Below are 114,110 nucleotides of genomic sequence, written 5' to 3'. Positions count from 1 at the left end.
AAGAGCGCTTCAAGGTGCTCACTCCGCATCCCGCGACGCCCGACTCGGTGGCGGACGGCGTGAAAGAGGTCGTCGGTCACTTCGGCTGGACGGGCCCTGTCGGCATCACCTTCCCCGGTGTCGTCACCGGCGAGGCCACCATCCGTACGGCTGCCAATGTCGACAAGGACTGGATCGACAAGGACGCGCGCGCCCTGCTCAGCGGGCGGCTCGGCGGCCTTCCGGTGACGGTGCTGAACGACGCGGACGCGGCGGGCGTCGCCGAGATGCAGTTCGGCGCGGGCCGCGACCGCCAGGGCACGGTCATCCTCCTCACCTTCGGCACGGGCATCGGCAGCGCGCTCTTCATCGACGGCGTCCTCGTGCCGAACACGGAGCTGGGCCATCTGGAGCTGGGCGGCCACGACGCGGAGAAGCGCGCTTCCACCAAGGCCAAGGAAGACCACGAGCTCACCTGGGAGCACTGGGCGCGCCGGGTCACGAAGTACCTCGCCCACCTGGAGATGCTCTTCTCCCCCGAGCTCCTCATCATCGGCGGAGGCGTCAGCCGCAAGGCCGACAAGTTCCTGCCCCTGATCGAGGGCATCAGGGCCGAGATCGTCCCGGCGCAGCTGCAGAACAACGCGGGGATCGTGGGGGCGGCGATGAGGGCGGCGAAGGCGTCGTAAGCCCGCTGGGCGGGGCTTTTCAGAGCTGGACCTCGTAGCGGGGCGAGTCGGGTGGCTGGGGTGGGAAACCCGCCGCGAAGCGGCGAAACCCACAGCGGACCTCAGGTCGTACGCGCGGACCTCAGGTCGTCGTACGCGCGGACCTCAGGTCGTCCTACGCGCGGACCTCAGGTCGTCGTACGCGCGGACCTCAGGTCGGACGACGACGCACAGGGGTCTGCGCCCGGCGCTGAGCGGCGCGTCGGCTCATGAGCCGAACCTTCCGCACGGTCACGATGAGCCCCGCGACCAGCGTCCCCCCGTACAGCCACCCCGCCTCCACGGCGAGCGTGGTGACCAGCCCCATCAGCCGGCCCCCGACCCCGCCCCCGCTGTCGTCGGCGATCGGCAGCAGCCCGAAGGCGAAGGCGATCGGCACGACGACCGGCGCGCTGACGAGGTCACCCCGCCGCACCCACACCGCGGTCAGCGCGCAGACCGGCAGGAACAGCACCCCGTAGACCACCAGCGAGGCCCCGAACAGCAGCTGGTCGAGGCAGCCGAGCGCGAACATCAGCGCACCGCAGAACAGCCCGCTGCCCAGCCCGGTGAGCCGGGGATTCGGCATCCGCCGCACCGCCTGGACGACCGGCGGAACGGGCCGCCGGGAGACCCCCGCGCCCCGCCGGACAGCATCCGCCGCACCCCGCCCGGCCTGCGACGGGAAGGGCGTGCCGCGAGGTGGTCTCTGCTGCGGTCTGTACTGAGGGGGACGCGTCCTGTGTTGCTCCACTGGACCAACTTAGGTCGGTTTATGTGTGGAATAGGCCTTCAGACACGCCGTAGGGGAGACCTTGGCCAAGCGTTCGATACGTCGCCGGTGCGGGACCCCGCACGCCGTAGACTGGTGGATCGGCCCGCGCTCTCCGGGGGCCCTCGCCCATCCTCACGTACGGGAAGTCGCAACGTGTCGCTCACGATCGGAATCGTCGGTCTGCCCAATGTCGGCAAGTCGACCATGTTCAACGCCCTGACCAAGAACGACGTGCTCGCGGCCAACTACCCGTTCGCCACGATCGAGCCGAACGTCGGCGTGGTCGGCGTCCCCGACGCGCGCCTCGCGAAGCTGGCCGAGATCTTCGGCTCGCAGAAGATCCTCCCCGCCACCGTCGACTTCGTCGACATCGCGGGCATCGTGAAGGGTGCCTCCGAGGGAGAGGGCCTGGGCAACAAGTTCCTCGCGAACATCCGCGAGTCCGACGCGATCTGCCAGGTCATCCGCGCCTTCAAGGACGAGAACGTCGTACACGTCGACGGCAAGGTCTCGCCCAAGGACGACATCGAGACGATCAACACCGAGCTGATCCTCGCGGACCTCCAGACGATCGAGAAGGTCCTGCCGCGCCTCCAGCGGGAGTCGCGCATCAAGAAGGACATCGGCCCGAAGGTCGCGGCGGTCGAGGCGGCCCAGGCGATCCTGGAGAAGGGCGACACGCTCTTCTCGCAGGGCATCGTCCAGGGCTCGGGCAACGAGGAACTCCTCCACGACCTGCACCTCCTCACCACCAAGCCCTTCCTCTACGTCTTCAACGTCGACGAGGACGAGCTGGTCGACGAGGACTTCAAGACCGAGCAGCGCGCCCTGGTCGCCCCCGCCGAGGCGATCTTCCTCAACGCCAAGCTGGAGGCGGACCTCGCCGAGCTGGACGAGGAAGAAGCGATGGAGCTCCTGGAGTCGGTCGGCGTCGAGGAGCCCGGCATGGCGACCCTGGCCCGCGTCGGCTTCGACACCCTCGGCCTCCAGACCTACCTGACGGCAGGCCCGAAGGAATCCCGCGCCTGGACCATCAAGAAGGGCGCCACCGCCCCCGAAGCCGCCGGTGTCATCCACACCGACTTCCAGAAGGGCTTCATCAAGGCCGAGGTCATCTCCTTCGCCGACCTCGTCGAGACCGGCTCGGTCGCCGAGGCCCGAGCCAAGGGCAAGGCCCGCATGGAGGGCAAGGACTACGTCATGCAGGACGGCGACGTGGTGGAGTTCAGGTTCAACGTGTAGGCGCATTTCCAGCACGTCGTGTTTGCTGAAAGCGCAGGTCAGAGGGGGTCGGCTCGCCTGGGTCGGCCCCTGACACTTTCCCGTGCCGGGATAGTGCTGGGACATCTGACGAACCGCCATGTTTCGTCGCGCATTGCAAGCCCGCTCGATGCTAACGTTTGAGTTACTAACATTGACGTTAGTTTCATGCGTGGAGGTCGGCAGGCGTGGTGGACTTCGTAGGCCGTCGGCAGGAGCTGGCGACGCTGGAGCGCGAGCTTCAGAAGGTGGCGGTAGGTGTCGGGAGTGAGCGCCCGGGCCGTTGCGTGATGCTGCGCGGACGACGCCGAGTAGGAAAGTCGCGGCTCGTCGAGCGGTTTGCGGAGCAGTCCGGGGCGCCATTCTTGTTCTACGCCGCCATCGGTGCGTCCCCCCGAGACGAGCTGGCACGGCTGGCCCGGGATGCCCAGGCGTCGACGCTGCCCCTGGCGCAGCTGGTGGCTGCCGCGCGGCCGGAGAGCTGGGACGCTGCGTTCGATGTGCTGGCCGCGGCGCTGCCTGCCGACCGGGCGAGCGTGCTGGTCATCGACGAGGTTCCCTACCTGATGGATACCGACGGCGCCTTCGAGGGGATGCTGCAGCGTGCCTGGGATCGCGTCCTGGAGACCAAGCCGGTGCTGCTGGTCCTGATCGGCTCGGATCTGTCGATGATGGAGGCGCTGAACAGCTATGGGCGCCCCTTCCACCAGCGCGGCCGAGAGATGGTGCTCGGGCCGCTGAACCCTGCCGAAGTAGGGCGGATGCTGGGACTGGATCCGGCGGAAGCCTTCGACGCCGCGCTGGTTACCGGCGGGCTGCCGCTGATCTGTGCGGAGTGGCCGCACGGCGCAGGGCTGTGGGATTTCCTCGGCGAGGCACTGCACGATCCGGTCTCGGCACTGCTGGTTTCCGCTGAGCGCTCACTGGCTGCGGAATTCCCGCCGCAGGCCCAGGCGCGCTCGGTGCTGGCGGCCATCGGCAGCGGCGAGCGAACCTTCACCAACATCGCCCGCGCGGCCGGGATCGGGGCCACGCCTTTGCAACGGGCGCTGGAACTGCTCACGGAGAAGAGGATGGTGGCTGCGGAACTCCCCGTATCCCTGCGGCCCTCGAAGGATCGCCGCTATCGGGTGACGGATCCCTACCTGCGGTTTTGGCTGCACCTTCTCGGCCCCTCCATGGAGGAGATCGAGCGGGGACGAGGCGATCTGACCTTGGCGCGGATCCGGGAGAACTGGACCAGTTGGCGCGGTCGGGCCGTCGAGCCGCTCATCCGCGAGGCGCTCGCCCGGATACTGCCCGACGACCAGCTGCCTGCGGCCCCTGCGGTGGGCGGCTACTGGACCCGCACCAACGACGTCGAGATCGACATCGTTGGTGCGGACCGCGCGCCCATCGCCAAGGAGCTGCTGTTCGTCGGTTCCATCAAGTGGCTGGAGCAATCCCCCTTCGACCGGCATGACCTGGCAGTCCTCCACCGCCACCGGGCTGCGCTCACCCCCGATCCCGTCCTGGTTGCGGCGGTCTCGCGCAGCGGAATCGACTGTCCGGGACTCGACGCCTCCTATGGCCCTTGCGATCTGCTGACGGCATGGCCGCTGTGAGCGGCAAAATCCTTGAGAGCCAACGCGGTTGGCGTCGGGGCAGGTCGGCGACCTGGGTAGTCGTGTGAGGGCCTGTGCCAACGGTCGCGAATCGCCTGTTGGTCGCTGGAGTCGGCGTCCTGCTGACAGGCGATGCTGCGACCTTGGCAACTGAGAAGGCCTGGCAGCAGCGCGAGAAGCCCGCCTGCTGGCGGACGCGCCGGGCCGGCTAATGGTAGAGCCGGGTGGCAGGCCGTTGACGCGACCGCCCTCCAGAGGCCCTGCGGGAGTTGGAGGCGGGCACAGAAGGGGGAAGCCTGTTGCAGTCGGAGGGGCAAGGGCCACGCGCGACGGACACCGACCCGGGTGGTCAGCTCGGTCTCTGGGGCTGATGTCGGCGGATGTCTCCGCCTTGTCGGCCGGTGCCGTCGCATGTATACGGTTCGGCTTCGGAATTGCGATCGCGTGCGGTGGTTGGCGATGTCGTTCGCGAGTCCTCCACCGGCAGGGCGATGTCGCTGTGCGGAGCTACGGAGGACCAGAAGGGACCGGTGCCCCTCACGGATAGGAATTAATCCGATATGGAGAGGCAAACATTGTTCACGCGATTGGATGACTCCGTTTGGTAAGGGCCTTTGAATCTTCATGGACCGGCATACTTTGTCACGGGTGGCTGGTGAAGAATGGGGCTTGAGTCATGCCGGATGTTTTTGATCGCATCGAATGGAACGTTCGCCAGGGCTTCGGGGGAATGCCGGTTTGCGTGCATGTGGGAGATGTGAATGAGTGTGAGATTAAGCGTCATCCCATTTATCCGAAGTTCCGCTCCGAGGTGATCTCCGCAGGAGTCCGGTCAGCGGCCAGTTCTCGCCTGTGGGAGTCCCTGATTGCCATGGGAAGGCTATGTGATCTGGATGGCGACGACACGTGGCGACTAGTCATCCTCGACTGCATCGTTCCATGTTTCCGCTCACTGTCTTCGAGGATCTCCCGTGACTTCCGAGTTGAACTGGAGGAAATTCGGTCGGCCATGGTGGCAACCGCATTGGAGGTGTGGGTAGACACTGCCTCGGGCGTTCCGCCACGGCACGTCAGGGATCGAATGGCAAAGGCGGCCTTCGAGGTAGCTTTTCGGTATGGGAATTCCACCTCGTCGGAGTACTCGATGGATGACGTCGAAACATTCATCCAGCCGGAAATGTCTGCCCAGGGTTCCGTGCTTAGGGCGTCGTCGATCATCGATACTGGCAGTATCCGCGACCCGGATGTCGCAGAGCAGATCAGGGGTGAGCGACTCGGGGCGCTGCTTCAGAGGGTGGGTTACTCCGACGCCGTGCAGGGATTTCACGAAGATCTGCGCACTGGTCGTCGTTCAGGGTCGGTCAGTCAGGTGGTGAGGGCATCGAATCTGTCGCGATCCCGGATTTCCAGCCAGAATCTCTACTACTATGCCTCTGACCTCTACCCCTCGTTCGTTGGGCTCCAGGAAGCCGCAGACGTGATGGGAATCTCTATTTCTGGCGCACATCGCCTCATTCGGGCAGGCCAGTTTCCTTTCCCTGTGGCGAGGGCAGGGCGGAGCTACAAGGTTTCCGTCAAGGCCCTCATGCACTTCAAGGATATTCCGGATGTCATCGTCCATGTCGACGACATTGAGAATGGAGCTCTCCATGCGAGCGGCGGCTAAGGACACCCATGGAAGTGGTGCGGGGCTGGCAGCCTCCACGGTGACAATCCCGCACGGGGCATCCGGATATGCCAGAGGGATGCGCTGGCGGCGGACGAGGATGAGATCCCGACTCGGGCCGAGGTCGATCTGATTGCGGAGTACATCCCGCCGTGGCACCGGCTCACCGTCTAACTTCAGTCCGGCAGCGGCCAGCGTCCCAGTGAGTCCGTGACCTGCTTGGCACCGGCCCGGCGCTGGTGGTCAACCGTCAGAACAACCCCGAGATCGACCTCATCGGTGCGGACCGCGGAGCGGGTGGCCGGCCAGGTGCACTTCGTCGGGTCGGTCAAGTGGCTGGAGACCCAGCCCTTCAGCCGTCACGAGTACGACGCCTTGGTACGCGACATGCTCACCGTCCCCGGTACCGCTCCGGACACTTCACTGGTTGCGGTGTCCCGCTGGGGGGTGGTCGATGATCTGCCGCTGACCACGCGCTGGGGCCGGAAGACCTCGTACGGGCGTGGCAGCCCCGATACCCGCGGAGCCTGCGGAACCGGTCTGTGAACAGCGCGGATACGGTCTCGCAGAAGGTCACTTGGGGGGCTATCGGCCGACACCCGGGCCCGGCACAATCCCTCGCATGACGATCACCGCGGGCGCGCCGCCCACGCACAGCACTCCCGTCGCCCTCGTCCGGGGGTTTGTGACGGGTGGCGTGGTCGGGACGGCGCCGGCTGCTTTTGTCGTCGGCATCGTCATCGAGAACGTGGCGCTGATCGTCACGGGCCTGGCCCTCCCCGCGGTCTACGGGCTGCTCTACTTCCTGGCCGGCATACCTCGGCGTGCCCGGGAGGCGGCCGTCGTACCCCGCACGGCCCTTGCGATGATCGAGAGCCTGGAGGCCATCGGGAGCGAGTCGAGCGACGTACCGGTGCGGTTCGACCTCACCGTCGCACCGGACGACGTACCGGCGTACCGCGTCGAGATCTCGCAGAGCATCAACCTCGTTGAGCTGCCCGACTACCGGCCGCGCGGCATCGTGGTGGTCCAGTACCCGCCGGACCGGCCGTGGCGGGTGAGGATAGTGAAGCGGCCGACACCCGAGTGGGAGGGCCGGCTGGCCGGGGCACACCTCGACTCGGCGCCCGGGTCGGCCAGAGTGAGCGCGCCACCGGAGGGCTGTGCCGTCGGTTTCGTCGGGCTCCTGGGGCTACTCCTCGGCGCGGCCGCCGTGATCCTGCTCTTCCGCGCCGACCTGTTCGGTCAGGAGACCACCGCGCAACCGCCCTCCTCCACGCCGTCCGTGTCCTCCACCTCCTCGACCACCGTCGTGACGTCGGCGTCCGGCACCGTCACCCTCGGCCCGGGCCAGTCGTTCCTCGACAAGGGCGAACTGCGCCGCGCCATCGACTCGCTCACCCAGGGCAAGGACTCGCGCCAGGCGCTCACCGTCGTCGTGCAGGAACGCCTGCTGTCGGTCGTATTCGCTCCCACCGGCACGCAAGCCCCGCAGTTCGACCCCGATTCCCTGCCCTACGAACGCTTCCCCGCCCTGATCGAGGAAGCCAGAACCACCCTCAGCATCCACTCCCCGGAGACCTGGCAGCTCACCGCCGACCGCCTCACCGGCACCCTCACCATCAGGGTCGGCGTGACCGGCTCCGAGGGCACGGCCTCACTGGAGGCGGACGGACAGGGCGAAGTGGTGCGGCGCACCCCGGCACGCTGACCGTCGATCGGTGTGTTCGGCAGGCCGTTCCCGAAGTGGCAGGAGGAAGACGCATGGGCTGGCACGGATATCTGGCGTTGTGGTGCGGGGTGTTCGGCGCGGTGGCGCTGATCGGGTACGGGCGGTCGTCGGCCGGAGTGACCCGGACCCAGCGGATGGTCCGGGTCATGGGACGGATCGAGCAGGTGCGGGAGCCCAGACACGGCAGCTCCGGGAAGGACGGGATACCCGTGGTCGTCTCCTTCCAGGACCCGTCCACCGGGCAGGAGTTCACCGTGACGAACGACGGTGAGCACGGCGAGAGGATCACCACGGCCTGGACGGGCCGGGAGATCGGAATCCATTACCCGCGCGGGAGACCCCATGCCTTCCGGTTCACCGGCGACCTCTGGGGAGGGCGGTACGGACTCGGCATGCCGAACTTCGCGGTCTTCCTGATCTACGCCGGGCTCGTGGCCGTCGCCGCGATCGACTGGGGCTGGCCGTGGGCTCTGATCGGCTTCGGCGTGCCCTGGACCATCTCCGGCGTGTACCACGTGCCCGCGAACGCGCGTGAGATGAGCCGCCGTATCGACAGGCTGACCTCCGCGGCCCCCGTCCCGGGCCGAGTCGTCGCCGTACTCAAGGACGTCAGCGTCGACGCGGACGACGGCCACGTCCGCACCAGCCACACACCGGTCGTCACCTTCACCACCCACGAGGGCACGGCCGTCACCGCGTACTGGCCGACCGGGCTGACGGCCCCCGCCGGCCCGCACGGCCGGGACGTCACGATCCACTACACCCCCGACGACCCGGCCGTCTTCACCCCGGCCCTCGCAGACGAACACCACTCCCGGAAAGTGGACATCGTCTCCGGCGTCCTGTTCCTTCTCATCGGAGTTGCGGCGGTCGCCGTGGGAGCGATCATGCTGTGACCGACGGGGCGCGGGTGAGTGGTACCGCGGTACCACTCACCCACCGAAGATTCCCCCTGGGGCCCACGGTCCGGGACCGTCCCGCTCCTAGCGTCGAACACAGACACCGCGGCGTATCCGCGGCCGAGTTCGACGCGGGAGAGGCGCCCCCATGATCGAGGCACGTCAGCTGACGAAGCGGTACGGCGACAAGACGGTCGTCGACAATCTGAGCTTCACCGTCAAGCCCGGTGAGGTGACCGGCTTCCTCGGGCCCAACGGCGCGGGCAAGTCCACGACCATGCGCATGGTCGTCGGCCTGGACTCGCCCAACGCAGGCTCGGTCACCGTGAACGGCCGCCCCTACGCCCGGCACCCGGCGCCTCTGCACGAGATCGGCAGCCTGCTGGAGGCCAAGTCCGTCCATCCGGGGCGCACCGCGTTCAACCACCTGATGGCGCTCGCGTACACCCACGGCATCGCCCGCAGCCGGGTGGACGAGGTCATCGAACTGGCGGGGCTGACCAGCGTGGCCGGCAAGCGCGTGGGCGCCTTCTCCCTCGGCATGGGCCAGCGGCTCGGCATCGCCGCGGCCCTGCTCGGTGACCCGGCGATCGTCATGCTCGACGAACCGGTCAACGGCCTCGACCCCGAGGGCGTGCTGTGGGTGCGCAACCTCCTGCGTCGACTGGCCGACGAGGGCCGCGCCGTGATGCTCTCCTCGCACCTGATGAGCGAGACCGCGCAGATCGCCGACCATCTGGTGATCATCGGACGCGGTCGGCTGCTCGCCGACACCACCGTCGACGACTTCATCAGGGACGCAGGCAGCGGAGGGGTGAAGGTCGCCACCGCCGACACCGCCAGGCTGCGCTCACTGCTGGTCGGCCCCGGCGTCACGATCACCTCCACCTCCACCGACGAGCTCATGGTCCATGGACGCGAAGCCCGGGAGATCGGCGCCATCGCGGCCATGCACGGGGTGGCGCTCTACCAACTCACCCCGCAAGCCGTCTCCCTGGAAGAGGCGTTCATGGACCTCACCCGCGACTCCGTCGAGTACCAGAGCGCTCCGGCCGACACCGCACGAAAGGCGGCGTGATGACTGTCACCGACCTGTCCCCGGCCCCGCCCCGCACGATCGTGCGCAAGGTGACCGGACCTCGCGTGCTGCGTTCGGAGTGGGCCAAGTTCTGGACACTGCGCTCCAGTTGGATCACCCTGGGCGTCGCCGTGTTCCTGCTCATCCTCTTCGGGACCATCGCCGCCCACACCTACAGTCCCCAGGAAGCCGGGGACGGCGGCGGACCGCTCGGTCCCGACGCGGGCAGCACCGACGCCGTGAGCCTGGCCCTGACCGGCGTTACCTTCGGGTCGCTGGCCATCGGCGTGCTCGGTGTGCTGCTCTCCGCGGGCGAGTACAGCACCGGCATGATCCGCTCCACGCTCACCGCGGTCCCGCGCCGGCTGCCGGTCCTGTGGGCCAAGGCCGCCGTGATCGCGCCCGTCGTCCTGGTCCTCGCCACCCTGGGCGTCCTGGCCGCGTTCCTGCTCGGAGCACCGGGCCTGGACGGCGAGAGCATCTCCCTGTCCCTGGGCGACGACGGTGTGCTGCGCAGCCTGGCCGGCGCCGGCGTCTACCTCGCCCTGGTCGCCGTGTTCGGCGTGGCCCTGGGCATGCTGATCCGCTCCTCCGCCGGGGCCATCGCGACCCTGGTCGGCATCCTGCTGATCCTGCCCGGGCTGGCCTCCCTGCTGCCCGATTCGTTGTACGACACGCTCAGCCCGTACTTCCCCAGCACCGCGGGCCAGGCCGTCTACGCCCTGGAACAGTCCTCCGACGCCCTCTCACCGGGGGCGGGGCTCGCCGTCTTCGCCGGCTGGGTGGCCCTGGCCCTAGCCGGGGCGGCCTACCGGCTCGTCCGCACCGACGTCTGATCGGGTACGGGACAATGGTGGTCATGAGCCCGCACCACGCGGCAGCTGCCACGGACACCGGCCGGGGAGTGGCAGAGGCGTCGCTCTCCGGGTTCGACGCCGTGTGGGCGCGCCCGCTCCTGGACCGGCTGCTGGGCGACCGAAGCCGCCGGCCGGGTCTTGGCGGCCGGCACCCGTGGCTGCTCGACACCGCGTTGGTGCTGTTCATCGTGGCCATCTCCCTGCCCAACCTGATGCACAACAGCTCAACCCCGACGTCTCCCTTCGGCGACACCGAACCCGGTCCCCAGCTGTCGACCGGCATCCTGTGCCTGCTGGCCGCCGCGCAACTCGTTCCCCTGTGGTGGCGCCGCAAGGCCCCGACGACCACGTTCCTCGTGATCGCGTTCGTGTCCGTCGCGCAGTGGTCGCTGGGCGTGTGGCTCCCCACGGGGATCGCCGGGCTCGTCGCCCTGTACACCCTGGCCCGCTACGGTTCCGTGCGGGTACTGGGCTGGGCCGTCGCGCTGGCGGCCGTCGAACTGCTCCTTGCCGCCTTCGTGCTGGTCCCCGGCAGGGCCGATCACCCCATGGTCGGCGGCTTCTTCCTGCTGGCGACCGCGACGGCGGCCGTCGCGGTCGGCCTGGCGGTCCGGATCCTGCGGATGTACCTGGTGGCTCTGGAGGACCGTGCCAGACGTCTGGAGGTCGAGCAGGAGCAGCGTGTCCGGCTCACCGCCGCCGCCGAGCGCTCCCGGGTCGCCCGGGAGATGCACGACATCGTCGGCCACAACCTCTCGGTCATGGTCAGCGTCGCCGACGGCGCCGCGACCCTCGCCGCCAACCGGAGCGAGCGGTCCGCCGAGGCGCTGCGCGTCCTCGGCGACACCGGCCGTCAGGCCATGAGCGAACTGCGCCGGGTGCTGGGCGTGCTGCGCGAGGAGCAGGAGGGCGAACGCCTGCTCGGCCCGCAGCCCGGGATCCGTGAGCTGGACCCCCTCATCGCACGGGTGCGCACGGCCGGACTGTCCGTGACGTACCGGACGGTGGGTGATCTCGACGCCCTGGGCAGCGGCGTGCAGCTCACCGTGTACCGCGTCGTCCAGGAGTCTCTGACCAACACCCTCAAGCACGCGGGGACCGGTACGTCCGCCGAGGTGACCATCGCGGTAGAGGCGGAACAGGTGAGGATCAGGATCGCCGACACGGGCGTACCGCCGGGAGCACCTCCGCGCGCGAGGCCGGGAGGGCACCACGACAATCCCGGCCACGGCCTCGTCGGGATCCGCCAGCGGGCCGCCATGTACGGCGGGACCGTCGTCCTGGGGCCGGGTGACACCGGCCACGGCTGGACGGTGGATGTCGTGCTCGACGTACCGCCGGGAGAGCAACTGCCATGACCACCGTGCTCATCGCCGACGACCAGCCCCTGCAGCGCATGGGCGTCCGCATGCTCATCGAGGGGACCCCGGGCCTGGACGCGGTCGGCGAGTCCGAGCACGGCGCCGAGGCCGTCCGCATGGCCGCCGAACTCCGCCCCGACGTCGTCCTCATGGACATCCGCATGCCCGGCATGGACGGCCTCGAGGCCACCCGCCGCATCGTCGCCGCGGGCGGCCGCACCCGCATCCTCATCGTGACCACCTTCGACCTCGACGAGTACGCCTACGAGGGTCTGCGGGCCGGTGCCAGCGGCTTCCTGCTCAAGGACGCCCGCCCCGAGGAACTCGTCGCCGGCATCCGCGCGGTCGCCACCGGCGACGCCGTCGTGGCCCCCCGCCTGACCCGCCGTCTGCTGGACGCCTACGCCCACCAGGTCCTCGCACCGGCCGGCGAGCCCGCCCCGGACGATCCCCGGCTGCGGACCCTGAGCGACCGCGAACGAGAGGTCCTCGTCGCCATCGCCCAGGGCTGGACGAACACGGAGATCGCCGAGCACCTCGTCCTCACCGAGTCCACGGTCAAGAAGCACGTCGGCCGCGTCCTCGCCAAGATCGGCGCCCGCGACCGCATCCAGGCCGTGATCATGGCGTACGACGCCGGGCTGGTCAGGGCCAAGCCGTAGGGCCTAGCGCGGGGGGACCGGGCGGTCGTAGACGTTGTCCGGGGTCACGATCTCGGTGATCGCCCGGCCGAGGAGTGAGGACGGCTCGGCGCCCTCGTGGGTGATGTCGGTGTTGATGAGGATCACCAGGGTGGCCTTCTTGGAAGGCAGGTAGACGGTCACGCTCTCGTATCCGGGGATGGAGCCGTTGTGCCCGATCCAGCCGTCGGAATTGAGGATGCCGAGGCCGTAGCCCGTGCCGGGGTAGCCGGTCGGCAGCGTCTTGAGCCGCTCCTTCTGGGTCTCAGGGCTGAGCAGCGTCCCGGTGGCGACGATCCTGGCCCAGCGGCGCAGGTCGTGCAGGTCAGAGATCATCGCCCCGGCCGCCCAGCCCCAACTGGGGTTCCAGTCCGTGGAGTCCTCGACCTCGCCGCTCAGTGTCTGGTTGGTGTAGCCGCGCGGGTGCGGCTCGGGGAACTCGGCGCCCTCGGGGAACAGCGTGCGGCTCAGGTGGGCAGGGCGGAGCACCTCCCTGTCGAGGAAGTCGACGAAGCGGTGACCGCTGACCTTCTCGATCACCAGGCCGAGCAGGACGTAGTTGCTGTTGGAGTACTGGAACTGCGCACCCGGCTTGAAGGTGTTCTTGTGCTTGTAGCCGTACGCGAGCAGCTCCTGCGGGGTGAACGAACGGCTCGGGTCGCTCAACAGGTCCTGCACGAAGCCGGGGTCGGCGCTGTACGGGAACAGTCCGCTGCGCATCTCCGCCAGATGACGCAGCGTGATCCGGCGGCCGCCCGGCACGCCGTCGATGTACTTGGAGATCGGGTCGTCCAGCCGGATCCGATGGTCGTCGAGCAGCTTCAGCAGCGCGGTGACCGTGAAGGTCTTGGTCTCGCTGCCGATCCGGAAGAACGGACCGGTGGTCATCGGCTCGCCGGTGGCCTTGTCGGCGACCCCGGTCGCCCGGACGTAGTTTCCTTTGCCCGGCATCCACAGTCCGACGACGACGCCGGGGATGCCGGCCTCCTGGCGGACGTCCTCGATGGCCTTGTCCAGCCGGGCGGTCAGCTCGGGACCGAGACCGTCCTGCGGGCACTTGTGCTTGTCGCACCGGTCGACGCCCGCGGTGTCGACGGCCGTTGCGGGAATCGCTGTCATCGGGGCCAGCACCGACGCCACCAGCAGCGTTGCGGCGAACAGACGGCGGGAGGGGGTACGTCGCATGTCGGGGCACCTCTTCCAGGTCAAGGGTTCGGACGGCAACGTCACCATCCGGACCCCAGCCGGAGACCTCCGTCCGGTACGCCTTCCCGCGAGTCCACTCGTTCGGCGCCACCCGGGTTTCGGGGGCGGCCCCGGCCCGGCCCCCCGGCGGGCCAGCAGGACCACTGGCTGTCAGTGCTCCGTGGAAAGATGCGCGCATCGGGGCGGATGGCACAAGAGGGGCGCGGCATGGCGGGTGTCGAGGGGAGTGGAAGGCCGGGGAGCGGCGGCGAGGCCCCACCGGTCGGGCGGCGGGTCAGAGAGCTGGTCTCGGTGGGTGCGCGGTTGTACGAGGCCGCGCGGGCCGTGCTCGCCGATCATGCGCGGGCGCTTGACGCGGTTAGGGCGGCTCTGGCGCCGATACATGCCGAACTCGTCGGCGTGGAGCTGGAGTCCATCCCCGTCTCGCGGCTGAAGGACGTCACCGAGGGGCGGCTGCGGCTCAGCGCGCTCGAGGCGGCCGGGTTCGCGTCGGTGGGGGCGGTGTACGGGACGAGCCGGTACGGGCTGCGGCAGGTGCCGGGGGTGGGGGCGCAGACCGCCGACCGGGCGCTCGCCGCGGCGCGCCAGATCGCGCGGGCGGTGGAGGACACCGTTTCCGTGCGGATCGACGTCGATCACCCGGAGCCCCGGACGACCGCGCTGGTCATCGCGTTGCGCACACTCGTCGAGGCCGGTCCGGAACTGCGCCGGGCCGTGGACGCCGCCACCCGGCTCGACGAGCGGCTGGGTGCGCTGCTGCCGGTGGCCTGGCCTGCCAGAGGGCGGCTGCGGATGGCGCTCACCGGGAGGGAGCGGCGTGAGAGGGCGCTCGCGGCGGTCGCGGAACTCCGTGAGCTGACCGCCGACGCCGCCGCCAAGGACGTACGACTGCTGCTGGCCCAGGCGTCGGCGGACCTGCTGCGCGAACCCGCCTCCGACATCGAGGCGTGGGTCGACTTCGAGCTGCGTTCCGCGGAGTACTACAGCCAGCTCGCCGAGATCTCGCGGCAGCGTCCCGATGTCGAGGCCTCCGAGGGGTTCCTGCCGTCGGAGGTCGCCGAGCGGGTGCACGCCCAGGAGCTGGACGACACGCATCGGCGGGTCTCGTTGCGCGGCTATCAGGCCTTCGGCGCGCGTTTCGCGCTGGCCCAGCGGCGGGTCGTCCTCGGCGACGAGATGGGGCTCGGCAAGACCGTGCAGGCCATCGCGGCGCTCGCCCATCTCGCGGCGGACGGGCACAGCCACTTCCTGGTCGTCTGCCCGGCCAGCGTGCTGATCAACTGGACGCGGGAGATCGGCGCGCGCAGCACCCTGCGGGCCCTGCCGGTGCATGGCTCCGAACGGCTCGACGCGTACGAGGAGTGGCGTGAGCGCGGGGGCGTCGCGATCACCACGTACGACGTGCTGCACCGACTGCCCGGACCCGACGGCACCAAGGGTGGCAAGGGCACCAACGGCACGAAGCCGGGGATGCTCGTCGTCGACGAGGCGCACTACGTGAAGAACCCCGACACCCGTCGCTCCAAGGCGGTCGCGGCCTGGACCGGACACTGCGACCGTGTCCTCTTCCTCACCGGTACGCCCATGGAGAACCGCGTCGAGGAGTTCCGCACCCTCGTCCGCTACCTCCAGCCCGGCCTCCTCCCCAGCATCCACAACGGCACCGCGGCCGCGGGCCCGCACGCCTTCCGCAGGTCCGTGGCTCCCGCGTATCTGCGCCGCAACCAGCAGGACGTCCTCACCGAACTCCCCGCCCTCCTCCAGGTCGACGAGTGGGAGGAGTTCGGCGCGGCGGACCGGCAGGCGTACCGGAAGGCCGTCGAGGAGGGGAACTTCATGGCGATGCGCCGCGCCGGGTACGCCGGCGCGGAGAAGTCGGCGAAGCTGCAAAGGCTGCGGGAGCTGGTGGCCGAGGCGGCCGAGAACGGGCTGAAGGTCGTCGTGTTCTCCTACTTCAAGGATGTTCTGGCGACGGTTCAACAGGCCTTGGGGGAAGGGGCGTTCGGCCCGATCTCCGGTGCTGTTCCGGCCGCGCGCAGACAGCGCCTGGTGGACGACTTCACGGCCGCTCCCGGGCACGCGGTGCTGCTCTGCCAGATCGAGGCCGGCGGCGTCGGCCTCAACCTGCAGGCGGCGTCGGTGGTCATCCTCTGCGAGCCGCAGGTCAAGCCGACCATGGAGCACCAGGCCGTGGCCCGCGCCCACCGCATGGGGCAGGTCCGCCCCGTGCAGGTCCACCGCCTCCTCGCCACCGACAGTGTCGACCAGCGCCTTCTGCACATCCTCAAGAACAAGACCCGCCTCTTCGACGCCTACGCCCGCCGCAGCGACACCGCCGAACACACCCCGGACGCCGTCGACGTCTCGGACAGCGGCCTCGCCCGCCGGATCGTGGAGGAGGAACAGCAGCGCCTGGCCGGCGGGGTTTCCCGGGCGACCACCTAGTGGGCCAGCCCCGTCTTCACCCCCGCCCCGCACAACGGCACCACCGCCGACCGCTCCCCGAGCACTCCCTCGCGGACAGCCGCCCAGCACGCCACCCCCGTCGACTCCACATACAGTCCCCGCGACGCCAAGTCCGTCTGGGCGTGCCGGATCTGGTCCTCCGTCACCGTCAGGAACGTGCCGCCGGAGTCCCGTACGGCGCGCAGGATCTGGCGGGCCCGGGGCGGGCGCGGGATCGCGATGCCCTCGGCGAAGGTGGGGGCCGCGGGGGTCACCCCGACCAGGTCGTCGGCGCCCGCGCGCCATGCCTCGGCGAGCGGGGCGACCGCGGCGGCCTGGACGGCGTAGAGGGCCGGCCGCCGGTCGATGAGGCCGGCCGAGTGGAGCTCGGCGACGGCGAGGGCGGCGCCCAGGAGCAGGGTGCCGTTGCCGACGGGGACGACGATGACGTCGGGGAGGCGTCCGCCGAGGTCCTCCCAGAGTTCGTGGACGTAGGTCTTGGTCCCGGCCAGGAAGTAGGGGTTGTAGACGTGGGAGGCGTAGAACACGCCCTCCTCGTCCGCCGCCTCCCGCGCGGCCGCCGCCGTGGCCTCACGGTCGCCGTCGATCACCCGCACCCGCGCCCCGTGTGCCCCGATCTGCTCCAGCTTCTTCGGTGAGGTGCCCTCGGGGACGTATACGGTGCACGGCAGCGCGGCCCGTGCGCAGTACGCGGCGATCGCCGTCCCCGCGTTGCCGCTGCTGTCCGCGAGCACCTGCCGGGCCCGCAGTCGCAGGGCCAGCTCGGCCAGGAGTACGGCGCCGCGGTCCTTGAACGACAGCGTCGGCATCAGGAAGTCGAGCTTGGCGGAGATGCCGTCGCGGAGCGGGACCAGCGGTGTGCGGCCTTCACCCAGGCTGACCGTGGGGGCCGTCAGGGGCAGGCACTCCGTGTAGCGCCAGAGTGAATTGACCCGCCCCGCAAGGGACTTGAGGGACGCCGGGGTCGGGGCGAAGTCCAGGTCGAGCGGGCCGCGGCAGGCCGGGCAGCACCAGGCGAGCGAACCGGCGGGGACGCGTGTGCCGTCCACCGGGCAGAAACAGTCCGGCAAAGATGTCATGTGCGCAGGTTAGATGCGCCGTTTGGTGACGTTGTGTCATGGCTGGCATATGGCACCTGTGTTACGTCCCTGCAGGGCTCTTGTGCAATTCCTGTGGAAGCCGCAATCTTTCGGCTGACGCACAGGGAACGCACAGCGGGTTGACATGACCCTGCCTCTATCGCTGTCTCTTTCGCGTCTGTGCACCCCCCACCAGCGCACCACCGATTTCTGTACCACCCCCCACCAGCGCACCACCGATTGAGGAGGATCCCTCAGATGGCAGTGATGCGTCACACCCGCCGAAGACTGGCCGGCATAGCAAGCGCGGCCCTCGTCCTCGGAGTCGTCTCCGCTCTCCCCGCGAACGCGGCACCGGAGCGAGTAGGACAGATCCAGTACGCGGGCGCGGCCAACGCGGTCGCCGACAGCTACATCGTGACCCTCAAGGCGGACGCCGCGAAGGCCGGTTCCACCGAGGGCAAGGCCCTCGCCAAGGAGTACGGCGCCACGATCGAGCGTACGTACAAGAAGGCGCTCAACGGCTACGCGGTCGAGGCCACCGCGGCCGAGGCGAAGGCGTTCGCCGCCGACCCGGCCGTCGCCTCCGTGGTCCAGAACCGCACCTTCCACATCAATGCGACGCAGCCCAGCCCGCCCTCCTGGGGCCTGGACCGCATCGACCAGAAGACCCTCCCGCTCAACAGCAGCTACACCTACCCGGATTCGGCCGGGACCGGCGTGACCGCGTACATCATCGACACCGGCGTACGCATCACCCACAGCGACTTCGGCGGCCGTGCCTCCTACGGCTACGACGCGGTCGACAACGACAACACCGCGCAGGACGGCAACGGCCACGGCACGCACGTCGCGGGCACGGTCGCCGGAACCTCCTACGGTGTCGCGAAGAAGGCGAAGATCGTCGGCGTCCGCGTCCTCGACAACGCCGGCTCGGGGACGACCGCGGGTGTCGTCGCGGGCATCGACTGGGTCACCCAGAACGCGGTCAAGCCGGCCGTCGCCAACATGTCACTCGGCGGCGGCGCGGACAGCGCACTCGACACGGCCGTCCGCAACTCCATCGCCTCCGGCGTCACCTATGCCATCGCCGCGGGCAACAGCAACGCGAACGCATCGAGTTACTCGCCCGCGCGCGTCACCGAGGCCATCACGGTAGGCGCGACCACGTCGACCGACGCCCGCGCCAGCTACTCCAACTACGGCTCGGTCCTGGACATCTTCGCCCCGGGCTCCTCGATCACCTCGTCCTGGAACACCAGCGACACGGCCACGAACTCCATCTCCGGTACGTCGATGGCGACGCCGCACGTGGCGGGCGCGGCGGCGGTCTACCTGGGCGACAACCCGACGGCCACGCCCGCGCAGGTGGCGACGGGTCTGATCAACAACTCGTCGACCGGTGTGGTCACCAGCCCCGGCACCGGCTCGCCGAACCGGCTGCTCAACGTCGTCGGCGGTACGACGACTCCGCCGCCGACCGGGCCGCGCTTCGAGAACACCGCGGACTACGCGATCGCCGACAACACGACGGTCGAGTCGCCGATCACGGTGAGCGGCGTCACCGGCAACGCTCCTGCGGCGCTGAGTGTGCCTGTGAACATCGTTCACACGTACATCGGTGATCTGCAGGTGCAACTGATCGCGCCCGACGGTACGGCGTACACGCTGAAGGCGTACAGCACCGGCGGCAGCTCCGACAACATCAACACCACGTACTCCGTGAACGCCTCCTCCGAGGTCGCCAACGGCGTGTGGAAGCTGCGGGTCAGTGACAACGCGGCGCAGGACGTGGGGCGGATCGACTCCTGGGCCCTGCAGTTCTGATTCTTGAACCCTGATCAGCGGTAATCGATCACTCGTCCTCGCGGTACGGCTCCGGGTCCGTGACCCAGCCCGCCGCGAGGACGAGGCGTGAGGTGCGGTGCAGGGCGAGGAAGCCGAAGGGACGGTCGAAGACCGCGTCGATCTCCGTCGTCACATAGCGCGGTGCCGGGCGCTCGGAGGGCGCCGCGCCACCGACCGCGGAGATCGCTGTCACGGCGGCGGCGCGGAAGCCCTGGTCGGTGAAGGCGGTGGTGGCCGCCTGCCTCGCGGAGCCCACCGCCAGAGGCTCGGCGCTGACGCCGGGGAAGTGCCCTCGGGAGTCGTCCGTGGCCGTGCCGAGTCCGAACAGCCGGGGCTGCTCCAGCAGATCGTGCTTGGTGGAGAAGTCGAAGGCGACGGTCGCGACAGTCAAGCTGGGCGGTGTCGGGCGGTGGCGGCGCACCCGCCGGACGTCCAGCCCCGGACCCGCCTCTCCGTACGGCAGCCGGTCACCGGGTACGGCCCGATGGCGCCGCCCGAGGATGTCCACGCCTGCCGCGAGCACCTGGCCCGCGCTCATCCGTTCCTCGCCGAGGAGCAGGTGGATGTCGACGCCGGTGGTGCCGAGCACCTTGAGCTCGGTGACGGCTCCCTCGGGGGTGTCCGCCACACCGATCCGGTCCAGCAGGCTGGTCGTCCTCCAGAGCCCGGCCAGTCGCCGGTCCTTCCAGGGACCCGAAGCGGCCGACATGCATTCGGGCTCGAAGGGCCGCAGCCACTGCGTACGCAAGGCCAGCGCACTCGCGAGCACCAGCAGGGTTTCCTCGTGCAGCGGTACGGGCATCCGCTCGATCAGCCCGCCCGTCCGCTTGGCCGCCCACGCGTCGAGCGCCGCCTTGTCCGCCGCGACGTCCCCGCTGAGCACACCGAAGGTGTCCGCGGGCAGCCCCGCCGCCCACTCCTCCCGCAGCGGCAGCGTCCGCCGGGTCCACAGCCCCAGCGCCGCGTCCACGCCCCGTATGCCGCCCAGGGCGCCCAGCAACTCCCGTCCCGCACCGGCCGCTTCACCGGCCGGCAGACCCACCGCCTCCGCCAGCTCCGCCCGGGCCGCGCCGCCCGCTCCGTCCGCGAGGAAGGCGAGCAGCGGCCACACCCCGGCCGCCGAGAACACCGTGCCACCCGAAGTCTGCCCCGCCCATCGCGCGGTCAGCCCGTTGACCGCCCGAATCGTCGCGTTGGTGACCCGCATTCCGCCCCCGCCCGTGCCGCGCTTACGATGCGCCCAGCCGTACGACAGTTCGCACGGAAGTCCGTACGACAGCTCGTACGCAACTCCCGCACCCGCCTGGACTAGGAGCAAGGTACTCGTGGCCATACCCCCGCCGCCCGGCCCCCAGCAGCCTGAGGGCCAGTACCCGCCTCCGGGGATGCCTCAAGGAACGCCACAGGGGACCCCACCGGGCCCTTACCCGCCGCCGTACCCCCAGGGACCGTACGCCCAGGGCCAGTACCCGCAGGGCCCCTATCCCCAGGGCCCGTACCAGCAGCAGCCGTTCCAGCAGCCCTACCAGCCCTGGGGCTCCGGCTACTCGCCGTACAACCGCCCGGTCCCCGTCAACGGGCTCGCGATCTCGGCGCTCGTGCTCGGGGTCCTCTGCTTCCTGCCCGGCGTAGGGCTGCTTCTCGGGATCCTCGCGCTGGTGCAGATCAAGAAGCGGGGCGAGCGCGGCAAGGGGATGGCGATCGGGGGCATGGTGCTGTCCTCGCTCGGCATGGTGCTGGCGCTGCTCGTGGTCGCCACGGGCGGTGCGGGTGAGTTCTGGGACGACTTCAAGGACGCGGCACGCGACTCGGGCGGCAGCGCCTTCTCGCTCGTCAAGGGCGATTGCTTCGACGTGCCGGGCGGTTCGCTGGAGGGCATGACGTACGACGTCGACAAGGTGCCGTGCGCCGGGGAGCACCAGGGCGAGGTGTTCGCGAACTTCGAGATGAGTGAAGGGGACTACCCGGGCGACAGCACCGTCACGGACACGGCCGACGACAAGTGCTACACGCTCCAGGACGCGTACGCGATGGACACCTGGGCCGTCCCGGACGACGTCGACCTGTACTACTTCACGCCGACCCGGCAGAGCTGGCGCATGGGCGACCGGGAGATCACCTGCGTGTTCGGGAACGTCGACGCGGAGATGAGCCTGACCGGCTCGCTGCGCGAGGACGGCACGACGCTCGACCCGGACCAACTCGCCTATCTGGAGGCCGCGCACGTGCTCAACGCGGCGATGGACTCGGCGCCCGCGACGGAGTACGTCGAGGACGATCTGCCGGGTCACCAGAAGTGGGCGACCAGGGTGTCGGACGCGCTCACGGAGCAGGCGGGCATGCTCCGCGGCCACACGTTCGCCCCGGATGCCGCCGAGCCCGTCGCGACCCTCGTGAAGGACCTCGAGGCGGCGCAGAAGGAGTGGGCGAAGGCGGGGGAGTCGGAGGACGTGGACACCTTCTACGTGCACTACGAGAAGGGGTTGGACCTCACCGACCCCGAGAAGACGGTCACCACGCGCGAGGCTCTGGGCCTCGCCACCACCCCGCCGACGTACGGCACGGACGACGGCTCGGTGGACGACGGCGGAGATGGCACCGGCCAGGAGGTGTGACGGCCGCTATAACGGGGAGAAAGTGCCTGGGTAAAGCCCTTGGGGGGCGCAAGTCATCACATCGAGTGATTCTCTGGCCTTTGCTTGCATGGCACAACCCACGGTTGCCAGGCTGTTGCTGTCTGTACAACCTGATGGGAGCGGCCAGTGACTTTCGGTGAGCAGCCGGCGTACCTGCGTGTCGCGGGTGATCTCCGCAAGAAGATCGTCGACGGTTCGCTGCCACCGCACACCCGCCTCCCCTCGCAGGCCAGAATCCGAGAGGAGTACGGCGTCTCGGACACGGTCGCGCTGGAGGCGCGGAAGGTGCTGATGGCCGAGGGCCTGGTCGAGGGCCGTTCCGGGTCGGGCACGTACGTGCGGGAGCGTCCGGTGCCGCGCAGCGTCGCCCGCACGGGGTACCGCCCGGACAGCGGCGCGACCCCGTTCCGCCAGGAGCAGGCCGACGTCTCCGCCCGCGGCACCTGGGAGTCCCACAGCCGGCAGGTCGAGGCGAGCGTCGCGATCGCCGAGCGGCTCTCCCTCCGGCCCGGCGACCGCGTGATGTGCACGAACTACGTCTTCCGGGACGCGGGCGAGGCGATGATGCTCTCCACGTCCTGGGAGCCCCTCGCCGTCACGGGCCGTACGCCGGTGATGCTCCCCGAGGAGGGCCCGCTCGGCGGCATGGGCGTGGTCGAGCGCATGGCGGCCATCGACGTGATCGTGGACAACGTCACGGAGGAGGTGGGGGCGCGCCCAGGTCTCGCGGAGGAACTCCTCGCGCTGGGCGGTGTTCCCGGGCACGTGGTCGTCGTCATCCAGCGGACGTTCTTCGCGTCGGGGCGTCCGGTCGAGACGGCGGATGTCGTCGTGCCGGCGGACCGGTACCGGATCGCGTATCACCTGCCGGTGAAGTAGCCGCCTGTCGGTGAAGTGGCCGCCTTCGTGAAGTAGCCCTCCAGTAGGGCCCGGTCTTCGTGAAGTAGTCCTCAGTAGGGCCCGGTTGGAATCTGGCCTTTCTCAATGGCCTTGCCCCGCTTTGGCTTTGCCCTGCTGAGGGGCGCGTGGAGAGCGGTCGACGGCGCGTTCGACGGCGTGCCCCCCCGTGCTCAAGTCCACATCCTGGCTTGTTGCGTACCCCGTTGTGTACCTCTTTGTGAAAAGCCGTATTCGCTGCGTGAAGGTTAGGCGTAGGCTCGGGCATATGCGGATTGCGGTTTCGTTAGAGGGCGGGGCACGGCGGGGGCCCGGGGCGGGAAGTGGAGGGGTTTGATGAACGACGGCACGATCACTCTTCCCTGGCTCGTCATACGACAGGACGACAACGGCAATCGCTACCGCGTGGGCAGGTATGCGACCAGGGCCGAAGCCCAGAAGATCGCGGACAGCCTCGACGACCGCGGACACAAGCAGTTGTACTGGGTCGAGCGGATCGGGCAGAACGGAACCAGGTGATCCGGCAGGGGTGGGCGCCCGGGAGGCGGGGGCCGCTCCCGTAGGCTCCGGCGCATGACCGAACGGATCGTGGTGGTCGGAGCCGCTCTGCTGAACGGCGGTCGACTGCTGGCCGCCCGCCGCAGCGCGCCCCCGGAGCTGGCCGGACGCTGGGAGCTCCCCGGCGGCAAGGTCGAACCGGGCGAGACCCCCGAACAGGCTCTGGCACGCGAACTGCACGAGGAACTCGGCATCGCGGCGGCACCGGTCGGCCGCGTCCCGGGGGAGTGGCCCCTGAAGCTGCCGTACGTCCTCCAGGTGTGGACCGCGCGACTGCTCCCCGGCTCGGACGATCCGAAGCCGCTCCAGGACCACGACGAGCTCCGCTGGCTGACGCCGGACGAGATCTGGGACGTGGACTGGCTGGACCAGGACGTGCCCGCGGTGAAGGCGACGCTGCTCGGGTGGGGCAGCGGGGCCCAGGCGTAGTGACCCCCTCGCAGAGTCGGCCTCCGTGGCGGCGATCGGGAGGTGAGCGGGCGCGTTCGGCGGCCTTTGTTCGTCGGTTCGTACGCCGTTCGCGCCACAGTGCGCCATCGGTTGCGGTAGGGCGTCCTGCATATCGGGTATGTGCCCATTAACCCCACGAAACCGGACATGGGTGTATTCCTGGCCTGGGAAGTGATCGGCGTGATCGACACCGAAGGCGACTGCGCCGAGTGGAGCTTCCCCGCGGAGCCGGGTGCCGTCCGCACCGCTCGCGCCGTCGTCCGGGGCCAGCTGCGGGACTGGGAGTTGGAATCCCTCGCCGATATCACCGCGCTGCTGGTCAGCGAGCTGGTGACGAATTCCCTCCGGCACGCCACGGGCCCCATCGGCGTACGTCTTGTGCGGCCCGCCGGAATGCCGGACGCCCTGCTGGTGGAGGTCTCCGACCCGCTGCCGGACCCGCCCCGTGAACGGTCCGCCGACGCCGACGACGAAAGCGGCCGCGGACTCCAGCTCGTGGCCCGCTCCTCGCGGCGCTGGGGCACCCGTCCAGGGGACACCGGCAAGACCGTCTGGTTCGAGCTTGCGGTGCCCGGGTGATGGGGATCGATGTCTGGGTGAGTGTGATCGGTGCGGGGAGCCGGGTGACCGAATGGTTCAGGCCACTGGAACTGGCCGGACTCTTTGATTCGACGGGGTGCCACCTGGTTAGAAGACTGGGAGTATGTCGCGGCCGGTCCAAAAACCATCGGGACCGTGCTGTGATCGTGAACACCGTGTTGTGCGGCGCCGTAGTGCTGGATACTGCGGGCAGCCGCCCCCGGTGACCGGTGCCGGACGCGGTGAGCTGGAGGGGACGGTTCGCGTGAGCGAGATACCAGCGAAGGCCACGGAGTCCGAGGACCCGTCGGGCGGCGCGAGGGCTGACGCCGTGGGCGATTCCGCCGTGGGTGACTCCGTTGTGGGCCGATCCGCCTTGGACGAGGGGATGGGCGACGCCAGAGGCGACAGGGCGGGCGACGCGATGTGGCAGAGCAGTCCGCCCGGCTCGATCTACGACTACATCAAGGTCGCGTCGTTCTCCATAGGTGCCGACGGGCTGGTCGACCAGTGGAGTCTGCGTGCGGAGCAGCTCTTCGGGATATCCGCGGAGCGCGCCGTCGGCATGGACCCCATCGCCGCGTTCGTCGCACCCGACCGGCGTGACTTCGGGCACCGCAAGATGGCGGAGATCCTGGACGGCCGCGAGTGGACCGGCGTGGTTCCCTTCCGGATGCCCCCCACCGAGGGGGACCAGGAGGGCGCCGAAGGCCTCGCCGAGGTCTATGTGATGCCTACCACTACGGAGGACGGTGAGAGGGCCGCCGTATGCATCGTCGTCGACGTCCGCACCCTCCGCCGGATCGAGACCGACCTCGCCGCATCGCAGGCAATTTTCGGCCAATCTCCGTTCGGCTTCCTCCTGATCGACACGGACCTGCGGGTCCGCCGCGCCAACCAGCGGTTCGCCTCGACCTTCGGCGGCACTCCCGCCGACCACCGCGGGCGCGGCGTCCACGACTATCTGCCGCGCGCGGAGGCCGAGCGGGTCGCCGCCACGCTGCGCCGGGTCCTGGAGACCGGCGACTCCATCACGGACATGCACGTCACCGGCCATGTGCCCGGATCCGACGAACGCCGGCACTGGTCCATCAACCTCTACCGCGTGCACAGCGGCAGCGGCCGCCCCATCGGCATCGCCTGGCTCGGAACCGACATCACGGCCCGCCGTGCAGCAGCCCGTGAAGCGGCCTCCGCGCGGCGCAATCTCGCCCTTCTGAACGAGGCCGGCGCTCGCATAGGCAACTCCCTCGACCTGGAGACCACCGCCCGCGAACTCCTCGACGTCGTCGTCCCCGGCTTCTGCGACCTCGCCACCGTCGACCTCTACCAGGGACTCCTGGCCGGCGACGAAACCCCGCCCGGGCTCGCCGACGGCAGCGCCGAACTGCGCCGCGTCGCCTTCGCCAGCGCCGTCGGCGACCCCGTCGCCGACGGACCCGCGCCCGGCGCCGTCCATCACTTCCCGTTCAACTCGCCCTGCGCGGACGCCCTGCGCACCGCCCGGCCCCAGCACATCCCCGCCGAAGAGGGCGGCCTCATCCAGTCCACGCTCGCCGTGCCGATGGTCGCCCACGACACCGTGGTGGGCCTCGTGCAGTTCTCGCGTACGAAGGGCAGCGAGCCGTTCGGGGAACGGGACCGGTCGCTCGCGGTGGAACTCGCCGCGCGCGCCGCGGTCTGTATCGACAACGCGCGCCTGTACCGCCGTGAGCACGAGCGCGCGCTGATCCTGCAGCGGTCCCTGCTGCCCCCGGGCGACCCCGAGGCCTCCGGTCTGGACATCGCCTGCCGGTACCTGCCCGGCAACGCGGCCACCGAGGTCGGCGGCGACTGGTTCGACGTCATCGAACTCCCCGGCCACCGCACCGCGTTGGTCGTCGGCGATGTCATGGGGCGCGGTCTGCGTGCGGCCGTGGCGATGGGCGAACTGCGTACCGCCGTACGGACTTTGGCCCTTCTCGACCTCGAACCGGCCGAAGTCCTCTCGGCACTGGACGAGATCGCCCGCGGACTCGGTACGCCGGGCGGTGTCCAGCAGGCCACCCGTACGGCCCGCCAGTCCCGCGACGCCGACCTCTCCGAGGTCTACCTCGCCACCTGCGTGTACGCGGTCTACGACTCCGTCACCCGCCGGTGCACCTTCGCCAACGCGGGCCATCTGCCGCCGGTCCTCGTGGAGCCCGGTGAGGCCGCGCTGATGCTCGACGTGCCGCCCGGGATGCCGCTGGGCGTCGGCGGTGAGCCCTTCGAGGAGGTCGAGGTCGAACTTCCCGAGGGTGCTCTTTTGGCGCTCTACACGGATGGACTGGTCGAATCGCGCGACCATCCCCTCGACGAGGGCCTGCAAGCCTTCGTCGGCGCCCTGACCGACCCCTCCAGCCCCCTGGAGGACGTCTGCGACCATGTCCTCAACACCCTCGACACCCACCACGGCGAGGACGACATCGCCCTTCTCATGGCACGTGTCCAGGGGCTGCCCGCCGACTCCGTCGGCGACTGGACCCTGCCGCGTGAGCCGCGCAGCGTGGGGCGCGCCCGTGAGTACGCGCGCACGCAGCTGGTGGCCTGGGGCCTCGAGCCGCTCGTCGACACCGCCGAACTGCTCGTCAGCGAACTCGTCACCAACGCCCTCCGCTATGGCGAGGGTGAGATCAGACTCCGCCTGCTCCTCGACCGGACGCTGGTCTGCGAGGTCTGGGACGCCGGGCTCGTCCAGCCGCGGCGGCGCCGGGCGCGTGACACCGACGAGGGCGGGCGCGGGTTGCAGCTCGTCGGGCTCCTGTCCGCCGGGTGGGGCTCCCGGCGGACGCCGCGCGGCAAGACGGTGTGGTTCGAACTTCCGTTGCCTGATGGGGGAGCGGGGCTGGCGGATCCGGCGGAGGCGTTGCTGAGCCTGTTCTGACTCGGGGGTGTGTTTTTCGCCCCTTCCGCCCCTACTCACCCGTCGGGGCTGGGGTTTCAGCCCGTCCGGCGTTTGAGGACGAGGCCGTTCAGGCCGATAGCGGGGGTCTGGGGGCGGCAGCCCCCAGGTACGGGACGGGTAGGGGCGGAGGGGGCGAAAAACCCACCCCCAGCCCCGTCTACGGCGCCGCCCTCCGCCCCCGCGTCCGCCGTCCGCCGAAGCTCGCGGGCCCACCGCCCGGCAACAGGATCCCCCCGAGCACGGCCCCACCCACCCCCGCCCCCTCCAGCAACGGATGCCCGTACGCCCGTACATCCCGCTCGGCGAGCACCCGCGCCCGCAGGGCGAGAACATCGGCAGCCTGAGCCTCGGAGAGATCACGCCCGAGGCACCGCTCCGCCTCGGCCAACCGGACACGCGCCTCACAACCCACCGCCCCCCGATGCGTACTGACGAAGTCGGCCGCACCGGCAACCGCACTGCGCGCCGGAATGAGGGCACGCTCGACGATCCCGTCGGCGAAATCCGCACCGGCCCGCACCACCCGGCGCAACGCGTCGAGCGGATCGTACGGATCCCCGGCGGACAGCGAACGCCGCACGCCGACGACGACCGACTCGGCGTGCGCGACACGGCCGGGCAGCTCGGGCGAACCGACGGCGGCGCCCTCCAGATGGCCGCGCGCCTTCGCGAGCCCGGTCTCCACCGCGCCGATTGCGGCGGGCAACTGCTGTTCGGCCGCAGCCAGTTCGCCGGCGAGCCGGTCGATGCCGTCGACGAGGACCGCCGCCTGCTCGATGGCACCCTCCGCGGCACGCAGATATGCGGCGGCCCGATCCCCGTCGCCCCGGTCGAGCGACTGCCGCGCCTGGTTGAGGTGCGTCGTCGCGAACAGGAGCCGGTCCTTGGCCTGTTCGACGTGGCCCAGCACGGGGAGGGACGCGGAAGGGGCGTACCGATTGCGGAGCTCGCCGAGCGTCGCCTCGGCGGCCGGCGTGCGCGCGGCGAGCTCACGGAAGCGGGTCTCGGCGTACGCCAGCGCGGCCGGCGCGTTCCGCTCCAGGGCGCGGAGCTGGTCGAACCCGGCCGCCTCCGCGTCCAGCCGTCGCCCGGCCTCCGTGCAGCGCGCGACGACCTCCTCCAGCAGGCGCCGGGCCTCGTCGGGTTCCGGTGCCGCGTCGACCGTCCGCAGCCGCAGCCGGAAGGCCACCGCCAGCTCGGACTTCGCGAACGCCAGCGCCTCCGTGTACGGCTTCACCGCCTCGCTGTCGAACTGGGCCGTGACGTAACCGAGTTCCTCGGCGCTGGTGCGGACGCAGTCGTCGGTCTCCACCAGCAACTGCTGGGCCTGCCGGTCGAGTTCGGCAAGGGGTACGACCCGTGGAGTCACCCCGCCCGGTGTCGTACGGGTCCGCGCGCGCCGCCTGCGCCGCGTGTACGTGTACGCCGTCAGCACCCCCGCCGCACCCACCGCGACGACCGGCAGCACAAGATCCCCGGAGTTCGTCCCGCCGTCACCGGGGGCGGCCTCGTGCGTCGGCGCCCCCGCACTCCGTGCCGCGGTCACCCGATCGTGATCATCGGCATCCACTCGCGCAAGCGGCAGTACCAGCCACCCCACGGCCACCAGCCCGCCGACCACGCCATATACCCCTCGCGCGGCTATGTGCGACGCCGCTCGGCGCGACCGGTTCCGACTCTGGGACGACGTCACATTTGGGAGCGTATGACCGCCCGCCCGCCGCCGCGACCGGGGTGCGCCGAGGTGGGGATGCTTAGGGTACGGAGGATGCGGGGGCGTACAGGAGGGGGCGCGGGGATGGACACGGGGCGGGTGGAAACCGAGGCGGAGGACCGGGCGGGGAGGCCCGGGACGGCGGCGGAAACGGGGGCGGGGGTCGAGCCCGAGGGGCAGGCTCGGGAGAGCGGGGGTGGGCCGGACGCGCCGGGGCCAGCCGCACGGCCGGATGCTGCTGTCGAGGGGGAGCCTGATCCCGAGTCCGGTCCCGAGTCCGGTCCCGAGTCCGGTCCCGAGTCCGGTCCCGAGTCCGGTCCCGAGTCCGGTCCCGAGTCCGGTCCCGAGTCCGGTCCCGAGTCCGGTCCCGAGTCCGGTCCCGAGTCCGGTCCCGAGTCCGGTCCCGAGTCCGGTCCCGAGTCCGGTCCCGAGTCCGGTCCCGAGTCCGGTCCCGAGTCCGGTCCCGAGTCCGGTCCCGAGTCCGGTCCCGAGTCCGGGTCCGGGTTCGGTCGCGAGTCCGGGTCCGGGTTCGGTCCCGAGTCCGGGCCCGAGGCCCAATCCGAGCCTGCGCCTGTACCTACACCTGCGCCTGACTCCGAGTCCGTGCCTGACTCCGACTCGGAGTCCGCGTCTGCGTCTGCGTCTGCGCGCGAGATTGCGATCGGGCCTGCACCTGCGCCCGAACCTGAGGCCGGGCCTGCACCCGAGCCTGGGCCTGTGCCTGCGGCCGAGTCCGAGTCCGGGCCTGCGCCTGCGCCTGCGCCTGCGCCCGAGTTTGCGACCGGACCTGCGCCTGAGCCCGGACCTGAGGCCGGGTCCGAACCTGAGGTCGAGCCCGATCCTGAGGCCGGGCCCGAACCTGAGACCAGGCCTGCACCCGAGCCTGGGCCTGCGCTTGCGTCCGAGCCTGCGACCGAGCCCGAGCCCGAGCCCGAGCCCGAGCCCGAGCCCGAGCCCGGGCCTGTGCCCGAGCCCGAGCCCGGGCCTGTGCCCGAGCCCGAGCCCGGGCCTGTGCCCGAGCCCGGGCCTGTGCCCGAGCCCGGGCCTGTGCCCGAGCCCGGGCCTGTGCCCGAGCCTGCGGCCGGGCCTGAGCCCGAGCTTGCGACCGGGCCTGAGCCCGCGCCCGAGCCCGGACCTGCGCCTCCGCCCGGACCCGCACCCGACCCCAACCCCACCCCCCAAGCCGCCCACCCCACCCCCAACTCCGACCCCGACACCCCCAAAGCCCAAACCCCCCGCCCCCACCCCCACCCAGCCCTACGCGCCTGGCGCCACCCCCATCTCCGCTGGCCCAAGCGCATAGCCCTCGGGCTTGTCCTCCTGCTCCTCCTCCCCGCTCTCGGGGCCGGGATCGCGTTGCGGGTGAACTACGCCGGAGACCCGGGTCCCGGTACGCAGACCAGGAACCGTGACGCTCTCTGGCTGGGCCATGCCTGGATCGACGGGCGGAAGGTGGACGCGGATGTCGAGGCGCTCGCGGAGCGGTTGCGGGACAGTGGGATACGGGATCTGTATGTGCACGCGGGGCCGTTGGAGCATGACGGGACTTTGCCCGAGTCGGCGTACCCGCAGGCGGGTTGGCTGATCGAGGCCGTGCATCGTGAGTTGCCCGGCGTACGGGTGCAGGCCTGGCTGGGGGATGTGCTGGCCAGTGAGGGGCCGGACGGGCTGCGGCTGGAGCGGGAGGAGACGCGGGCCGCCGTGGTCGGGTCCACCGAGCAGATCCTCGAGGCCGGTTTCGACGGCGCCCACTTCGACCTGGAGCCGCTGCACTCGGACGACCAGGACTACCTCTCCCTCCTCGACGACCTGCACGCGGTCACCCAGGACCGCGGGGTCCCCCTCTCCGTCGCCGCCCACCAGATCGACCCGTTCCCGGCGGCCAACTCCATCAGGGGCACCCTCACGGGCCACCCCAAGTGGTGGTCCCAGGCCTACTTCGGCCAAGTCGCCCGCCGCGTCGACCAGATCGCCCTCATGTCGTACGACACGGCACTCCCGTTGGAGAGCCTGTACGGCGGTTACGTCGCCCAGCAGACCTCCCTCGCCCTCGAAGTGACCCCGGAATCCACGGACTTGCTGATGGGCCTGCCGTTCTTCCACGAGGACGACCTGAGCCACCACGAGAACGCAGAGACGGTGGAGGCGGCCGTACGCGGCACCCGTCTGGGCCTCTCCCGCACGGACCGCGACCGTGAGCGCTTCGGGGTCGCGCTGTACGTGGACTTCGCGGCGAAGGAGTCGGACTGGGCGGCGTACAGGGAGGGTTGGGTGTCATGATCGATGGTCGGGAGCGCGTGACGTACGCGCGTTCGGAGGGGCTTGGATGGACAGGTACTGGTACTGGGCCGCGGCTGCGGTCCTGCTCGCCTCGTTGAGTTCGGGCCTGTTCGGAGTGCTGGCGATCGCGACCGGTCGGATGCCGTCGTGGCTGCGGCGCCGTACGCCCCGCCGGCCGCGGCTGTGGGGCTACGGCACGGTCTGCTCCAGCGCGGGGCCGGTCCTGTGGTCCGTGTCGTTCATGGTGATCGACTCCGATATCGCCTTCAGTGTCGTCGCCCTTGTCGGATTGGTGCTCATGATCGGGGGCGGCCTGCTCCAGTTGTTCGCCGAGCGGCCCGACCCTGCCCAGCCATGACGGGCGAAGGCTCAGCAGACCCTCCCGCTCCTGGAGGCCCACCGCCCCGCGTGTCATCCTCGGGTTGAGAACGGGCGCACGAGAGGCGGGGCCATGGACTGGCGTTACATGTTGGGACTGGCCGAGGGAGTGGTCCTGGGTGTGTTGTTCTCCGCCGGGATCGCCGCCGTGCGTGGCGGCTGGGTGCCAAGGGCGACGCGGGGGCGTGTCATCCGGCGACGTCTGTGGGGCCAGGGGCTCCTGGTGCTCACCGCTTCCCTCGCGCTTCCGCTGATCGCCCTGGCCCTGCTCGGCGCCGGCGCTCTCTACTTCGCCGCCTCCCTCGCTGGCGGCACCGGAATGATCACCGGTGCCGTGCTGATGCACCGCGCGACCCGTGACCGCCGCCGTGGCCCGGCCACGGCTCGCGCTTCCTGACCTCCCGCCCCGGCTCCGCCACGACTCGCCCCACCCAACGCCCCCACCCCGACCGGGTAACCGCCTCGTCGCCCAGACGTCATGCGAGGTTTCCCTGATCAGTCGCTCGTGTTTGTTGTGACTCTGCTGTGGGCGCCCTACGTTCCTTCGAACACCGCGCCTCCACCGTGCCTGCACGTCGCACCACGGGCGTGCGCACTCCGCCCCCTCGCGCAGGCACCGCAGCACCTCTTCCTATTCCTGTGAGGATCACGGATTCATGCGAGCGTTACTGACCAGCAAGGCTGCCCGGCGCACTCTGCGCCCGATCCTCGAGCTCATCGACCAGCGCATCGAGCGCCAGGTCCGCCGGGCCGTCGCGGACCGCCCCACCGTCGCGCTGAAGAGCGAGAACGGCGCGCTGCAGCGGGAGTTGCAGACGCTGCGCAACCGCCAGCGCCCACTGGAGCTGTTCTTCGACGGGACCGGGCGCGGCGCGTCACGGCTGCCGTCGGCGCCCCATCTCAACCGCACGATCAAGGAACTGGCGGAGGTGGCCGGCGGGGACAAGGCCGACGCGGAGCGCAATGTCGCGCAGGCGTTCCGGCTGCTGATAGCCCTGGAGGCGCTCGGGGTCGGCAGGATCGCCGGCGGCACCATGAACATCGTCGGCAAGCTCGCCGCCGTACCCCTGCTCGACCCGCCGAACGACGAGATGCTGGAGATCGGCACCTTGTACGGAATGTTCGGCGCGGGCCTGATCCGGATGATGGAGCGCGCGGGCCGCGACCCGAGCCTCACGATCGTCGACCCGCTCGCGGGCCTTCAGTTGCAGCCCGGCACCACCATGGGAGGCGATGTGACGGGCACGCCGGTGCGCGAAGCAGCCGTGCGCACCAATCTGGCCATGGCGGGCGCGGCCGGCGCCGCGACCCGTATCCAGCAGGGCTTCTCCGAGGACCCCGAGGTGCGCGCCCTGGTCTCCGACCGCTCCTACGGAGTGATCATCGTCGACGGTGACCACTCCGCCGCCGGTGTCCTCGCGGACCTGGAGTGGGCCGAGCAGATCGTCGCCCCCGGCGGCATCGTCGTACTGGACGACTTCGGGCACCCCAAGTGGCCCGGAATCAAAGAGGCCTTCGAGAAGCACATGACCACCGACACCCGGCTGAAGTTCCTCGGCCAGGTGGCGCACTCGGGCTATCTGCGGGCGGCGGAGTGAGGGCGCGCACCTGAGAGGGGCGCGCGCCTCAGGGTGACTTGGGCCGTCGGGCGATCTTCGACCCCAGCCACACCAGCGGGTCGTACTTGCGGTCGATGGCCCGCTCCTTCAAGGGGATCAGCGCATTGTCCGTGATCTTGATGCCCTCGGGGCAGACCTCGGTGCAGCACTTGGTGATGTTGCAGTAGCCGAGGCCGTGTTCGTCCTGGGCGGTGCGTTTGCGGTCCAGGCCGGACTCGGCGGCGGCGTCCAGTGGATGCATGTCGAGTTCGGCCACGCGCATCAGGAAGCGCGGTCCCGCGAACGCCGTTTTGTTCTCCTCGTGGTCCCGGACGACATGGCAGGTGTCCTGGCACAGGAAGCACTCGATGCACTTGCGGAACTCCTGCGAACGGTCCACGTCCGCCTGCTGCATCCGGTACTCGCCCAGGCCCAGTCCGGCCGGCGGCACGAAGGCCGGGACCTCGCGCGCCTTCGCGTAGTTGAAGCCCACGTCCGTGACGAGATCCCGTATGACGGGGAAGGCGCGCAGGGGAGTGACGGTGATCGTCTCCTCCGGCGTGAACACCGACATCCGCGTCATGCACAGCAGTCGCGGGCGCCCGTTGACCTCGGCGGAACACGAACCGCACTTGCCCGCCTTGCAGTTCCAGCGCACGGCGAGGTCCGGGGCCTGGGTCGCCTGGAGGCGGTGGATGATGTCAAGGACCACCTCACCGTCGTTGACCTCGACCTCGAAGTCCTTCAGGCCGCCGCCCTTCACATCCCCGCGCCACACCTTGAAGCTGGCCTTATAGCTGCTCACTCGTAGAGCTCCTCTTCGGCGAGGTACTTGACCAGCTCCTCCTTCTCGAAGAGGGCCAGCAGGTCGGGGCGGATCGGTTCGGTGGTGTCGCGGGTCAGGTCGATCTGGCCGTGCACGGGGTCGGTCGCCGCCAACCCGCCTGTCGGGTCGGTCAGTTGGCACATGAGGTTGATGCGGCGCCAGGCCCGGTCCATCGCCGGGTGGTCCTCGCGGGTGTGGCCGCCACGGGACTCCGTGCGCTCCAGGGCGGCTCGTGCGACGCATTCGCTGACCAGCAGCATGTTGCGGAGGTCCAGGGCCAGGTGCCAGCCCGGGTTGAACTGGCGGTGCCCCTCCACTCCGGCCCGGCGTGCCCGTACCCGCAGATCCGCGAGCTTCTCCAGGGCCGACTCCATCTCCGCCTCCCGGCGGATGATGCCGACGAGGTCGTTCATCGTCTGCTGGAGCTCCTGGTGGAGGGTGTACGGGTTCTCCGGCGGGCGCCCGTTCTCCTGTCCCGGTTCCGGGCCCTCGGCCGAGAAGGGCCGCAGCGCCTCCGCCGCCGCCGTGTCGACCTGGATCTCGTCCACCGGGGGCCGCTCGCCCAGGTCGGTCGCGTACTGCGCCGCGTGCAGTCCCGCCCGGCGCCCGAACACCAGCAGGTCCGAGAGCGAGTTGCCGCCGAGCCGGTTGGAGCCGTGCATGCCGCCCGCGACCTCGCCGGCCGCGAAGAGCCCGGGTACGCCGCGTGCCGCCGCCGTGTCCGACTCGACCGCGATGCCGCCCATGACGTAGTGGCAGGTGGGGCCGACCTCCATCGCCTCGGCGGTGATGTCGACGTCCGCCAGCTCCTTGAACTGGTGGTACATGGAGGGGAGTCGGCGCCGGATCAGCTCGGCGGGCATCCGGGTGGAGACGTCCAGGAAGACCCCGCCGTGGGGTGTTCCGCGGCCGGCCTTCACCTCGGAGTTGATGGCGCGCGCGACCTCGTCCCGGGGCAGCAGTTCGGGGGGACGCCGGTTGTGGTCCGGGTCCTCGTACCAGCGGTCGCCCTCCTCCTCGGACTGCGCGTACTTCTCCTTGAAGACGTCCGGGATGTAGTCGAACATGAACCGCTTGCCCTCGGAGTTCTTGAGCACCCCGCCGTCGCCGCGCACCGACTCCGTGACGAGGATGCCCTTCACCGACGGCGGCCAGACCATGCCCGTCGGGTGGAACTGCACGAACTCCATGTTGAGGAGCGGGGCGCCCGCCAGCAGGGCCAGCGCGTGCCCGTCGCCCGTGTACTCCCACGAGTTCGACGTCACCTTGAAGGACTTGCCGATGCCGCCGGTCGCGATCACGACCGAGGGCGCTTCGAGGACGAAGAAGCGGCCGGACTCGCGCTCGTAGCAGAAGGCGCCGGAGACACGGCTGCCGTCCTTCAGGATCCTTGTGACGGTGCACTCCTGATACACCTTCAGGCGGCTCTCGTAGTCACCCGTCTCCTTCATGTCCTCCTGCTGGAGGGACACGATCTTCTGCTGGAGGGTCCGGATCAGCTCGAGGCCCGTACGGTCGCCGACGTGCGCAAGCCGTGGGTACTCGTGCCCGCCGAAGTTGCGCTGCGAGATCCGCCCGTCCTTCGTACGGTCGAAGAGGGCACCCCAGGTCTCCAACTCCCATACCCGGTCCGGGGCTTCCTGCGCGTGCAGTTCGGCCATCCGCCACTGGTTGAGGAACTTCCCGCCCCTCATGGTGTCGCGGAAGTGGACCTGCCAGTTGTCGCCGGAGTTGACGTTGCCCATGGCGGCCGCGATACCGCCCTCGGCCATCACCGTGTGCGCCTTGCCGAACAGGGACTTGCAGATCACGGCCGTACGGGCGCCACGCTCGCGCGCCTCGATGGCGGCACGCAGTCCGGCGCCCCCGGCACCGACCACGACGACGTCCCACTCCTGGCGATCGACCACGGACATCAGAAGAACCTCGGATCGTCAAAGGCGCCGGACGCGAGCAGGAAAACGTAGAAGTCGGCGAGCGCCACGCTCACCAACGACGCCCAGGCGAGCAGCATGTGATGGCCGTTCAGTTTCCCGACCCACTGCCACATCCGGTAGCGCACGGGATGCTTGGAGAAGTGTTTGAGCTGTCCGCCGACGATGTGCCGGCAGGAGTGGCAGGACAGGGTGTACGCCCAGATCAGCACGATGTTGAGCAGGAAGACCAGGGTGCCGAGGCCCATGTGGCCCCAGTTGTAGTTCTCGTCGCGGAAGGCGAGCACCGTGTCGTACGTGAGGATCCCGGCGACGAGGATCGCCGCGTAGAAGAAGTACCGGTGCAGGTTCTGGAGCACCAGCGGGAAGCGGGTCTCGCCGGAGTACTTCTTGTGCGGCTCGGCGACCGCGCAGGCCGGCGGGCTCGCCCAGAAGCCGCGGTAGTAGGCCTTGCGGTAGTAGTAGCAGGTCAGCCGGAAGCCGAGCGGGAAGATCAGGATGAGGACGGCGGGGGAGATGCCCCACCAGCTCCCGAAGAGGTCCGCGTTGGGTCCGGCGTGCATGGGCTCGCAGCGGTCCGCCAGACACGGTGAGTAGAACGGCGAGACGTAGGGCGCCGCGTAGTAGTCCGTGTCCGCGAACGCCCGCCATGTCGAGTAGACGATGAAGGCCAGCAGACCGGCCGTGGTGGCGGCGGGCGCCAGCCACCAGCGGTCCGTCCGCAGGTGCGGGGCGGTGATCGCGGCGCGGGTACCGGCGCGTACGCCGCCGCTTTTGGGATGGGGTTCCGTACCAGTGGCCAACTCATGACTCCGGTCGGGTTCGCGTTCGGGTTCCGGATCTCGGGTTCCGGTTCAGGGGGCGTGGCGGTCGCGGGCGCCGAGTCCCTCGTCGTCCGAGTCCGTCCACAGGGTGGTGTCGTAGGGGGTGTCGGGGATCGTGACGAGGTCGGGGCGCCGGGAGGTGGTCAGGCCTGGGGCGGCCTCCTTCAGCAGCGCGACGCTCTCGCGCAGGTGGTCGGCGTCGGTGCGTACGCGGCGCATCTCCAAGCCGCCGCCTATCTGCTGCTCCAGGCGTCCTACCGACCTCGCGAGGTCGTCTAGGCAGCGCTGGACTGACGTCAGGTCGTCTTGCACGGACATGACTTGCCCTCACTTCCGGGGCGGGTCGGCCCGTTGGCGGCAACGTTCATGCGCCTGCGAGTGTTGCGCGTCACATGAGCCCGTGTGAAGGCGTGTGCATGGATTGATGGATCGCGCGCCTCCGTGCGCCGGGGCCGGGGGTGGGTTTTCTCGCCCCCTCCGCCCCTTCCCGTCCCGTTCCTGGGGGCTGCCGCCCCCAGACCCCCGTATCGCGCTGACGCGCTCGTCCTCAAACGCCGGACGGGCTGAAACGGCCGCCCCGGCCCCACGTTCGTTGCGCCGCACGGGTGGGGTTCCGTCCTCCCGTCGCCGTGTCGCGGCCGACGCACCGTCCCCCTCCCCTTCAGTGGGCGCATACATCTGATCAGCTCCATATACCGCCAAACGTGATCAGAAGCCGACAGTAGAGCGCCCCCCGGAGGTTGCAGTGATGTCCCACGACGGCGTCGGACTGCGCGCGGTGATGCGCTCGGTCGCGTTTCTCACCGCGGGCGCGCTCGCGGTACCCCTTCTCTCCGCGTGCAGCGCGGAGGACCCGGCGGGGAAGCCGGTCGCGGGGCAGGACATCGCGCCCGCGACCCGCGACCTGATCGCAGACGGCGGGACCCTCCGCTGGGCCGTGGACGCCGTACCGGAGACGCTGAACACGTTCCAGGCGGACGCGGACGCCGCGACGTCGAGGGTCGCGGGCGCCGTACTGCCCTCGATGTACCGGCTCGACCAGAACGGGCGCCCGCAGGTCAACACCGACTACCTGGAGACCGCGAAGGTCGCCGAGCGCGAGCCCAAGCAGGTCGTGCTGTACAAGCTCAACCAGCAGGCGGTCTGGAGCGACGGCCGCGAGATCGGCGCCGCCGACTTCGCCGCCCAGTGGCGCGCCCTGTCCGGCAAGGACACCGCGTACTGGACGGCCCGCAACGCCGGCTACGACCGCATCGAGAAGATCGAGCGCGGCGCCAACGACCTGGAGGTCAAGGTCACCTTCAGCCGCCCGTACGCCGACTGGAAGTCGCTGTTCTCCCCGCTGTACCCGAAGGACGTCATGGGCACCCCGGACTCCTTCAACGACGGCGCGCGCCGCAAGCTGAAGGTCACCGCGGGCCCCTTCGCGCTGAAGAAGGTCGACCGCGAGGACGGCAAGGTCACCCTCACCCGCAACCCGCGCTGGTGGGGCCGCCCCACCAAGCTCTCCGAGATCGTGCTGCGCGCCGTCCCCCGCGACGAGCGGGCCGCCGCACTCGCCGACGACAAGGTCGACGTGGCCGAGATCGACCCCGCCGAGGCCGAGCGGATCACGCTCGCCGCCCGCGCCAAGGGCAGCACGCCCCTCCAGGGTCCCGGCGCCGCGCTCAGTCCCGCCAAGTCGCTGCGTTCCTGGGCCCGCGCGCACGGCTCCGACGAGGAGGCCGCGGGCGAGGAGACCAGCGCCCGCGAGAAGCGGCGCGAGGCGATGGCGGAGTACGCCGACCAGCAGTCGGCCCTGCGCGGCTTCGTGGTCCGCAAGTCCCTCGAACCCGCCTACACACAGCTCGCCCTCAACGGCTCCGAGGGCCCCCTCGCCGACGAGCGCGTCCGCCGCGCCGTGGCCCGTGCCCTGGACCGCGAGGAACTCGCCAAGGCCGTCCTGGAACCGCTCGGGCTGCCCGCCGTCCCCGTCGGCAGCCACCTCGCGCTCTCCGGCCAGCAGGCGTACGCGGACAACAGCGGCGCCCTCGGCGGGCAGGACACCGCGGAGGCGCAGGCGCTGCTCGCGGACGCCGGGTGGGTGCCCGGCGGGCCGGTCAAGGAGCAGAAGAAGAAGGAGAAGGCGGCCGGGTCCGAGGGCGAGAAGGCGGACGCGGACTCCGAGGAGGGCTCCGGCGACGGGACGTACATCGTCGGTGACGACAACAAGCCCGCCGAGGCCGACCGGGAGAAGAAGAAGGACCCCAAGGACCACTCCAAGAAGCAGTCGGGGCAGTACGCGGACGAGCGCGCCGGCAAACACCTCGACGGCAAGCAGTACGGGCGCAAGGAAGCCAAGCAGGGCGGAGCGCCCGGCGCGTACGCCCCCAAGGGCACGGCCGCCCCTGCTGGCGCCGCGGCCGCAGCGCTCGCCAAGGACGGCAAGCCGCTGACGCTCCGCTTCGTGGTGCCCTCGGGCCCCGGTTCGGAGTCGCTGCGCACGGTCGCCGACCGCATCTCGCGGATGCTGGAGCGCATCGGCATCCGTACGGAGATGACCAGGGTCCCGGACGACAGCTACTTCAAGGACCACATCGCGTCCGGCGAGTACGACCTGGCGCTGTACTCCTGGCCCGCCTCCGCCTTCCCGGCCACCGACGCCCGCCCGATCTACTCCAAGCCGGTACCGGCCGCCGACGGCTCCCTCACCGTCGAGCAGAACTACACCCGCGTCGGCACCGACCAGGTCGACCAGCTCTTCGACCAGGCCATCGCCACCCTCGACGAGGCCGAGGGACGCTCCCTGGTCCGCAAGGCCGACGCCCGCATCTGGGCCGCCGCCGGATCGATTCCCCTCTACCAACGCCCCCAGCTGACAGCCGCCCGCACCAACCTCGCCAACACCGGCGCCTTCGGCTTCCAGACCCCCGTCTACGAGGACATGGGCTTCCTGAGGAAGGGCGCGAAGCCCGCGGAGAAGTCACCGGGGGCGGAGAAGAAGGACAAGTAGTCCTCCACTCTCAGTTTCTCCTCGCTCAGATCATCCTCAAGCCGAGTGCCGGGCGGGACCCGGCTGGGCAGAGTGTCCCCGACGGCCAGTGATCACCACCGGCCGCGGGGGACACCGGGGGATCACCATGCGCGAGCACGCTCTCAGGAACACGGCGGCGGGTCTCGCCGCAGCGGCGCTGCTCGTCGGCGCCGCGGGCTGTTCGAGCGGCGGGGCGGGCGATGACAAACAGGACAAGGCCGCGTCGTGCACACAGGGCACGTACGCCTGGTCCGGCATCGAACGCGAGCAGAAACTGACCGGGCTCGCCGACCCGATCCGGCTGAAGAAGAAGACGGACTCCGTGTCGGTGGACCTCGAGCCGCTGAGGGGCGTCAGTTACAAGCCCCACATGACCTCCATGGCCCCTGGGGTCCGCGCGGCCGACGCCATCAAGGCGCTGGGCCGGCATCTCAAGGCGGCGCAGCCCCTCGCGGCACCCTCGGAGCCGGCCGTGCCGAGCGAAGTCGGGGAGCACTTCGAGGCACATACAGGTGACCTCCAGGGGGCGTACTACGCATGGACGTACGTCGATCTGGTCGAGGCCGATTTCACGTACACCTGTCGCGGCGGCGGCGCCGACCCGGTCACGGGCCATGTACTGACCTGGGAGACCACCGGCACCGGGTTCCTGACCTGCGGCGACCCCATCGACGCCGCAGACCTCGCCTCACCGGACGCCGCCGAGCGCAGCGCCGCCCGGCAGACCTGCCCCGCAGATTCGCCCGCCGCGAAGACCGCCTGACCAGGAGCCCGAGACCGCGGCCGCGGGCCCGCGCGCACGGGCCCGCGGAGGCCGTCCCTGTCAGGGCCACGTACGATGGGGTAAGGCCGTGGCGTGTTCAGCCCGGCAGGCCCCGCACAGCGGAGGCCGTCCACTCACTCCGGGAGAAGCGCCTCAATATGGCCACGCGCCACGACATCCGCAACGTTGCCATCGTCGCCCACGTCGACCACGGCAAGACCACTCTGGTCGACGCCATGCTCAAGCAGGCCGGTGCCTTCGCCGCGCACGCCGCCGAGTCGCTTGACGACCGCATGATGGACTCGAATGACCTGGAGCGTGAGAAGGGCATCACGATCCTGGCCAAGAACACGGCCGTGAAGTACCACCCGAAGGATGGCGGCGACGTCATCACGATCAACATCATCGACACCCCCGGCCACGCCGACTTCGGCGGCGAGGTCGAGCGCGGTCTGTCGATGGTGGACGCGGTCGTGCTCCTCGTCGACGCCTCCGAGGGCCCGCTGCCCCAGACCCGCTTCGTGCTGCGCAAGGCGCTGCAGGCCCGCCTGCCCGTCATCCTGTGCATCAACAAGACGGACCGCCCCGACTCGCGCATCGACGAGGTCGTGAACGAGGCGTACGACCTCTTCCTCGACCTCGACGCCGACGAGGAGCAGATCGAGTTCCCGATCGTCTACGCGTGTGCGCGTGACGGCGTGGCCTCGCTGACCAAGCCGGAGAACGGCACCGTCCCGGCCGACAGCGACAGCCTGGAGCCGTTCTTCTCCACGATCCTGTCGCACGTCCCGGCTCCGGAGTACGACGAGGCGGCCCCGCTCCAGGCGCACGTCACCAACCTGGACGCCGACAACTTCCTCGGCCGTATCGCGCTGCTCCGCGTCGAGCAGGGTGAGCTGCGCAAGGGCCAGACCGTCACGTGGATCAAGCGCGACGGCACGATGTCCAACGTGCGCATCACCGAGCTGCTGATGACCGAGGCGCTCACCCGCAAGCCGGCCGAGAAGGCGGGCCCGGGTGACATCTGCGCGGTCGCGGGTATCCCGGAGATCATGATCGGTGAGACCCTCGCCGACCCCGAGAACCCCATCGCGCTGCCGCTCATCACGGTCGACGAGCCCGCGATCTCCATGACCATCGGTACGAACACCTCGCCGATGGTCGGCCGCGGCGCCACCGGCAAGGGCGCGGACGCCAAGGCCGCGGTCAAGGACCGCAAGGTCACCGCCCGTCAGGTCAAGGACCGCCTGGACCGCGAGCTGATCGGTAACGTCTCGCTGCGCGTGCTCGACACCGAGCGCCCCGACGCCTGGGAGGTGCAGGGCCGCGGTGAGCTGGCGCTGGCCATCCTGGTCGAGCAGATGCGCCGTGAGGGCTTCGAGCTGACCATCGGCAAGCCGCAGGTCGTCACGCAGATCGTCGACGGCAAGGTGCACGAGCCGGTCGAGCGCATGACGATCGACGTGCCCGAGGAGCACATGGGCGCCGTCACGCAGCTCATGGGCGTCCGCAAGGGCCGCATGGACAACATGTCGAACCACGGCTCCGGCTGGGTCCGCCTGGAGTTCGTCGTCCCCTCCCGCGGCCTCATCGGCTTCCGTACCGAGTTCCTGACCGGTACGCGCGGCACGGGCATCGCCCACTCCATCCACGAGGGCCACGAGCCGTGGTTCGGCACGCTGACGACCCGTAACAACGGCTCGCTGGTCGCCGACCGCTCGGGCGCCGTCACCGCGTTTGCGATGACGAACCTCCAGGAGCGCGGTGTGCTCTTCACCGACCCCGGCACCGAGGTGTACGAGGGCATGATCGTCGGCGAGAACTCGCGCGCCGACGACATGGACGTGAACATCACCAAGGAGAAGAAGCTCACGAACATGCGGTCGGCCGCGGCCGACTCGTTCGAGGCGATCGTCCCGCCGCGCAAGCTCTCCCTGGAGCAGTCGCTGGAGTTCTGCCGCGACGACGAGTGCGTCGAGGTGACCCCGGAGGCCGTTCGCATCCGCAAGGTCGTCCTCGACCAGAAGGAGCGCGGCCGCTCCGCCAGCCGCGCCAAGCACGGCTGATCCTTCGGCCGTCCTATACGTCCGGTACGGCTTTGTCCGTACCAACTGAGCCCGGGTTCCCCCATGATGGGGAGCCCGGGCTTTTTGCTGCGAAGGGCGCGCAAAGGGTGCGCGAAGGGCGAGGTGGTGGCTGTCGCGGCGGCCACCGCGAAGGACGCTGCGCAAGATCTAGCCGTCCCGGATGTCGCTCGCAACCGGTTTTCCCGTCGCCGCGTGTCCGAAATGCGGTTCCTCCCGCCCGATACGCATGTAACAAGTCCGTTTCGCGGGCTTCTCTCTCAGATCATTTTGTCCAGATTTTGGAAGATGTACGCGTCAGCTGTGATGGAACCGAGACCTAAAGGCAGTGGTCGGTATCTGGCTCATGTCAGATAGTTAGCCGCGTAACGCTCGGGTCAATGGGTCATGCGCTGCACGGGGCAGCGCCGACTCACGAGCACAGTGGGGTGCTTGACCCTCCGTCAGGGGTGTCGGAGGTCAAGCAAGAGCCCCTCCTGTCCGTGCACCGGTTGAGTCATGAGGAGGCACAAGATGCCAACTACGCGTGTTCACCTGCGAGTTGTCGCTTGCCGGGCCCTGGCGCCCAGCGACCACTAGGCATACGTCTCTCCTGATCCGCATGGTCCGAACCGTGGCCGCCCAAACTCTGTGGCGGCCCGCGGACTCGGCGTACCCATGAAATGGACGAATCATGACCAGTCCGATCGAGATCGAGGGCGCGGAAGCCTCCACCGACGTCGACGAGAAGGCCGAGCCGAAACGTTCCGAGCAGCCGGAGAAGCTGGAGGGGCGATCGCCCGGCCAGCTGATGTGGCGCCGGTTCAAGCGTGACCGCACCGGTGTGGTCTCCGCGTACATCGTGCTCTTCTTCTTCCTGATCGCCGCTGTGGCTCCGCTGATCTCGAAGGTGTACGGCAAGAATCCGTACACGCTCTACGGGCAGGAAGACCCCACGCTCCTGAACGACTTCAACATGCCGGCGGGTCCCAACGGCGGCATCACGTCGGAGTACTGGTTCGGGATCGAACCCACCCTGGGTCGCGATGTGTTCATGCAGCTCCTGTACGGCATGCGCACCTCGCTGTACACGGCGCTCGCGGCGACCGTCGCCATGGTGGTGATGGGCATTGTGATCGGCCTGGTCGGCGGGTACTTCGGCGGCAAGGTGGACTACTGGCTGGGCCGGTTCACGGACTTCATGCTGGCCTTCCCCAACCAGCTGTTCATGATCGCGGCGATGCCCGTGATCACGGTGGTCTTCGTCGCCCCCGACGAGGAGACGCCCACCTACATCCGCACGCTCGCCATCGTCGGCGTGCTGTGGTTCCTCGGCTGGATGGGGCTCTCCCGGCTGATCCGGGCGGTCACCCTGTCGCTGCGCGAGCGTGAGTTCGTCGAGGCCGCGAAGGTCGCCGGCGCCTCCCCGTGGCGGATCATCCGCAAGGAACTGCTGCCCAACCTCGTCACACCGATCCTGGTGCAGGGCACGTACATGCTGCCCAGCACCATTCTCTCGGTCGCGTTTCTCTCTTTCGTCGGCGTCGGGTACACCGAGCCGACGCCTGACTGGGGCCGGATGTTCGCCATTGGGTCGGACATCTACGAACAGGACCCCGTCTACATGTTCTTCCCGGGTGTCGCCATGGTCGTCTTCGTCGTGGCGTTCAACCTCCTCGGGGACTCCGTCCGGGATGCCTTCGATCCCAAGACGGGCCGCTGATTCCAGCGAGGGCCGCTGCCACCCGGGAGCCGGCGACGAACCGGCCGTGCACTGCAAGGCAGCACCAGTGATCACTACTCACAGGCAGGTGGACTCAACTCCATGAGCATCCTCAGTTCCCGCAGAGGGCGGACCGCAGTCGCCGCGGTCGCGGTCGGCGCCCTGGCGCTGGCCGGCTGCAGCAGCAGTGACAGCGGCAGCAACAACGACAAGAGCCAGCAGAAGGAAGACGCCGCCGCACAGTCCAACGCGGTGAAGATGGGCACCGCCGCGGACTCCACGGGTCCCGCCGAGGAGGTCGCGGGTGCCAAGTCCGGCGGCACCATACAGGTCTACAACGAGACCGACTTCTCGCACCTGGACCCGGCGCAGATCTACGTCAGCGACGGCGGCCTGCTCTCGAAGCTGATCTACCGCGGTCTGACCACGTACGTGGAAGACGGCAAGGGCGGCATCACCGTCGTCGGCGACCTCGCCACCGACCCGGGCAAGGTTTCCGACGGCGGCAAGACCTGGACGTTCACGCTGAAGGACGGCGTCAAGGACGAGACCGGTCATGTGATCGACTCGGCCGACGTCCGGCACACCTTCGAGCGGCTCTACGACCCGTTCATCACGGACGGCCCGTCCTACATCCAGCAGTGGCTGTCGGGCTCCGGCACCGCCTACCGCGACGCGTACGAGGGTCCGTTCAAGGGCAAGCACCTGCCGGACACCGTGCTGGCCACGCCCGACGCCAAGACCGTCGTCTTCAAGTTCAAGACCGCGCAGCCCGACCTGGCGCAGGCCCTGGCCATGGCCGGCTACTCCATCGTGCCCGAGAAGACGGACACGAAGGAGAAGTACGACACCGACCCGGTCGCCGTCGGCCCGTACAAGATCTCGGAGTTCAAGCCCGGCAAGAGCGTGACGCTGGTCAAGAACACCAACTGGGACCCGAGCACGGACCCGATGCGCCACCAGTACGTCGACGGCTTCGACATCGAGGTCAACCACGACGACGAGGACCAGACCAAGACGCTCCTCGCCGACCGCGGCGACGCCAAGAACGCGATCATGATGACCGGCCAGGTCGCCACCACCCAGGTGCAGAAGGTCGTGGCCGACCCCGCGGCGATGAAGCGCACTGTCCAGGGCTACGCGCCGTACGTCTGGCAGCTGAACTTCAACCTCGACCGCATCAAGGACAAGAAGATCCGCGACGCGATCACCCTGGCCATGCCGGCCACCTCGGTCTTCAGGGCCGACGGCGGTAACTACGGCGGTGAGGTCGCCAACAGCCTGATGTCGCCGACCACTCCGGGTTACGACAAGGCGTACGACCCCTTCAACCGGGCCAAGAAGCCCAACGGTGACATCGCGGCGGCCAAGAAGCTGATCGAGGAAGCCGGCGCCACGGGCAAGAAGGTCGTCTACGCCTACTCCAACACCCCGGTCCGCCAGCAGCAGGCCCTCCTCATCGAGGACGCCCTCACGAAGATCGGCCTGGACGTCCAGAAGAAGGAGATCGACTCCGCCACCTGGTACGAGCAGGTCGGCAAGGTCGACAACGGTCTCGACCTCTACATGACCGGCTGGGGCCAGGACTGGCCGTCCGCCAGCACGGTCTTCCCGCCGCTGTACGACGGCACGCAGATCCAGGACGGTTCGTCGAACTACGCGCACATCAACGACGACCACGTGAACTCCGAGATCGCCCGCATCCAGAAGATCACGGACGCGGTGGAGGCCACGAAGGCCTGGAACGCCCTCAACCAGTACATCAGCGAGAAGGTCAACCCGGCCGCCCCGATCTACTACACCAAGGTGTTCCAGATCGCCGGCTCCAACATCGGTGGCCTGCGCTACTCCACCGTGACCAGCTACACCGACCCGACTCGGGTCTTCCTCAAGAGCTGACCACGGTCCCGGGGGCGCACTCAGCGGAGTGCGCCCCCGGGTGCTCCTGTCCCTGGCCGCAGCCGTCCTGAGAGCAGCGTTCCGCCATGCTTCGATTCATCCTTCGCCGGACGTTCGGCGCGATGCTCATCCTTCTGCTGATCAGCGTCGTCACGTTCATCATGTATTACGCCATCCCCCAGGACCCGGCGACGCTTTCGTGCGGAAAGAACTGCACTCCGGACGCCCTGGCGATCATCCACAAGAACCTGGGCATGGACGATCCGCTGCCCGTGCAGTACTGGAAGTTCCTCTCCGGCGTCTTCGTCGGACGTGACTTCGCCGTGGGGCACTGCCCCGCACCCTGCTTCGGCGTCTCCTTCCGCGACCAGCAGATGGTCTGGGACACGATCATGGACCGCTTCCCGCTGACGCTGTCCCTCACGATCGGCGGACTGGTCGTCTTCCTCATCGTCGGTCTCGGCACCGGCATGATCGCCGCCCGCTTCCGTGGCACCTGGCTGGACAAGGCCGTCAGCACCTTCTCGCTGGTGCTCAGCTCGTTCCAGATCTACTTCCTCGGCCCGATCGTCCTCGGCATCTTCGTCTACAGCACGGGCTGGCTCGACAAGCCCAAGTACGTGCCGCTGACCGAGGATCCATGGGGCTGGTTCATGGGCCTGCTGATCCCCTGGCTCGTGATGTCCGTGATCTTCACCGCCAACTACACGCGTATGGCACGCTCGACGATGATCGAGCAGCTCCAGGAGGAGCATGTGCGCGCGGCCCGCGCGAAGGGCATGGCGGGCAGATACGTCTTCCTGCGGTACGCCTGGCGCGGCTCGCTCATCCCCATCCTCACCATCCTCGGCATGGACCTCTCCGCACTGCTCGGCGGCGCCATCGTCACCGAGTTCACCTTCGGCCTCGCGGGTCTCGGCCGGCTCGCGGTGGACTCGGTGGTCGGCAAGGACCTGCCGAAACTGATGGGCGTGATGCTCGTCAGCGCGGCGTTCATTCTTCTGCTCAACGTCATCGTGGATGCCCTGTACGCGGTGGTCGACCCGCGCATCCGGCTGGCGTAGTCCCGTAGTCCCGTAGTCCCGTAGTCCCGTAGTCCCGTAGTCCCGTAGTCCCGAGTTCTGTAATTCCGTAGTAGCTCTGCCGTAGTCCTGCTCGTCGTCCTGCTCGTAGTACCGGGAGAAACCGCAGTGACCACTCTCACCAAGCCGGAGGACGCGCCGGCTCCCACCGGATCCGACGCGTTCCTCTCGGTCCGCGACCTGCACGTGCGGTTCTCCACGGAGGACGGCGACGTCAAAGCGGTCGACGGTCTCTCCTTCGATCTGGAGCGCGGTACGACCCTCGGCATCGTCGGCGAGTCCGGGTCCGGGAAGTCCGTCACCAACCTGACCATCCTGGGCCTGCACAGCCCGCTGAACACCACCGTCGAGGGCGAGATCGTCCTCGACGGCAAAGAGCTGACCACCGCCACGGAGCACGAGCTGGAGAAGCTCCGCGGCAACAAGATGGCGATGATCTTCCAGGACGCGCTGACCGCCCTTTCGCCGTACCACACGGTCGGCCGACAGATCGGTGAGCCGTTCCGCAAGCACACCGGGGCCTCCAAGAGGGAGGCGAAGGCGCGGGCGATCGAGATGCTGACGAAGGTCGGCATCCCGCACGCCAAGGAGCGTGTGGACGACTATCCGCACCAGTTCTCCGGCGGTATGCGCCAGCGCGTGATGATCGCGATGTCCCTGGTCTGCAACCCGGATCTGCTGATCGCCGACGAGCCGACGACGGCCCTCGACGTGACCGTGCAGGCGCAGATCCTGGACCTCCTGAAAGACCTCCAGCAGGAGTTCGGCTCCGCCATCATCATGATCACCCACGATCTCGGGGTGGTCGCGAACATGGCGGACGACCTGCTGGTGATGTACGCGGGCCGGGCGGTGGAGCGCGGCACGGTCCGCGAGGTGCTCAAGTCCCCGCAACACCCGTACACCTGGGGACTGCTGGGATCCATGCCGCGCCTCACGGCCGACGTCGACGAACCGCTGACCCCCATCCCGGGCGCGCCCCCGTCGCTGCTGAACCCGCCCTCGGGGTGCCCGTTCCACCCGCGGTGCACCTTCACGCGTGAGGTCGAGGGCTCCGACCGGTGCGTGGACATCCGGCCCGAACTCCCGGTGGGGCGTGGCTCGGCCTGCCATCTGACACCGGACCAAAAGAGCCACATCTTCACCGACACGATTCGGCCCAGGCTGGGCTGAGGGGACTGACTGTGAGCGACGAGAAAACCGCGGTCGTGACCGACGCGATCCCCGGGCAGCGGGAAGAGACACGCGAACCGCTGCTGAGTGTCACCGACTTGAAGAAGCACTTCCCGGTGAAGGGAGGCTTCCCGATCAAGCGCACGGTCGGCGCCGTCCAGGCCGTGGACGGGGTCTCCTTCGACGTGTTCCCCGGCGAGAGCCTGGGCCTGGTGGGCGAGTCCGGCTGCGGCAAGTCCACCACCGGACGGCTGCTGACCCGGCTCCTGGAGCCGACCGGCGGCACGATCTCCTACCGCGGAAAGGACATCAGCCGCTCCACCCGGCGCCAGCTGCGCCCGATCCGCTCCGAGATCCAGATGATCTTCCAGGATCCGTACGCCTCCCTGAACCCCCGGCAGACGGTCGGCACGATCATCTCCGCCCCGATGGAGATCAACGGCGTCAATCCGCCGGGCGGCCGCGAGGCCCGGGTGCGGGAGCTCCTTGAGACCGTCGGCCTCAACCCCGAGCACTACAACCGCTTCCCGCACGAGTTCTCCGGCGGACAGCGGCAACGTATCGGCGTGGCAAGGGCGTTGGCGCTCGCACCCAAGCTGATCGTGGCGGACGAGCCGGTGTCCGCGCTGGACGTCTCGATCCAGGCGCAGGTCGTGAACCTGCTCCAGGAGGTCCAGCGGGAGATGGGCATCGCGTTCGTCTTCATCGCCCACGACCTGGCGATCGTGCGGCACTTCTCGCAGCGCGTCGCGGTCATGTACCTCGGCAAGATCGTGGAGATCGCCGACCGTACGTCGCTGTACACCGGCCCGCGCCACCCGTACACCCACGCGCTGATGTCGGCCGTCCCCGACGCCGACATCGATGCCGAGAAGAAGGAACGCATCCGCCTCGAGGGTGACGTGCCTTCCCCCATCAACCCGCCGTCCGGCTGCCGCTTCCGCACCCGCTGCTGGAAGGCGCAGGACAAGTGCGCGCAGGAGGAGCCGCCGCTGGTCCGCCTTTCGGGTAACGCCGAGGGGCATTTGACGGCCTGTCACTTCCCGGAGGACCCGACGACCGGGGCCCGCGCGCAGGACATCATCCTGGATCCGGCGCTGGCGGCGCTGGAGGAAGAGATCGCGAAGGACTGAGGAGACCGCGGCCCGTCGGACGGGCCACGGTGATGATCTCCGGGGCGGTGGGGGTGAGCGGCCCCCGCCCCCAGTCCCCGAACCGTTCGGCCACGGCGAAGCCCGCCTCGGTGAGGAACCCGTCGAGCGCGTCCGGGTCCAGGAACCGCAGAGTGCTGCTACTGACCCGCGGCTGCTCCCACCCCGGGTGGTCGAAGGTCTCGGTGAACGTGACACGGTCCCCGGCCTCGGGTGCCTCGGCCTCGTGCCAGACGCGTACGACTTCGCCGTGGGCGTCCGTCACCTCGCGGACCTGCTCCGGAGTCCACCTCTCCCAGGCGCGGGCGGCGGGGTTGCGGGTCTCGAAGACGAAGTGGCCGTCGTCGGAGAGGGCCTGGCGTATCGCGGCCAGGGCACCGCGTAACTCCTCATCGCCCAGCAGTACTTGAAACGCGTGGCCGGTCATCACGACGAGGTCGAACTCCCGCTCCCAGTGCGCCGCTGTGAGATCGCCGAGCACCCACTCGACGGCCGCTCGTTGATCGCGGCCAGGGCCCCCGCCTCCCGCGCCCGCCCGCCGCCGCGCCTGCACCAGCATGGCCGCGGCGGGATCGAGCCCGCACAGCCGCCCCTCGTGCCCGGCCTCCAGAGCCCGCCCGAGCAGCCGCCCCGTGCCGCACCCGACATCGAGCACGGACCGCGCGGACAGCACAAGGTCCAGGTAGAAGTCGTCACTTCGTCCCCACGGATTGAGGGCGTCGTACAGGGCGGCCAGTGAGAGGTCACTGAACGAACGGTCAGCCATCGAAGCAGTCTCTCAGCCCGTAGGCTCGCCCGAACCACTGATGGGGACACTGGCGGCCGCTCGCGAGACTGCCGGTAACTGCGGGGAGGAACGCGGGAGTTGGCAGAGAGCGCGGTGGGGGCCTTCCTCTTCGACGTGGACGGCGTACTGATCGCCACCGCGGACGCGCACGGACGGGTCTGGCGTGCCTGGGCCCGGCTGCGCGGCCTGGACCCCGAGGAGGTCTGGGAGGCCACGCAGGGCCGACGCCGGACGGACATCCTCCGGCTCCTCGCCCCGCAGCTGGATCCCGCCGGGGAACACCTGGTCCTGGACCGGCTGATGGCCGCCGAGGAACCCGGGTTCCGTGCCTTCGACGGCGCCGCCGCGCTGCTGCGGTCCCTGCCGCCGCACCTGTGGGCGGTCGTCACCTCCAGCCGCGCGCACCCCACCGCGGCCCGCCTCGCCCGTACCGGGCTGCCCGTTCCCGGCGTACGGATCTGCGCCGAGGACGTCTCCGAGGGCAAGCCCTCGCCGGAGGGCTACCTCACCGCCGCCGCCCGGCTGGCGGTCGACCCGGCCCGCTGCGTGGTCGTCGAGGACTCGCCCCCGGGCATCGAGGCCGGGCTCGCCGCCGGCTGCACGGTGTACGCCGTGGCCTCCACGCACCGCCCCGCCGAACTGGCCCGTGCCCACGCCTGCTTTCCCTCGCTGTCGGAGGCGGGCCGGGCGCTGACCGCCGTACACCGGAGTCGGCTCGACGACGGCTGTTAATGGCTCGACATCGAACGGGCGACCGGGGATGCTTCACCCCGATGACGACGCGAACAGACACGCCTCCCGCCTGGGACGAGCGCACACAGCTGGCCACCTTCCTCGACTACGTCCGCGCCACGGCCCACGCCAAGTGCGAGGACGTCTCCCCGGAGGACGCCCGCAAGGCCCCGCTGCCCGGCTCCCCGCTGATGACCCTGTGCGGACTGATCAACCACCTTCGCTGGGTCGAGTACTACTGGTTCCAGGTGGTGTTCCTCGGCGAGGAGGACGAGGGTCCCTGGACGGACGAGGACCCCGACCGCGAGATGCGCATCGCCGTCGACTTCCCGCTGGCGGACCTGCTCGCCCAGTACGAGGAACAGTGCGTCCGCTACCGCCTGCTGGTGGCCGAGCACGACCTCGACACCAACGCCAAGCGGGTCCGGCGCGAAGGGCGCGCCGTCAACCTCCGCTGGATCCTCCTCCACTTGATCGAGGAGACGGCCCGCCACAACGGCCACCTCGACATCCTGCGCGAACTGGCCGACGGCCGGACCGGCGACTAGACCACCAGACCATGGGAGAGACAGGGTTGTTGAACCCCACCATCCGCACCCTCACCTTCGACTGCACCGGAGATCCGTACGATCTCGGCCTCTTCTGGAGCGAGTTGCTCGGCCGCCCACTGGACGACGACGACAAGCCCGGCGACCCGGAGGCGGTGATCCGGGACCCGTCCGGCGGACCGACGCTCCTCTTCGTGCACGTCCCGGAGGGCAAGGCGGCCAAGAACCGCGTCCACCTGGACCTGGAGCCGCACGGCAGGACAAGGGCGGCGGAGGTCACCCGCGCCCTCGCCCTCGGCGCCCGCCGGATCGCGGACCACACCCGCCCGGACGGCGGCGGCTGGGTGGTCCTGGCGGATCCCGAGGGCAACGAATTCTGTGTGGAGCGGGGGGAGTTGGGCTGAGAATGACGGACCTTCGCCTGGAGAAGGTGACCCCGGACAACATCGACGCGGCCATCGCCCTGAAGGTCAGGCCGGAGCAGGAGCGCTTCGTCTCTCCGGTGGTGAACTCGCTCGCCGAGGCGTACGTGCATCCCGAGAAGGCCTGGCCCCGCCTGATCTTCGACGGCGATGACCTGGTCGGCTTCGTCATGGCCTTCTTCGACATCCGCTTCAACCCCGAAATCCCGGACGACCGGCCGCGCTCCGGCCTCTGGCGCCTGAACATCGCCGACGGCCGGCAGGGGCGTGGATACGGGCGGTTCGCCGTCGAGGCCGTGTGCGAGGAGATCCGCACGCGTGGCCGCCAGTCCCGCGCCACGGTGACCTGGGCCGAGGGGGAGGGCGGGCCCGAGGGGTTCTATCTGGGGCTCGGGTTCCGGCGTACGGGGGAGATGAGCGGGGATCAGGTTGTGGGGGAGTTGGAGCTGGCTGCGGTGCACCCCCGCGGCTAGGCCCCGGCCTTCCCGTAGCGGCGGAAGGCGCCGGTCTCCACCGTCCACGGGCCGAACGGCACTGTGTCGCCGAAGATGTACGGGTCCTTGTGCTGGTAGCGGTCCTTGCACGGGTCGGAGTGCACCTCGATGGTGCCCGTGCGGGGGTCGACGATCATGTAGTGGGGGATGCCCATGGCCGGGTATTCGGCGAGCTTCTCGCCGTAGTCATTGTTCGGATTGGACGGAGAGACGATCTCGATGGCCGCCAGTACCTGAGTGGCGTCGACGGCGAGACCTTCTCCTTCGAACACGTCCCAAGGGAGAACTATGGCGTCCGGGCGTCGCATACGACCGATCGAAGGATGCTCGATTTCGGGGCCGTTCGCGCACACGTATGTGGGGTGCGTGGCGGAGAGCTGCGCGTTGATCTGGTCGCGAATGCGGTGAATCAGCACCTCGTGGCGCTTCGAAGGGCTCATCATCGCGAGGAACGGGCCGGAAGGGCCGATCTCCACGTTCCAGGATCCCTCAAGGTGCTCGGCGTACTCGGTGAGCTCCTCGGCGATCGCGCGCATCTTCGCGTAGTCCATGCTTTTCAGAGTAGCGAGATGGATGCCCCCGGGCTTGTCCAAGACGAAGGCCCGCACCCCGAAAGGGTGCGGGCCTCCGTTCCCCGGGGACCGGAAGTTCGTCTGCTCGGGTCAATGGGCCGGCGAAAATCGGGTCCCGTGGGTCATGGGCTGACGGAATTGGGGTGTGTCAGGCCGTGACCTCGGGGTCCTTGGCGAGGCGGGGAGCCGGGACGGTCTCCTTGACCTCGGGGTAGTGGCACGCCGTCAGGTGACCCTCGCTGCTGCCCTCGATGTGGACCAGCGTCGGGGCCTCCGTCGCGCACTTGTCCGTCGCCTTCCAGCAGCGGGTGCGGAAGCGGCAGCCGGACGGCGGGTTGATGGGGGAGGGCACGTCGCCGGTGAGGCGGATGCGGTCGCGGGCCGGGGTGTCGTCCGCCCTGGCCTCGGGGACGGCGGAGAGCAGCGCGCGCGTGTAGGGGTGGCGCGGGTTGTCGTACAGGTCCGCGCGGTCGGCGATCTCGACGATCTTGCCGAGGTACATGACCGCGACGCGCTGCGAGAAGTGCCGGACGATCGCCAGGTCGTGGGCGATGAAGACGAACGCGATGCCCAGGTCCCGCTGGAGCTCCTGGAGCAGGTTCACGACCTGCGCCTGGATCGAGACGTCGAGGGCCGAGACCGGCTCGTCCGCCACGATCAGCTTCGGCTCCAGGGCCAGTGCGCGGGCCACGCCGATGCGCTGGCGCTGTCCGCCGGAGAACTCGTGCGGGAAGCGGTTGTAGTGCTCGGGGTTGAGGCCGACGGTCTCGAGCAGCTCGCGTACGCGCTTCTCGCGGCCGCCCGCCGGGTTGATGCCGTTGACCTCCATCGGACCCGAGATGATCTTGCCGACCGTGTGCCTCGGGTTCAGCGAGGCGTACGGGTCCTGGAAGATCATCTGGATCTCGGAGCGGACCGGCGCGAGCTGCTTGCGGTTCGCGTGCGTGATGTCCTGGCCGCGGTACTTGATCGTGCCGGCCGTCGGTTCCAGGAGCCGCGTGATCAGCCGGCCCGTCGTCGACTTGCCGCAGCCGGACTCACCGACCAGACCCAGGGCCTCGCCCTCGGCCACCTGGAAGTCCAGCCCGTCCACGGCCTGGACCGCACCCACCGTCCGGCGGATGGGGAAACCACCCTTGATCGGGAAGTGCTTGGTCAGACCGGTGACGTCCAGGAGGGGGTTCGTTTTGCTCATGATCGTGAAATCCCGTCAGGTGTACGTCAGTTGGACCGGCTGCCGGCGAATTCGGCGAAGAAGTCGCGGCGCTGGTCGGCGGTCAGGTGGCAGGCGGAGCCTCGTCCGTCCGTGATCTCGAGAAGGGGGCGCTCGGAGGAGCAGCGCCCGTCCCCGACCTTCTCGGTGAAGCTGCACCGGGGGTGGAACCGGCAGCCCGTCGGCGGGTTCAGCAGCGAGGGCGGCGAGCCCGGGATCGGCGACAGCGGAACGTCGACCGGACCGTCCAGCGTCGGCATCGAGCTGAGCAGCCCCCAGGTGTACGGGTGCTGCGGCGCCCGCAGCACCTCCCGCTTGGTCCCGCGCTCCACGCACCGGCCGCCGTACATCACCAGCACCTCGTCCGCGATGTCCGCGATGACACCGAGGTCGTGGGTGATGAAGATGATCGCCGTGCCGAACTCCTTCTGGAGGTCCTTGAGGAGGTCCATGATCTGGGCCTGCACGGTGACGTCGAGCGCGGTGGTCGGCTCGTCCGCGATCAGCAGCTCCGGGTCGCAGACCAGCGCCATCGCGATCATCGCGCGCTGGCGCATACCGCCGGAGAACTGGTGCGGGTAGTCGTCCACACGCACATCGGGCTGCGGGATGCCGACGCGGGTCAGCATCTCGATGGCCCGCGCCCGGGCCTCCTTCTTGGAGCAGCCGGTGTGCTTGCGGTACGTCTCACCGATCTGCCTGCCGATGGTGTGGTATGGCGACAGCGAGGTCAGCGCGTCCTGGAAGATCATCGACATCTTGTTGCCGCGCAGCTTCTCCAGGGTCTTCTCCGGAGCGCCGTTCAGCTCCTGGCCGTCGAGGGTGATGGAGCCCTCGACGGTTGTGCTGTCCGGGTTGTGCAGCCCCAGGATGGTCAGGTTGGTGACCGACTTGCCGGACCCCGACTCGCCCACGATGCCCAGCGTCTTGCCGCGTACGAGGTCGAACGAGAGACCGTCGACGGCCTTGACGGTGCCGTCCTCGGTCGAGAAGTGCACCTTCAGGTCCTTGACGGACAGGAAGGGCTGCTGGTCGGTGCTCGTCACGGGGACGCTCCTGAGGGGGTGATGCGGGGTAGCTGGTGGGGGCGGCGGCGGATCAGGCGAGCCGGATACGCGGGTCGATCAGGGCGTACAGGGCGTCCACGACGATGTTGGCGACGACCACGAAGGAAGCGGTGATCACCATGATGCCGAGCAGCATGGGCAGGTCGCTCGTGGTCACCGACTTCACGGCGAGCATGCCGACGCCCTGGAGGCTGAAGGTCTTCTCGGTGATCATCGCGCCGCCGAGGAGGACGCCGAGGTCGATGCCGAAGATGGTGACGATCGGTCCCATCGCGCCGCGCCAGGCGAAGCGGAAGAAGACGTTGCTGGCGGAGAGGCCCTTGGCCCGGGCGGTGCGGACGTAGTCCTCGTTGAGCTGCTCGACCAGTTGGGAGCGCGTCATACGGGTGTAGTTCGCGGTCCAGATCAGCGCCAGGACCAGCCAGGGAAGCATGAGTCCGTTGGCCCAGGAGGCTGGGTTGTGGGTGAAGTTGGTGTACGAGGGCTGGTCCAGGATGTGCCACTGGTACACGAAGAAGTACAGGGCCAGCGTGCCCACGAAGTAGATCTGCATCGACGAGGCGATCAGCGAGGCGCTACTGGCGAGCTTGTCGGTGGCCTTGCCCTGCTTCACGGCGGCGAGCATGCCCATACCGATGCCGAAGATCAGGAACACCACGGAGGAGCCGATGGCGAGGGAGACCGTGGTCGGGAACCGGTCCAGGATCGTCGCGAGGACGGGCTCACGGTTGACGAACGAGTAGCCCAGGCACGGCGCGTCGCAGTGGCCGAAGGACGCGAAGTCCCGGCCGAGGAAGATGCCCGACAGCCAGTGCCAGTACTGCACGGGCAGCGGGTCGGTGATCCCCATGTTGTGGCGGATCAACTGGAGCGTCTCCGGGGTGCAGAGCTTGCCGCAGGCCAGTCGGGCCGGGTCGCGCGGCACCGCGTAGAAGAGCATGAACGTGACGGCGCTGATGATCACCAGCGTTATCACGGCGCCGAGGATGCGGCGGACGAGAAAGCGAAGCATGGGGAGTGGCTTTCCTGGGATGGGCCGTCGTGCGGAGCGAATGCGGACCGGGAGTGACGAGAGGCCACGGAAGGCGGGGCCGAGGGTGGGGCGGCCGTGGCCGCCCCACCCGTCAGGTGTGGATCAGAACTACTTGACGTACAGCTTGTAGAGCATGCAGCCGTCGAAGTTCGGGTCCATCTTCACGTTGCCGAGCTTGGAGCCGTGAAGGTAGATGCGCTTCATGTACACGTCGGGGACGAAGGCGCCGGTCTCCGTGACCTGCTTGTCCAGGGCGGCCCACATCTTGTTGGCCTTGTCCTGGTCCGTCTCGGCCGTGGCGGCCTTGATGGCGGCGTCGACCTTCGGGTCCTTGAGGTGCGCGTAGTTCGAGCCGCCGTCGGTGATGGTGCTGCTGTCGAACAGCGGCTGGAAGACCGAGTAACCGGTCGGCCAGTCGGCGGACCAGCCACCCCAGTAGACGTCGTACGGGTTGTCGACCTTGCCGATCGCGTCGTACCAGGTGGTGGAGTCGATGCCCTTGGTGACGACGTCGAAGCCGGCCGCCTTGAGGGCGTTCTCGACGACGACCTTGATCTTCGTCTGGGTGTCGTCGATCTGGTACGCGTAGACGATCTTGTAGTTGGCCTTGCCGGCCTTCTCCAGGATCTTCTTCGCGGCCGCCGGGTCGCCCGCGGGGGTCTTGAGCTTGCCCCACACGTCCTGCGACTCGTAGCCGGCCACGAGCGGGCTCATGATGCCGGTGGCGTAGTCGCCACGGACGCTGCCGCCCTGCAGCTGGCGGATCTGCGCGGTCGGCCAGGCCTTGATGATGGCCTCGCGGACGGCCAGGTCCTTGACCCGGGTGGTGTTGACCCAGTAGACGCTGACGCCGCTGCCGAGCTCCTCGAAGACGCGGTCCTTGGCCTCCGTCTGGGCCTTCGTGACGCGCTCCTGGGGGATCGTGCGCCAGCTGACGGCGTACTGGTCCTTGCCGGAGTCCGCCAGCAGGCGGTCGATGGCGGTCAGCTGCTCGATGCCGAAGGCGAAGTCGAACTGGTCCGGGTAGGCGTTGCGGATCGGGTCGGTGGCCGGGTCCCAGTTCTCGTTGCGGACGAAGACCATCGACTTGTCGGTGACGTGGGACTTCACCCGGTAAGGACCGTTGGAGTACGGCTTCTTGTCGTAGTTCTCCTTGGTGTCGTGCTTCACCGGGGTGGGAGCGTACGACTGCATCGCGACGACGTAGTTGAAGTCGGGACGCGCCTCGGAGAGGTGGAAGGTGACCGTCTTGCCGCTGGTCACGACCGACTTGAGGTGCTTGCCGCTGTACGGGCCCGAGTACGACTTGCGGTAGTCCTGCGAGCCGGTCAGCCACGACTGGACGTACATGGCGCCCTCGGTGATGAAGCTGGCGAAGGCGCGCTCGATGCCGTGGCGGACGTCGTCGACGGTGACGTCGGAGCCGTCCTCCCACTTGACGCCGTCCTTCAGGGTGAAGGCCCAGGTCTTGCCGCCGTCCGACATGGTGCCCGTGTCGGTCGCGAGGTCGCCGACCAGCATCTGGGAACCGTCGTCGGCGATCTTGTAGCCGGTCAGGGTGCGGGAGAGGACGATCGCGGCGAGCGAGTTCCACGCGTAGTAGATGCGCTGCGGGTCGAGGTGCGAGACGTCGTCGTCGTTCAGCAGGTAGACGGTGCCGCCCTTCTTCGCACCGGAAACCTCGGGGGCCGGGCCCGTGGAGTCGGCCTCGGTGCCGATCTTCACCACGGTGGCTTCGGCCTTGGCGGCGTTCTGCTTACCGGTGGTGCCGCCGCTGCCGGAGTTGCCGCTGCTGCACGCGGAGAGCACGGAGCTCGACGCGGCCACAACACCGGTGGCTATCAGGAAGTTTCTGCGCGAAAAAGACATCGCATCCTGCCTTGAAGTGAGTGAGATGAGAGAAAGCCGGCACCCGGCGTCGTTGCCGTGGTCCTGAAAAGGGCCGGAGTCAGCGCTTGGTCTTCGGGTCGAGTGCGTCACGCACCGAGTCGCCGAGGAGGTTGAACGCCAGGACGAAGATCACCATCGTCAGACCCGGGAAGAGCAGGTAGGTGATGTCTTCCTGGTAGACCTGGGCGGCGCGCCCGATCATGACGCCCCAGTCGGGGGTCGGGTCCTGGATACCGACGCCGAGGAAGGCGAGACCCGCCTCCGTGGTGACCATCAGCGGCAGGTTGAGCGTTGCCTGGATGAGGATCGGCGTCCACAGGTTGGGGAGCAGTTCCTTGAAGATGATGCGGGCCGGCGACGCGCCCGTGACCTTGGCGGCCTCGACGAACTCCCGCTCGCGCAGGGCCAGTACCTGGCCGCGCAGAAGTCGGGCGATGGAGGCCCAGCCGAAGGCGGTGAGGATGCCGACGAGAGTGGCCACGGTGAGCCAGACCGGCGTGTTCTCGTCTGCCGACACGAACAGCGCGAGCACCACGGGGGTGAAGGCGACGAAGAACAGCTGGGAGGGGAAGGCGAGCAGGATGTCGATGACCCGGCCGATGAACCAGTCCGACTTGCCGCCCAGATAGCCCGCGGTGACACCCACGGCCACACCGATGATCACGACGAGCACCGTGACCGCAGTGGCGATCAGCAGCGAGTTGCGGATGGCGTAGAGCAGGAAGGTGAAGACGTCCCGGCCGAGCCCCGGCTCGATGCCGAACCAGAAGTCGCTGCTCATACCGCCGTTCGGCAGGACGGGGTAGCTGTTGTCGGCGAGCAGGCCGGGGAGGTTTATCCCGTATGTCGTGTACGGGTCCTTGCCGTACAGCTTGGCTATCAGCGGAGCGGCGATCGCGATGACGAAGAAGAAGATCACGATGAACGCCGATATGACGCCCGTGCGATCCCGTTTGAAGCGGAGCCATGCGAGCTGTCCCGGGGACCGGCTCTCGTTGGCCTTGGGAGCGGGAGAAGTGATCGACTTCTCGACGCTCTCGTCGGTCACCTCAAGCGGGGCGGCCGCGGAAGGAGTAGGGGGGGTCATGGTGCTCCGTGCCCGTGGGGTCAAGGGCTCCGCAGGGCGCTCCCTACGGGCTACGCCGGACTTTTTCAACGCAATTCATGCAAGGTCAATAAAATCTGGCTCCCCTTGGGTTTCTCTTTACTTTCTTTGCCTGGGCTTGACCTCGACGTAACTACGCGTGTAGCGCTCCGTGGCCGATCCGTGTCCAGAAACGGACCAACTGCCCTAATCGGGCAAGGGGTTCGATATGCGGACGCCCAAGTCTCGGAATGCGTACATCTGGTGCACGCAATTCAACGGTTCGGCATCGAACAATGAAGATCCATTGCGTCGGCCGTCCGGAGCGTTTGCGTCCGGTCTGCCGACAACCGGAGTGCTGGATTCCGGGGTGCGTGCATATGGCTGGCACTTCCACTCGGAAGGGTGGGCTGGATATGCGATATGGCCGGTATCGCCGGATATTGAGCGCTAAAGGCACAGCGCACCGGAGCCGAGAGCGTTCGACCGGCGCCGGCGGCACAGCGCACTCTTGAGGAGGCACTCCATGCGTGGAGCCACGCACGCCAAATGGGCCGCATGCGCGGCGGCGGTAGCCCTCGCGGCGACCGCCTGCGGAGGCGGGGACAGTGACAGCGGCGGCGACGGCACCGGTGTCGTGAGTTCCTCGTGGGGAGACCCGCAGAACCCGCTGGAACCGGCCAACACCAACGAGGTCCAGGGCGGCAAGGTCCTCGACATGATCTTCCGCGGGCTCAAGCGGTACAACGCCAAGACCGGCGCCGCCGAGGACATGCTCGCCGAGAAGGTCGAGAGCACGGACTCGCAGAACTTCACCATCACGATCAAGGACGGCTGGAAGTTCAGCAACGGAGAGGCCGTCACCGCGCAGTCCTTCGTCGACGCGTGGAACTACGGGGCCAGCCTGAAGAACAACCAGAAGAACGCGTACTTCTACGGGTACATCGACGGCTACGACAAGACCCACCCCGAAAAGGGGACGCAGAGCGCCGACACCCTCTCCGGGCTCAAGGTCACCGGCACCAACACCTTCACCGTCAAGCTCAACCAGAAGTTCTCGACCTTCCCCGACACCCTCGGCTACGCGGCCTACTCGCCGCTGCCCAAGGCGTTCTTCGACGACCACGCAGCCTGGCTGAAAAAGCCCGTCGGCAACGGGCCCTACACCGTGGACTCGTACACCAAGGGCTCGCAGATGTCCCTGCGGAAGTGGGACGGCTACTCCGGCGAGGACAAGGCGCAGAACGGCGGGGTGGACCTCAAGGTCTACACCGACAACAACACCGCCTACACCGACCTCCTGGCCGGCAACCTCGACCTCGTCGATGACGTACCCGCCTCCCAGCTCAAGAACGTGCAGAGCGACCTCGGTGACCGGTACATCAATACGCCCGCCGGCATCATCCAGACGCTCGCTTTCCCGTTCTATGACAAGAATTGGGACAAAGCGGGGATGGAGAAGGTCCGCCAGGGACTGTCCATGGCGATCAACCGCGAGCAGATCACCGACACGATCTTCCAGAAGACCCGCACCCCGGCCTCCGACTGGACCTCCCCGGTGCTCGGGGAAGAGGGCGGCTTCAAGGAGGGGCTGTGCGGTGACGCCTGCGAGTACAACGCGAGCGAGGCCAAGAAGCTGATCGAGGAGGGCGGCGGCCTTCCCGGCGGGCAGATCAAGATCTCGTACAACGCGGACACCGGCTCGCACAAGGAGTGGGTCGACGCCGTCTGCAACTCCATCAACAACGCCCTCGGCAACGACAAGGCCTGCGTCGGCAACCCCGTCGGCACCTTCGCCGACTTCCGCGACCAGATCACCTCGGACAAGATGTCGGGCCCCTTCCGGGCCGGCTGGCAGATGGACTACCCGCTGATCCAGAACTTCCTGCAGCCGCTGTACTACACCAACGCCTCCTCCAACGACGGCAAGTGGACCAACGCGGACTTCGACAAGCTCGTCGACGAGGCGAACGCCGAGACCGACCAGGCCAAGGCCGTGAAGCTCTTCCAGCAGGCCGAGGAGGTCCTGCGGGACGACATGGGCGCCATCCCGCTCTGGTACCAGAACGGCAGCGCCGGCTACTCGGACAAGGTCTCCGACGTGGCGCTCAACCAGTTCAGCGTCCCCGTCTACAACGAGATCACCGTCAACTGAGCCGCGCCGGGCGGCCCCCTCGACGGGGCCGCCCTCACCCACCCCCGGAGCCCTCATGGGACGGTACGTAATCCGGCGCCTGCTGCAGATGATCCCGGTCTTCATCGGCGCCACCCTGCTGATCTTCCTCATGGTCAACGTGATGGGCGACCCCATCGCGGGCCTGTGCGGGGACCGGGCCTGCGACCCCGCCACCGCCGCCCAGCTGGAGAAGGAGTTCGGCCTCGACAAGCCGGTGTGGCAGCAATACCTGACCTACATGGGCAATGTCTTCACCGGCGACTTCGGCACCGCCTTCAACGGGCAGCCGGTCACCGAGCTGATGTCGACCGCCTTCCCGGTCACCATCCGGCTGACCATCGTCGCGATCCTCTTCGAGATCGTCATCGGCATCGCGCTGGGCGTCATCACCGGCCTGCGCCGCGGGAAGCCCGTCGACACCGGCGTCCTGCTGGGCACCCTCGTCGTCATCTCGGTGCCCGTCTTCGTCACCGGCCTGGTGCTCCAACTGCTGCTCGGCGTCGAATGGGGCTGGATCAAGCCGTCGGTCTCCTCCGACGCCACCTTCGGCGAACTGATCGTGCCCGGCCTGGTCCTTGCCTCCGTCTCCCTCGCCTACGTGACCCGGCTGACCCGGACCTCCATCGCGGAGAACAAGCGGTCCGACTACGTCCGTACGGCGATCGCCAAGGGCCTGCCCCGGCGCCGGGTGATCACCAAGCACCTGCTGCGGAACTCACTCATCCCCGTGGTCACGTTCATCGGCACGGACATCGGCGCGCTCATGGGCGGCGCGATCGTCACCGAGCGGATCTTCAACATCCACGGCGTCGGCTTCCAGCTCTACCAGGGGATCCTCCGGCAGAACACGCAGACCGTCGTCGGTTTCGTGACCGTCCTGGTCCTCGTCTTCCTGGTCGCCAACCTGCTCGTCGACCTGCTGTACGCCGTACTCGACCCGAGGATCCGCTATGCCTGAACCCCAGCCACCGGAGTCACCGGAGCCCTGGATGTCGGGCGGCGGCCGCGCCCCGGAGGACGGCGCGATCGCCGCCACGGGCATGGGCGGCGCCATGGACCTCGCCATGAGCGAGGCGGAGACCCTGGAGAAGACACCGGGAGGACCCGAGGGCACCGGCCCGCAGGAGAAGCCCCGGAGCCTCTGGTCCGACGCCTGGCGCGATCTGCGGCGCAACCCCGTCTTCATCATCGCCGGGCTGGTCATCCTCTTTCTGGTGGTCATCTCGCTCTGGCCCTCGCTGATCGCCTCCCAGAACCCGCTCAACTGCGACCTGGCCAAGGCGCAGGAGGGTTCGCAGCCCGGACACCCCTTCGGGTTCGACGGACAGGGCTGCGACGTCTACACGCGCACGGTGTACGGCACGCGCGTCTCGATCTCCGTCGGTGTCTGTGCCACCCTCGGGGTCGCGATCCTCGGATCGCTGCTCGGCGGGCTCGCCGGCTTCTTCGGCGGGGTGTGGGACTCGGTGCTGTCCCGGGTCACGGACGTCTTCTTCGCGATCCCCGTGGTGCTCGGCGGCCTGGTCCTGCTTTCCGTAGTGACGAGCAACACGGTCTGGCCGGTCATCGGGTTCATGGTGCTGCTCGGCTGGCCGCAGCTCTCCCGCATCGCACGCGGCTCCGTCATCACCACCAAGCACAACGACTACGTCCAGGCCGCCCGTGCCCTCGGCGCCTCCAACTCCCGGCTCCTGCTGCGGCACATCGCGCCGAACGCCGTCGCGCCGGTGATCGTCGTGGCGACCATCGCGCTCGGCACGTACATTTCTCTGGAGGCGACCCTCTCCTACCTCGGTGTCGGCCTGAAGCCCCCCACGGTCTCCTGGGGCATCGACATCTCCTCGGCGTCCGCGTACATCCGCCAGGCCCCGCACATGCTCCTGTGGCCCGCCGGAGCCCTGGCGATCACCGTCCTGGCGTTCATCATGCTCGGCGACGCGGTGCGCGACGCCCTCGACCCGAAGCTGAGGTGACGGCCGTGCTGCTCGAAGTGCGCGATCTGCACGTGGAGTTCAGGACCAGGGACGGGGTCGCCAAGGCCGTCAACGGGGTCAACTACAGCGTGGACGAGGGCGAGACCCTCGCCGTGCTCGGCGAGTCCGGCTCCGGCAAATCGGTGACCGCGCAGGCCGTCATGGGCATCCTCGACATGCCGCCCGGGAAGATCACCGGCGGTGAAGTCCTCTTCCAGGGCCGGGACTTGCTCAAGCTCAAGGAGGAGGAGCGGCGCAAGGTCCGCGGCGCCGAGATGGCGATGATCTTCCAGGACGCGCTCTCGTCCCTGAACCCGGTGCTCTCCGTGGGCGACCAGCTCGGCGAGATGTTCACCGTGCACCGCGGGATGTCCAGGAAGGACGCCCGGGCCAAGGCCATCGAGCTGATGGAGCGGGTGCGGATCCCGGCCGCCGCCGAGCGCGTACGCGACTATCCCCACCAGTTCTCCGGCGGCATGCGCCAGCGCATCATGATCGCCATGGCGCTGGCCCTCGAACCCGCCCTGATCATCGCCGACGAACCGACCACCGCGCTCGACGTCACCGTCCAGGCCCAAGTCATGGACCTGCTCGCCGAGTTGCAGCGCGAGCTGCACATGGGGCTCATCCTCATCACCCACGACCTCGGCGTGGTCGCGGACGTCGCCGACAAGATCGCCGTGATGTACGCGGGCCGGATCGTCGAGTCGGCGCCGGTCCACGACATCTACAAGGCCCCCGCGCACCCGTACACCAAGGGCCTCCTCGAGTCGATCCCGCGCCTGGACCAGAAGGGCCAGGAGCTCTACGCCATCAAGGGCCTGCCGCCGAACTTGATGCACATCCCCCCGGGCTGCGCCTTCAACCCCCGCTGCCCGATGGCCCAGGACATCTGCCGGACCGACGTGCCCCCGCTCGCGGAGGTCGACGAGGAACGCAGAAGCGCCTGCTTCTTCTGGAGGGAGTGCCTCGATGACACAAGCAGCCACTGAGGCGACGCAGGCAGCCGCCGAGGCGATTCTGGAGGTCAGTGGGCTGGTCAAGCACTACCCGCTGACCCAGGGCATCGTCTTCAGGAAGCAGGTGGGGGCCGTCAAGGCCGTCGACGGCGTCGACTTCCACCTCGCCCGGGGCGAGACCCTCGGCATCGTCGGCGAGTCCGGCTGCGGCAAGTCGACGGTCGCCAGGATGCTGGTCAACCTGGAGAAACCGACGGAAGGGACGATCAAGTACAAGGGCGAGGACATCACCAGGATGTCCGGCAAGGCGCTGAAAGCCGTACGGCGCAACATCCAGATGGTCTTCCAGGACCCGTACACCTCGCTCAACCCGCGCATGACCGTCGGCGACATCATCGGTGAGCCGTACGAGATCCATCCCGAGGTGGCGCCGAAGGGCGACCGGCGGCAGAAGGTCCAGGACCTGCTCGACGTGGTCGGACTGAACCCCGAGTACATCAACCGCTACCCGCACCAGTTCTCCGGCGGCCAGCGCCAACGCATCGGTATCGCACGGGGGTTGGCGCTGCGCCCCGAGATCATCGTCGCGGACGAACCGGTGTCCGCGCTCGACGTCTCGGTGCAGGCGCAGGTGATCAACCTGCTCGACCGACTCCAGGACGAGTTCGATCTGTCGTACGTCTTCATCGCGCACGACCTCTCCATCGTGCGGCACATCTCCGACCGGGTCGGCGTGATGTACCTCGGGCGGATCGTGGAGACCGGCAGGGACGCCGAGATCTACGACCACCCGACGCATCCCTACACGCAGGCGCTGCTCTCCGCCGTGCCCGTCCCCGACCCCGAGGCCCGTGAGCACCGCGAGCGGATCATCCTCAGCGGGGATGTGCCGTCCCCGGCGAACATCCCGTCCGGCTGCCGGTTCCGCACCCGCTGCTGGAAGGCGCAGGAGCGCTGCACCCTTGAGGTGCCGCTGCTCGCGGTGCCCGCGGAGTTCCGGCTCGTCGAGGGGCCGGCCGCGCACGACTCGGCCTGTCACTTCGCGGAGGAGAAGCACGTCGTCCCCACCGGTGAGACGCCGGACGATCATGCGGAGGGATCGTCATAGACGTACAAATGTGCACCAATTGCGTTTACAAGCAGGCAACTTAGCGGAAGCGGTACCGATATACGGACGCGTCAGTCTCTACAACGTACGGCCGTGCGGGTGCCGTAAACGGGCCGGGAGCGCCATGTCTCCCGGCCCGTTGCCGTACCTAGGCCGGCCCCAGTGAGCGCTTCAGGAAGTCCACCTGGAGCAGCAGCAGGTTCTCCGCGACCTGCTCCTGCGGGGTCATGTGGGTGACGCCGGACAGGGGCAGTACCTCGTGCGGGCGGCCGGCGGCCAGTAGGGCCGAGGACAGGCGCAGGGTGTGGGCCACCACCACGTTGTCGTCGGCGAGGCCGTGCACGATCATCAGCGGGCGGTGCGGCTCGGCGGGGGAGGAGAGCCCGTCGTCGGTGATCAGGGAGCTCTTCGCGTACGTCTCCGGGCTCGCCGCAGGATCGCCCAGGTACCGCTCCGTGTAGTGGGTGTCGTACAGCCGCCAGTCCGTGACCGGGGCGCCCGCGATGCCCGCGTGGAAGACGTCGGGGCGGCGCAGGACCGCGAGCCCCGCGAGCCAGCCGCCGTACGACCAGCCGCGGATCGCCACCCGCGACAGGTCCAGCGGGAACGTCTCCGCGAGGCCCTGCAGTGCGTCGATCTGGTCGTCGAGGGAGAGCGTGAAGTCGTCGCGGACCGCCTTCTCCCAGGCGGGGGACCGGCCGGGGGTGCCCCGCCCGTCCGCCACGACCACCGCGAAACCCTGGTCCGCGAACCACTGCGAGGTGAGGTGCGCGTTGTGCGCCGCCAGCACCCGGGGGCCGTGCGGGCCGCCGTAGGGGTCCATCAGGACGGGCAGGGGAGCGTCGCCGCGGTAGTCCGTAGGCATAAGCACGGCGCATGGGATTTTCCGTGCGCCCCCCTGCGTGAGGGTCACGCGCGGGGACAAACCCGGATCTTCGGCGTACGAGGTGATCGTCGCCGCACGCTTTCCCTCGCGCAGCACCTGCACTTGGGTGCCCGGCTGGTCGAGCACCGCCGAGACGAGGACGGTCACGCCCCCGGCGCGGACCGCCGAGTGCACGCCGGGCTCCTGCGAGACGCGCTCCAGGCCGAGCTCGTTGACCCGGTACACATGTACTTCGCCGGTCTCGGGAGCGGCCGCCGCCTCGCCCGCCGACGCCGAGACCAGCACCTCGTCGTCCGACACGTCGAGCACCGCACGCACATGCAACTGCGGTCCCGTGAGCGGGCGTTCACCGAACGCGAGCACCCGCGCGCCGCCCTCGTCGGCGATCCGCACGAGCTGCCCTCCGGGGCTCCAGCACGGCACGCCGGGGAAAAGATCCAGCCATTGTGGATCTTCGTCCGCGTGCACCATCCGGGTCGCCCCGGTGTCCGGATCCACGGCCAGGAACAGCTGACTCCGCTGGTCCCGAGCCTGCACCAGAATCAGCGGCGCACCGGCCGCTGACCAGTGCACATGCGCCAGGTACGGGTACCGCGCCCGGTCCCACACGACCTCCGTGCGCACCCCGTCGAGACCGAGGACGAAGAGGCGTACGTCCGCGTTGGCGCTTCCCGCCACCGGATACGCGACCCGCTGCGGATCACGTTCCGGTTGTGCGGGATCCGCGATCCACCAGCGGCGTACGGGCGCGTCGTCGGCCCGCGCGACCAGCAGCCGGTCCCCCTCCGGCGACCACCAGAAGCCGCGCGAACGCCCCATCTCCTCGGCCGCGATGAACTCGGCCAATCCATAGGAAACCGTCTCCGCCTCCGGCTCCGCGAGCGCCCGATCGTCCGCACCCTCGGCGCCGACGACCCGCAGGGCGCCCCCGGCGACGTACGCGACAAGCCGTCCGTCGGGCGAGGGGCGCGGGTCGATCACCGGTCCGGGGACGCGGAGTTCACGTGCCGTGCCGGCTCGCAGCTCGGCCGTGAAAAGCCGCCCTGACAAGGCGAAAGAGGCCAACTCCACCGCCGTGTCGGTGGCGTAGCCGACGACCCCGGCACCGCCCTCCCGGCTGCGCTCGCGGCGTGCCCGCTCCGCCGCCGACAGGTGCTCCGAGGCGCCACCGAGGAGCGCCTGCGGATCGGCCGCGACGCGCTCCGCGCCGTCCGCCACATCGAGCACCCAGAGCAGATTCGCCCGGTCCGTCCCGGAGCGGGAACGCAGGAACACGACTCGGGAACCGTCGGGGGCCACGGCGAAGGCGCGCGGCGCGCCGAGCGTGAACCGCTGGGTACGCGCGTGCCGTCGGGGGAAGGAGAGAGGCTCGGTCGTCATCCCCCGACCATATTGGCCATGCGCCCCCTTGTGCGGCCGTGCGCCGATCGATGCGCGCGTACGGATAGTTATGATCACTAGCGCTGCGTGGGTATGAACCCGCTGGCTGCTGTATGGATTTACCGACCCCCCATGTCCGACCCCCATACCGGACCCCGAGTCCCTGGGATCTTTGGAGGTGAGCCGCCGTGGCACTCTCGATTTCGGCGGTGGTGCTGCTGGCGATCGTCGTCTTCATCCTGGTGAAGAAGTCAGGACTGAAGGCGCCACACGCCATCGTGTGTGTCCTGCTCGGTTTCTATCTCGCCTCCTCGACGGTCGCTCCCACCATCAGCGAGCTGACCACCAACATCGCGGGCATGATCGGCAGCATCAAGTTCTGACCGTGTTCCCACCTCGTAGGGTGGTTCCATGACGGAACTGCCCGACCGGCGTCTGCTCCTGGTGCACGCGCACCCGGACGACGAGTCGATCAACAATGGCGCGACCATGGCCAGGTACACGGCCGAGGGCGCCCATGTGACGCTGGTGACCTGCACTCTCGGCGAGGAGGGTGAGGTCATCCCGCCCGGCCTCGCGCACCTCGCACCCGACCGGGACGGCGGACTCGGCCCGCACCGGATCGGCGAGCTGACCGCCGCCATGAAGGAACTGGGCGTCACGGATCACCGCTTCCTCGGCGGCCCCGGGCGCTACCACGACTCCGGGATGATGGGCGTCGAGCAGAACCACCGCCCCGGCGCCTTCTGGTCCGCCGACGTGGACGAAGCCGCCGGACACCTCGTAGAAGTGATCCGAGAGGTACGCCCCCAGGTGCTCGTCACCTATGACCCCGACGGGGGCTATGGGCACCCGGACCACATCCAGGCCCACCGCGTCGCCATGCGCGCCGCCGAGCTGGCCGCGCTGCCGGACTTCCGCACCGATCTCGGCGAACCCTGGGAGATCGCCAAGATCTACTGGAACCGGGTCCCACGTTCCGTGGCCGAGGCGGAGTTCGCGCGGCTTCGCGAGGCGCTGCCGGAGCTGCCGTACACGAAGTCGGCCGCCGTCGACGACGTGCCGGGTGTGGTCGACGACTCGGAGATCACCACCGAGATCGACGGAACGGCCCACGCCGCCGCCAAGGCCGCCGCGATGCGCGCGCACGCCACCCAGGTCGAGGTGGCCGAACCATGGTTCGTGCTGTCCAATGAGCTCGCTCAGCCGCTGTTCACCACGGAGTACTACGAGTTGGTGCGCGGGGAGCGGCCGAAGGCGCGTGAGAAGACGCGTGAGACGGATCTGTTCGCGGGGATCGCGGGGACCGACCGGCAAGAGCGAGAGGCGGGCGTGTGATGAGTGCGACGGGACAGCGGGGGAGCGCGCTCGCTCAGCCGGTGACGGCGCCCTCGGGCGGACGGATCGCCGCCTACCTCGGACTCTTCGTGCTCGGCGCCGTGATCGGAGCCGCCGGAGCGCTGGTCCAACCCGGCTGGTTCCCGGGCGGGTTGCTGCTCGCCCTCGTGGGCGCGGCCGGGCTCTTCCTGGGCGGGGCGCAGGCCGTCGGCACCAGGGGCGGGGTCGTCGCGCCCGCCGCGGGCTGGATGGTCGCCGTCGTCCTGCTCACCGCCAGCCGTCCGGAGGGCGACTTCCTCTTCGGCGCGGGATTCGGCTCCTACCTCTTCCTGCTCGGTGGTATGGCTCTGGCTGTGATGTGCGCCACGCTTGGCCAGGGGCGGCAACCTGGTGGCTCCGCCGTCCGACTTGGCAAGTGACGTACCACTTCGCCGTATCCGGCAGGTGCGGGTCCCGTGGGGGTTTCCTTCGCGGGCGAGGTTTGCGGGCCGGACATGGCCAGTATGGTGGTGCGCGCCGCCGAGCTGCCCGAGATGAGGTCGAGTAAACGGGCGGCGGAGCCAACCGGGAGAACTTGCCTTGAGTCGTGAAACTGACAGTTCGTCCTCCGGGCCCAACGGGCGCGGTGGAGCCGCGTACCCGTCGGGGACGCCGCCGTACGGGACCCCCCAGGTCACCGAGAGTGGTGCCGACGCGGGCCGTTCGGCCGCCGGCGCCCCTCCGGAGGAGCGCAAGACAGAGACCACGCTGACGACGCGGATCCGGATCAACATCCCCGGATCGCGGCCCATCCCGCCCGTCGTGGTGCGCACACCGGTCACGGACACCGATGTGTCCGCCGAGGGTGCCGACAGCACGGGCGGCGCACCGCGCGGTGGCGCGGAGGCGCCGCGTGCCGTGAGTTCGCCCACTGGCGGGCCCGCGGTCGTGGAGGCTCCGGCGGGTGCCGCTCCGGCCCCCGCGGCTGCCGCCGCCGAGGAAAAGACGAGCGACTGGTTCGCGCCGCGCAAGTCCGGTGCGCCCAAGGGCGGGCCGGGGGGTGGGTCCACCAACGGGGCGGGTCTGCCCGGCGGTTCGGGGCCCGCGGGTGCCGCCGGTCCGCCGGGACCGCAGGGTTCGGGTGGCCCGGGTGCCGGAGGCGGCCGCCATGGTGCTCCCGGCGGTGCGCGTCCCGGCGGGAGCAGCGGCGGGAACGGTGCAGGTCCGCAGGGCGCCCCTGGTGGTGCCCGGCCCGGCGGGGCGAACGCGCCCCGTCCCGGCGGTACGAACGGTGCCGGGCTGCCCGGTGCCACCGGTGCCGGACCCGTGGCGCCAGGCCACGGCGGCGGCACTGGCTCCTTCGACGTATCCGGAGCGCTGAGAGACACCGGCTCCTTCCCGGCCATCGGATCCGGCAACGGGAACGGCAACGGGAACGGCAACGGCACCGGCGAACAGCGGCGCGACGATCTCCCGTACTTCGCGGACTTCCCGGACGGAGGTCGGCGTGGTCCCGGTAACGGCACCGGTCCCTCGGGGCCGACCGGTGGTCCGGTCACCGGTGACGGTCCGCTGGTTCCGCCGATGGGTCCGGGCGTGGCTCCCGGCAGTCTGGCCGCGGGGCCGGGCGGGCCGGGGCGGGGACCTGGCGGGCCCGGAATGGGTCCGGGCGGGCCTGGAGCGGGCCCGGGTGGACCTGGTATGCGTCCGGGTGGGCCTGGCGGGGCGCCGGGCGGGCCCGGCACGGGCTCGGGGTATCCCGGTGGCGGCCCCGGCGGCCCTGGAGGACCCACGGGCCCCGGAGGTCCCGGCGGTCCAGGAGCCTCGGGCTACCCCGGCAGCACGGGCAGCAGTTTCTCCGGTGGTCTCAGTGACGACACCGCGATCCTCACTCCGCAGAAGCCGGCCCCCGAGCCGGGCGCCGGTGGCTACGGCGGCGCCGGGGAGAACGTCTCCGGACACACCCTGACCAGCGGCATCCCCGTCGTACCTGGCACCCAGAACTCCCCGTTCGGGCCGGGCGCACACCCCGACGGGCCGCTGCCGCACACCCCGCCGAAGCTGCCCGAGCCGGTCCAGGAACCCGCGCCCGCGGCCAGGCGGAGCAAGAAGAAGGGCCGCAGCAAGCTGGTGCTTCTCGGCGTCGGCGTGTTCGTCATCGGCGGCGGTGCCTACGGCGCCGGGCTGCTCATGAACCACTCGGACGTGCCCAAGGGCACCACCGTGCTCGGCGTCGACATCGGCGGCGGCACCCGCGACGAGGCGGTCAAGAAGCTCGACGACGCCTTCGGCGACCGTACGAACAAGGCCCTCAAGCTGTCGGTCGACGGCGACACGGTCTCGCTCAAGCCGGACCAGGCCGGGCTCCAGCTCGACACCCAGGCCACGGTCCGCGCCGCCGCGGGCAGCGACTACAACCCCGTCTCGGTGATCGGCTCGCTGTTCGGCCAGGAGCGGGTCGTCGAGCCCGCGATGCCCGTCGACGAGGAGAAGCTCAAGGCGGCTCTGGAGAGCGCCGCGGGCGGCTCCGGTTCGGCGAGCGACGGCACGATCAAGTTCGAGTCCGGCAAGGCCGTCGCCGTGTACGGCAAGGCGGGCAAGGGCATCGACGTCGCGTCCTCCACGCAGGCCGTCCAGGACGCGTACCGCGCGCAGGTGGAGACCGGCACGGGCACGGCGGTGAAGGTGGCCACGGCCACCCAGCAGCCGACGGTCACGAACGCCGAGGTGGACCGCGAGATGAAGGCGTTCGCCGAGCCGGCGATGTCGGATCTCGTGACCGTGCAGACGGACGCCACGCACACCGTGTCGTTCAGCCCGGAGAACACCCTCTGGAAGTTCATCGCGGTGAAGGCCGTCGACGGCAAGCTCACCGACACCTACGACCTCGACGCGCTCAAGGAGCTCTACGGCAACACCTTCGACGGTGTGACGATCGCGCGGGCCAACGGCGAGAAGACGGCGGTCACGCCGCAGGACGTGGTCGGCGCGCTGCGCCCCGCGCTCCTCGGCAAGACAGCCGCCGACCGCATCGGCGTGATCGAAACCAATCCCAGCTAGCAGACCCGCTTTCCGAGAGGGCGCCCGGCCATGACTCCCATGGCCGGGCGCCCTCTTGTCATACGCCGGACGCCGATGCAGCGTTGCCGCAAGGGGACCGCATCCGTACGCCCTCCCCGCCGATGTCGCCGCGGCGGCGGGCGTCCCCGCGCTCACCCTCGCGGTGGGCGGCGACACCAGCCTGCCGCGCATGCTCTCCCGCTTCGCCGAGCTGGCCCAGGCACTCGGTGGCGAACCCGCCAGGCAGCAGGGCGAGTTGGCGGCCGCCTAGGAGGCCGTACGGTCCGCGGCGAGCCCCCTGAAGGTGCTCGCGCTGTCGGCCGCCCGGTCCGGGCAGGTGCACCTCGCGCGGCCTCGGGCCTGGCCGGAGCTGCGCCATCTCGCAGAGCTGGGCGTCGAGTTGACCGACCCCGGCGCGGGAGGCGTGAACTGGTCCACCACCGACTGGGAGCACGCCGCCGCGCTCGCCCCCGACCTGGTCCTCGCCGACAGTCGCGGAAACGCCGTCCCGGCAAGGGAGTTGGACTCGGTCCCCGGCTGGCGCGCTCTCACCGCGACCGCCACCGTGGAGCCCTGGAATCCCGAACTGCCGTGCAGCGGCGCGGCCTGTGCGGCCTTCCTGCACTCGGTCGCGGACGCGCTGAAGGTGCTGCGCGCCAAGCACTGAGCGGGCGGGAGCGTACGTCGCGTATGACATCTGTCATCCGCGAATGACGACATGGGGCACTGCCGAGGACGGGGCCCGCGTCGCCACGATGGATCACATGACAACGACAGCGGCGATCGCAGGGGCGACCACCACCTCGGTGGTCGCGTTCGAATCGGTGACCAAGAGCTACGGCGGCGTCCGGGCCGTGGACGGACTGACGCTCGAGCTGCACCCGGGCGAGACCGTCGCCCTCCTCGGCCCCAACGGCGCGGGCAAGTCGACCACACTGGACCTGCTCCTCGGACTCAAGCGCCCCGACAGCGGCGTGGTCCGGGTGTTCGGGGCCGGCCCGCGGGAGGCCATTGTCGGCGGCCGGGTCGGGGCCATGCTGCAGAGCGGCGGGCTGATGGACGAGGTCACCGTCGGCGAACTGGTGAGGCTCGCGTGCGATCTGCACCCGAAGCCGTTCCGCGTCACCGACGTGCTGGCCCGCGCGGGCATCTCCCCGATCGCCGACCGCAAGGTCAACAAGCTCTCCGGCGGCCAGGCCCAGCGCGTCCGCTTTGCCCTCGCCACCGCCGGTGACAGCGACCTGATCGTCCTCGACGAGCCCACCACCGGCATGGACGTCACCGCCCGCCAGGCCTTCTGGTCCACCATGCGCGAGCAGGCCGACCAGGGACGTACGGTCCTGTTCGCCACGCACTACCTCGAAGAGGCCGACGCCATAGCCGACCGCGTGCTCGTCCTGCACCGTGGACGCCTGCTGGCCGACGGCACCGCCGCCGAGATCAAGGCGAAGGCGGGCGCGCGACGGATCGCCTTCGACCTGGAGGGCCCGATCGACGAGCCGGCCCTGCGCGCCCTTCCCTTCCTGACCTCGGCCGACGTATCGGGCCACACGGTCCGCATCCAGTCCACCGACGCCGACGCGACCGTCCACGCGCTGTACGGGCTCGGCGTCTACCCCCGCAACCTCGAAGTCGCCGGGCTCGGTCTCGAGCAGGCCTTCGTCGCCATCACGGCCGCCGAGGAGGCGAAGTCGAAGTGAACAGCCTGATCAAGCTGGAGATCACCCGCGCCCTGCGCAACCGCAAGTTCCTGTTCTTCTCGGTGATCTACCCCTCGGCCATGGCGGCCGCCGCCCTGGCCCAGGGCGCCAACCCGCTGACCGACCGCGAACGCGAGGTGCTGCGCGCGGCGGCCGACGGCTCCACCAACGCCGAACTCGCCAAAGCCCTCCACCTCTCCCAGGGCACCGTCCGCAACTACCTCTCCACAGCCATCCAAAAACTGACGGCACGCAACAGAGCGGAGGCGGTGAGGATCGCGAGGGAGAAGGGCTGGCTTTGAATCCCCGCCAAGGGAGGCCGGCCAGGGGCGCGGGGAACTGCGCGACCAGCCACGACGAGCCGGCACTCGCGCGACGGCACAAGCCCCAACGGCGCCGGGGCGAAGCGCGAACTCAGTTGAGCATCGCCCGCGCGGCATGCGCCTGCCGCCGCACCCGATCCGCGGCCGCTTCGTCAACGGCGGCCACTACATCGGCGTACGCGTCGAGTTCCGCGGAACCGCCGAGGAAGTCGCCGCGCTGCACAAGCAGCTGAGCGCGCTCATACCGCAGCCGCGCAGGATGCGAAGGCAGCAGCAGCGCCAGCTCCACGGCCCACAGTGAGACATCGGACCGCTCGGGCCGAGCGGCAGCCCACGCCCGGATGTTGTTCAGGATGCGCATGACGACGTCGAGCGGTTCGGCGGGGGAGAGCATCGCCGGGTCGAGCGGCGCCCCGGTCGCCCCCGCGACGAGCAGCTCGGCGTCGGAGCCGGTGAGTACGCGGCCCCCGTCGAAGGGATCGGCGAGTACCTGCTGCTCCGGGGGCCCGAAGCCGACGACGAAATGCCCCGGCAGCGCCACCCCGTACACGGGCGCGCCCGCCCTGCGCGCGACCTCCATCCACACCACGGAGAGCAGGATGGGCAGCCCGCTCCGCCGCCGCAGCACCTCGTGCAGCAACGAGGACCGGAGCCGCTGGTAGTCCCCGGGCGAGCCCCGGAACTCGCAGCGCCCGCCGAGGAGTTCACCGAGTGCCGCCGCCCAGGACCGAGGCCCGCCGGGCCGGAAGGGCAACAGTCCCGCCAGCCGGTCCAGCTCGATCTGCGCCGCGTCCATCCCGGCCTCGTCGAGGCCGCCGTCCGCCGCCGCCCCCACCAGCAGACACAGCACCGCCAGATCGGGCCGCTCGGCCCGCGCCTCGTCACCGAACCGCCGCCGCACCTCGGCGGCCCGCTCCGGCTCCGGAGGATGAGGGGGACGCATAGCAGCCTCGTGCCCGTTCACGACGATCGATACCGGTCGGTGCCGGGTACTTGTGGCGTTTGCGGGGATTGCTCGCTGCTCGGCAGTGGGGTCTGGAGGGACGGGTCGCCGCCCGGAACTGGTGTTTGCGGGGGCGGGCCGCCGCCCGGTACCGGGGTTTGCCGGGCCGGGCCGCTGCCGGGCGATGGTGCTTGCCCGGACGGGTCGCTGCTGGGTGATGGCGTCCGCCCGGACAGGCCGCTGCCGGGCGATGGTGCTTGCCCGGACAGGTCGCTGCCAGGCGATGGTGTCCCCCCGGACAAGTCGCTGCCAGGCGATGGCGTCCCCCCGGACAAGTCGCTGCCGGGTGATGGCGTCCGCCCGGACAGGTCGCCGCCGGGCACCGGTGTCTGCCGGGACCCGTCGTTGCCGCACGCGTCTGGCGTCTGCGGCCCCCGGTAGTGGTGGTACGCGTGATGCGCCCCGAACCCCATCCGCTCGTACAGCGCACGCGCCCCCGCGTTGTCCGCCTCCACCTGGAGCCAGCCCGCCGAGGCGCCCTCGTCCAGGGCCCGCCGGGCCAGCGCCGCCATCACGGTCGTCGCGAGCCCCTGGCGGCGGTACTCCGGGTCGACCTCGACGGCGGCGAAACCGGCCCACCGTCCGTCCACCACGCACCGCCCGATCGCGGCCGGAGCCGCACCCCCGGCGCCGGGCACCGTCGCGAACCACACCGATGGCCCGCTCCCCAGCACCTTCAGGGCCACCTCGCTCACCCCCTTGCGCTGGTACCGGCCCAGCCACGCCGCATCCGCCTCCCGCGACAGCACGACCCCGGGAGCCTCCCGGTCCCCGACCGGCGCGAGCGCCCCGATCCACAGCTCGGCCGTCACCTCACGCGCCCACCCGCGCGCCTCCAGCTCCGCGCACAGCAGCTCCTGCGTGCCCTCGGCCCCGGTGGCGGTCTGGATGTACGCGGGCAGGTCACGGGCGGCGTACCAGCCCCGTACGTACGTCAGCGCCTCGTCCAGCGGCAGTCCGGGATCACCGAGCGGCAGCACGGAGTTGGCGCGCCGGGTGAACCCGGAGGCCGCCCGCAGCTCCCAGTCACCGAGCCGCTCGCTCTCCACCGGCCGCCAGGCCCGTGCGGCGACCCGCGACAGCTCCTCGTACGAGGCCGCCGGGCCCCGCCGCCGGGCGGGAGCGGACGGCACGACCTTGCCCGCGACCAGCGAGGATTCCGAAATCCGGACACGCTCACCGGTCCGCCGTGTGATCGTCAACACACCGTCGTCCCATGATGTGAGAACACCCACCGTGTCGGTGAATTTCTCCCCGTCGGCGGCATCCTCGTACAAGCGCCGAACAGAGACACGTTTGCCCACGTCAGCGGCGGTGATGCGGACCTCGAGACGGCCAGACGCAGAGATTTCCACAGGTCGGTGCACCCCTCCTGTTCGGATCAGGACCAAGAACGGAGATACTAGGGGCGGGCATCGACGACGCCGCGCTCCCGCGCGCCAGGCGGCGGGAGCCTACGAAGGCCCGCCAGCGCCCTATCGAGGAGGAACGACAGCGTGACCTACGTCATCGCGCAGCCTTGTGTCGACGTCAAGGACAAGGCGTGCATCGAGGAGTGCCCGGTCGACTGCATCTACGAGGGCTCCCGGTCCTTGTACATCCACCCGGACGAATGCGTCGACTGTGGAGCCTGTGAGCCGGTGTGCCCGGTCGAGGCGATCTTCTACGAGGACGACACTCCCGAAGAGTGGAAGGACTACTACAAGGCGAACGTCGAGTTCTTCGACGAACTCGGCTCGCCCGGCGGCGCCAGCAAGCTCGGCCTGATCGAGCGCGACCACCCCTTCGTCGCAGCGCTCCCGCCGCAGAACCAGTAAGCGGCCCGGCATACGCGCCGCCTCGGTCCCGTACGGCCTGATCGCCTTGATCGCCGTACGGGACCGAGGCGTTTGCCGTACCGGTGAGCGTGGCGAGTACAGCGAGTACAGCGAGTACCAGCGATACGTACGGGTCGAAGGCCGCCGTACGTGCGAGAAAGTGAGCCAGATCCCGTGTCCGCAGTCACCGACCGGCTTCCCACCTTCCCCTGGGACAAGCTCGAGCCCTACAAGGCGACGGCCGCCGCCCACCCGGACGGCATCGTCGACCTGTCCGTCGGCACCCCGGTCGACCCGGTTCCCGAGCTGATCCAGAAAGCTCTGGTCGCGGCCGCGGACTCGCCCGGCTACCCCACGGTGTGGGGCACGCCCGAGCTGCGCGACGCGCTCACGGGCTGGGTGGAACGCCGGCTCGGCGCGCGCGACATCACCCACCACCACGTACTCCCGATCGTCGGCTCCAAGGAACTGGTCGCCTGGCTCCCGACCCAGCTGGGCCTTGGCCCCGGGGACAAGGTGGCGTTCCCGCGCCTGGCCTACCCGACGTACGAGGTCGGCGCCCGCCTCGCCCGGGCGGACCACGTGGCGTACGACGACCCGACGGACCTGGACCCCACGGACCTCAAGCTCCTCTGGCTGAACTCCCCGTCGAACCCCACGGGCAAGGTCCTCTCCGCGGCGGAACTGACCCGGATCGTCGCCTGGGCACGGGAGCACGACATCCTCGTCTTCGCCGACGAGTGCTACATCGAGCTCGGCTGGGAGGCCGACCCGGTCTCGGTCCTCCACCCGGACGTGTGCGGCGGCTCGTACGAGGGGATCGTCTCGGTCCACTCGCTGTCGAAGCGGTCGAACCTGGCGGGCTACCGCGCCGCGTTCCTCGCCGGCGACCCCGCCGTCCTCGGCGACCTCCTCCAGATCCGCAAGCACGGCGGCATGATGACCTCCGCGCCGACCCAGGCCGCCGTGATCGCCGCCCTGTCCGACGACACCCACGTCCGCGAACAGCGCGAGCGCTACGCGGCCCGCCGTACGGCCCTGCGGGACGCCCTTCTCCAGCACGGCTTCCGCATCGAGCACAGCGAGGCCAGCCTCTACCTCTGGGCCACCCGCGACGAGTCCTGCTGGACCACCGTCGCCCACCTCGCCGACCTGGGCATCCTCGTAGCCCCCGGCGACTTCTACGGCCCAGCAGGCGACAACTTCGTACGAGTGGCCCTCACAGCAACGGACGAGCGAGTGAACGCAGCGGTAGCCCGCTTGCAGCGATAACCGCTGGCGCTGCGCAGGCCGCCTACGGCTGCCGCTGCCGCAGCGCAGGCCCGCTACCGCTACCGCTGTGGGCAATCGTCCCGCAGGGCGGGACGGGTGGGCACAGCCGACAGCGCCGGGTGCCGTGCAAGCAAAGTCCAGTGCAGCTCCGGTCAGGTGCAGAGCACAGACGAGGGGGTCCAGGGAACGTACGTTCCCTGGACCCCCTCGCCGTTCAGACCCGGCGTCAGCCGAGCGGCAGCCCCTTCAGCGGCAGCTGCCCGGTCGGCAGCCCACCCTTGGTGACCGCGTCGGTCGGCAGCCCCTTGGTAACCGCGTCCGTCGGAAGACCACCCCCCGCCGACTTGGCGGTTTCACCGACCAGGCCACCGGCCTGCCCCGCGGTGTCCCCGGCCACCTGCTGCGCCGCCGGCGTCGCCGTCTTGGCGACCTTCCCGCTGGTCTTGCCCGCGGCCGGCACCGCCTTCTTGACCGCGTCGCCGCCGGACTTGCCCGCGAGCCCGGTCACGTTCTGAGCCGCACCGTCGACCGTGTTGCCGACGCTCGCCCCGTCCAGGGCGGTCAGTCCGCCGAGGTTGGGGGTGGCCGGCAGTTCGGGGGCCGCGCTGGCGGAGCCGGCCGCACCGACCCCGGCTGCCGCTCCCGCTGCGACGAGCAGCGCGGCACGGGCGATCCGGCGGGTCAGGGGGAGGGACATGATGCTCCTTAGACGGAAGAGAACGGTGAAATGTCCATCCAGGCCCGGCAGTTGACCGACTGGCTGTCGGCAGACCGTCGACCGACCGAAGGTGATCGTTCCGGACTCGGACGCAGTGACTACCGCTCGAAGCCCGCGAAGGTTGCGGTGACCCAACGTAAAGAGTTGGTAATGCGTCGCATAATCATCTATGGACAAAGACGGCCAAAGAACACCCGGTCGGAAAGTCTGCCGAATCCCTACGGCCCTTTGTTTCCAAGGGATTCGGCGGAAACGGGAGTGACCGCGCGAAAACCTGCGCACTGGCGCGACCGCCCGCTACGCGACCCACCCCAACGGGTGAGGACTCGTACTACTGCCCAGTGACGATTCGGACCTCGGCGGTGGACGCCTCCGCGGCCGAGCCCCCGTTCGCGTCGGACGTACCCCACTCGCTGTCGATGCTTTCGGCCGTCCACTCCCGCCCCGCGTACGACACCCGCTCGATGTGCAGTGCCGAGGAGTTGGCCACGGCCCAGTGCGCCAGCTCCCAGCCGCGCTGCCGGACGCCGGTCCCGGCGGCGTTCGTGGACACGGGTACGGACACGGTCCGGCTCGTGGTCGTCGGCGAACGGGAAGCCGTGGCGGACGCCGTCGGCGAGGCGGAAGCACCCGCGGCGCTCACGTCCGCGCCCGCCTCCTGCAGCACATCGCGCCCGAAGTCCCGTACGAGCGCGGCCCGCACCGAGTCCGTGCCACCGGCCGGGGTCGACTCGGCGGGCCCCTGGCAGGTCAGCGTGGCCGCCGAGCGGCCGGTCAGGGCCGCGGCAAGGAGCGTGGCGTCCGGCTCGTGCTTCGCGTACGCGTCCGGATAGGCACTGCGCTGCACGCGCTGCGCGGCAACGGTGAGCGGCAGCTGCGCATAGCCCTTCACCTTGGCGAGGTGCTCGTAGAAGATGTCCGCCGCGTACGCCGGATCCAGGATCTCCTTCGTCGTCCCCCAGCCCTGCGAGGGCCGCTGCTGGAAGAGGCCGAGCGAGTCCCGGTCGCCGTGCTGGATGTTGCGCAGCCCCGACTCCTGGAGCGCCGTCGCGAGGGCGATCGTCACGGCGCGCTCGGGCATGCCGCGGTTGGTGCCGACCGCCGAGATCGTCGCCGCGTTCACCGCCTGCTCCGGCGTGAACTCGTACGACTCGCCGTCGCTCTTTCCCGAGACGACCGTGCAGCGGGGCACTCCGGGCCCCCCGGTGAGGTACTGCACCGTGAGATAGCCCGCGAGCGCGAACAGGACCACGACGGCCCCTCCGAAACGGAGGAGGCGGCCGCGCCGGACGGGGGTGGGGGACGGCTCTGACACGTCGTACAAGGTACTGGAGGCCGCTGTCGGCGACCGGCGGGGCTGTGGACAACCGTGCGGAGCCCGGAGCGCTAGGGTCGACGGCATGGCCGACACCCCCCTTGACCTCACGCTGGACGCTGCCGAGCTGACCGCGCGGCTCGTCGACTTCCCCTCGGAGAGCGGCAACGAGAAGCCGCTCGCGGACGCCGTCGAAATCGCGCTGCGCGCTCTGCCGCATCTGACGGTCGACCGGTACGGCAACAACGTCGTCGCGCGGACGAACCTGGGCCGCGCCGAGCGCGTCGTCCTCGCCGGCCACATCGACACGGTCCCCATCGCGGACAACGTCCCCTCCCGCCTCGACGAGGACGGCGTGCTCTGGGGCTGCGGCACCTGCGACATGAAGTCGGGGGTGGCGGTCCAGCTGCGTATCGCGGCCACAGTGCCCGCCCCCAACCGCGACCTCACCTTCGTCTTCTACGACAACGAAGAGGTCGCCGCACACTTGAACGGCCTGAAGCATGTCTCCGAAGCCCACCCCGATTGGCTCGAGGGCGACTTCGCGGTCCTCCTGGAGCCGACGGACGGTCAGGTGGAGGGCGGCTGCCAGGGCACGCTCAGGATGTTCCTGAAGTTCACCGGCGAGCGGGCGCACTCCGCGCGCGCGTGGATGGGCTCGAACGCGATCCACGCGGCGGCCCCGGCCCTGGCCAGGCTCGCCGCTTACGAGCCGCGGACACCGGTCGTGGACGGCCTCCGGTTCCACGAGGGCCTCAACGCCGTCCGCATCGAAGGCGGCGTCGCCACCAACGTCATCCCCGACGCCTGCACCCTGGTCGTCAACTTCCGCTACGCGCCCGACCGCAGCGAGGCCGAGGCGGAGGCCTTCGTCCGCGACTACTTCGCGGACTGCGGCGTGGACGAGTTCATCGTCGACGACCACACCGGCGGGGCCCGCCCCGGCCTGACCCACCCGGCAGCGGCGGCCTTCATGGCGGCCGTCGGCGGTGAGGCCCGCCCCAAGTTCGGCTGGACCGACGTCGCCCGCTTCAGCGCACTCGGGGTGCCCGCGGTGAACTACGGCCCCGGTACCCCGCTCCTGGCCCACAAAGTGGACGAGCGGGTCAAGGCCTCCATGATCCCGGAGGCCGAGGAGCGGCTGCGGGCCTGGCTGACGTCCTAATGCGCGGCTGAGACGCGGCTGAGCCGTGCTGGTGCTCGGCGGACATGCTCGCGTCCCCCCTCCGTAACCCGCGTAGATCTACGCTGGGGTGGAACGACCGCAAGCGGAGGGAGCGCACATGGCTACTGGCAACCCCGAGGGCAAGAGGCGGCCACCGGAGGAACAGCGCCTGGGACCGGTGCTGCGCAGGCGGGATCAGGTGCAGGCGAGCACAACCGACCAGCGCCTCCTGGACGCGGGCGGGCCCTCCGACTGGGTGCACACCGACCCCTGGCGGGTCCTCCGCATCCAGTCCGAATTCATCGAAGGCTTCGGCACGCTGGCCGAACTCCCGCCCGCGATCAGTGTGTTCGGATCCGCCCGTACGAAGGCGGACTCGCCCGAGTACGAGGCGGGCGTGGCACTCGGCCGCGGTCTCGTCGAGGCAGGCTTCGCCGTGATCACCGGCGGTGGCCCGGGCGCCATGGAAGCCGCCAACAAGGGCGCCTGCGAGGCCAAGGGCATCTCCGTCGGCCTCGGCATCGAGCTGCCCTTCGAGCAGGGCCTCAACCAGTACGTCGACATCGGCCTCAACTTCCGGTACTTCTTCGTCCGCAAGATGATGTTCGTCAAGTACGCGCAGGGCTTCGTGGTCCTCCCCGGCGGACTCGGCACACTGGACGAACTCTTCGAGGCCCTGACCCTGGTCCAGACCCAGAAGGTCACCCGCTTCCCCATCGTCCTCTTCGGCACCGAGTACTGGGGCGGCCTGGTCGACTGGCTCAAGAACACCCTCATCGCCCAGGGCAAGGCATCCGAGAAGGACTTGCTGCTGTTCCACCTGACGGACGACGTGGACGAGGCGGTGTCGTTGGTGTCGAAGGAGGCGGGGCGGTAGAGCTTTTCAGCCCGTCCGGCGTTTGAGGACGAGGCCGTTCAGGCCGAAAGCGGGGGTCTGGGGGCGGCAGCCCCCAGGTACGGGACGGGCAGGGGCGGAGGGGGCGAAGAAACCCCCTACGCCAGCCCCCGCCGAGCCACAGCCGGTGGCCGGTGTCCGGCGATGGCCGCGACCATGTCCAGCACCTGCCGCGTCTCCGCGACCTCATGGACCCGGTACACCTGAGCCCCCAGCCAAGCCGAAACGGCAGTCGTCGCCAGCGTCCCCACCACCCGCTCCTTCACCGGCTTGTCCAACGTCTCGCCCACGAAGTCCTTGTTGGAGAGCGAGACAAGCACGGGCCACCCGGTGGACACCATCTCGCCGAGACGCCGAGTCGCCTCCAGACTGTGCCGCGTGTTCTTCCCGAAGTCGTGCCCGGGATCGATCAGAACGGACTCCCGAGGCACCCCAAGGGACACCGCCCGCTCGGCAAGACCGAGGGTCACCCGGAGAATGTCGGCCACGACATCGTCGTACGCGATCCGATGGGGACGCGTACGCGGCTCGGAGCCCCCGGCATGGGTGCACACCAGCCCCACCCCGTACCGCGCGGCCACCTCGGCCAGCCGCGGATCCACCCCGCCCCACGCGTCGTTGAGCAGATCCGCCCCCACCTCGCAGACCGCCTCGCCGACCTCGTGCCGCCAGGTGTCGACGCTGATGATCACGTCGGGAAACCGCCGCCGCACCTCGGCGACGAAACCGACCGTACGACGCGCCTCCTCGTCGGCGGTCACTTCTTCCCCCGGCCCCGCCTTGACCCCGCCGATGTCGATGATGGCAGCGCCCTCGGACACCGCCTGCTCCACGCGGGCGAGCGCGGGCTCGTCGCGGAACGTGGACCCCTGGTCGTAGAAGGAGTCGGGGGTCCGGTTCACAATGGCCATGATCACCGGCTCATGCGGGTCGAATTCATGCCTGCCGAGCCTGAGCATCCCCTGTGACCTCTCCCAGTAAGTCCCGCTGATGAGCCGCCTGCGACCCTAACTGTCAGACTCGCATGGCACGATCGGACCCGACACTTCAGCTTCAGCACCAACCGCTTCAGCACTGTCCGCTGCAGCGCTATCCACGCCGACGCGCCCCGCGTCGGCACCAGAGCGTGGGGACCTCAGCGATGTTCATGTTCTTGTTCCTGGTCGTCGCGCTCGCCGTTGTGGTCGCCGCGGTGACAGTGGCCGTGGTGGGCGGCGGCGAGAGCGCGCCCCTACCCGAGGCCGGACCGGAGCGCCTGGTGGACCCGTTTCCGCTGGACCGGCCGGTGAATCGGGAGGATGTCGAGACGCTGCGCTTCCCGCTCGCCGTACGCGGCTACCGCATGGCGGACGTCGATGACGCCCTCGGCCGCCTCGGCGCCGAGATCGCCGAGCGGGACGCCCGTATCGCCGACCTGGAGGCCGCGCTCGACGGCGCCAGGGCGTCCACTGCACCCTCCACCTCGCTGCACAAGCACGCCGAGGAGGATCACCAGTGACCGACGCACTCGCGGGCCCGGACGGCGCGCTGCGCTGCCCCTGGGCGCTGTCGACCGAGGACTACGTGGCGTACCACGACGAGGAATGGGGCCGCCCGGTCCACGGCGACGACGCGCTGTACGAGCGGCTGTGCCTGGAGGCCTTTCAGTCGGGCCTGTCCTGGATCACCATCCTGCGCCGCCGCGAGGGGTTCCGGGCCGCTTTCGCCGGCTTCGAGATCGCCAAGGTGGCGACCTTCACCGACGCGGACAAGGAGCGCCTGCTCGCCGACCCGGGCATCATCCGCAACCGCGCCAAGATCGAGGCGACAGTCGCCAACGCGCGCGTGCTGACCGACTGGGCACCGGGCGAGCTGGACGAGCTGATCTGGTCCTTCGCCCCGGCCACCCGCCCGGCCCCGAAGAGGCTGGCCGACGTCCCGGCCGTCACCGACGAGTCGACCGCCCTCTCCAAGACCCTCAAAAAACGCGGCATCCGCTTCGTGGGCCCGACAACGGCATACGCCTTGATGCAGGCATGCGGCCTGGTCAACGACCACTTGGCAGATTGCACGTCCAGGAGCGCCCCGTAGGGGCGCGGGGCTGTGACATTGTGCGGCTCCGCCGCGTGGGCGCGACCAGCCACACCCGGCCCGCAGCGCCCCATCAAACCGTCACCGCCCCAAGTACTTCGGCTTCTCCTTGTTCACGAACGCCTGCACAGCGATCAAGTGATCCTCAGACGCCCCCGCCCGGGACTGAAGCTCGTCCTCCTTCTCCAGGGACTCGTCCAGGGAGTGGGAGAGGGCATAGGCAAGGGACTCCTTCAGCGCGGCATACGCCAGCGTCGGCCCCTCGGCCAGCGCACGGGCCACCTTCACAGCCTCGGCGGCCAGCTCCGAGGAGGGCACGAGCCGGTTCGCAATCCCCAGCTCGTACGCCTCCTGAGCGCTGATGCTGCGCGGAAAGAGCAGCAGATCGGCGGCACGGCTCGGGCCGACGACCCGAGGCAGCGTCCAGGAGATACCGGAGTCGGCGGTCAGCGCGACCCCGGCGAACGACGTGTTGAACGCAGCCGTATCGGCCACGATCCGGTAATCCGCCGCGAGCGCGAAGCCGAACCCGGCCCCCGCCGCGACGCCGTTCACCGCGGCCACCACCGGCTTCGCCGCCCCGGTCAGGGCCCGCACGATCGGGTTGTAGTGCTCCTGCACGGTGCTCATGACCCCCTCGCCGGCGCCCGACTCGCGGGCCGCGAGCAGCCCGCCTACGTGTTCCTTGAGGTCCTGGCCCACGCAGAACGCCCGGTCACCGGCGGCGGTCAGCAGCACGGCCCGTACGGAGTCGTCGGAGGCGGCGGCCTCTGCCGCGTCCCGGAAGGCGACCTTGGTCGCGATGTTCATCGCGTTCATCGCCTCGGGGCGGTTCAGCGTGATCGTCGCGAGTCCGTCGCTCACCTCGTAGAGCACGGTGTCGGCCATGGTGGGTCCCCTCCGGTGTCGCGGCTCCGGCGTACCCGCCTACCCGCCGGTACGTCCTGCTTCCGAGGACAGCATGACGGAGATCACTGACACTGGAGCCGCTCGGACATGTGACCTGCGTCAAAGAATTCGTGACCTTGGAGGGTCGTGCGGCGGCGCAGTATCGCAGTCACATCGCCGAATTGAGTGGTTTTGCTCAAGCGCGTTGCGCAAGCGATGCCGACTGATGTTGGTCATCGGGTCCTGAGATGCGGGATAATGGCCTGGAAGCAATGTGTTCGATGCCGGTGACGCGTGTCCTATGAGGGGACGGGCGTGCCCTTCTAAGGGGCCGTCGGCGACGATGAGCTGGTTTCAGGAAGGGGAACGAGCATGGCGGCCATGAAGCCGCGGACGGGCGATGGCCCGCTCGAGGTGACCAAGGAGGGGCGGGGCATCGTCATGCGCGTTCCGCTCGAAGGCGGCGGTCGGCTCGTCGTCGAGCTGACCCCTGACGAGGCCGACGCGCTCGGCGACGCCCTCAAGAAGGTCGTCGGCTGACGCGGGACGCGACCATACCCCTACAGCTGCCCTGGCATCGTACGCGGTGCCGGGGCAGCTGTTTTTCATGGGTACGGGACCGACGTAACCCCTGGTCAGAGGCCCGGGCGGGTGCCCTGGATCAGCGCTTGACCGCGCACAGCAGGCCGTCGCCCACGGGCAGTAGCGAGGGCACCAGATCCTGGCTCTCGCGCACTGCGCGCAGCAGCTCCCGCAGTCGCCCGACCTCCGCCGGCTGCGGTCCCGCGTCCACCGTGCGGCCGTCCGCGAAGACGCCCTCGAAGACGACGAGCCCGCCCGGACGAAGCAGGCGCAACGATTCAGCGAAGTAGTCCAGGCACTCCAGACGGTCGCCGTCGCAGAAGACGAGGTCGTACCCGGAGTCCGCGAGCCGGGGCAGGACGTCGAGGGCGCGGCCCGGGATGAAGCGGGCGCGGTTGCTGGCGAAACCGGCGGCGCGGAAGGCCTGGCGCGCGAACTGCTGGCGCTCCGGCTCCGGATCCACGGTGGTCAGTACCCCGTCCGGCCGCATGCCGTTGAGGAGATGGATTCCGGAGACTCCGGTCCCGGTCCCGATCTCCGCCACCGCTTTCGCGTCCACGGTGGCGGCGAGCAACCGCAGCGCGGCGCCTGTACCGGGCGACACCGAGCGCAGCCCTGCTTCCTGGGCCCGGTCCCGGGCCCAGAGCAGTGCTTCGTCCTCGGCGACAAAGGCGTCGGCGAACGCCGCCCAGCTTGGCTGCCGGTTGCCGGTAATGACCCTCTCCTGTCCCCGTAGTTGCCTGGCCGTGACTGTATCCGTTGGTGCCGGGAACCCGCAGATGGGACCAGGCGTTTAGAGGGGTGGGGAAACGCACTGGGGGGAAGCACGTGGATCAGGACGCCGAGCAAGTGCTGACGCAGCGATATGAGCACGTATCAAATTCTCGTAAAACCGCTTATCCGGAGCTAACGGGCGAGGTGGCTATGGTAGGGGCTCCACTGGACACCACCAGAGCCGACAGGGGAGGTGCGGCTGCGCCTGTGGATCGGGGAGGAGTGCTGCGGCGCTTTCTCAGGTCGGCGGGTGAGCCGAAATCCGTGACCAACACCGCTGACCGTATCCACAGTGCCGACTCCGGGCAGACCGCGACGTTTTCCACCGACGCGGAGTCGCAGGCGTGGACTCCGCCCACCTGGGAGGAGATCGTCAGCACGCACAGCGGCCGGGTCTACCGGCTCGCCTACCGCCTGACGGGCAACCAGCACGATGCCGAGGACCTGACACAAGAGGTCTTCGTCCGTGTCTTCCGCTCCCTGTCGACCTACACGCCCGGCACCTTCGAGGGCTGGCTGCACCGCATCACCACGAATCTCTTCCTGGACATGGTGCGCCGCAAGCAGCGCATCCGCTTCGACGCCCTCGGCGACGACGCGGCCGAGCGACTGCCCAGCCGTGAGCCGTCCCCGCAGCAGGTCTTCAACGACGCGCACTTCGACGCGGACGTCCAGCAGGCGCTGGACACCCTCGCGCCCGAGTTCCGCGCCGCAGTCGTCCTCTGTGACATCGAGGGACTTTCGTACGAGGAGATCGCCGCGACCCTGGGCGTCAAGCTCGGCACGGTCCGCAGCCGGATCCACCGTGGCCGCTCGCAGCTGCGCAAGGCCCTCGCACACCGGTCTCCCGAGGCCCGTGCCGAGCGCCGCGGCTTCGCGGTCACCGGTGTGCCCGCGCTGGGAGGAGGGGGCGCGACCGCGTGAGTGGATCACGGCCGAACCCTGCCCAGCGGCGCGTTGCCGATCAGCATCTGGGAGACCGACTGTCCGCCCTCGTGGACGGAGAGCTCGGTCATGAGTCGCGCGAGCGCGTCCTGGCCCACCTCGCCACCTGTGCGAAGTGCAAGGCCGAGGCGGCCGCCCAGCGCCGACTGAAGAACGTGTTCGCGGAGATGGCCCCGCCGCCGCCCTCCGAGAGCTTCCTGGCCCGCCTCCAAGGGCTCCCCGGTGGAGGCGACTCCGACGCGGGCATGGGCTCGCCGTTGGGCGGGGGTGCCTTCGGCGGAAGAATCCCCGGTGGCTCCGCCGGCACCGGCGTCTTCGGAGTGAGGGGCGAGCCGTTCGGTTACGTCCCCGCCGAACCCCACGCCGACGTGCTGCCCCCTTCCTCGGGGCGCGGCTTCCGCATCCATGACGTCAGCCGTCACGAGGCCGAGCGGTCGGCCTCACGCGGGCTGCGTTTCGCTTTCGCCGCGGCCGGAGCGGTGTCGCTTGCCGCCGTCGCGCTCGGCGGGGTGTCGACCGGGACCACCGGTGACACCACGGCCGCGCGGGGCGAATCCGGTACCGGAAGCAATGTGACGCCGACGCGTCCGCCGGGCGCGGGGGCCTCGACTGCTCCCGAGTCCCAGCGACGCCGGTCCGTCGGGCCACTGCTCGCACAGGGCGAGCGGACGCTCGGCCAGAGCGCGGTGGCGCCCACCGAGGTGTCCGCGCCGCTGCTCCCCGGAGTCCCCGCTCCGCCCGACCGTGCCCAGGAGGTCATGCACACACTGACGGCCCCCATGGTCGCCGGTGCCGCCGTGATGTCCCCGCTCATACGTCCGTTCACCGAGGTCGAGCCGATCGCGCTGACCTCGTGGTCCACAGCCCCGGACGTCACGACTCCGGGCCTGCTCGCCGCCCCCGCCCCCCTCTCGTCCCCCTCTTCCTCCCCGTCCCCCACCTCCCCCTCCTCAGGCACCCTCCGCTGACCCCGCCCTCTGCGCGGCGGCCCGTGAACCTGGTTGAATCCGGGGTGGGCCGCGTCCGCCGGAGGGATTCCGGACGCGGAGTCGACAATCTGTGGCAACCGTCGGTGAGTTGTGCCCGGGGGCCAGGTGTGGGGAGAGCATGAACGAGGGGAAGCCCACGAAGGCGAAGTGGTGGAGCCGACCCCGGCCACCGGTCCCCCCGGGGGATGCCGGGGCGGGCTCGCCCGAGGACGTACGGATGGCCGAGGGCGATTTCGAGCTGGACCGGCCTCTCGGCGGCGGTGAGTTGGCGGGGTCCGGCGCCGATGCCGACTCGACGGGGTTCGGCGTCCACGCCGACTCGACGGGGTCCGGCGTCGACGCCGACGGCGACTTCGAGTTGGCCCGTCCTGCTGCTCCGGCCCACCACGACAGCGAGTCGGACGGCATCCCCATCTCTCCGCCCACCGACCTCTCTGCCGTTCCTGACGCCGGCCTTCCGGTCGTTCCTGCAGCTCCTCCCAACGGCCTTCCCGCTGTTCCCCCCGCTTCCCCCACCCCCCTTCCTTCCGAGGCTGTCCCTGACGATCAGGCCCCCGCCGACCGTCCCAAGCCTCTGCACGACCCCGACCCCTACAGCACCCCGCCCTACGGCGAACCGGGCCCCTGGGCGCCGGCCCCGCCCGTCCAGCACCCCGCGGCCACGCCCGCGCACGGCACCCACGTCCCGGCGGCGCCCCCGGCTCAGGACACACACGTACCCCCCGTGCCCGTGCCCGCGGCCTTCGCGCAGAGCCCGGGCCACCAGCCGCCCGCCGCCGCCTCTCCCTCCCCCTGGCAGAACTACGACCCCTGGGCCGCCCCCGGCCCCCTCCAGCAGAACGGCGCGGCCGTGGCCACCAAGGCCCAGCGTCGCAAGCGGGCGACCAAGGTGCTGGTCCTCGGGGCCGTGGTGATCGCTCTGGTCTCCGGAGGCGTCGGAGGGACCGTAGGGGCCTATCTGGAGCGGAACGGCGGGGGGAGTGACATCGAGCTGCCGCAGGCCGTGAGGGAGGTCCCGGAGCGGGCTCCGGACAGCGTGGCCGGGATCGCCGCCCAGGCGCTGCCCAGCGTCGTCACCCTGCATGTCAGCGGCGCCGAAGAGGAGGCCACCGGCACCGGCTTCGTGCTCGACGGCCAGGGGCACATCCTCACCAACAACCACGTGGTCGAACCGGCCGCCGACAACGGCGAGATATCCGTGACGTTCAGCAGCGGCGACACGGCAAAGGCCAAGGTCGTCGGGCGCGACAGCGGGTACGACCTCGCCGTCGTCCGGGTGACCGGCGTCAGTGGCCTCGACCCCATGCCGCTCGGCAACTCCGACAACGTCCAGGTCGGCGACCCGGTCGTCGCCATCGGCGCCCCCTTCGACCTCGCCAACACCGTCACCTCCGGCATCATCAGCGCCAAGGAGCGGCCTATCACGGCGGGCGGGGAGAGCGGCGACGGGAGCGACGTCAGTTACGTGGACGCGTTGCAGACCGACGCTCCCATCAACCCCGGCAACTCCGGCGGACCCCTTCTCGACTCCAAGGCCCAGGTCATCGGCATCAACAGCGCCATCCGCTCCGCCGACAGCGGCTCCGGCCTGGAGAGCGGTCAGTCCGGTTCGATCGGGCTCGGTTTCGCCATCCCCATCAACCAGGGCAAGCGCGTCGCCGAGGAGCTGATCAACACCGGCAAGGCGACCCACCCCGTGATCGGCGTGACGCTCGACATGGACTACACGGGCGACGGCGCCAAGGTCGGGACGCAGAGCGGCGACGGCGGCCCGGCGGTCACCGAGGGCGGCCCCGGCGCCAAGGCGGGCATCGAGCCGGGCGACATCATCACCGAGATCGACGGCCGTCCCGTGCACTCCGGTGAGGAGCTCATCGTGAAGACCCGCGCGCACCGCCCCGGCGACACGCTCCGGCTGACCGTCCTGCGAGGCGGCACGGAGAAGCAGATCAGCCTGGTCCTCGGCTCGGCCGACAGCAACTGACAGGAACTTCACAGAAAGTCGGGCCGGGTCCGCCCTGAACGGCAAACTTCGCGGAAAACTCGCCGTGTACATGAACCCGGAAGCCCCGGGACAGTTCCGGACGGACAGGATGGCCGGGTACCGTGGACACGGCCCGGACCACGGAAGACCTGCCGAGGGCCGAGGACCGAGGACATCGCAAGGAGCTTCAGGTGTTCAATGACATAGGACCGCTCGAGGTCGTGGCGCTCGTTGTCCTCGCCGTGCTCGTCTTCGGTCCGGACAAGCTCCCCAAGCTGATCCAGGATGTCACGCGCACCATCCGCAAGATCCGTGAGTTCTCGGACAGCGCCAAGGCGGACATCCGCGAGGAACTCGGTCCGGAGTTCAAGGACTTCGAGTTCGAGGACCTCAACCCCAAGACGTTCATCCGCAAGCAGCTGGACAATGACGAGCTGGGGCTCAAGGAAATCCGCAACGGCTTCGACCTGAAGAAGGAGATGGCCGAGGTCACGGACGCGGTGCACGGCCGCGAGTCCGAATCGTCGGCCACCCCGTCCGGCGGCTCCGTCGACATGACGAAGAAGCGCGAGAAGCTCGACCTCGCCAAGGACGAGCGCCCGCCCTTCGACGCGGACGCCACCTGAGCCGTACACGGCTCGTGCCGCACGTGAGCTGAGTCTCACGCGGCCTGAAAACGTACCCACGCGCCGGGCGGTTTCCCGGCTGCTCGGAGCGGTGTGGCTATGCTGCCCAGTTGTTGTGCGGACCGATACGGACGCCCGAGGGGGGCGGGCCCGTCGGTCCGACGAGAGCTAGGAGGCGTCCGGCAGATGGAGACGACAAGTCGGGTAGGCGCGCAGGCGCCGGCCGCGGAGGGCGGACAACAGGTCCCCTCCGCCCGGCGCACGGTCGACGGCTACCTGCTGGCGCCCTTCCCTTGGTACGGCCTCGACGAGGCCTTCACGGGGCCGCGCTGGCTGATGCAGGTGGGTACCTCGGCGGACGGTGCCGTCGAGCACGGTTCGATCGGGCACGGTGAAGAGCCCACCGTGCGCGGTGAGACGACGGAGGACAAGGAACGCTTCGCGGTGGTGGTCACCGTCGCGGCCAGCCCCGTACGCCGCAGCGCGGACGGTACGGGCCTGCTGGAGGCCACCTCGGTCTCCTCCGCGGCCTGGCTCGCGGGAGTGGGGCTGCTGTCCTTCACCTGGCCCGGCCAGATGGACCACACCCTCCGGGACGACTGGCTGGACCAGCAGACGGAAACGGCGTGGGTCCTGGCCGACGACCTGACCGGCTCCGACTGGTCCTCCCTGTCCCTCCCCGTGGACGGCGTTCCCACGCCCTTCCACTACCGCGAGTCCGAGTTCGGCTGGGTGCTTGCGGGTTCCACCCAGGAGGGCGTGCATGTGGGCGCGTACGGGCGGGGGATGAGTGCGTATGGTCTTGGGTTCTCAATGATCAAGGACATCGGCGCGTACGCCTAGGCGGCGGGCATACGGGGATGGGGGCGCCGTCTTGAGTGACGGCGCCCCCATCCCCGTATGCGATCCGAGGTGCTCTGGAGCGTTTGAACCTGCGGGTGCGTCGTGGTTGCTCGCGCAGTTCCCCGCGCCCCTAAAGGGGCGTCTCCCGTCACCTGCTCAGAATTTGTTCCTCGGGGTGATGCCCAAGGACATGCCCGAGAGGCCTCGGGCTCGGCCGCCGAGTTTTCCTGCGATTGATCGTAGGGCGGCGCCCGCCGGGGAGTCGGGGTCGGTCAGGACCACCGGCTTGCCTTCGTCGCCGCCTTCGCGGAGGCGGACGTCGATCGGGATGCTGCCGAGGACCGGGACGTTGGTGCCCGTGGTGCGGGTCAGGCCCTCGGCGACGGACTGGCCGCCGCCGGTGCCGAAGACGTCGACCATCTCGCCGCAGTGCGGGCAGGGCAGGCCGGACATGTTCTCGACGACGCCGACGATCTTCTGGTGGGTCTGGACGGCGATGGAGCCCGCGCGCTCGGCCACCTCGGCGGCGGCCTGCTGCGGAGTCGTCACGACGAGGATCTCGGCGTTCGGGACGAGCTGCGCGACCGAGATCGCGATGTCGCCGGTGCCCGGCGGGAGGTCCAGGAGGAGGACGTCCAGGTCGCCCCAGAAGACGTCCGCCAGGAACTGCTGGAGGGCGCGGTGGAGCATCGGGCCACGCCAGACGACGGGCGCGTTGCCCGGCGTGAACATGCCGATCGAGATGACCTTCACACCGTGCGCGGACGGCGGCATGATCATGTTCTCGACCTGGGTGGGCTTGCCGTCGACGCCCAGCATGCGGGGCACGGAGTGGCCGTAGATGTCCGCGTCGACGACACCGACCTTGAGGCCGTCGGCGGCCATCGCCGCCGCCAGGTTCACCGTCACCGAGGACTTGCCGACGCCGCCCTTGCCGGAGGCGACCGCGTACACGCGGGTGAGCGAGCCCGGCTGGGCGAAGGGGACCTCGCGCTCGGCCGTCCCGCCGCGCAGCGCGGCCGCGAGCTCGCGGCGCTGCTCGTCGCCCATCACGTCGAGGGTCACGTCGACGTGCGTGACGCCCTCGACCGCCGCGACAGCCGCCGTCACGGTGTCCGTGATGGTCTGGCGCATCGGGCAGCCGGAGACGGTCAGATAGACAGTGACCGCGACCGCACCGTCCGCACCGATCTCAACAGATTTGACCATCCCCAGTTCGGTGATGGGTCGCTGGATCTCGGGATCGTTCACCGTCGCCAGTGCTTCACGCACCGCGTCTTCCATAGCCGCCATACCGTCGATGGTACGGGGCACCCCATGGGCCCCGGAAAGCCCCGTCACAGGTCGTCTGTGTCACGTCCCCGAGCGGCCTCGGACGGGAATACGCGATGCCCGTCCACACGCTGCTCCTCCAGCTCCTTGACCAGGTCCTGCAGTTCGGAGCGGATCCAGTCGCGGGTGGCGACCTCGCCGAGGCCGATACGCAGCGTGGCGATCTCCCGGGTGAGGTACTCGGTGTCCGCGATGGACCGCTCGTTCTGCTTGCGGTCCTGTTCCAGGTTGACGCGGTCGCGGTCGTCCTGGCGGTTCTGCGCGAGCAGGATCAGCGGGGCGGCGTAGGAGGCCTGGAGCGACAGCATCAGCGTCAGGAAGATGAACGGGTAGTTGTCGAAGCGCAGGTCACGCGGCGCGAAGACGTTCCACAGCACCCACACGACCACGACGACGGTCATCCAGACGATGAACCGCCCGGTGCCCAGGAACCGCGCGATCCGCTCCGAGAACCGTCCGAACGCCTCCGGGTCCCACTCCGGCAGGAGCCTGCGGCCCGGCAGCTTCGGCTGGTCGAGCCGGTTGCGCGACCGGGGGGCCGCGGTCGCCCCGGAGGCGGTGCGTTCCCGCGCCTCGCGTTCAGCCGCCATCGGCCGCCCCCTCGTCGTCTTCGTCGAGGTGGAACTCCGTCTCGCGCCAGTCCTCGGGCAGCATGTGGTCCAGTACGTCGTCCACGGTCACCGCGCCCAGCAGCGAGCCGCTCTCGTCGACGACGGGCGCCGCCACCATGTCGTACGTCGCGAAGAACCCGGCGACGACGGGCAGCGCGGCATCCGGAGAGAGGGGCTGCAGATCGCCGTCGAGGATCGAGCTGACCAGGGTGTACGGCGGGTCGCGCAGCAGCCGCTGGAAGTGCGCGGTGCCCAGGTACTTGCCGGTGGGTGTCTCGTCCGGCGGGCGGCACACGTACACCTGGGCGGCGAGTGAGGGGGAGAGGTCGGGGTTGCGGACCCGGGCGAGCGCGTCGGCGATCGTCGCGTCGGGCCGCAGCACGATGGGCTCGGTCGTCATCAGACCGCCGGCGGTCCGCTCCTCGTACGCCATCAGCCGCCGTACGTCGGCCGCGTCGCCGGGCCGCATCAGCGTCAGCAGCCGCTCCACGTCGTCCTCGGGCAGTTCGGCGAGCAGGTCGGCCGCGTCGTCCGGGGCCATCGCCTCCAGGACGTCGGCCGCGCGCTCCTCCTTGAGCTTGCCGAGGATCTCGATCTGGTCGTCCTCGGGGAGCTGTTCGAGTACGTCGGCGAGGCGGTCGTCGTCGAGTGCGGCGGCCACCTCCCCGCGCCGTTTCGGCGACAGGTGGTGCATGACGTTCGCGAGGTCGGCGGGGCGCAGCTGCTCGAAGGTGGCGAGCAGGCTCTCGGCGCCCTGTCCCTGCTCGTCCAGCGAGAACCCGGTGACGGCGGACCACTCGACGGTCAGGGTCTCGCCCTTGGTGCGCCTGAACGCCCCGCCGCGGCCCTTGCGGACGAAGACCCGGTCGATCTCCCAGTCGCGCCGCGCCGGAAGCTGCTGGATGGCCACGTCGAGCACGGTCACCTCCTCGCCCCCTTCGACGAGCGTGAGGCGCTGGTCCAGGAGCTCGCCGAACACGAGCCGCTCGGTGGGCCGCTGCTCGAAGCGGCGCACGTTGAGGACGCCGGTGGTGATGACCTGGCCGCTCTCGATGCCGGTCACCCGGGTCATGGGCAGGAAGATGCGGCGGCGCGTGGACAGTTCGACGACGATGCCGAGCAGCCGGGGCGGCCGGCGCCCGACACGCAGCATGGCGACCAGGTCCCGCACACGGCCCACCTGGTCACCGTTCGGGTCGAACACGGCGACGCCGGCGAGGTGCGAGACGAAGATCCGGGGGGCGCCTGCGGCCATGCGCGCGCCTCCTGTTCCTGCCGTTTTGTCCGCTCGGGTGGGCTTCAGGCTAGCCCGTCCCGGTCGGATACGCCCTGGTGGGCGCTCCGGACGGACCCCTTCCGCGGGGCCCCGGGAGCACCGGTACGCTGCCCTACGCCGCCGCCCGGACCCCCGCACGAAAGGCGTCCCACCTGTGACTGCAATTCCCCAGGGTCGTACCCGCAGGGCCGCACTGGTGAGCGCGATGTGCGCACTGGTAGTGACGGGGACAGGACTGACGGGGTGCGGCAGTGACGACCCGGACGCGGGCACGAACGGGGTCGGCAAACTGACCGCCGCCCAGATCCAGGCGAAGACGAAGAAGGCGGCCGACGCCGCGGAGACGGTACGGCTCGCCGGGACCGTCGTGACCAACGGGACCACGTACACCCTCGACATGCGCCTCAAGGGCGACGGCGGCACCGGCTCCGTCACCTCGAAGGAGTCGACCTTCCGGCTGCTGCGGGTCGGCGAGCACCTCTACCTGAAGGCCGACGCCGACTTCTGGACCGACCAGGACGGCAAGGGCGGCGCCTCCTCGGCGGACACGGCCGTCGCCGACAAGCTCGACGGCAAGTACGTGAAGGTCCCGACGGATGACCCCACCTACAAGCGCTTCAGCGGCTTCACCGACAAGAACGTCCTCCTCGACGGCCTGCTCACCCTGCAGGGCGCCCTCGCGACCGACGGCTACCACGAGCAGTCCGGCACCCGCACCTTCCGCATCACCGGCGGCGACGGCTCGGGCGGCTCCCTGGACGTCTCCCTGGAGGGAACCGCGTACCCCCTCCGCCTGGTCCGCGCGGGCAACGCCGGCACCCTCCGCCTCACGGACTGGGGCAAGGACTTCGCCCTGGAGGAGCCCTCCAAGAACGAGACGGTGGACTACGGGCAGCAGCTGCCGTCCTCGTAGACCCAGCGGTAGACCTAGCGCCGCCTGCGCTTCTTGAAGAGAAGGCCGGGCAGGGCCCCCGGGGCCGGTTGCCGGGTGGTGGCGGGGGTGGGCAGCGGCGGCGCGGAGAGCGAGCCGTCGGGGAGCTCGGAGGTGCCGCCCGTCGGCTCGAGGCGGAGCACCCGGCACTCCCGGGCCCAGCGCCCGGTCATGGCCTCGCCGTCGGGGGCGTTCAGGCGCTTGCCCTTGAGCTCGGCGACCGCTTCCTCCCACTCCGGGGAAGCGGGCGTCAGTTCCACGACCTTCGCCGCCCAGGACACCAGGCGCCCGCCCTTGTCCTTGCTGCGTACGGTGACGACCGCGTCGCCCCCGTCGACCAGACCCGGCAGCGGCTGCTCGCCGGGCCCGTCGCCGATCAGACAGGCCCCGCCGTCGTGCCACACGTGCCACAGCGCGCGCGAGGGTGCTCCGTCGCCCTGGCCGTGGAGCACCGGCACCCCGTTGCCCCGCACCCAGATCAGCCCGGACTTCTTGGTGGCTTCCTCGACGAGGGCCCGGTCGAGCAGCTGTTCCGTCATGGGGGCAACACTATCCAGCCGGGGTCACAGCCAGCCGTTGCGCTTCAGCGTGCGGTGGATCCCCAGACAGATGGCGACCGTGACGCCCAGGATCACCGGGTAGCCGTACCGCCAGTGCAGCTCGGGCATGTGCTCGAAGTTCATGCCGTACACGCCACACACCATCGTCGGTACGGCGATGATCGCCGCCCAGGAGGTGATCTTGCGCATGTCCTCGTTCTGCGCGACGGACGCCTGCGCGAGGTTGGCCTGGAGGATCGAGTTGAGCAGCTCGTCGAAGCCGAGGACCTGCTCCTGCACCCGGGCGAGGTGGTCGTGGACATCGCGGAAGTACTTCTGGATGTCGGGGTCGATCAGCCGCATCGGCCGCTCGCTCAGCAGCTGCATGGGGCGCAGCAGCGGCGACACCGCCCGCTTGAACTCCAGCACCTCACGCTTGAGCTGGTAGATCTGCCCGGCGTCCGTGCCGCGCGGGGTGCCCTTGCGGCCCGGCGAGAAGACCTCGGTCTCGACCTCGTCGATGTCGTCCTGCACGGCGTCGGCGACCGCGATGTACCCGTCGACGACATGGTCGGCGATGGCGTGCAGCACGGCGGAGGGCCCCTTGGCGAGCAGCTCGGGGTCGTCCTGGAGCCGGTGCCGCAGCGCCCGCAGCGAACCCTGCCCGCCGTGCCGGACGGTGATGAAGAAGTCCCGCCCGGTGAAGCACATGACCTCGCCGGTCTCGACGATCTCGCTGGTGGCGGTCAGCTGGTCGTGCTCGACGTAGTGGATGGTCTTGAAGACGGTGAAGAGGGAGTCGTCGTACCGCTCCAGCTTGGGCCGCTGGTGGGCCTGGACCGCGTCCTCGACGGCGAGCGGGTGCAGCCCGAACTCGCTTGCGATACCGGAGAATTCGGCCTCCGTCGGCTCGTGCAGGCCGATCCACACGAAGCCGCCGTCACGGTGCACCTGGCGCATCGCCTGGTGGGGCGTCAGTGGCTCGCGGGTCTCGACGCGCGCACCGTCGCGGTAGATGGCGCAGTCGACCACGGCGGAGGGGGTCCCGGGGTCACGGGTGGTGTCGTACGAGCCACTGTCCTTGCGCAGCGAGGGACGGGGGCGGACCGCGGCACGGAGGTCACGAATCATCGACATGGGCAGGCTCCTTCGCAACGGAGGCGGCCGGCGACGGTTGGAACTACCCGGAATGGGGACGTCCTGACTGCGGATGTTTGGCACGTCCACAAAGCGGGGAGCACCGCACCGTCGCGGTGGCAGCTTCGCTACTGACTCGGATCAGGCAGATCACGTCTCGATCAGACGGATCACGTTCGGATCGGACGGATCAGGCGGGAACGAAGCGCTCTTCCGTGGTGCACCGGGCAACGCTGACACGTATGCACATGTTTCGCAGGAGGCGACAGCCAGCAGGACTACAGAGCCAGCTAAAGAACTCAGCGACCGGAAGAGCGGGTAGTACTGCACGGATGACTTCGGTCCATTGCAGCCCCACCTCCTCCGGTCGGTCCCCCGTGAGGGACGATCCATCCCCCGTAGGGGGTCCAGCTCCCTCCACAGGGGAGTCGGACAGTTCCCCCGTCGGGGGGAGTCAGCCTCAGTGGGCCGGGACTTGAGAGCGACGCTTCTGCGTGCTGCCCCGGCCAGCGGCCAAGACTATCAGCGCACCGAAGCGTCAACGTGCCGCTTTGCGCGCTCCTGACGAGTTCTATGCTCGGTTCATGGCTGATGTTCTTCCTCTGGTCGAGGCCCGGTTGCGTTCCGCGCTGGGCGAATCCGACGCGCGGGCCGCGGTCACCTTCCTCGGCACCGACCGTGTCGAAGTGCTGCGTTTCACCGAGGGCGACATCGTCCGCTACGCGACGCTCGGCATGTCCGCCCAGCCGATGGCGGACCCCACCTCGGTCGTCGCCGACCCCGTGAAAGGCCCGCGCGCCGAGCTGATCCTCTCCGTGCGCGCCGGCGCCGCCGACACCGACAAGGTGCTCCGCCCGCTCGCCGTACTCGCCGCGTCTCCGCAGGTCGAGGGCCTGATCGTGGCTCCCGGCGCCTCGCTCGACGTGGGCGAACCCCTGTGGCCCGGCGCGCCGTTCACCTCCGTACTGGTCGCCGAGCCGGGTGGTTTGGTGGAGGACCTCGATCTGGACGAGCCCGCCGACCCCGTACGGTTCCTGCCGCTGCTCCCCATGACGCCGAACGAGGCCGCGTGGAAGCGGGTGCACGGCGCGGGCGCCCTCCAGGAGCGCTGGCTGAGCGGTGGAACGGACCTGCGCGATCCGCTGCGCAAGTCCGTTCCGCTGGACTGAGTTCTTTCTCATATCTGGCTGATCCCGGCTCAGGCCCTGGCCGAAATCAGTCAGTTGGCAAAAACGGTGACGCTGTCCTCCGTGGCGTGCCGAGGCTCCAGCTCCTCGGCGTCGTGCGTCAGCGCGTCCCGCCGTACGAAGACCACCGCGGCGCCGATCACCGCTGTGAGGGCCGCGACCACGAACGGGATGTGGATGTCGCTCCACTCCTCGATCTTCGGCGCGAAGTACGGCGCCGCCGCGGCCGCGAACCACCGCACGAAGTTGTACCCGGCGCTGGCCACCGGGCGCGGCGCGTCCGAGACGCCCAGGGCGAGTTCCGTGTAGACGGTGTTGTTCACGCCGATGAAGGCGCCGGACAGGATCGTGCAGACGACGGCGGTGGTGTGGCTGCCGTACCCGAGGACGAGGACGTCGGCGGCGAGCAGGATCAGCGAGCCGCCGAGCACCTTCAGCGAGCCGAACCGGGCCTGCATGCGCGGGGCCACGATCACCGAGAAGAGGGCCAGCAGCAGGCCCCAGCCGAAGAAGACCGCGCCCGACTTGTAGGGGGTCATGTTCAGTACGAACGGGGTGAAGGCCAGCACGGTGAAGAACGTGTAGTTGTAGAAGAACGCCGAGACGGCCGCCGAGGCGAGGCCGCCGTGGCCCAGTGCCCTGATCGGGTCGAGCAGCGAGGTCTTCTTCGCGGGCTTGGGCTGCTCCTTCAGGAACGCCGTGATGCACAGGAAGCCGACCGCCATCAGGAACGCGGTGCCGAAGAAGGGGTAGCGCCAGCTGGCGTTGCCGAGCAGCGCGCCCAGCAGGGGGCCGCACGCCATGCCGAGGCCCAGGGCCGACTCGTACAGCAGGATCGCCGCGGCGCTGCCTCCCGCCGCCGAGCCGACGATGACGGCGAGGGCCGTGGACACGAAGAGCGCGTTGCCCAGGCCCCAGCCGGCCCGGAATCCGACGAGTTCGCCGACCGACCCGGACGTGCCGGCGAGGCCCGCGAAGACCACGACGAGCGCGAGGCCGAGCAGCAGGGTCTTCTTGCCGCCGATGCGGCTGGAGACGAAGCCGGTCACCAGCATCGCCACGGCGGTGATCAGGAAGTACGAGGTGAAGAGCAGCGAGACCTGGCTGGTGGTGGCGTCCAGGCCCTTGGCGATGGACGGCAGGATCGGGTCGACGAGCCCGATGCCCATGAAGGCGACGACGGACGCCCCGGCCGTCGCCCAGACGGCCTTCGGCTGGCGCAGGATGCCGCCGGCTCCCGCGTCGAACGGGTCCGCTTCGGCGGCTTCTCCTGCTGTGGTGCGCATGTGTGGTCCTCGCAGTCCTCGACCAGATCGTTGGCGTATACACATATTAGTTAGGTCGACTAAATAATGCAAGATGCATCTAGTTTCTCGAGGTGACGGCGGAGCGGTCCCGGGTGATGTGCACACGCCGGACGGGTGATCGTCCTTGACGCGGCGAAGGACGGGGAGGACCGTTGGGCTCTATGAGGGGCGAACCCAGTTGCCCGAAGTGTGGTGGCCGGGTCAGGGCTCCCGGCCTCTTTGCCGACTCCTGGCAGTGCGATGTGCACGGGACCGTGCACCCGCTGCAGCCCGTGATCCCGCCCAGCGTCGAGGCCCTCGGTGTAGTGGTGCACCGCGCCCGGGTGCCGGTGTGGATGCCGTGGCCGCTGCCGGTCGGCTGGCTGTTCACGGGCGCGGCCTTCGCCGGTGACGACCGCAGCGGCGGGCGCGCGACCGCCGTCGCCTGCTCCGGACCCGGACCGCTCGGCGGCATAGGGGAGCTGGTCCTCATCGCCGAGGAGCTCGGCGTCGGCCTCGGTGCGCGGTACGCAGGTGTCGACGGGCCCGACCCCGGCCCGTACATGAGCGTCGAGAAACCGCCCCAGGCGAAGGTCCTCGCGGCCGGCCGCCCCACCCCCCTCTGGCATGTGGCCGGCGCCCCCGACGACCGCGCCGTCTTCGCGGGCGAGGCGCGCGGGCTGTGGCTGTGGGCGGTCGTGTGGCCCGAGCAGTCGGGGCTGCTGATGTACGACGAGCTCGTGCTGACGGATCTGCGGGACGCGGGCGCCGAGGTCGATCTGCTGCCTTGTGGGGCGTTGTCGCCGCGGATTCTTGAACCGTAGGGCTCACAGGCGGTTCGTAGGGGGCGCAGCCCAGGTGCGGGTGTGACAGGGGAAGGCGGGATTCCCGTTATCCTTGGGTGTCCCCTTCCGTCCCGTCATCGCCAGGAGTCCGCGAGTGCGCATCGATCTGCACGCCCACTCCACCGCCTCCGACGGTACGGACACCCCGGCCGAGCTGGTCCGCAACGCTGCCGCCGCCGGTCTGGACGTCGTCGCGCTGACCGACCACGACACGACCCGCGGGTACGCCGACGCGATCGACGCGCTGCCTGCCGGGCTGACGCTGGTCACCGGGGCCGAGCTCTCCTGCCGCCTGGACGGCGTCAGCATGCACATGCTGGCCTACCTCTTCGACCCCGAGGAGCCCGGGCTGCTCGCCGAGCGCGAACTCGTACGGGACGACCGGGTGCCGCGTGCCCAGGGCATGATCGCCAGGCTTCGGGAGCTCGGCGTGCCGATCACCTGGGCGCAGGTGGCGCGCATCGCGGGCGACGGTTCGGTGGGACGGCCCCATATCGCCTCCGCCCTGGTCGAGCTCGGTGTCGTACCGACCGTGAACGACGCCTTCACCGAGCAGTGGCTGTCCGACGGGGGCCGGGCCTTCGTCGAGAAGCACGAGACCGACCCCTTCGAGGCGATCCGGCTGATCAAGGGTGCGGGCGGCGTCGCCGTCTTCGCGCATCCGGCCGCCGCCAAGCGGGGCCGGACCGTGCCGGAGGCCGCCATCGCGGAGCTCGCGGCCGCGGGGCTCGACGGCATCGAGGTGGACCACATGGACCACGAGCCGGAGACTCGGGCGCGGCTGCGGGGGCTCGCGGCCGAACTGGGGCTGCTGCCCACCGGGTCCAGCGACTACCACGGCAGCCGAAAGACGTGCCTGCTCGGGGAGTTCACGACCGATCCCGAGGTGTACGGAGAGATCACTCGGCGGGCCACCGGGGCGTTTCCGGTGCCGGGGGCGGGCGGGGACCAGGGCGTGTAGTTCCCCTCCCTGGTTTCGCTCTTCCTGGTTTTCCCGCTCAATACACGCAAGGCCTCACCCATGTTCGACGTCGCTGTCTTCGGCTCCCTCTTCCTCACCCTCTTCGTGATCATGGATCCCCCCGGGATCACCCCGATCTTCCTCGCGCTCACCGCGGGCCGCCCCGCCAAGGTGCAGAAGCGGATGGCCTTCCAGGCCGTCTGCGTGGCCGGCGGAGTGATCGCCGTGTTCGGGCTGCTCGGGCACCAGATCCTGAACTACCTGCATGTGTCCGTGCCCGCGCTGATGATCGCGGGCGGCCTGCTGCTCCTGCTGATCGCCCTCGACCTGCTGACCGGCAAGACCGACGAGCCGAAGCAGACCAAGGACGTCAACGTCGCCCTCGTACCGCTGGGCATGCCGCTGCTCGCGGGCCCCGGCGCGATCGTGTCGGTGATCCTTGCGGTGCAGAAAGCCGACAGCGTTGCCATGCAGGTGTCCGTGTGGGTCGCGATCCTCGCCATCCACGTCGTGTTGTGGATCGTGATGCGGTACTCGCTGCTGATCATCCGCGTCATCAAGGACGGCGGTGTGGTGCTGGTGACGCGGCTCGCGGGCATGATGCTGTCGGCGATCGCGGTTCAGCAGATCATCAACGGGGTCACGCAGGTGATCCAGGGGAGTTGAGCGGTCGCGCCCACATGTGCAGAGCCCCGCACGGCATGGTTGCCGTGCGGGGCTCTGAAGTCTGTCCGCGTGTTATGAAGCGGATGAGTCGGCCGGGCGGATCCAGAGGCGCTGTCCTATGGCGGCGGCCTGCTGAACGATCCGGTTGACGGAGGCGGCGTCTACGACGGTGCTGTCCACGGGGGTTCCGTCGACATCGTCAAGTCGCATGATTTCGAAGCGCATGGGCTTCTCCCTTCGTCTGGTCATCCTCCTGAGGAGAACTACTTGTGTGTGGTGCGTGAGGCATCGGCGCCCCTCGCTCCATACGGATTCAACGGGATGCGTGTTACAAACATTCCCTACGCTAAGGAAATTTTTCGAGAAGCTAATTACCTGTGGGTAGCTGGGCGGTTTGGCGGGGTGACTGGCGGGGTGACTGGCGGGGTGTGTGGCGGACTGACCGGGACCGGTTGTGTTCGAAGCGTGACCGCCGGGACAATGGAGGCGATGAACGACGACCTCGTGGCGCTCGGCGCCCGCATCGACCGCACCAACGAGCTGCTCCAGCGCATGCTCGCCGAGGTGGCGAAGACGCCTTCCACGCATGCGATCTTCGTCGACGCCGGATATCTGTACGCGGCCGCCGGTCGGCTTGTCGCCGGGACCGAGGACCGTCGCTCCTTCGACCTGGACACCGAAGGTCTCATCGAGGCGCTCATCGACCGGGCCCGCACGATTTTCGCGGACAGCAGGCTGCTCCGGGTGTACTGGTACGACGGCGCGCGGCGCCGTATCCACACGGCGGAACAGCAGTCCATCGCCGAACTGCCCGACGTCAAGGTGCGGTTGGGCAACCTGAACGCCAACAACCAGCAGAAGGGCGTCGATTCACTCATCAGGTCCGACCTGGAGTCCCTCGCCCGGCACCGCGCCATCAGCGACGCCGCGCTGCTCGGCGGCGACGAGGACCTGGTGTCCGCGGTCGAGGCGGCGCAGGGGTACGGGGCACGGGTCCACCTCTGGGGCATCGAGGCGCCGGAGGGCCGCAACCAGGCCGAGCCGCTGCTCTGGGAGGTCGACAGCCAGCGGACCTTCGACCTCGACTTCTTCAAGCCGTACGTGGCACGGCGGACCGGCACCACGTACGACGCGACGGCGGCGGCCCGGCCCACGCGCGACGACGTGCGGTTCGTGGGCGCGCAGGTCGCCGCGAAGTGGCTGGCCGCGCGGGGGCGGGAGGCGCTGGTCGACCTGCTGCCCGGGCATCCGTATCTGCCCGGCTCGGTCGACCAGGATCTGCTGGTCGAGGCGGAGGGGCTGCTGCAGTACTCCCTGCGGGGGCAGGCGGATCTGCGGCGGGCGCTGCGGGACGGGTTCTGGGAGCACCTGCGGGCGCAGTACTAGGGTCGCTGGACGTCGTTCCAGAAGTGCGCGAGGGCTCGGGCCGTCTGCTCCGGCTGGTCCGTGTTCGGGGAGTGCTCCGAGCCGTGGACGACCGTGCGGCGGGCGTTGAGGCGTACGGCCATCTCGTCGAGGAGCGGGAGCGGCCAGGTGTTGTCCTCGTCGCCGGACAGGACGTGCTTCGGCAGGGGGACGGCTGCCAGTTCGGCGACGCGGTCCGGCTCGGTGCACAGCTGGCGGCCGGTCGCGATGAGCTGGGCGGGGCTGTTGCCCAGCCAGCGGCGCCGTAGGTCGGCACGGTCGTCGAGGCCCGTGTCGAGGTCGCCGGTGTCGGTGTCCTCGGGCGGCTCCATCGCCTGGATCGCCTCCCACACCTGGGCCATGTCCATCACGGTGAGCGCGTCCCGGAGCAGTTTGACGCGCTGCTGCTGGGAGGCGGAGATCTGGGCGGGGCCCGAGGCGATGAGCGTCAGGGAGACGAAGGGGGCCGGGTTCAGGAGTACGGCTGCGCGGGCGATCTGGCCGCCGAGGGAGTGGCCTACGAGGTGTACGGGGGTGCCTACCGCGTCCGCCTGGGCGAGGACGTCCCTAGCCAACTCGCCCTGCGCGTACGCCGATTCGTCGTCCCGTGGGCCGGGGGACTCGTGCTGGCCCCGGCCGTCCACGGCCACCGTGCGGTAGCCGTCCGCGGCGAGCGGTTCGTGCAGCGAGATGAAATCCTCCTTGCTGCCGGTGAACCCTGGCAGAAAGAGCACGGTCCCTCGCTGGTGCCCCTGCGCTGCCGCTTCGAGTACGGCGAATTCGCCGCGCGCGGTCTGGAGCCGGTGGGCGTGGGCGCCGGCGGGAGGGGTGAAGGTGATGGGCCTGCTCATGGGCTGAGGCTATCCGGAGGGGGGCGCCTGCCGTCCGGTGGGTGGTGGGTCGGGGGCGTGCCGGTACGTCCGCCCGTCGCCGCCGGATCAGACGTTGGCCGAGCAGTGAAACGTCCGGTGACGCGAACGTACGCGACGGGCTTTGGACGTACCGACACGCCCCCGACCCACGCCGGTGGGCGGCTGCGGGGTGTCCGGTGGGGGCCCGCTCCTCGAACGCCTACGGCGTCCGGTGGGCGGGGCGGTGCCGTCCCGATCCCCCTCCCACCCGCGGGGGCTGCGCTTTCAGCCCGGGTCAGGTATCTCCAGCCCGTCCGGCGTTTGAGGACGAGCCTGTGCCGTCCCGATCCCCCTCCCACCCGTGGGGGCTGCGCTTTTCAGCCCAGGGAGGCACCATCCAGCCCGTCCGGCGTTTGAGGACGAGCCCTTCGGGCGAACGGGGGTCTGGGGGCGGAGCCCCCAGGTACGGGTTGGGTAGGGGCGGAGGGGGCGAAAGACCATCCCTTACGCCAGCCCGGGTGGCGGCCCGTAGGAACGCCGATGGCCCGGCCCCACGCGAGGTGGGAACGGGCCATCGGGCAAGGGCAGGAGATCAGCCCTCGGAGGGCTCCGTCGCAGCGGCCTTGCGGGTGCGCCGACGGGGCTTCGACTCGGCCGTCTGGGCCGGGATCTCGGCATCGACGGCCGCGGCCGCGGCGGTGGCGGTCGTGGCCTTGGCGCGGGTGCGGCGCGGCTTGGGCTCCGCCTCGGTGGTGGCTTCGGCCACGGGGGCCGCGGCCTTGCGGGTGCGGCGCGGCTTGGTGGGGGCCTCTGTGACGGCCTCCGCCGTGTCGACCACGGTCTCCGCAACCTTGCGGGTACGGCGGCGCGGCGCGGCCTCGGGCTCCTCGGCCGTCTGGGCCGGAATCTCGGCCTCGACGGTCGCGGTGGCGGCCTTGCGGGTGCGACGGCGCGGCTTGGCCTCAGCGGCTTCGGCCGTGTCCACAGCGGCCTCGGCGGCCGCCTCGGTCGTGGCCTTGGCGCGGGTGCGGCGCGGCTTGGGCTCCGCCTCGGTGGTGGCTTCGGCCGCGGGGGCCGCGGCCTTGCGGGTGCGGCGCGGCTTGGTGGGGGCCTCTGTGACGGCCTCCGCCGTGTCGACCACGGTCTCCGCAACCTTGCGGGTACGGCGCCGCGGCGCGGCCTCCGTGACACCTTCAGCGGTGTCGACCGCGGTCTCCGCAACCTTGCGGGTGCGGCGGCGCGGTGCGGCCGGGGCCTCGGGGGCTTCGGAGGCTTCGGCAGCTTCCTGGGTGACGGCGACAGCTTCGGCCACGACGCTCTCGGCCGTCGCTTCCACCGGCTCCGCGGCCTTGCGGGTGCGGCGGCGGCGCGGCTTGGCCGGCTCGTCCGTGAGGCCCTCGGCCGTCGCCACGGCGGTCTCCGCCGCTGCGGTCGACGGCTCGGCAACGGCCTCGGCCACGGCGACCGGCTCCGACGCGCCGTTGCGCGTACGGCGACGGCGGCGCGGGGTGCGGGGCTCGGTCACGGTCGGGGTCGCCTCGGCGACGGCCTCGGTCGTCACCTCGGGAGTCGTGGCGGCCTCGTCCATCGGTGCGCCGTTGCGCGTACGACGGCGGCGGCGCGGCGTGCGCGCCGGGCGCTCACGCTCGACGGCAGGCGCAGCGGCGGCCGGGGCGGCGGAACGGCCACCGCGGCCACGCGGGCCACCACGGCCGCCGGTCTCGCCGAGGTCCTCGACCTGCTCGGCCGCGAGGCCGGCGCGGGTGCGCTCGGAGCGCGGCAGGACACCCTTGGTGCCGGCCGGGATCTTCAGCTCCTCGAAGAGGTGCGGGGACGTGGAGTACGTCTCCGGCGGGTCCGGGAAGCCCAGGTCCAGCGCCTTGTTGATGAGCTGCCAGCGAGGGATGTCGTCCCAGTCGACGAGGGTGACGGCGATGCCCTTGGCGCCCGCGCGGCCCGTACGGCCGATGCGGTGCAGGTACGTCTTCTCGTCCTCGGGGGACTGGTAGTTGATGACGTGGGTGACACCCTCGACGTCGATGCCGCGGGCGGCGACGTCGGTGCAGACGAGGACGTCGACCTTGCCGTTGCGGAAGGCGCGCAGCGCCTGCTCGCGGGCGCCCTGGCCGAGGTCGCCGTGGACCGCGCCGGAGGCGAAGCCGCGCTGCTGGAGCTGGTCGGCGAGGTCCGCCGCCGTCCGCTTGGTGCGGCAGAAGACCATCGCGAGACCGCGGCCGTCGGCCTGCAGTATGCGTGCGACGAGCTCGGGCTTGTCCATGTTGTGCGCGCGGTAGATGAACTGCGCGGTGTTCGCGACCGTCGCGCCCTCGCCGTCGGGCGAGGTGGCGCGGATGTGCGTGGGCTGCGACATGTAGCGGCGCGCGAGGCCGATGACCGCGCCCGGCATGGTCGCCGAGAACAGCATCGTCTGACGGCGGGCCGGCAGCATGTTCATGATCTTCTCGACGTCGGGCAGGAAGCCCAGGTCGAGCATCTCGTCGGCCTCGTCCAGGACGAGCGCCCGGATGTGCTTCAGGTTGAGCTTCTTCTGGCCCGCGAGGTCCAGCAGACGGCCCGGGGTGCCGACGATGACGTCGACGCCCTTCTTGAGCGCCTCGACCTGCGGCTCGTACGCACGGCCGCCGTAGATGGCGAGAACGCGTACGTTGCGGACCTTGCCCGCGGTCAGCAGGTCGTTCGTGACCTGCTGGCACAGCTCGCGCGTCGGGACGACGACGAGGGCCTGCGGGGCGTCGGTGAGCTGCTCGGGCTGTGCCCGGCCGGCCTCGACGTCCGCGGGGACGGTGACGCGCTCGAGGAGCGGGAGACCGAAGCCCAGCGTCTTGCCGGTGCCGGTCTTGGCCTGGCCGATGACGTCGCTGCCGGAGAGGGCAACGGGGAGCGTCATCTCCTGGATGGGGAAGGGATTGATGATGCCGACGGACTCAAGGGCCTCGGCCGTCTCGGAAAGGATCCCGAGATCGCGGAAAGTCGTAGTCAGGGTGCTGCCTCTTCTGTGTACGCGGTGCGAGGCGAGCGCGGGGGTCGTGACGGGACCGTGCCGGGGACGTCGGCCGCTCTTGACGGGCGGGCCGAGTGGCATGGGACCACTGCCGACGCTCGAGCTCTCGTACCACTGAGGGTTCCCTCCGGGTGTCGTACGCAATGTGCCGTACCGACGTGGAGGGCTGTCAGGTCGGAGCCGATCGGGCCACCGACCGGGCATCCTCATTCATGCGGCCCGTCGAATAGTCGCCGGGCGCATTACCACCATACCCCGGAATCGCGCATATGCGATGGCCGATTTGGTCACGTAGTGGTCGTCACACTGATTGACCAGGGACTTCCGTGTTGCTGTCAGCGGGCTATTGTGCGCTTCATGACGACGCCCGACAAAGCCGCTGACAAACCCGCCGAGGCCACGGACGACACCGCTCCCGCGGCCACCGGAGTCGCCGCGCAGGGCTGGGACACGGCCTCCGCCGACCCCCAGTACCGCGCCGCGGTCGTGGACCTGCTCGGAGCGCTCGCGTACGGCGAGCTGGCGGCGTTCGAGCGGCTCGCGGAGGACGCCAAGCTGGCGCCCACGCTGAGCGACAAGGCGGAGCTGGCGAAGATGGCGTCGGCCGAGTTCCACCACTTCGAGCAGTTGCGGGACCGGCTCTCGGCGGTCGGCGCGGAGCCGACGCAGGCGATGGAGCCGTTCGTCGCCGCGCTCGACGGCTTCCACCGGCAGACCGCGCCCTCCGACTGGCTGGAAGGGCTCGTCAAGGCGTACGTCGGCGACTCGATCGCCAGTGACTTCTACCGCGAGGTCGCCGCCCGGCTCGACTCGGACACCCGCAGCCTCGTGCTCGGCGTACTCGACGACACCGGGCACGCGAGCTTCGCCATCGAGAAGGTGCGCGCCGCCATCGACGCGGACCCGCGGGTGGGCGGGCGGCTCGCGCTGTGGGCGCGACGGCTGATGGGCGAGGCCCTGTCCCAGTCGCAGCGGGTGGTCGCCGAGCGCGACGCACTGTCGACCATGCTCGTGGGCGGCGTCGCGGACGGGTTCGACCTCGCGGAGGTCGGACGGATGTTCTCGCGGATCACCGAGGCGCACACGAAGCGGATGGCTGCGCTGGGCTTGGCGGCGTGATGCTCCCGCAGGCGGATCGGTAAGTGGGGGTTGTGGGGGGCTGAGCGCGCAGTTCCCCGCGCCCCTTACAGGGCGCCTTCGTCCCCGGGATCAGAATCCCTGGTTACGCCGTCGCCGAGTGGCGGCGAAAACTTTCCGCCGGGCGCAGCAGCAGGGACAGTGACGCCGTGGAGACGGCAACCGCGCCCAGGAGGATCACGAGCAGGTGGCCGGCGCCCAGCGCGGTGTGCGTCAGGAAGGCGCCGAACAGGGCTCCGGCGACGCCGGTCGGCAGGACCAGCGTGCGGCTCGGGAGACGGTGCGGCAGGCGGTACACGGCCGCCCATGCCAGTGCCAGACCGAGCATCGCGGAGCCGAGCGTTTCCAAGAGCATGGTGGGGGTCCCTCCCGCACGGCCGGTGCAATTCGGTCGTAGCCGGTCCTACCCCTGACGTGCGGAATACAACCCTCCTCTGTGGTGGATCTGTGCTCCATCTGTGGTGAACATCTGCGTTGAGCGCGGTATCCGGCCACCTACGCGAGTGCGCGGGTGGCCGCGTGCGCGATCACGTACGAAAGGGGGCCCGGTGGCAGTGCCACCGGGCCCCCTTCTCGTCTGCTCGCCCGAACTACAGCGCGCTGAATCCCACCTTGCGCTGGGTGGGCTCGCCGAGCTCCACGTACGCGAGGCGGTCGGCCGGAACCAGGACCTTGCGGCCGTGGTCGTCCACGAGGCTCAGCAGCTGCGACTTGCCGGCCAGCGCTTCGGACACCGCGCGCTCGACCTCTTCCGGGGTCTGACCGCTCTCCAGAACGATCTCGCGGGGCGCGTGCTGCACGCCGATCTTGACCTCCACGGCTTTGTCCCTCCGACGGTCAGTGATGTGCGCGTGTGTCCGCGCCGTACGCAGCACACATTAGCCCGGTGAGGGGACGTGCACGCTCCGCCCAAGAACGCCAGGAGCGAACAGTGGGCGGGAACAAATGAACGGCCGGTGGTGACCGGCGCGAACCCTCAGTGGTGATCCGTGCCGTGCAGCGGGAAGCCCGCGATGCCCCGCCAGGCCAGCGAGGCCAGCAGCTGGACCGCATGCTCGCGCGGGACGCTGCGGTCGCTGTGCAGCCAGGACCTGGCCACCACCTGGGCCAGACCGCCGAGGCCCGAGGCGAGGAGCATCGACTCGTCACGCGAAAGGCCGGTGTCCTCCGCGATGACCTCGCAGATCGCCTCCGCGCACTCGTGCGTGACCTTGTCCACGCGCTCGCGGACCGCGGGCTCGTTCGTCAGGTCGGACTCGAAGACCAGCCGGAAGGCGCCGCCGTCGTCCTCGACGTACGCGAAGTAGGCGTCCATCGTCGCCCGTACGCGCAGCTTGTTGTCCGTGGTGGACGCGAGTGCCGTCCGTACGGACTGGAGCAGGGACTCGCAGTGCTGGTCCAGCAGGGCGAGGTAGAGGTCGAGCTTGCCCGGGAAGTGCTGGTAGAGGACCGGCTTGCTGACGCCCGCGCGCTCGGCGATGTCGTCCATGGCGGCCGAGTGGTACCCCTGCGCAACGAATACTTCCTGGGCGGCGCCGAGGAGCTGGTTGCGTCGGGCACGGCGCGGCAGGCGAGTGCCCCGCGGGCGTGCCGCCTCTGTCTGCTCGATGGCTGTCACGCCGCCTCCCAAAATTGTCCACATGCGGTGAGCGCCGCGCCGCCATCGTACTTTTCGGTAACCGTGGTGTGCGCGGTGCGAGCGCACAATTTCACGTACCGGACGCCTGGTGATATCGGCACGGACCGTGCCAAACGGGGATGAAGTGGGCGCATCGGTGACGGTCGCGTCACCGGTGGGCCGTCACCGGTAGTCGTCCTCGTCGAGTTCTACGACCCTGGCCTGCTCGGCCAGGTCCCCTTCGTCCGCGCTTGCGGGGTCGCCGACCGTCAGCGGGCCGTCGTCCTCCTGCGGTTCCAGGCCCTTGCGCTGTTCGGCCGCGTCGGCCTCGGGGGCCTCGGGGTCGAGCTCCTCGGGTTCGTCGTCGTTCGCGAAGGTCTCGGGGTCTGCCGGGTCGACTGTCATGGTTCCTCTTCCCGAGTGGTGCGCGTGCGCCCCTGTACGAGGTGCGCTCCTGGTGAGATTCGCTCCTCTACGAGATACGAGTGCCCTCGTCCGAGCCTAGGAGACACCCGATCGGGGCGCTATGCGATCTGTTCGCCATTTGCTCGCGATCCGTGACGGCGAACAGATTTGGAACGCCGATTTGTGACGCCCGACAGACCTGTTTTGCGATGCCCAACAGACCTGTTCTGTGACGCCGAACAGATCTGTGACGGCGAACACACGAACCACTGCGTGATCGTCTCGTAACATTGCCGCATGTCTTCGACCGAGCTGCCGTCCGTGCTGGCCACCACTGTCACACCAAAGGTGGGCGCCGTCAGGGTCGCTGAGGGGGAGCGGCTGCGGTCGGTGGGTCTGCCCGGGATCACGCTGACGGTGCGGTCGAGGCCGCCCGTGCGTGCGGGGCTGCCGCCCGCGTTGTACGTCCATGGCCTCGGCGGTTCCTCGCAGAACTGGTCGGCGCTGATGCCGCTGCTCGACGGGCTGGTCGACAGTGAGGCCCTCGATCTGCCGGGCTTCGGGGACTCGCCGCCGCCGGACGACGGGGACTACTCGGTCACCGGGCACGCGCGCGCGGTCATCCGCTATCTCGACGCGTCCGGGCGCGGGCCCGTGCACCTCTTCGGGAACTCGCTCGGCGGAGCCGTCACGACGCGTGTCGCGGCCGTACGGCCCGATCTCGTCCGTACGCTCACGCTGGTCTCGCCCGCGCTGCCCGAGCTCCGGGCGCAGCGCACCGCGTGGCCGACCGTGATGATCGCGCTGCCCGGGGTGGCGGGGCTGTTCACCAAGCTCACCAAGGACTGGAGTGCCGAGCAGCGTGTACGCGGGGTTCTGGCGCTCTGTTACGGGGATCCCGGCATGGTGACGCCCGAGGGGTTCCACGAGGCGGTCGAGGAGATGGAGCGGCGGCTCGCCCTCCCGTACTTCTGGGACGCCATGGCGCGGTCGGCGCGCGGCGTCGTGAACGCGTACACGCTGGGCGGCCAGCACGGGCTGTGGCGCCAGGCCGAGCGGGTCCTCGCGCCGACGCTCCTGGTCTACGGCGGCCGCGACCAGCTCGTCGCCTACCGCATGGCGCAGCGGGCGGCCCGCGCCTACCGCGACTCCCGGCTGCTGACGCTGCCGGACGCGGGCCATGTCGCGATGATGGAATACCCGGACACGGTGGCCACGGCCTTCCGCGAACTCCTCACGGAATCAGGCGAGTTGACGTCACCTTCCGCCGCTTCCACCGGTGCGGGGAGCTGAGGCGGGGCGTGGGACGTCATAGCCGTCGCGGGCGGTCCGACAAGGTCGAGAAGACCGCCAAGGTCGACACGGTCGACAAGAGGGATCCGAACGAGCTGGCTGCGGTGCCGGTGCCGGCACCCGGGGCGGGTGCGGGTGCGGGTGCGTCGCAGGGTGTCGGCCGGGGGTCCGGTCCGGCTTCCGTGCCGGGCGCGCTGGGTCCGAGGCCTCCGATGGGCGGGGCTCCGGGGCGCGGGGGTCCGCTTCTCCCGGACGGGACGCCCGCGCATGGGGTGCCTCGTTTTGCGGACGGGACTCCGGCGCACGGGGTGCCTCGCTTTCCGGATGGGACTCCGGCGCACGGCGTGCCGCGGTTCCCTGACGGGACTCCGGCGCACGGCGTCCCCCGTTTCCCCGACGGGACGCCCGCGCACGGTGTACCCCGGGTGCGTGGTGGTCACCCCGAGCAGCGTGAGCCCGGTGGTGCCTGGGGGCAGTCGAGGGGTGGCGGTCCGCAAGGTGGTCCCCAGGGCGGTCCTCAAGGTGTGTTGGCAGGCGCTCCGTCCGGGCATCCCGGGCCCCGGATACCGGCGCAGCGCCAGACTTCCGTGCCGGGACCCCGGCAGACCTATGTCGACGCCTTCGGCGGCAGCCTCGGAGAGGAGGACGACGTCTTCGCGCCCCGCACCCCCACAGCGCATCGCAGCGACCCCTATGCCTCCGTCGCCGACTGGGACACGGATGTCGACGAGAAGCCGCTGCCGGAGACCGAGGAGCCGGAGAAGGGCAAGAGCGGCAAGGGCCGGGCGTTCACCGGGATCGCGGCGGCCGCCGTCACCACCGTGCTCGCCGTCGTCGTGGCCGGACAGGTGGTGACCGGGCGGGAGGACAACGCAAGCCAGGACTCCGGCGTACGCGCGCAGTCCACCGCCGGCGGCCGTGGCGCCCTCGCAGCCTCGGGGGCGGCGTCCCCGTCGGTGACACCGAGCGCGAAGACACTGACGTACGACGAGAAGATGGGCGAGAAGTACGCGCTCGGCGCGACGCTCGACGGATCGGGGAAGTTCGACGCCGTCCTCGGGCTCGACAAGGCGCCCGGCAAGGGGCAGAAATACACCTATCGCGTCGACGTGGAACAGGGGCTCGGTCTCGACGCCGCGCTCTTCGCACAGGCCGTGCAGAAAACTTTGAACGACGACCGGAGTTGGGCCCACAACGGCGGACGTACCTTTGAGCGGATTTCCTCCGGGAAGCCCGACTTCGTGATTACTCTGGCGAGCCCGGGCACCACCGCCGAATGGTGCGCCAAGTCCGGCCTCGACACGACCGAGGACAATGTGTCGTGCGACTCGGCGT

104 protein-coding genes and 3 pseudogenes (2 of these 107 only partly in view) are annotated in these 114,110 nt (G+C 69.8%); 69 read left to right on the top strand and 38 right to left on the bottom strand.

Annotated elements, in window-relative coordinates; translation table 11 throughout:
- Positions 1-668, top strand: partial view of a polyphosphate--glucose phosphotransferase gene (gene ppgK, locus OG266_RS15305; RefSeq protein WP_266454923.1) — the 3' portion only. It extends 79 nt beyond the left edge of the window; only the last 668 of its 747 coding nucleotides appear in the window; its start codon lies beyond the left edge, outside the window; it ends in the stop codon at positions 666-668.
- A gap of 190 nt (positions 669-858) precedes the next feature.
- Here the strand turns inward: ppgK and OG266_RS15300 are convergent, their stop codons facing one another.
- Positions 859-1,275, bottom strand: coding sequence for a DUF6542 domain-containing protein (locus OG266_RS15300; RefSeq protein WP_371546180.1), 417 nt, complete (start codon positions 1,273-1,275; stop codon positions 859-861).
- 339 nt (positions 1,276-1,614) lie between these two features.
- Here OG266_RS15300 and ychF point away from each other — a divergent pair, with 339 nt between their 5' ends.
- The 10 genes from ychF (at position 1,615) to OG266_RS15250 (ending at position 12,580) form a co-directional block, all read left to right on the top strand.
- Positions 1,615-2,703: a redox-regulated ATPase YchF gene (gene ychF / locus OG266_RS15295; RefSeq protein WP_266454917.1), complete on the top strand. Its 1,089-nt coding sequence runs from the start codon at positions 1,615-1,617 to the stop codon at positions 2,701-2,703.
- Between the two features lie 206 nt (positions 2,704-2,909).
- Positions 2,910-4,325 (top strand): ATP-binding protein, encoded by a 1,416-nt coding sequence (locus OG266_RS15290; RefSeq protein WP_371546178.1) that lies wholly within the window; start codon positions 2,910-2,912, stop codon positions 4,323-4,325.
- Positions 4,326-5,001: 676 nt separating this feature from the next.
- Positions 5,002-5,991, top strand: coding sequence for a helix-turn-helix domain-containing protein (locus tag OG266_RS15285; RefSeq protein ID WP_371546176.1), 990 nt, complete (start codon positions 5,002-5,004; stop codon positions 5,989-5,991).
- A gap of 279 nt (positions 5,992-6,270) precedes the next feature.
- The gene (locus OG266_RS15280) at positions 6,271-6,537 is read left to right on the top strand and encodes a hypothetical protein (protein ID WP_371546175.1); all 267 of its coding nucleotides are present in this window, start codon (positions 6,271-6,273) and stop codon (positions 6,535-6,537) included.
- Between the two features lie 76 nt (positions 6,538-6,613).
- Positions 6,614-7,702, top strand: coding sequence for a hypothetical protein (locus OG266_RS15275; protein ID WP_371546173.1), 1,089 nt, complete (start codon positions 6,614-6,616; stop codon positions 7,700-7,702).
- Positions 7,703-7,755: 53 nt separating this feature from the next.
- A complete protein-coding gene (locus OG266_RS15270; protein WP_371546172.1) occupies positions 7,756-8,619 on the top strand; it encodes a DUF3592 domain-containing protein in 864 nt (287 codons plus the stop codon).
- A 151-nt stretch (positions 8,620-8,770) separates the two neighbouring features.
- On the top strand, positions 8,771-9,700 hold the full coding sequence (locus tag OG266_RS15265; RefSeq protein ID WP_371546171.1) for an ABC transporter ATP-binding protein: 930 nt from the start codon (positions 8,771-8,773) through the stop codon (positions 9,698-9,700).
- Entirely contained in the window at positions 9,700-10,536 is an 837-nt protein-coding gene (locus OG266_RS15260; RefSeq protein ID WP_371546170.1) for an ABC transporter permease subunit, read from the top strand. The genes OG266_RS15265 and OG266_RS15260 overlap by 1 nt, the downstream gene beginning before the upstream one ends.
- Positions 10,537-10,559: 23 nt before the next feature.
- On the top strand, positions 10,560-11,915 hold the full coding sequence (locus OG266_RS15255) for a sensor histidine kinase (protein WP_371546168.1): 1,356 nt from the start codon (positions 10,560-10,562) through the stop codon (positions 11,913-11,915).
- Positions 11,912-12,580 carry a response regulator transcription factor gene (locus OG266_RS15250; RefSeq protein WP_326720873.1) on the top strand — a complete coding sequence of 223 codons (669 nt, stop codon included), beginning with the start codon at positions 11,912-11,914 and terminating at the stop codon, positions 12,578-12,580. Before OG266_RS15255 ends, OG266_RS15250 begins: the two co-directional genes overlap by 4 nt.
- A 3-nt stretch (positions 12,581-12,583) precedes the next feature.
- Here OG266_RS15250 and OG266_RS15245 read toward each other — a convergent pair whose 3' ends face one another.
- Positions 12,584-13,783 (bottom strand): serine hydrolase, encoded by a 1,200-nt coding sequence (locus tag OG266_RS15245; protein ID WP_266454891.1) that lies wholly within the window; start codon positions 13,781-13,783, stop codon positions 12,584-12,586.
- 228 nt (positions 13,784-14,011) lie between these two features.
- Between OG266_RS15245 and OG266_RS15240 the strand changes: the two genes are divergently transcribed.
- Positions 14,012-16,249, top strand: a complete 2,238-nt coding sequence (locus OG266_RS15240) for a DEAD/DEAH box helicase (protein WP_371546165.1) — start codon at positions 14,012-14,014, stop codon at positions 16,247-16,249.
- Here OG266_RS15240 and OG266_RS15235 read toward each other — a convergent pair.
- The gene (locus tag OG266_RS15235) at positions 16,246-17,349 is read right to left on the bottom strand and encodes a pyridoxal-phosphate dependent enzyme (RefSeq protein ID WP_371546163.1); all 1,104 of its coding nucleotides are present in this window, start codon (positions 17,347-17,349) and stop codon (positions 16,246-16,248) included. The two genes, OG266_RS15240 and OG266_RS15235, sit on opposite strands and share 4 nt — an antisense overlap.
- 258 nt (positions 17,350-17,607) lie before the next feature.
- On the opposite strand from OG266_RS15235, the gene OG266_RS15230 reads away from it, so the two are divergent.
- Positions 17,608-19,176 carry a S8 family serine peptidase gene (locus OG266_RS15230; RefSeq protein WP_266454882.1) on the top strand — a complete coding sequence of 523 codons (1,569 nt, stop codon included), beginning with the start codon at positions 17,608-17,610 and terminating at the stop codon, positions 19,174-19,176.
- A gap of 28 nt (positions 19,177-19,204) precedes the next feature.
- Here the strand turns inward: OG266_RS15230 and OG266_RS15225 are convergent, their stop codons facing one another.
- On the bottom strand, positions 19,205-20,404 hold the full coding sequence (locus OG266_RS15225; RefSeq protein WP_371552795.1) for a serpin family protein: 1,200 nt from the start codon (positions 20,402-20,404) through the stop codon (positions 19,205-19,207).
- Between the two features lie 178 nt (positions 20,405-20,582).
- Here OG266_RS15225 and OG266_RS15220 point away from each other — a divergent pair, with 178 nt between their 5' ends.
- The 6 genes from OG266_RS15220 to OG266_RS15195 all read left to right on the top strand — a co-directional run bounded on the left by OG266_RS15220 (position 20,583) and on the right by OG266_RS15195 (position 27,222).
- The gene (locus OG266_RS15220) at positions 20,583-21,812 is read left to right on the top strand and encodes a DUF4190 domain-containing protein (RefSeq protein ID WP_371546161.1); all 1,230 of its coding nucleotides are present in this window, start codon (positions 20,583-20,585) and stop codon (positions 21,810-21,812) included.
- Positions 21,813-21,959: 147 nt separating this feature from the next.
- The gene (locus OG266_RS15215) at positions 21,960-22,712 is read left to right on the top strand and encodes a GntR family transcriptional regulator (protein WP_329545698.1); all 753 of its coding nucleotides are present in this window, start codon (positions 21,960-21,962) and stop codon (positions 22,710-22,712) included.
- A gap of 354 nt (positions 22,713-23,066) precedes the next feature.
- Entirely contained in the window at positions 23,067-23,249 is a 183-nt protein-coding gene (locus tag OG266_RS15210) for an SPOR domain-containing protein (RefSeq protein WP_266454873.1), read from the top strand.
- A 54-nt stretch (positions 23,250-23,303) separates the two neighbouring features.
- Positions 23,304-23,717 (top strand): (deoxy)nucleoside triphosphate pyrophosphohydrolase, encoded by a 414-nt coding sequence (locus OG266_RS15205; protein WP_371546158.1) that lies wholly within the window; start codon positions 23,304-23,306, stop codon positions 23,715-23,717.
- 168 nt (positions 23,718-23,885) lie between these two features.
- Positions 23,886-24,317 carry an ATP-binding protein gene (locus OG266_RS15200; protein WP_371546157.1) on the top strand — a complete coding sequence of 144 codons (432 nt, stop codon included), beginning with the start codon at positions 23,886-23,888 and terminating at the stop codon, positions 24,315-24,317.
- A 265-nt stretch (positions 24,318-24,582) separates the two neighbouring features.
- Positions 24,583-27,222, top strand: coding sequence for a SpoIIE family protein phosphatase (locus OG266_RS15195; RefSeq protein ID WP_371546155.1), 2,640 nt, complete (start codon positions 24,583-24,585; stop codon positions 27,220-27,222).
- A 178-nt stretch (positions 27,223-27,400) separates the two neighbouring features.
- Here OG266_RS15195 and OG266_RS15190 read toward each other — a convergent pair whose 3' ends face one another.
- A complete protein-coding gene (locus OG266_RS15190) occupies positions 27,401-28,789 on the bottom strand; it encodes a hypothetical protein (RefSeq protein ID WP_371546153.1) in 1,389 nt (462 codons plus the stop codon).
- A gap of 1,155 nt (positions 28,790-29,944) precedes the next feature.
- Here OG266_RS15190 and OG266_RS15185 point away from each other — a divergent pair.
- The 4 genes from OG266_RS15185 (at position 29,945) to OG266_RS15170 (ending at position 33,213) form a co-directional block, all read left to right on the top strand.
- On the top strand, positions 29,945-31,237 hold the full coding sequence (locus OG266_RS15185) for a hypothetical protein (protein WP_371546151.1): 1,293 nt from the start codon (positions 29,945-29,947) through the stop codon (positions 31,235-31,237).
- 46 nt (positions 31,238-31,283) lie between these two features.
- Positions 31,284-31,595 (top strand): hypothetical protein, encoded by a 312-nt coding sequence (locus OG266_RS15180; RefSeq protein ID WP_371546150.1) that lies wholly within the window; start codon positions 31,284-31,286, stop codon positions 31,593-31,595.
- 93 nt (positions 31,596-31,688) lie between these two features.
- Entirely contained in the window at positions 31,689-32,012 is a 324-nt protein-coding gene (locus tag OG266_RS15175; RefSeq protein ID WP_266454858.1) for a hypothetical protein, read from the top strand.
- A 259-nt stretch (positions 32,013-32,271) separates the two neighbouring features.
- Positions 32,272-33,213, top strand: coding sequence for a class I SAM-dependent methyltransferase (locus tag OG266_RS15170; protein ID WP_329545692.1), 942 nt, complete (start codon positions 32,272-32,274; stop codon positions 33,211-33,213).
- A 28-nt stretch (positions 33,214-33,241) separates the two neighbouring features.
- Here the strand turns inward: OG266_RS15170 and OG266_RS15165 are convergent, their stop codons facing one another.
- From OG266_RS15165 to OG266_RS15150, 4 genes are read right to left on the bottom strand one after another with little or no spacing between them, the layout of a single operon-like run.
- Positions 33,242-34,018, bottom strand: a complete 777-nt coding sequence (locus OG266_RS15165) for a succinate dehydrogenase/fumarate reductase iron-sulfur subunit (RefSeq protein WP_266454856.1) — start codon at positions 34,016-34,018, stop codon at positions 33,242-33,244.
- Positions 34,015-35,955: a fumarate reductase/succinate dehydrogenase flavoprotein subunit gene (locus OG266_RS15160; protein ID WP_371546147.1), complete on the bottom strand. Its 1,941-nt coding sequence runs from the start codon at positions 35,953-35,955 to the stop codon at positions 34,015-34,017. The genes OG266_RS15165 and OG266_RS15160 overlap by 4 nt, the downstream gene beginning before the upstream one ends.
- Complete coding sequence (locus tag OG266_RS15155; RefSeq protein WP_266454852.1) at positions 35,955-36,776, bottom strand: hypothetical protein; 822 nt, start codon at positions 36,774-36,776, stop codon at positions 35,955-35,957. The genes OG266_RS15160 and OG266_RS15155 overlap by 1 nt, the downstream gene beginning before the upstream one ends.
- 51 nt (positions 36,777-36,827) lie before the next feature.
- Positions 36,828-37,115, bottom strand: a complete 288-nt coding sequence (locus tag OG266_RS15150; RefSeq protein ID WP_266454850.1) for a hypothetical protein — start codon at positions 37,113-37,115, stop codon at positions 36,828-36,830.
- 430 nt (positions 37,116-37,545) lie between these two features.
- On the opposite strand from OG266_RS15150, the gene OG266_RS15145 reads away from it, so the two are divergent.
- From OG266_RS15145 to OG266_RS15110, 8 genes are all read left to right on the top strand, one after another.
- The gene (locus OG266_RS15145) at positions 37,546-39,789 is read left to right on the top strand and encodes an ABC transporter family substrate-binding protein (RefSeq protein WP_371546145.1); all 2,244 of its coding nucleotides are present in this window, start codon (positions 37,546-37,548) and stop codon (positions 39,787-39,789) included.
- A 127-nt stretch (positions 39,790-39,916) separates the two neighbouring features.
- Positions 39,917-40,573, top strand: a complete 657-nt coding sequence (locus OG266_RS15140) for a hypothetical protein (protein WP_266454845.1) — start codon at positions 39,917-39,919, stop codon at positions 40,571-40,573.
- Positions 40,574-40,731: 158 nt separating this feature from the next.
- On the top strand, positions 40,732-42,639 hold the full coding sequence (gene typA, locus OG266_RS15135; RefSeq protein WP_266454843.1) for a translational GTPase TypA: 1,908 nt from the start codon (positions 40,732-40,734) through the stop codon (positions 42,637-42,639).
- 691 nt (positions 42,640-43,330) lie between these two features.
- On the top strand, positions 43,331-44,359 hold the full coding sequence (locus tag OG266_RS15130) for an ABC transporter permease (protein WP_266454840.1): 1,029 nt from the start codon (positions 43,331-43,333) through the stop codon (positions 44,357-44,359).
- Between the two features lie 102 nt (positions 44,360-44,461).
- Positions 44,462-46,258, top strand: a complete 1,797-nt coding sequence (locus OG266_RS15125; RefSeq protein WP_371546142.1) for an ABC transporter substrate-binding protein — start codon at positions 44,462-44,464, stop codon at positions 46,256-46,258.
- An 86-nt stretch (positions 46,259-46,344) separates the two neighbouring features.
- Positions 46,345-47,322: an ABC transporter permease gene (locus tag OG266_RS15120; RefSeq protein WP_371546140.1), complete on the top strand. Its 978-nt coding sequence runs from the start codon at positions 46,345-46,347 to the stop codon at positions 47,320-47,322.
- Between the two features lie 126 nt (positions 47,323-47,448).
- Positions 47,449-48,513: an ABC transporter ATP-binding protein gene (locus OG266_RS15115; RefSeq protein WP_266454832.1), complete on the top strand. Its 1,065-nt coding sequence runs from the start codon at positions 47,449-47,451 to the stop codon at positions 48,511-48,513.
- An 11-nt stretch (positions 48,514-48,524) separates the two neighbouring features.
- Complete coding sequence (locus OG266_RS15110) at positions 48,525-49,646, top strand: ABC transporter ATP-binding protein (RefSeq protein WP_371546137.1); 1,122 nt, start codon at positions 48,525-48,527, stop codon at positions 49,644-49,646.
- On the opposite strand, the gene OG266_RS15105 is transcribed toward OG266_RS15110, so the two are convergent.
- The gene (locus tag OG266_RS15105) at positions 49,594-50,430 is read right to left on the bottom strand and encodes a methyltransferase domain-containing protein (RefSeq protein WP_371546135.1); all 837 of its coding nucleotides are present in this window, start codon (positions 50,428-50,430) and stop codon (positions 49,594-49,596) included. The genes OG266_RS15110 and OG266_RS15105 overlap by 53 nt on opposite strands.
- A gap of 99 nt (positions 50,431-50,529) precedes the next feature.
- Between OG266_RS15105 and OG266_RS15100 the strand changes: the two genes are divergently transcribed.
- The 4 genes from OG266_RS15100 to OG266_RS15085 are packed head-to-tail and all read left to right on the top strand — an operon-like array spanning position 50,530 to position 52,626.
- Entirely contained in the window at positions 50,530-51,183 is a 654-nt protein-coding gene (locus OG266_RS15100) for an HAD family hydrolase (protein WP_371546133.1), read from the top strand.
- Between the two features lie 41 nt (positions 51,184-51,224).
- Positions 51,225-51,731, top strand: a complete 507-nt coding sequence (locus OG266_RS15095) for a DinB family protein (RefSeq protein WP_371546131.1) — start codon at positions 51,225-51,227, stop codon at positions 51,729-51,731.
- 11 nt (positions 51,732-51,742) lie between these two features.
- On the top strand, positions 51,743-52,135 hold the full coding sequence (locus tag OG266_RS15090) for a VOC family protein (protein WP_266454820.1): 393 nt from the start codon (positions 51,743-51,745) through the stop codon (positions 52,133-52,135).
- A 2-nt stretch (positions 52,136-52,137) separates the two neighbouring features.
- Entirely contained in the window at positions 52,138-52,626 is a 489-nt protein-coding gene (locus OG266_RS15085; protein WP_371546129.1) for a GNAT family N-acetyltransferase, read from the top strand.
- Here the strand turns inward: OG266_RS15085 and OG266_RS15080 are convergent.
- From OG266_RS15080 to OG266_RS15055, 6 genes are all read right to left on the bottom strand, one after another.
- Positions 52,623-53,198 (bottom strand): Uma2 family endonuclease, encoded by a 576-nt coding sequence (locus tag OG266_RS15080; RefSeq protein WP_371546127.1) that lies wholly within the window; start codon positions 53,196-53,198, stop codon positions 52,623-52,625. The genes OG266_RS15085 and OG266_RS15080 overlap by 4 nt on opposite strands.
- Positions 53,199-53,367: 169 nt before the next feature.
- Positions 53,368-54,414, bottom strand: coding sequence for an ABC transporter ATP-binding protein (locus tag OG266_RS15075; RefSeq protein ID WP_266454815.1), 1,047 nt, complete (start codon positions 54,412-54,414; stop codon positions 53,368-53,370).
- 26 nt (positions 54,415-54,440) lie between these two features.
- Positions 54,441-55,478: an ABC transporter ATP-binding protein gene (locus OG266_RS15070; RefSeq protein WP_266454813.1), complete on the bottom strand. Its 1,038-nt coding sequence runs from the start codon at positions 55,476-55,478 to the stop codon at positions 54,441-54,443.
- A gap of 52 nt (positions 55,479-55,530) precedes the next feature.
- Positions 55,531-56,511: an ABC transporter permease gene (locus tag OG266_RS15065; RefSeq protein ID WP_371546124.1), complete on the bottom strand. Its 981-nt coding sequence runs from the start codon at positions 56,509-56,511 to the stop codon at positions 55,531-55,533.
- Between the two features lie 129 nt (positions 56,512-56,640).
- A complete protein-coding gene (locus tag OG266_RS15060) occupies positions 56,641-58,401 on the bottom strand; it encodes an ABC transporter substrate-binding protein (protein ID WP_266454808.1) in 1,761 nt (586 codons plus the stop codon).
- A 79-nt stretch (positions 58,402-58,480) separates the two neighbouring features.
- Complete coding sequence (locus OG266_RS15055; protein ID WP_266454805.1) at positions 58,481-59,509, bottom strand: ABC transporter permease; 1,029 nt, start codon at positions 59,507-59,509, stop codon at positions 58,481-58,483.
- 523 nt (positions 59,510-60,032) lie between these two features.
- On the opposite strand from OG266_RS15055, the gene OG266_RS15050 reads away from it, so the two are divergent.
- From OG266_RS15050 to OG266_RS15030, 5 genes are read left to right on the top strand one after another with little or no spacing between them, the layout of a single operon-like run.
- A complete protein-coding gene (locus OG266_RS15050; RefSeq protein WP_371546122.1) occupies positions 60,033-61,661 on the top strand; it encodes an ABC transporter substrate-binding protein in 1,629 nt (542 codons plus the stop codon).
- Between the two features lie 55 nt (positions 61,662-61,716).
- Positions 61,717-62,640 (top strand): ABC transporter permease, encoded by a 924-nt coding sequence (locus OG266_RS15045; RefSeq protein ID WP_266454799.1) that lies wholly within the window; start codon positions 61,717-61,719, stop codon positions 62,638-62,640.
- Positions 62,633-63,655 carry an ABC transporter permease gene (locus OG266_RS15040; protein WP_371546120.1) on the top strand — a complete coding sequence of 341 codons (1,023 nt, stop codon included), beginning with the start codon at positions 62,633-62,635 and terminating at the stop codon, positions 63,653-63,655. Before OG266_RS15045 ends, OG266_RS15040 begins: the two co-directional genes overlap by 8 nt.
- Positions 63,656-63,660: 5 nt before the next feature.
- The gene (locus OG266_RS15035) at positions 63,661-64,647 is read left to right on the top strand and encodes an ABC transporter ATP-binding protein (RefSeq protein ID WP_371546117.1); all 987 of its coding nucleotides are present in this window, start codon (positions 63,661-63,663) and stop codon (positions 64,645-64,647) included.
- Positions 64,628-65,722, top strand: coding sequence for an ABC transporter ATP-binding protein (locus OG266_RS15030; protein WP_371546116.1), 1,095 nt, complete (start codon positions 64,628-64,630; stop codon positions 65,720-65,722). Before OG266_RS15035 ends, OG266_RS15030 begins: the two co-directional genes overlap by 20 nt.
- Positions 65,723-65,870: 148 nt before the next feature.
- On the opposite strand, the gene OG266_RS15025 is transcribed toward OG266_RS15030, so the two are convergent.
- Positions 65,871-67,988: a prolyl oligopeptidase family serine peptidase gene (locus tag OG266_RS15025; protein WP_371546114.1), complete on the bottom strand. Its 2,118-nt coding sequence runs from the start codon at positions 67,986-67,988 to the stop codon at positions 65,871-65,873.
- 188 nt (positions 67,989-68,176) lie between these two features.
- Here OG266_RS15025 and OG266_RS15020 point away from each other — a divergent pair, with 188 nt between their 5' ends.
- The 8 genes and pseudogenes from OG266_RS15020 to OG266_RS14985 all read left to right on the top strand — a co-directional run.
- Positions 68,177-68,371, top strand: coding sequence for a hypothetical protein (locus OG266_RS15020; RefSeq protein ID WP_266454790.1), 195 nt, complete (start codon positions 68,177-68,179; stop codon positions 68,369-68,371).
- A 28-nt stretch (positions 68,372-68,399) separates the two neighbouring features.
- The gene (mshB, locus tag OG266_RS15015) at positions 68,400-69,326 is read left to right on the top strand and encodes an N-acetyl-1-D-myo-inositol-2-amino-2-deoxy-alpha-D-glucopyranoside deacetylase (protein WP_329545674.1); all 927 of its coding nucleotides are present in this window, start codon (positions 68,400-68,402) and stop codon (positions 69,324-69,326) included.
- Positions 69,326-69,745, top strand: a complete 420-nt coding sequence (locus OG266_RS15010; protein ID WP_371546112.1) for a DUF6113 family protein — start codon at positions 69,326-69,328, stop codon at positions 69,743-69,745. Before mshB ends, OG266_RS15010 begins: the two co-directional genes overlap by 1 nt.
- Before the next feature lie 160 nt (positions 69,746-69,905).
- Entirely contained in the window at positions 69,906-72,365 is a 2,460-nt protein-coding gene (locus OG266_RS15005; RefSeq protein WP_371546110.1) for a hypothetical protein, read from the top strand.
- A 55-nt stretch (positions 72,366-72,420) separates the two neighbouring features.
- Complete coding sequence (locus tag OG266_RS15000) at positions 72,421-72,636, top strand: hypothetical protein (protein ID WP_371546109.1); 216 nt, start codon at positions 72,421-72,423, stop codon at positions 72,634-72,636.
- Positions 72,637-72,669: 33 nt separating this feature from the next.
- On the top strand, positions 72,670-73,032 hold the full coding sequence (locus tag OG266_RS14995; protein ID WP_371546107.1) for a hypothetical protein: 363 nt from the start codon (positions 72,670-72,672) through the stop codon (positions 73,030-73,032).
- 97 nt (positions 73,033-73,129) lie between these two features.
- Positions 73,130-74,065: an ABC transporter ATP-binding protein gene (locus OG266_RS14990; protein ID WP_371546105.1), complete on the top strand. Its 936-nt coding sequence runs from the start codon at positions 73,130-73,132 to the stop codon at positions 74,063-74,065.
- Between the two features lie 80 nt (positions 74,066-74,145).
- A pseudogene (locus tag OG266_RS14985) lies at positions 74,146-74,367 on the top strand (response regulator transcription factor); the annotation flags it as partial.
- Between the two features lie 112 nt (positions 74,368-74,479).
- Here OG266_RS14985 and OG266_RS14980 read toward each other — a convergent pair.
- Both OG266_RS14980 and OG266_RS14975 read right to left on the bottom strand, forming a co-directional pair.
- A complete protein-coding gene (locus OG266_RS14980; protein WP_371546104.1) occupies positions 74,480-75,331 on the bottom strand; it encodes a tetratricopeptide repeat protein in 852 nt (283 codons plus the stop codon).
- Between the two features lie 425 nt (positions 75,332-75,756).
- Positions 75,757-76,746 (bottom strand): annotated as a pseudogene (locus tag OG266_RS14975) (GNAT family N-acetyltransferase); the annotation flags it as partial.
- A gap of 141 nt (positions 76,747-76,887) precedes the next feature.
- Here OG266_RS14975 and fdxA point away from each other — a divergent pair.
- Entirely contained in the window at positions 76,888-77,208 is a 321-nt protein-coding gene (gene fdxA, locus OG266_RS14970; protein ID WP_019058397.1) for a ferredoxin, read from the top strand.
- A 174-nt stretch (positions 77,209-77,382) separates the two neighbouring features.
- Positions 77,383-78,480 carry a bifunctional succinyldiaminopimelate transaminase/glutamate-prephenate aminotransferase gene (locus OG266_RS14965; protein WP_371546102.1) on the top strand — a complete coding sequence of 366 codons (1,098 nt, stop codon included), beginning with the start codon at positions 77,383-77,385 and terminating at the stop codon, positions 78,478-78,480.
- A 226-nt stretch (positions 78,481-78,706) separates the two neighbouring features.
- On the opposite strand, the gene OG266_RS14960 is transcribed toward OG266_RS14965, so the two are convergent.
- Complete coding sequence (locus OG266_RS14960; RefSeq protein WP_266454758.1) at positions 78,707-79,177, bottom strand: ATP-binding protein; 471 nt, start codon at positions 79,175-79,177, stop codon at positions 78,707-78,709.
- A gap of 352 nt (positions 79,178-79,529) precedes the next feature.
- Positions 79,530-80,513 (bottom strand): heavy metal transporter, encoded by a 984-nt coding sequence (locus tag OG266_RS14955; RefSeq protein ID WP_371546099.1) that lies wholly within the window; start codon positions 80,511-80,513, stop codon positions 79,530-79,532.
- An 85-nt stretch (positions 80,514-80,598) separates the two neighbouring features.
- On the opposite strand from OG266_RS14955, the gene dapE reads away from it, so the two are divergent.
- Complete coding sequence (dapE, locus tag OG266_RS14950) at positions 80,599-81,678, top strand: succinyl-diaminopimelate desuccinylase (protein WP_371546097.1); 1,080 nt, start codon at positions 80,599-80,601, stop codon at positions 81,676-81,678.
- A 118-nt stretch (positions 81,679-81,796) separates the two neighbouring features.
- Positions 81,797-82,555, top strand: a complete 759-nt coding sequence (locus OG266_RS14945) for a TIGR00730 family Rossman fold protein (RefSeq protein ID WP_266454751.1) — start codon at positions 81,797-81,799, stop codon at positions 82,553-82,555.
- On the opposite strand, the pseudogene OG266_RS14940 reads toward OG266_RS14945, so the two are convergent.
- A pseudogene (locus OG266_RS14940) lies at positions 82,548-82,717 on the bottom strand (cobyrinic acid a,c-diamide synthase); the annotation flags it as partial. The gene OG266_RS14945 and the pseudogene OG266_RS14940 overlap by 8 nt on opposite strands.
- Positions 82,672-83,532, bottom strand: coding sequence for a dihydropteroate synthase (gene folP, locus OG266_RS14935; RefSeq protein ID WP_371546095.1), 861 nt, complete (start codon positions 83,530-83,532; stop codon positions 82,672-82,674). The gene folP and the pseudogene OG266_RS14940, both read right to left, overlap by 46 nt.
- Positions 83,533-83,714: 182 nt before the next feature.
- Here folP and OG266_RS14930 point away from each other — a divergent pair, with 182 nt between their 5' ends.
- Both OG266_RS14930 and OG266_RS14925 read left to right on the top strand, forming a co-directional pair.
- On the top strand, positions 83,715-84,071 hold the full coding sequence (locus OG266_RS14930; RefSeq protein ID WP_266454746.1) for a DivIVA domain-containing protein: 357 nt from the start codon (positions 83,715-83,717) through the stop codon (positions 84,069-84,071).
- Entirely contained in the window at positions 84,068-84,643 is a 576-nt protein-coding gene (locus OG266_RS14925; RefSeq protein WP_371546092.1) for a DNA-3-methyladenine glycosylase I, read from the top strand. Before OG266_RS14930 ends, OG266_RS14925 begins: the two co-directional genes overlap by 4 nt.
- Before the next feature lie 81 nt (positions 84,644-84,724).
- Here the strand turns inward: OG266_RS14925 and OG266_RS14920 are convergent, their stop codons facing one another.
- Complete coding sequence (locus OG266_RS14920) at positions 84,725-85,531, bottom strand: enoyl-CoA hydratase/isomerase family protein (protein ID WP_371546090.1); 807 nt, start codon at positions 85,529-85,531, stop codon at positions 84,725-84,727.
- Between the two features lie 372 nt (positions 85,532-85,903).
- Between OG266_RS14920 and OG266_RS14915 the strand changes: the two genes are divergently transcribed.
- Positions 85,904-86,071: a DUF3117 domain-containing protein gene (locus OG266_RS14915; RefSeq protein WP_003966491.1), complete on the top strand. Its 168-nt coding sequence runs from the start codon at positions 85,904-85,906 to the stop codon at positions 86,069-86,071.
- Between the two features lie 121 nt (positions 86,072-86,192).
- On the opposite strand, the gene OG266_RS14910 is transcribed toward OG266_RS14915, so the two are convergent.
- The gene (locus tag OG266_RS14910; RefSeq protein ID WP_323178306.1) at positions 86,193-86,894 is read right to left on the bottom strand and encodes an O-methyltransferase; all 702 of its coding nucleotides are present in this window, start codon (positions 86,892-86,894) and stop codon (positions 86,193-86,195) included.
- Positions 86,895-87,109: 215 nt separating this feature from the next.
- Between OG266_RS14910 and sigE the strand changes: the two genes are divergently transcribed.
- The 5 genes from sigE to OG266_RS14885 all read left to right on the top strand — a co-directional run bounded on the left by sigE (position 87,110) and on the right by OG266_RS14885 (position 92,274).
- Entirely contained in the window at positions 87,110-87,811 is a 702-nt protein-coding gene (gene sigE, locus OG266_RS14905; protein WP_266463759.1) for an RNA polymerase sigma factor SigE, read from the top strand.
- On the top strand, positions 87,808-88,800 hold the full coding sequence (locus tag OG266_RS14900; RefSeq protein ID WP_371546088.1) for a zf-HC2 domain-containing protein: 993 nt from the start codon (positions 87,808-87,810) through the stop codon (positions 88,798-88,800). Before sigE ends, OG266_RS14900 begins: the two co-directional genes overlap by 4 nt.
- A 139-nt stretch (positions 88,801-88,939) precedes the next feature.
- Positions 88,940-90,805 (top strand): trypsin-like peptidase domain-containing protein, encoded by a 1,866-nt coding sequence (locus OG266_RS14895; RefSeq protein WP_371546086.1) that lies wholly within the window; start codon positions 88,940-88,942, stop codon positions 90,803-90,805.
- 191 nt (positions 90,806-90,996) lie between these two features.
- Positions 90,997-91,431: a sec-independent translocase gene (locus OG266_RS14890; RefSeq protein ID WP_266454729.1), complete on the top strand. Its 435-nt coding sequence runs from the start codon at positions 90,997-90,999 to the stop codon at positions 91,429-91,431.
- Positions 91,432-91,617: 186 nt separating this feature from the next.
- Complete coding sequence (locus OG266_RS14885; RefSeq protein WP_266454727.1) at positions 91,618-92,274, top strand: hypothetical protein; 657 nt, start codon at positions 91,618-91,620, stop codon at positions 92,272-92,274.
- A 156-nt stretch (positions 92,275-92,430) separates the two neighbouring features.
- Here OG266_RS14885 and OG266_RS14880 read toward each other — a convergent pair whose 3' ends face one another.
- Genes OG266_RS14880 through OG266_RS14870 form a run of 3 tightly spaced genes read right to left on the bottom strand, consistent with a single transcriptional unit; the run spans position 92,431 to position 95,472 of the window.
- Entirely contained in the window at positions 92,431-93,567 is a 1,137-nt protein-coding gene (locus tag OG266_RS14880; RefSeq protein WP_329545659.1) for an Mrp/NBP35 family ATP-binding protein, read from the bottom strand.
- A gap of 44 nt (positions 93,568-93,611) precedes the next feature.
- Positions 93,612-94,196, bottom strand: a complete 585-nt coding sequence (locus OG266_RS14875; RefSeq protein WP_266454721.1) for a DUF1003 domain-containing protein — start codon at positions 94,194-94,196, stop codon at positions 93,612-93,614.
- Complete coding sequence (locus tag OG266_RS14870; protein ID WP_266454718.1) at positions 94,186-95,472, bottom strand: magnesium transporter MgtE N-terminal domain-containing protein; 1,287 nt, start codon at positions 95,470-95,472, stop codon at positions 94,186-94,188. The genes OG266_RS14875 and OG266_RS14870 overlap by 11 nt, the downstream gene beginning before the upstream one ends.
- 175 nt (positions 95,473-95,647) lie before the next feature.
- Between OG266_RS14870 and OG266_RS14865 the strand changes: the two genes are divergently transcribed.
- Positions 95,648-96,406, top strand: coding sequence for a hypothetical protein (locus OG266_RS14865; RefSeq protein ID WP_371546084.1), 759 nt, complete (start codon positions 95,648-95,650; stop codon positions 96,404-96,406).
- A gap of 14 nt (positions 96,407-96,420) precedes the next feature.
- Here OG266_RS14865 and OG266_RS14860 read toward each other — a convergent pair whose 3' ends face one another.
- Both OG266_RS14860 and OG266_RS14855 read right to left on the bottom strand, forming a co-directional pair.
- The gene (locus OG266_RS14860) at positions 96,421-96,963 is read right to left on the bottom strand and encodes a hypothetical protein (RefSeq protein WP_371546082.1); all 543 of its coding nucleotides are present in this window, start codon (positions 96,961-96,963) and stop codon (positions 96,421-96,423) included.
- Between the two features lie 24 nt (positions 96,964-96,987).
- Positions 96,988-98,100, bottom strand: coding sequence for a magnesium and cobalt transport protein CorA (locus OG266_RS14855; RefSeq protein ID WP_266454704.1), 1,113 nt, complete (start codon positions 98,098-98,100; stop codon positions 96,988-96,990).
- A 584-nt stretch (positions 98,101-98,684) separates the two neighbouring features.
- On the opposite strand from OG266_RS14855, the gene OG266_RS14850 reads away from it, so the two are divergent.
- Complete coding sequence (locus OG266_RS14850) at positions 98,685-99,269, top strand: suppressor of fused domain protein (protein WP_266454701.1); 585 nt, start codon at positions 98,685-98,687, stop codon at positions 99,267-99,269.
- 50 nt (positions 99,270-99,319) lie between these two features.
- Here OG266_RS14850 and OG266_RS14845 read toward each other — a convergent pair whose 3' ends face one another.
- Positions 99,320-100,573 carry an MFS transporter gene (locus OG266_RS14845; RefSeq protein ID WP_266454699.1) on the bottom strand — a complete coding sequence of 418 codons (1,254 nt, stop codon included), beginning with the start codon at positions 100,571-100,573 and terminating at the stop codon, positions 99,320-99,322.
- 182 nt (positions 100,574-100,755) lie between these two features.
- Here OG266_RS14845 and OG266_RS14840 point away from each other — a divergent pair, with 182 nt between their 5' ends.
- The 3 genes from OG266_RS14840 to OG266_RS14830 all read left to right on the top strand — a co-directional run bounded on the left by OG266_RS14840 (position 100,756) and on the right by OG266_RS14830 (position 103,045).
- Positions 100,756-101,397, top strand: a complete 642-nt coding sequence (locus tag OG266_RS14840) for a DUF6758 family protein (RefSeq protein ID WP_266454696.1) — start codon at positions 100,756-100,758, stop codon at positions 101,395-101,397.
- A gap of 115 nt (positions 101,398-101,512) precedes the next feature.
- Positions 101,513-102,379 carry a PHP domain-containing protein gene (locus tag OG266_RS14835; protein WP_371546079.1) on the top strand — a complete coding sequence of 289 codons (867 nt, stop codon included), beginning with the start codon at positions 101,513-101,515 and terminating at the stop codon, positions 102,377-102,379.
- A gap of 60 nt (positions 102,380-102,439) precedes the next feature.
- Complete coding sequence (locus OG266_RS14830; RefSeq protein ID WP_371546077.1) at positions 102,440-103,045, top strand: MarC family protein; 606 nt, start codon at positions 102,440-102,442, stop codon at positions 103,043-103,045.
- Between the two features lie 72 nt (positions 103,046-103,117).
- On the opposite strand, the gene OG266_RS14825 is transcribed toward OG266_RS14830, so the two are convergent.
- Positions 103,118-103,270 carry a hypothetical protein gene (locus OG266_RS14825; RefSeq protein WP_105968294.1) on the bottom strand — a complete coding sequence of 51 codons (153 nt, stop codon included), beginning with the start codon at positions 103,268-103,270 and terminating at the stop codon, positions 103,118-103,120.
- Positions 103,271-103,534: 264 nt separating this feature from the next.
- On the opposite strand from OG266_RS14825, the gene OG266_RS14820 reads away from it, so the two are divergent.
- Positions 103,535-104,431 (top strand): NYN domain-containing protein, encoded by an 897-nt coding sequence (locus tag OG266_RS14820; RefSeq protein ID WP_329545652.1) that lies wholly within the window; start codon positions 103,535-103,537, stop codon positions 104,429-104,431.
- Here OG266_RS14820 and OG266_RS14815 read toward each other — a convergent pair.
- Together OG266_RS14815 and OG266_RS14810 are read right to left on the bottom strand one after the other, a co-directional pair.
- Entirely contained in the window at positions 104,428-105,300 is an 873-nt protein-coding gene (locus OG266_RS14815) for an alpha/beta fold hydrolase (protein ID WP_371546075.1), read from the bottom strand. The genes OG266_RS14820 and OG266_RS14815 overlap by 4 nt on opposite strands.
- A gap of 592 nt (positions 105,301-105,892) precedes the next feature.
- Entirely contained in the window at positions 105,893-108,403 is a 2,511-nt protein-coding gene (locus OG266_RS14810) for a DEAD/DEAH box helicase (protein WP_371546074.1), read from the bottom strand.
- A 276-nt stretch (positions 108,404-108,679) separates the two neighbouring features.
- On the opposite strand from OG266_RS14810, the gene OG266_RS14805 reads away from it, so the two are divergent.
- On the top strand, positions 108,680-109,441 hold the full coding sequence (locus OG266_RS14805; protein WP_266454677.1) for a ferritin-like fold-containing protein: 762 nt from the start codon (positions 108,680-108,682) through the stop codon (positions 109,439-109,441).
- A gap of 103 nt (positions 109,442-109,544) precedes the next feature.
- Here the strand turns inward: OG266_RS14805 and OG266_RS14800 are convergent, their stop codons facing one another.
- From OG266_RS14800 to OG266_RS14785, 4 genes are all read right to left on the bottom strand, one after another.
- Entirely contained in the window at positions 109,545-109,814 is a 270-nt protein-coding gene (locus OG266_RS14800) for a hypothetical protein (protein WP_329545649.1), read from the bottom strand.
- A 235-nt stretch (positions 109,815-110,049) separates the two neighbouring features.
- Positions 110,050-110,277 (bottom strand): DUF3107 domain-containing protein, encoded by a 228-nt coding sequence (locus tag OG266_RS14795; protein ID WP_028801993.1) that lies wholly within the window; start codon positions 110,275-110,277, stop codon positions 110,050-110,052.
- A 158-nt stretch (positions 110,278-110,435) separates the two neighbouring features.
- Positions 110,436-111,077: a TetR/AcrR family transcriptional regulator gene (locus OG266_RS14790; protein WP_266454671.1), complete on the bottom strand. Its 642-nt coding sequence runs from the start codon at positions 111,075-111,077 to the stop codon at positions 110,436-110,438.
- 183 nt (positions 111,078-111,260) lie between these two features.
- Positions 111,261-111,482: a hypothetical protein gene (locus tag OG266_RS14785; RefSeq protein WP_266454664.1), complete on the bottom strand. Its 222-nt coding sequence runs from the start codon at positions 111,480-111,482 to the stop codon at positions 111,261-111,263.
- A 297-nt stretch (positions 111,483-111,779) separates the two neighbouring features.
- Here OG266_RS14785 and OG266_RS14780 point away from each other — a divergent pair, with 297 nt between their 5' ends.
- Both OG266_RS14780 and OG266_RS14775 read left to right on the top strand, forming a co-directional pair.
- Positions 111,780-112,775, top strand: a complete 996-nt coding sequence (locus OG266_RS14780; protein ID WP_371546072.1) for an alpha/beta fold hydrolase — start codon at positions 111,780-111,782, stop codon at positions 112,773-112,775.
- 8 nt (positions 112,776-112,783) lie between these two features.
- Positions 112,784-114,110, top strand: partial view of a DUF3152 domain-containing protein gene (locus OG266_RS14775; RefSeq protein WP_371546070.1) — the 5' portion only. 242 nt of this gene lie beyond the right edge of the window; the window shows 1,327 of its 1,569 coding nt (coding positions 1-1,327); its start codon is at positions 112,784-112,786; its stop codon lies beyond the right edge, outside the window.

The sequence above is a fragment of the Streptomyces sp. NBC_00554 genome, assembly GCF_041431135.1.
GTDB lineage: Bacteria > Actinomycetota > Actinomycetes > Streptomycetales > Streptomycetaceae > Streptomyces.
This window is presented reverse-complemented; position numbering and strand designations above follow the sequence as displayed.

What these genes read in the sequence shown, in the direction of transcription:
- OG266_RS15300 (WP_371546180.1), bottom strand. Translation starts at nt 1,275, where the DNA reads ATGCCGAATCCCCGGCTCACCGGGCTGGGCAGCGGGCTGTTCTGCGGT.
- OG266_RS14800 (WP_329545649.1), bottom strand. Translation starts at nt 109,814, where the DNA reads ATGCTCTTGGAAACGCTCGGCTCCGCGATGCTCGGTCTGGCACTGGCA.
- OG266_RS15265 (WP_371546171.1), top strand. Translation starts at nt 8,771, where the DNA reads ATGATCGAGGCACGTCAGCTGACGAAGCGGTACGGCGACAAGACGGTC.
- OG266_RS15220 (WP_371546161.1), top strand. Translation starts at nt 20,583, where the DNA reads ATGCCTCAAGGAACGCCACAGGGGACCCCACCGGGCCCTTACCCGCCG.
- OG266_RS15025 (WP_371546114.1), bottom strand. Translation starts at nt 67,988, where the DNA reads ATGACGACCGAGCCTCTCTCCTTCCCCCGACGGCACGCGCGTACCCAG.
- OG266_RS14810 (WP_371546074.1), bottom strand. Translation starts at nt 108,403, where the DNA reads ATGCCACTCGGCCCGCCCGTCAAGAGCGGCCGACGTCCCCGGCACGGT.
- OG266_RS15085 (WP_371546129.1), top strand. Translation starts at nt 52,138, where the DNA reads ATGACGGACCTTCGCCTGGAGAAGGTGACCCCGGACAACATCGACGCG.
- OG266_RS15120 (WP_371546140.1), top strand. Translation starts at nt 46,345, where the DNA reads ATGCTTCGATTCATCCTTCGCCGGACGTTCGGCGCGATGCTCATCCTT.
- OG266_RS14880 (WP_329545659.1), bottom strand. Translation starts at nt 93,567, where the DNA reads ATGGCGGCTATGGAAGACGCGGTGCGTGAAGCACTGGCGACGGTGAAC.
- OG266_RS15235 (WP_371546163.1), bottom strand. Translation starts at nt 17,349, where the DNA reads ATGACATCTTTGCCGGACTGTTTCTGCCCGGTGGACGGCACACGCGTC.
- OG266_RS15095 (WP_371546131.1), top strand. Translation starts at nt 51,225, where the DNA reads ATGACGACGCGAACAGACACGCCTCCCGCCTGGGACGAGCGCACACAG.
- OG266_RS14860 (WP_371546082.1), bottom strand. Translation starts at nt 96,963, where the DNA reads ATGACGGAACAGCTGCTCGACCGGGCCCTCGTCGAGGAAGCCACCAAG.
- OG266_RS14875 (WP_266454721.1), bottom strand. Translation starts at nt 94,196, where the DNA reads ATGGCGGCTGAACGCGAGGCGCGGGAACGCACCGCCTCCGGGGCGACC.
- OG266_RS14780 (WP_371546072.1), top strand. Translation starts at nt 111,780, where the DNA reads ATGTCTTCGACCGAGCTGCCGTCCGTGCTGGCCACCACTGTCACACCA.
- OG266_RS14815 (WP_371546075.1), bottom strand. Translation starts at nt 105,300, where the DNA reads ATGAGCAGGCCCATCACCTTCACCCCTCCCGCCGGCGCCCACGCCCAC.
- OG266_RS15270 (WP_371546172.1), top strand. Translation starts at nt 7,756, where the DNA reads ATGGGCTGGCACGGATATCTGGCGTTGTGGTGCGGGGTGTTCGGCGCG.
- OG266_RS14945 (WP_266454751.1), top strand. Translation starts at nt 81,797, where the DNA reads ATGGCTACTGGCAACCCCGAGGGCAAGAGGCGGCCACCGGAGGAACAG.
- OG266_RS15075 (WP_266454815.1), bottom strand. Translation starts at nt 54,414, where the DNA reads ATGAGCAAAACGAACCCCCTCCTGGACGTCACCGGTCTGACCAAGCAC.
- OG266_RS14870 (WP_266454718.1), bottom strand. Translation starts at nt 95,472, where the DNA reads ATGGCCGCAGGCGCCCCCCGGATCTTCGTCTCGCACCTCGCCGGCGTC.
- OG266_RS15140 (WP_266454845.1), top strand. Translation starts at nt 39,917, where the DNA reads ATGCGCGAGCACGCTCTCAGGAACACGGCGGCGGGTCTCGCCGCAGCG.
- OG266_RS15205 (WP_371546158.1), top strand. Translation starts at nt 23,304, where the DNA reads ATGACCGAACGGATCGTGGTGGTCGGAGCCGCTCTGCTGAACGGCGGT.
- dapE (WP_371546097.1), top strand. Translation starts at nt 80,599, where the DNA reads ATGGCCGACACCCCCCTTGACCTCACGCTGGACGCTGCCGAGCTGACC.
- OG266_RS15150 (WP_266454850.1), bottom strand. Translation starts at nt 37,115, where the DNA reads ATGTCCGTGCAAGACGACCTGACGTCAGTCCAGCGCTGCCTAGACGAC.
- OG266_RS15040 (WP_371546120.1), top strand. Translation starts at nt 62,633, where the DNA reads ATGCCTGAACCCCAGCCACCGGAGTCACCGGAGCCCTGGATGTCGGGC.
- OG266_RS15250 (WP_326720873.1), top strand. Translation starts at nt 11,912, where the DNA reads ATGACCACCGTGCTCATCGCCGACGACCAGCCCCTGCAGCGCATGGGC.
- OG266_RS15285 (WP_371546176.1), top strand. Translation starts at nt 5,002, where the DNA reads ATGCCGGATGTTTTTGATCGCATCGAATGGAACGTTCGCCAGGGCTTC.
- OG266_RS15160 (WP_371546147.1), bottom strand. Translation starts at nt 35,955, where the DNA reads ATGTCCGTGGTCGATCGCCAGGAGTGGGACGTCGTCGTGGTCGGTGCC.
- OG266_RS14830 (WP_371546077.1), top strand. Translation starts at nt 102,440, where the DNA reads ATGTTCGACGTCGCTGTCTTCGGCTCCCTCTTCCTCACCCTCTTCGTG.
- OG266_RS14850 (WP_266454701.1), top strand. Translation starts at nt 98,685, where the DNA reads ATGGCTGATGTTCTTCCTCTGGTCGAGGCCCGGTTGCGTTCCGCGCTG.
- OG266_RS14820 (WP_329545652.1), top strand. Translation starts at nt 103,535, where the DNA reads ATGAACGACGACCTCGTGGCGCTCGGCGCCCGCATCGACCGCACCAAC.
- OG266_RS15090 (WP_266454820.1), top strand. Translation starts at nt 51,743, where the DNA reads ATGGGAGAGACAGGGTTGTTGAACCCCACCATCCGCACCCTCACCTTC.
- OG266_RS15055 (WP_266454805.1), bottom strand. Translation starts at nt 59,509, where the DNA reads ATGACCCCCCCTACTCCTTCCGCGGCCGCCCCGCTTGAGGTGACCGAC.
- OG266_RS15200 (WP_371546157.1), top strand. Translation starts at nt 23,886, where the DNA reads ATGGGTGTATTCCTGGCCTGGGAAGTGATCGGCGTGATCGACACCGAA.
- OG266_RS15225 (WP_371552795.1), bottom strand. Translation starts at nt 20,404, where the DNA reads ATGCGGGTCACCAACGCGACGATTCGGGCGGTCAACGGGCTGACCGCG.
- OG266_RS15130 (WP_266454840.1), top strand. Translation starts at nt 43,331, where the DNA reads ATGACCAGTCCGATCGAGATCGAGGGCGCGGAAGCCTCCACCGACGTC.
- OG266_RS14920 (WP_371546090.1), bottom strand. Translation starts at nt 85,531, where the DNA reads ATGGCCGACACCGTGCTCTACGAGGTGAGCGACGGACTCGCGACGATC.
- OG266_RS15230 (WP_266454882.1), top strand. Translation starts at nt 17,608, where the DNA reads ATGGCAGTGATGCGTCACACCCGCCGAAGACTGGCCGGCATAGCAAGC.
- mshB (WP_329545674.1), top strand. Translation starts at nt 68,400, where the DNA reads ATGACGGAACTGCCCGACCGGCGTCTGCTCCTGGTGCACGCGCACCCG.
- typA (WP_266454843.1), top strand. Translation starts at nt 40,732, where the DNA reads ATGGCCACGCGCCACGACATCCGCAACGTTGCCATCGTCGCCCACGTC.
- OG266_RS15210 (WP_266454873.1), top strand. Translation starts at nt 23,067, where the DNA reads ATGAACGACGGCACGATCACTCTTCCCTGGCTCGTCATACGACAGGAC.
- OG266_RS15145 (WP_371546145.1), top strand. Translation starts at nt 37,546, where the DNA reads ATGTCCCACGACGGCGTCGGACTGCGCGCGGTGATGCGCTCGGTCGCG.
- OG266_RS15245 (WP_266454891.1), bottom strand. Translation starts at nt 13,783, where the DNA reads ATGCGACGTACCCCCTCCCGCCGTCTGTTCGCCGCAACGCTGCTGGTG.
- OG266_RS15065 (WP_371546124.1), bottom strand. Translation starts at nt 56,511, where the DNA reads ATGCTTCGCTTTCTCGTCCGCCGCATCCTCGGCGCCGTGATAACGCTG.
- OG266_RS14845 (WP_266454699.1), bottom strand. Translation starts at nt 100,573, where the DNA reads ATGCGCACCACAGCAGGAGAAGCCGCCGAAGCGGACCCGTTCGACGCG.
- OG266_RS14840 (WP_266454696.1), top strand. Translation starts at nt 100,756, where the DNA reads ATGAGGGGCGAACCCAGTTGCCCGAAGTGTGGTGGCCGGGTCAGGGCT.
- OG266_RS15180 (WP_371546150.1), top strand. Translation starts at nt 31,284, where the DNA reads ATGGACAGGTACTGGTACTGGGCCGCGGCTGCGGTCCTGCTCGCCTCG.
- OG266_RS14805 (WP_266454677.1), top strand. Translation starts at nt 108,680, where the DNA reads ATGACGACGCCCGACAAAGCCGCTGACAAACCCGCCGAGGCCACGGAC.
- OG266_RS15170 (WP_329545692.1), top strand. Translation starts at nt 32,272, where the DNA reads ATGCGAGCGTTACTGACCAGCAAGGCTGCCCGGCGCACTCTGCGCCCG.
- OG266_RS15010 (WP_371546112.1), top strand. Translation starts at nt 69,326, where the DNA reads ATGAGTGCGACGGGACAGCGGGGGAGCGCGCTCGCTCAGCCGGTGACG.
- OG266_RS15275 (WP_371546173.1), top strand. Translation starts at nt 6,614, where the DNA reads ATGACGATCACCGCGGGCGCGCCGCCCACGCACAGCACTCCCGTCGCC.
- OG266_RS14855 (WP_266454704.1), bottom strand. Translation starts at nt 98,100, where the DNA reads ATGTCGATGATTCGTGACCTCCGTGCCGCGGTCCGCCCCCGTCCCTCG.
- OG266_RS14885 (WP_266454727.1), top strand. Translation starts at nt 91,618, where the DNA reads ATGGAGACGACAAGTCGGGTAGGCGCGCAGGCGCCGGCCGCGGAGGGC.
- OG266_RS15125 (WP_371546142.1), top strand. Translation starts at nt 44,462, where the DNA reads ATGAGCATCCTCAGTTCCCGCAGAGGGCGGACCGCAGTCGCCGCGGTC.
- OG266_RS14785 (WP_266454664.1), bottom strand. Translation starts at nt 111,482, where the DNA reads ATGACAGTCGACCCGGCAGACCCCGAGACCTTCGCGAACGACGACGAA.
- OG266_RS15175 (WP_266454858.1), top strand. Translation starts at nt 31,689, where the DNA reads ATGGACTGGCGTTACATGTTGGGACTGGCCGAGGGAGTGGTCCTGGGT.
- OG266_RS15045 (WP_266454799.1), top strand. Translation starts at nt 61,717, where the DNA reads ATGGGACGGTACGTAATCCGGCGCCTGCTGCAGATGATCCCGGTCTTC.
- OG266_RS14960 (WP_266454758.1), bottom strand. Translation starts at nt 79,177, where the DNA reads ATGTCCCTCCCCCTGACCCGCCGGATCGCCCGTGCCGCGCTGCTCGTC.
- OG266_RS14990 (WP_371546105.1), top strand. Translation starts at nt 73,130, where the DNA reads ATGACAACGACAGCGGCGATCGCAGGGGCGACCACCACCTCGGTGGTC.
- OG266_RS15240 (WP_371546165.1), top strand. Translation starts at nt 14,012, where the DNA reads ATGGCGGGTGTCGAGGGGAGTGGAAGGCCGGGGAGCGGCGGCGAGGCC.
- OG266_RS14825 (WP_105968294.1), bottom strand. Translation starts at nt 103,270, where the DNA reads ATGCGCTTCGAAATCATGCGACTTGACGATGTCGACGGAACCCCCGTG.
- OG266_RS15255 (WP_371546168.1), top strand. Translation starts at nt 10,560, where the DNA reads ATGAGCCCGCACCACGCGGCAGCTGCCACGGACACCGGCCGGGGAGTG.
- OG266_RS14930 (WP_266454746.1), top strand. Translation starts at nt 83,715, where the DNA reads ATGTTCATGTTCTTGTTCCTGGTCGTCGCGCTCGCCGTTGTGGTCGCC.
- folP (WP_371546095.1), bottom strand. Translation starts at nt 83,532, where the DNA reads ATGCTCAGGCTCGGCAGGCATGAATTCGACCCGCATGAGCCGGTGATC.
- OG266_RS15105 (WP_371546135.1), bottom strand. Translation starts at nt 50,430, where the DNA reads ATGGCTGACCGTTCGTTCAGTGACCTCTCACTGGCCGCCCTGTACGAC.
- OG266_RS14915 (WP_003966491.1), top strand. Translation starts at nt 85,904, where the DNA reads ATGGCGGCCATGAAGCCGCGGACGGGCGATGGCCCGCTCGAGGTGACC.
- OG266_RS15260 (WP_371546170.1), top strand. Translation starts at nt 9,700, where the DNA reads ATGACTGTCACCGACCTGTCCCCGGCCCCGCCCCGCACGATCGTGCGC.
- OG266_RS15080 (WP_371546127.1), bottom strand. Translation starts at nt 53,198, where the DNA reads ATGGACTACGCGAAGATGCGCGCGATCGCCGAGGAGCTCACCGAGTAC.
- OG266_RS14895 (WP_371546086.1), top strand. Translation starts at nt 88,940, where the DNA reads ATGAACGAGGGGAAGCCCACGAAGGCGAAGTGGTGGAGCCGACCCCGG.
- OG266_RS15050 (WP_371546122.1), top strand. Translation starts at nt 60,033, where the DNA reads ATGCGTGGAGCCACGCACGCCAAATGGGCCGCATGCGCGGCGGCGGTA.
- OG266_RS15060 (WP_266454808.1), bottom strand. Translation starts at nt 58,401, where the DNA reads ATGTCTTTTTCGCGCAGAAACTTCCTGATAGCCACCGGTGTTGTGGCC.
- OG266_RS15030 (WP_371546116.1), top strand. Translation starts at nt 64,628, where the DNA reads ATGACACAAGCAGCCACTGAGGCGACGCAGGCAGCCGCCGAGGCGATT.
- OG266_RS14980 (WP_371546104.1), bottom strand. Translation starts at nt 75,331, where the DNA reads ATGCGTCCCCCTCATCCTCCGGAGCCGGAGCGGGCCGCCGAGGTGCGG.